The sequence below is a fragment of the Comamonas sp. UBA7840 genome (assembly GCF_002501455.1).
GTDB classification, from domain to species: domain Bacteria; phylum Pseudomonadota; class Gammaproteobacteria; order Burkholderiales; family Burkholderiaceae_C; genus Comamonas; species Comamonas jiangduensis.
Map to the genome: position 1 here is coordinate 1 of NZ_DLTI01000020.1, position 114166 is coordinate 114166.

Consider the following 114166-nt stretch of genomic DNA (forward strand, 5'->3'; position numbering starts at 1 on the left):
TTGTAGATCCATTAGATGTTTGTCTTCTTCTCAAATCATCTACGAGTGCCTTTGGTTTTTTAACTTGAATCCTGACTGGCATCATGAAGTGGTATGCATTGCCATATGCATGATGCTTCACAAAAGACTGACCTGCTTTGCAAGTGAATGCTTGATATAGAGCTTTTGTCTAAGTCATTTATCTTTAAACAACCCCAGCTACCCCACCTCTATCTATACATATTCTCTATATACCTCTATCTATACATATTCTCTATATATAGCTACCCCTACACAATGATTTAATCGAAGGCTTGGATACACCAAGCCTTCAATTTTTAAATTGCTTTAATTCCTAAAAATTATTGATGTTTATTACTCTGGGAAAGTATTAATCTTAGATAATTCTCGTTCGTTTATACGCGCTGTAATCCATTGATCAACTTCGGCCTCAACCCATCCGACAGCTCGCTCTCCAAGAGCGATTGGCTGAGGGAATGTTTTAGCCTTAATGAACTTGTACAGCGATGTTTTGCCAAGCCCAGTTCTGTTTATAACCTCGTTGAGTCTAATGATACGCATGACCTGCTTTCGATGATTGTCGTCATCGGATGACCAGCACAGTTATTTTTTTCATTGGTCTAACCTGCTTGCACAAGTTGGTTGTACTAAGTAGACTCTTTGGGAAGCCTCTCTGTAACTGCTGAAATCAAAGGCTATCGCATCGCTTTCAGGCATGTAAGTTGGTAAAAACATAAGATTTACATGCTGCAAACAAAGTTGATTCATGAGCATTACGTGAAGCAAACGTCACCAAAATGCAACTATTTCATAAGCGCTTATGATTGGATGATTTGTGAAAAATGATAGACTGACAAGGTTTTTAGCTGTGTGCTTGAAGATTCAATTGAATTCAAGCGGTGCTAAGAAAGGTAATGAAATTTCTTTTTTGGAAAATGAAATAAGTAAAATAAAAACTAATGAAAATTATGATTTTAATGACTTGTACAATGACTATGAAAAGATAAAAATAAATACAGAAAATAATGAAATTATTTTTTCTAGCAAAAGAGGTTTATTGTTTTTATCTGCTTATTTAGAGAAAAAATTATCTGGATTAGATTACGTTCTATGGAAGCGATGCTTGGAAGATGTGTCGAGATATATTCCGGAAGGAATATTTGAAGATAAAGAGTATGAAATACTCAAATTGGAATTTTTTTATTATAAATTACTTGACGAAAAAAATGATATTTTACATATTGATCGTTTAATAAGAAAAGCACGAATTTGCTTTAAGCAAAGAATAAATGATAACTTTGATGTTAAATGGGCTCAGAAAATAGAAGGTGAAGATGTTAAATTAAAGATTAGTGTTGCGAACAATTTCCTTTTAAAATACCGATCTAATCCGATTAGTGATCTTTCAGAGCTTGTACTCAGAATGGATGTTATTTTTATAGAAGAAGGTGATTGCTATAGATATTTTAAAAGAATTGTTGATAGCTATAGAACAAAAAAATCAAAAAACAAAGTTGGTCTAGCCAAGTTCAATATGACAATTAAGTCATCTAATGCTGAATGGTTGCAGAATGTATCTGATTTTTATGGAATAAGTAGGTCTGATGTGATAAACCTGATAATAAGTCACCGCAAGGAGTTGAAGTTGGAGTCGTTCTTTGAGGAAAGAAAAAAAATGATGTTCCCAGAGTGAAGTGCTTCTTGGATGTCGGATCCCGGATGATTGGTTGCTGAAAAAAGCATCTGCTGCTTGCGCCAGGTGACAGGCTACATGTTTGGCGTTGCAGCAAGCTGGTGGTATGTGTATCAAGGTGCTGCAATGGTGCAGGTGTGAACTCTGTGCGTAAATAGTCTTGCCGCACATCGAAGCATGGCCATATACCAACATAGTTGGTGCTGCGATAGAGGTCGAACGAGCTGGGGGAAAACAGTAGGGGTTCGAGATGGTCAAGCACTCAAATGCAACCTAGTGGCGAAGCTACTGCCGTCATAAAGCACAAGCTTGCAGCAGGCGTGGGTATGAGTACGCGCTGGGTTGCTGTATTGGTGCAGCTTATGCTTGTGCGCTTGGGCCGCCTTCGGTCGGTAGTCGTGGTATCGGCGTGCTTTGATGTTGGGAGACTGGTCTTGACTTCGATTTGTGCAATAGCACATGGCTTCCTGCTTCGAAGACTTTGAGTACGTTCTAAAGAAAAAAGGCTGCACCTGTGAGGGTGCAGCCTTTGTTTTAAGTGGTACCTTATGTGGTACAGAAATCAAAAACTATTGTAAGTTGCTGATTTCATTATGAAGGTGGCGGAGGCTGTGAGATTCGAACTCACGGAAGGATCACTCCTTCGGCAGTTTTCAAGACTGCTGGTTTAAACCACTCACCCAAACCTCCGGAAGCTGCATATTCTACACATGGATTGGGAGCTATCTGGTCATCTGCGTGGGTATGTGACCTGGTTGCGGAGCCCTGCGCATGTAGAGCGAAGGAGATAGGTTTGTTTGATTTGAATTATTAAAATTTAAAAACCATAGCTAAAGATTAATTTCATACACTGGTTCGAGTGAAATGCGGGTTGTTCGCGCATGCAGATCTGAAAGGAAGCGATTGATGAGTGAAAACACCTCTGCTTTGGACGATGCAACCTTGGCATTCGCTGAACGTGTGTTTGATGCGGCGCGTCAGGGCGATGCGCCGCAGTTAGCGCTGTGGCTAGAAAATGGGCTGCCTGCAACGTTGCGCAATGCCAAGGGCGATAGTTTATTGATGCTGGCCAGCTACTACGGTCATAGAGCAGCGGCCAAGGTGCTATTGCAGCATGGTGCTGATGCGCAGATTCCGAATGGGCGTGGGCAAACACCTTTGGCAGGCGCTGCTTTTAAGGGTGATCTGGAGATGACGCGGTTGCTGCTGGATCACGGTGCACAGGTGGATGGCCCGTCGCCCGATGGCCGTACGCCGTTGATGTTTGCTGCGATGTTCAACCGCACGGATATTGTGGCGCTGCTGCTAGAGCGTGGCGCGCAGATTGACAGAGCGGATCACCAAGGCAACACGGCGTTGGCGTGCGCTGCGGCGATGAATGCGCACGACGCAGTGGCGTTGTTGCGGCAAAAAATGGTGAATTAGGTGCTGCTCTGTTTTCGAGAGCATCTTACGCAGACTAGGATTGATTTTTGCCAATAAAGTTGCTTTATGTACTGAAGGAGCATGCGCGAGCTGCTCATTTTTTATGGCTGGCGGGGTGGGTTGGAGGTGGTTTGTAGAGATTGGGCAGAGTAGCTTTTTCCGCAACCCCTCACGTGCATTAAAAAAGCCGCCTTCGCAAGAAGGCGGCTTGGATTTCAGCATGGCGTGCTGTGCTGCACGCGCTATGCGTCAGGCTTAATCGGCGGTCGCGCCTGAGGCTTTGACTGCTGCGCCCCATTTTTTGATGTCGGCATCAATCAGGGCGGTGAATTCAGTCGTGCTCAGACCATAGGCTTCGGCGCCCAGGTCAGAGATTTTCTTTTTCACGCTGTCTTGCGCCAGGATGTCACGCACATAGCCGTTCATGCGTTCGGCCAGTTCCTTGGGCAGATTTTTGGAGCCGATCATGCCGTACCAGGGTTCGACTTCAAAGTCGGTATAGCCCAGCTCGTGCAAGCTCTTGACGCCGGGGAACTTGGGCGATGCGTGCTTGCTGGTGATGGCCAGTGCCTTGAGCTTGCCGCCGTCGATCTGGGGCTTGAGGGGCACGGGGTTGTCGATGCCGTACTGCACCTCGTTGGCCATCAGCGCAATGATCAGCGGGGCCGAGCCCTTGTAGGGGATATGGGGCGACTTGGCCTTGATCTGCATGTGGAACATTTCCGCGATCATGTGCTGGGGCGAGCCCGCACCGGCCGAGCCGAAGTTCAGCTTGTCGGTCTTGATCTGCTTGACCAGCTCATCCACGCTGTTGATGCCAGAAGTCGCGCCTGTCACCAGCAGAAAGGGCGCCTTGGCGATGGGGGTGATGGGGGTCAGATCGGTCCTAGGGTTGTAGGGCACACTCTTGTACAGCGAGGGCGAGATCACCACAGGGCTGCTGGAGCCGACCAGGAAAGTGCCACCATCGGGTTTGGCGCGGCTGACGTAGGCCGTGGCGATGTTACCGTTGGCGCCGGGCTTGCTTTCCACGATCACAGCGGCGTCAATGCGCTTTTCCAGCTCCAGCGCCACGATGCGGGCCAGCATGTCGCTGGTGCCACCGGGTGCATAGGGTTGCACCAAGGTAATGGTCTTGACGGGCCAGGCGTCTTTGGCCTGTGCCAGTGTGGGCAGGCCTGCGGCAACGGTCAATACGGCGGTTGCAGCCAAAACGGTTCTACGGAACATATGCACTCCTTGTGATTTGCGCCACGGCATGGGTGAGGCAAAGTGATCGCGATGGCGATCCCAAACAGTGCATTCACTATTTGGGAATCGGTTGGAACCCTTAGATACTAACCCCCAGTCTTGAAAAAGAAAGAACCAAGAGAGCGCTCTAATCACAAATGGTGATGTGGATATTACGTAGAAATCGTTGTTTTTTTCAACGGGCGATTTCGTGTTTTGTAATATGAAAAATGTTGCGTTGCAGCATGATTTGAAAAGACTTTTTTCAGTGCCTTTGACGCCATGCCTTGCGCTGCCAATTTTTTTAGCGCTGGGTTTGCGCGATGAAAAAGACTTTTTTGACGCGTTCGTCCACTTCCCAGTGGCCAGCAAAACCTTCGGGCAAAACAAAGCTGTCGCCTGCACCAAAACGGTGGGTGGTGCCGTCGGGGTCAACGACTCGGCAACTGCCTTCCAGGATGTGGCAAAACTCCACATAGCCCGCGCAGTGCGAGCGGAACGCGCCGGCCGTGGCCTCCCAGACGCCGCTGCTGAGCTGACCGTGCTGCGCACTGAAGCTCTCCAGCGTTTGGTAGGTGGTGTTGCCGCGAATGGGGCGGCTGGGTTGGCCGTGCTTGGCGTGCGTGAGGTCTTGGGTTTCGATGCGAACGAGCTTGGGTGCAGCAGTCATGGTGGGTGGTGATATAGCAAAAAGAGGAGCTGTTAGCGCTTGTGTAGCCTGCATTTTGCGGTATTTGGGCGCTAGATCCAATGTAGGCAAGCGCAAACTGCTCTTATTTTGAGTGAATGGGGCAGGGCGCACGCCCCACACCTCACGCCCCACAATGCAGCGCAAAAAAAGGCCTGCACGGCTGCAGGCCTTGTCACTGTTGCCATGTCTTTCACGCCACATGACATGGCGGTGGGGCATGCGGTGGCTCAGCGCTTGGGCAGCACGTCCAATTCTGCCGCGCTGGGCAGAAAGCTGCCCTTCCACACGGCCTGGACGGGGATGGGGTGCTTGGTGGCGTAGGCCTTGGCGACCTGGTCGGCCATCAGCTGCAGGCGTGCGGGGTTGGGCTGGCCAAAGCCTTCTTTGCGCGCGCCTTCGCTGTCGATGGCGGTTTCGACGGTCAGCTTCAGGCGTTTGACTTCCAGCGGTGCATTGACCAGACCGTCCTTGGCCTTCATGGAGGCGATGGCCGCCTCGGGGTGAGCAATGCTTTCCTTGGCCCCCCTGGCGAAGGCCTTGAGGAAGGCGCGCACGGCCTCGGGCTTTTCGGCAATCAGCTTGGGGCTGGCGATGATGACGTTGCCGTACAGTTGCACGCCATGCGTGGCATAAGGCAGCACCACCACGTCCTCGCGCTTGACGCCGCGGGCTTCCAGGTTCAGCAGGCTGGTGAAGGTGTAGCCGGTCACGGCGTCCAGGTCGCCGCGCACCAGCATGGTCTCGCGCAGTGGTGGGTCCATGGTGGTCCACTGCACATCGCCTACGCCATTGGCCTGCGCAAAGATGGGGAAGGTGCGGCGGCCAGCGTCAAAAATCGGGGCACCCATCTTCTTGCCAGTCAGATCTTCCGCTTTGGTGATGCCGGACTTCTTCAGCGCCATCACTGAGGCCGGGGTGGTGTTGTAGATCACCATGACGGCCACGGGCTTGATAGGCGCGTCCGGGTTGTTGGCGTGGAATTCCATCAGCGCAGCCAGATCGGCAAAGCCCAGGTCGTGCGTGCCCGAGGCCACGCGCTGGATGGCGCCGGCGCCGCTGGCGGCCTCCACATTCACATCCAGACCGACGTCCTTGAAGTAGCCCTTTTGCTCCGGGTGCACGAACAGGGCGGCTGGGCCTTCGAAACGCCAGTCGAGCTGGAACTTCAAAGGCGTAGCCTGTGCGTGGGCGCTGGTCATGGCCGAGGTGGCCAGCAAGGCGGCGGCAGCAGTCTGCAGGAATTGGCGTTTGCGCATGGTTCAACACAATCAAAGGGTGGAAGGAGCACGGGTTCAGCAAGATCAATGCCCGGATTGCATACACAATTGGCATGCAAGTTGCGGCGTTCCGGGGCATAGGGCGCCGCATGGCGACAGAAACGGAAAGCTCCATGACCGAAATTGATTTCTCCACCCTCGGCGCGTACGAGCGCTACAAGCTCATGGCCAGCCTGATCGTGCCGCGGCCGATTGCCCTAGTGACCACGCTGGCCGCGGACGGCACGGTGAATGCCGCGCCGTTCAGCATGTTCAACATGGTGGGGGAAGATCCGCCGGTGGTCATGCTCAGCGTGAACAAGCTGCAGGACGGCCAGCTCAAAGACACGGCGGCGCACATCCTGCGCACCAAAGAGTTCGTGGTGCACCTGGCCGATGAACCGATCGCGGCCGCCATGCACCGCTGTGGGGACCGCCTGCCCGTGACCGAGAGCGAGCTGGCCTACACCGGCCTGCAGACCACGCCGTCCCAGACCGTGCAGGTGCCGCGCATTGCCGAGGTGCCCGTGGCCTTCGAGTGCGTGCTGCACGAGCTGATGGAAACCGACAGCCGCTACGTCTTCATCGGCCGCGTGCAGTGGCTGGCGGTGCGCGATGGCCTGGTAGACACCGCAACCTGGCGTGTGAAACTGCAGGACTACTTTCCCGTGGGCCGTTTTGGTGCCAGCTTCTACGTCACCTGCCGTGAGCGCTTTGCCATCGATGGGGATGCAGGCAAAGCCACCCCGCAGGCAGGTAGCGCCAGTACCGCGATTGATGAAATGTGAGCTAACGGCGCTGGATATATCGTCGTTTCAGATGGGTTTATCTGTGAAGTCAAGTATTCACAAGCGCTAGCTGCTACATAAATCAAAGCTTCTCAACGTCTCAACATGGCTTGCGCTGCTTCACCGCATCCAAGTGCAAAGCGCATCCCAGCGCATGAAAGTGCATGAAAAAAGCCCTTGGCAGGTGCCAAGGGCTTTGTACTTCAGCAGCGCGGTGAATCGCGCCGGGGCTTAGGCCTTGTGCGCAATCGCTTGCGCCGCCGACAGCGCGGTCATGTTGACGACGCGGCGCACGGTGGACGAGGGTGTCAACACATGGGCCGAGGCCGAGGCGCCCATCAAGATCGGGCCGATGGTGGTGCCGTGCGATGCCGTGGTCTTGAGCACGTTGAACAGAATGTTCGCCGCGTCCAGGTTGGGGCAGATCAGCACGTTGGCTTCGCCGTGCAGCGTGCTGTCCAGCAAGGTGCGCGCGCGCACCTTTTCGTCCAGCGCGGCGTCACCATGCATTTCGCCATCGCATTCGATGCCGGGGTTGGCAGCCGCGAACAGGTCGCGCGCGGCACGCATCTTCTTGGCAGATTTGCGGCTGGAGGAGCCGTAGTTGGAATGCGACAGGAAGGCCACCTTGGGTGGAATGCCAAAGCGCGCCACTTCGTCGGCCGCCATCTTGGCGATCTGGGCCAGCTCTTCGGCGGTGGGGTCTTCGTTGATGTAGGTGTCCGCGATGAAGAGGGTGCGGTCTTCCAGCAACAAGGCGTTCACAGTGGCCAAGCGGTCGGCACCCGCCTTGTGGCCCAGCACGGTCTCGATGTAGTCAAGGTGACGGTCAAAACGCCCCACCAATCCAGCCAGCATGGCATCGGCATCGCCGAGCTTGACCATCAAGGCCGCGATCAGGGTGTTGGAGCGGCGCACGGCAGACTTGGCAGTCTCGGGCGTCACGCCTTCGCGGCCCATCATGCGGTGGTAGGTTTCCCAGTACTGGCGGAAACGCGGGTCGTCTTCGGGGTTGCAGATTTCCACGTCTACACCGGGTTGCAGGCGCAGGCCGGCTTTTTCAATGCGCGCGAGGATCACGGCAGGGCGGCCAATCAAAATGGGCTTGGCCAAGCCTTCTTCCACCACCACTTGCACGGCACGCAGCACGCGCTCGTCTTCACCTTCGGCATAGGCCACGCGCTGCAGATTGCTCTTGGCGGCAGCAAACACGGGGCGCATGATCATGCTGGTTTGGTAGACAAAGCGGCTGAGGCTGTCACGGTAAGCGGCAATGTCTTCGATGGGGCGCATAGCCACGCCCGACTCTGCTGCAGCCTGGGCCACAGCGGGGGCGATACGCATGATCAAGCGGGTGTCGAAGGGCGTAGGGATCAGGTAGTCGGGGCCAAACTTCAGCTCCTTGCCCTGGTAGGCCGCAGCCACTTCGTCCGATACGTCTTGCTTTGCCAGCGCTGCGATTTCGCGCACGCAAGCGAGCTTCATGCTTTCCGTGATCTTGGAGGCGCCGCAATCGAGCGCGCCGCGGAAGATGTAGGGGAAGCACAGCACGTTGTTGACCTGGTTCGGGTAGTCCGAGCGGCCTGTAGCGATGATGCAGTCGGGGCGCACGGCCTTGGCCAGTTCAGGGCGAATTTCAGGCTCAGGGTTGGCCAGCGCCAAGATGATGGGGTTGGGCGCCATGGTCTTGACCATGTCTGCCGTCAGCACACCGGGGGCCGAGCAGCCCAGGAACACATCGGCGCCGTCTACCGCATCGGCCAGCGTGCGCTTGTCGGTGTCTTGTGCGTATTGCGCCTTGGAGGCGTCGAAACCACCGGGGCGGCCCTGGTAGATCACGCCCTTGGAGTCGCACACGAAAATGTTTTCGCGGCGCACACCCAAGCCCACCATCACGTTCAGGCAGGCAATGGCCGCAGCGCCAGCGCCAGAGACCGCCACCTTCACGTCTTCAATCTTTTTGTTCACCAGCTCCAGGCCGTTCAACAGGGCAGCGCTGGAAATGATGGCGGTGCCGTGCTGGTCGTCGTGGAAGACGGGAATGTTCATGCGCTTGGAGAGTTCTTGCTCAATGTAGAAGCATTCCGGCGCTTTGATGTCTTCCAGATTGATACCGCCCAGCGTGGGTTCCAGCGAGGCGATGATGTCGATCAGCTTGTCGGGATCGCGTTCGGCCAGTTCGATGTCGAACACGTCCACACCGGCAAACTTTTTGAACAGGCAACCCTTGCCTTCCATCACAGGCTTGGAAGCCAGTGGGCCGATATCACCCAGACCTAGCACCGCAGTGCCGTTGGTGATGACGCCCACCAAATTGCCACGCGAGGTGTACTCGGCGGCTTTGGAGGGGTCAGCCTCAATATCCAAGCAGGGGTAAGCCACGCCGGGGGAATAGGCCAGCGACAGGTCACGCTGGTTGGACAGGGGCTTGGTCGGGGTGACCGAAATCTTGCCCTTGTTAGGGCTAGCGTGGTACTCACGCGCAGCATCGCGCAGGGCTTGTTCAGCGGTGGACAGGGTTTGCGTCATACAAAAATCTGGTGAATCTGACTCGGCAAGCTAGGTGCTTGCTTACCTAGAGCTTACTCCAGGTCGTGTGTCTGCTATCAATGAACCTATGGTGCGCTGCAATATGCGTCACCGCATGCACAAACCCCGGCTGGATAGGCCGGGGCTGCGGGCGCCCAAATAAGCTGGGCGTGGAGCTAGGTCAGGATGCTTTAGTGCGCATCTGCCTGGCGCGCGGCATTGATAACGGCTTGGGTATCGCCACGTGCGCCATTGAAAAACACGTTCAGGAGCACCGCAGCAATCGAGGCCAAGAGGATACCGGATTCAATCAGAGGATGGATGGCGTGGGGCATCCACTGGCGGAAGTTGGGTGCCACCAGCGGGATCATGCCCACGCCGATGGACACCGCCACAATCATGGCGTTGTTGCGGTTGTCCTTGAAGTCCACCGTAGACAAGATGCGGATGCCGGTAGCAGCCACCATGCCAAACATCACCAGTCCAGCACCACCCAGCACGACGGTGGGCAAAGACTCAATCAGCATGGCCATTTTGGGCAGCACACCCAGCACGATCAAAATTACCCCACCTGCCACGCAGACCCAGCGGCTTTTGACGCCCGTGACCGCGACCAGCCCCACGTTCTGCGAGAAGCTGGTGTAGGGAAAGGTGTTGAAGATGCCGCCAATCAAGGTGCCCAAGCCATCGGTGCGCAGGCCGCGTGTCAGCTCGTTTTGGCTGATCGGTTTGCCGGTCATGTCAGATAGGGCCAGGAACATGCCGGTGGATTCAATCATCACCACCACCATGACCAGGGTCATGGTCAAGATGAGAATGGGGTCAAACACGGGCATGGCAATTTCAAAAGGCAGCACCAGGTTGAACCACTGGGCTTGTGCCACTTTGTGAAAGTCCATCAGACCCATGGCAGCGGTGATGATGCCGCCGACCAAAATCCCCAGCAGCACCGAAATATTGGCCAGGAAGCCCTTGCCAAAGCGCGCCACCAGCAAGATGGTAAGCAGCACGGCGGCAGAGATGCCAACCCCCGTCAGATCCGCGTATTTGGGGTTGGGGATGGTGGGCACCACGGCAAAGCCTTTGGGTACGGGCGGCAGAGAGGTGCCCGGCGCGCCCGCCATGGCCTGTGCCTCTGACAGCCACTTCAGGTGCTCGGGGTTGGGCACCGAGGGGGCGGTTGGGCCGACGGGGTTGCCAAAAATCCAGTTGATGCCCACGCGCATCAGGCTGATGCCGATGACGGTGATGATGGTGCCTGTGACCACCGGCGGGAAGAAACGCAGCAAGCGGCTAATGACCGGCGCAATCAGCATGGAGATCACCCCGGCACCGATGACCGAGCCAAAAATCAACCCGGCGCCTGCGTGGCCTCCGGTGCTTTGCGCCATGGACACCATGGGGCCGACGGCGGCAAAGGTTACGCCCATCATGACGGGGAGCTTGATACCAAACCACTGTGTGCAGCCCATGGCTTGAACCAGCGTGACCAGCCCGCAGACAAACAAGTCCGCAGAGATCAGCATGGCCACTTGTTCGGGCGGGAGGTTGAGCGCACGGCCCACGATCAGGGGCACAGCCACAGCGCCGGCGTACATCACCAAAACGTGCTGCAGGCCCAGCGCAGTCACGCGCCCTAAAGGTAGTTTTTCATCAACAGGATGCACATTGGTTTGCATGGGGGTCTTCCTTGGAATCCTTGATCTGTTTTGACAGAACGCAATGCACATCTTGCGCACAACGATCCATACAAAAAGTGTATACAAAGTAAGGTGAAAAGCGTTCCAAGAGAAACCCCCGATCTGCTCTTATTTCCTAGGGGTTTGCCCCTTAAAAATGCCAAATTTTTGAAGTGGATGGATTTCTTTTTTGTGAAGCAAGAAGGCTTTTTGCACTATGAAATTTGAGCGGCGCTATCGATACCTTGAATCGAGGTGTTTGTGTGCTGCATGCGTGCAATGAGCAAGGGGCGCAACGCTGGCTGTGCTGGCATGCTGCGGCAAGAACCACGCATTTTTCAGTGCGTAAAAAAGCCCCCAGCGCGTAAGCGATAGGGGCTGCAACTTACTGCAGAAACTGCGAGGGCGGAGGCTTCTTAAGCGAGTAAATCCGCCAAGCTGCGCGCGACGACCTTGGTGGCGCGGCGCAGGTCTTCCAGCTCCAGGCGCTCATCGGCGCGTTTGGCATGGCTTTCCAGCACGCTGCGGGGGCCGGCGCCGTAGATCACGCCGGGAATGCCGCGCTCCACATACAAACGCACATCGGTGTACAGCGGAGTACCTACGGCCGGAGGCTTTTCTCCAAACACGGCTTCGCCATGCTTTTGGATGGCATCGACCAAAGGCGCATTGCCCGCCAAAGGTGTCATGGCGTTGGCCAGCAGCAGGCGTTTAATCTGAACGCGCACGGCATCGTCGCCTTGGTAGCGGTGTTCGGTGTTGAAGGCTTCCACGGCCTTGGCGATCACAGCGCGGATGGATGCTTCCACCTCGGCAGGGTTTTCTTCGGGAATCATGCGGCGGTCCAGCTTCAGCACCACCTTTCCGGGAATCACATTGGTGTTGGTGCCGCCTTCAATGCGGCCAATGTTCAGGTAAGGGTGCTTGATGCCGGGCACCTTGGACAGCACCTGCTGGTACTTCACGTTTTCGGCATACAAACCGTTCATGATGGCCACGGCCGCTTGCAGCGCATCCACACCGGTGTGGGGTACCGCCGCGTGGGCCATCTTGCCGTGCACCGTCACTTCCATCTGCAGGCAGCCGTTGTGGGCGGTGACTACTTCGTAGCTAAAGCCGGCAGCCACCATCAAATCGGGCTGGGTCAGGCCTTGCTCCAGCAGCCAGCCGGGGCCCAGCAGCCCGCCAAACTCTTCGTCGTAGGTAAAGTGCAGCTCCACATTGCCTTGGGTGGGCTTGGCCACGGCTTCCAGCGCCCGCACGGCGAAGGTGAAGGTGGAGAAATCGCTCTTGCTCACGGCGGTGGCGCGTCCATACATCTTGCCGTCTTCAATCTCGGCGCCGTAGGGGTCTTTGCTCCAGCCTTCACCGGGCGGCACCACGTCGCCGTGGGCGTTCAGCGCAATGGTTTTGCCGCCTGCGCCGTAAGGGCGGCGCACGATCAGGTTGGTGATGGACTCCATGCCGTAGTCCTTCACCTGCTGTGTGGGCACTACGTGCTTTTCGGCGTCAAAGCCAAATGCCTGGATCAGTTCTGCCGTGCGCTCGGCATGGGGGGCGTTGTTGCCGGGTGGGGTATCCGTGGGCACTTGCACCAGCGCCTGCAGAAACTGCACTTGTTCGTCAAAGTGCGCATCAATCCATGCATCCAGCGCGGCGTAGGTGGCTTGGCGGTCTTGGGTCATTGTGTTGTCTCGAATCGCTAGGGTTTAGTGGGCAGCCAGTTGCGCCAGCACATGGCTGAAGGCATCGACGGCCAGTTGCATGTCGTCGCTGGTGGTAGCTTCCAGCGGGTTGTGGCTGATGCCGCCGTTCAGACCGCGCGTGAACAACATGGCCTGGGGCATGACTTCGTGCAGTTTCATGGCATCGTGGCCCGCGCCACTGGGCATGCGCAGCAGTGGCACGCCCAAGGCATGTACCGCGTTTTCCCACAGCGTTTGCAGGGCAGGATCGCTGGGCGCGGCGGCAGCTTTCATGGCCAGCTCGGTTTTGTATTGCAGGCCGCGGCGCTGGGCGATCTCGTTCAACTTGGCCAGCACATCGGCCACCATGGCATCGCGCTGGGCATCGGTCGGGGCGCGCAAGTCCATGCTGAAGGCGCATCGGCCGGGCACCACGTTGATCGAGCCATTGGGCACCTGCAGCATGCCGATGGTGGCCACGCTGTCGCCGTCTTTCAGTGCGCGCTCTTCCATGTACAGCGCCAGCTCGGCCACGCCCAGCGCCGCATCGCGGCGGCGGTTCATGGGCGTGGTGCCGGCGTGGCTGGCGGTGCCTATCATTTCGCACACGTAGCGCACACCGCCATTGATGGACGTGACCACGCCCAGCGGAATGTCAAATTCATTGAGCACCGGGCCTTGCTCGATGTGCACTTCGATAAAGCCCAGGTACTGGGCGGCATCGCGCTGGAGCTTGGGAATGTCATCGATGCACAGGCCGGCGTGCTGCATGGCCTCGCGCATGGTGATGCCGTCGGCGTCTTTTTGCTCCAGCCATTCGGGCTTGAAGTCGCCAATCAGCGCGCCAGAGCCCAGGAAGGTGGCTTTGTAGCGCTGGCCTTCTTCTTCGGCAAAACCCACCACTTCGATGCCAAACGGCAGGCGCTTGCCTTGGCGGTGCAGCTCGCGCACGCAGGCCATGGGCACAAAGATGCCCAGGCGCCCGTCGTACTTGCCACCGTTGCGCACCGTGTCGTAGTGGCTGCCTGTCAGCAGGTATTTGCCGTCTTTGTGGGCAGGGTGGTAGCGGCCCACCACGTTGCCCACGGCGTCAATTTCAATGTCATCAAAACCACAGTCGCGCATCCAGTGGCTGATGCGCTGGGCGCAGGCGCGGTGCGAATCGGTCAGGTAGGTAACGGTGAGTTGGCCCTTTTCGGCATAGCCCGGCTCGCTGTGCTGGGCCAATTTTTCCTGCCAGTCCCACACGTCGTTGCCCAGCGTGGGCTCGTAGCCAAACTTGTCGTTCAGGCGTATTTCCGCAATGCGGTGGATGTTGCGAATGGCCTCCGCGCGCTCAAAGTCGGGGTGGTTGTGCAGGCGGCGTGCAAAGGTGGCAATGATTTCCTGCTTGGGCAAGCCAGTGCCACGCGGGCCGCGCACAGCCAGAATGAAGGGAAAGCCAAAGCGGGCGTTGTAGTCCGCGTTGAGCTGCTGGATGTGTGCCAACTCTTCGGGCGTGCAAGCGGTCAGGCCCGCCTTGTTTTGCTCGTTGGTGGATTCTGCCGTCAGCGTTTTTGCCACCATGGCCTTGCCTGCCAGCTCCGGGTGGGCGCGAATCAGCGCCAGCTGCGCCTGCACACCGGCTTTTTCCAGCACCTGCACCATGGCGTATTTGAGGTGCGCCAGCGACTTGAAGGGGCGCTGCGCTAGTGCTTGCTCTGCAATCCATGGCGAGTGTTCATACAGGCCATCGAGCAGCTGCACGGCCGTGGCGCTGTCGGCGGCGTTGAGTTGTTCCAAGGTCAGGGCCATGGTACTTCCTATCTAAAACAAGAGCTGCTTGCGCAGGCGGAATAAGCGCTAGAGGCTAATTTGGCTTCAAACTCTCCATCACAGCGCGGGCGCAGGAAAGCGCTGCGCCCAGTGGCGGGCAATGTCAATACGGCGGGCCACCCACACCTGATCGTGCTGCTGGATGTGGTCCAAAAAGCGTTGCAGCGCCGTGATGCGCCCGGGCTTGCCCAGCAGGCGGCAGTGCATGCCGATGCTCATCATCTTGGGGGCGTTGTCACCGTCTTCGGCGCCTTCGGCGTACAGCACATCGAACGTGTCTTTGAGGTACTGGAAGAACGGATCGGCGTGCGAAAAGCCTTGGGGCAGGGCAAAGCGCATGTCGTTGCAGTCCAAGGTGTACGGCACGATGAGCTGCTGGTGCTGGCTGCCATCGGTTTTGCGCACGGTCATCCAGAACGGCAGGTCGTCGCCGTAGTAGTCGCTGTCGTAGCTAAAGCGGCCATCGTCGGCCACCAGACGGTGGGTGTTGGGGCTGTCGCGGCCGGTGTACCAGCCCAGGCCGTGGTCACCATCGTGGCCGTACAGCTCGCCAAAAATCTCCATGCACTGCGCCATGTGGGCGCGTTCGACTTCTTCTGGCACGCCTTGGTAGTGGATCCATTTCAGGCCATGGCAGGCCACTTCATGGCCCAGCTCGGCAAAGGCTTGCGCTACTTCGCGGTGTTTTTGCAAGGCGGTGGCCACGCCAAATACCGTCAGCGGCAGGTCGCGCTTTTCAAACTCGCGCAGGATGCGCCACACGCCCGCACGGCTGCCGTATTCGTAGATGCCTTCCATGCTCATGTGGCGCTCAGGGTAGGCGGCCGGGTTGAACATTTCGGACAGAAACTGCTCGCTGGCAGCATCGTCGTGTAGCACGCAGTTTTCCCCGCCTTCTTCGTAGTTCAGCACAAACTGCACCGCCACGCGTGCCTTGCCGGGCCACTGGGGGTGGGGCGGAGTGCGGCCATAGCCAATCAGATCACGGGGGTAGGGGGCGCAGGCGTTGTAGGTCATGGGGTGCTACGAATCAAACCAGGGGGAAAACTTACAAAGTGACGCTCGAGAGCGCCATCGACAAATCGTTGGTGGGCATGTCGCGGTCAAAGGTCAGGCCTTGTTCCACATGCTCCAAGTGCTCTTGCATCAGGCGCACGGCGGTGTCTTCGTCTTTGGCAGCCAGGGCAGCGACGATGGCTTCGTGCTCTTCGTGCGAGTGCTCTGCAGCGCTGGTGCTTTGGTACATCAGCGTGATGAGCGCGCAGCGCGAAATCAGATCGCCCAGCAGTTGCGCCAGCACGTGGTTGCCCATTTGCTCGGCCATGACCACGTGGAAGTCGCCCAGCAGCTCGGTGCGCTGGCCCACATCGTTGCGGTCCATGGCTTTTTTCTCGGCAGCGATGTGCGCCTTGAGGGTTTTGATCTGCGCGGGTTTGACCTGGCGCACAAAAGCGCGCGTCATCTCAGTCTCCAGCATGCGGCGCACGGCAAACACTTGCTGGGCCTCGTCGACGGAAGGCGTGGCCACGAACGCACCGCGTGCGGGGGCCAGCGTGACCAGGCGGTTTTGCGACAGCTGGAACAAAGCTTGCCTGACCAAGGTGCGCGAGACACCAAAGTGGTCGGCCAGCTTTTGTTCGGCCAGCTTGGTGCCGGGCAGCAATTTGTGCTCGACGATGGCACGGGTCAGGGCTTCGGCAATGGCACTGGTGGAGGATGTTTCCATAGGGATCATCATAGATGCGTTGTAGCAAAAATTGTATACACTTTTAGTGAACAAGCGGTTGCGCGGCAACTGCAGACATTAAGGAGTTACCCCATGGGCTTGAGTACCCACGTTCTGGACACCATGCACGGCTGCCCTGCAGCAGGCATGCAAGTGAAGCTGTATGCCACCGACGGTGACACGGCCACGCTGGTCAAAGACTTGACGCTGAACCACGATGGTCGCACCGACGCGCCGCTGTTTGACAACCACAGCCTGAAGGCCGGTACCTACCGCTTGTCATTCAATGTGGCAGGCTACTTCAAAGCAAAAGGCGTGCAACTTCCCACGCCCAATTTCCTGACCGTGGTCAATTTGGACTTTGGTGTGGCACATGTGGATCAGCACTACCACGTGCCGCTGCTGGTCAGCCCGTGGAGTTACTCCACCTACCGTGGTTCTTGATGGGGTGGGCTGTGCGCGTTCTGCGCACAGAGCACTGCTGAATCAATATAAAGAGAGCGGCTTGCGCTGGATATGCAATGGTTTCAGGTGCTTTTGTAGCCGAAACTATTGTCAAACCAGCGCAAGCCGCTCTTGTTTTGAAAGCTGCCTTTCGCGTGCGGGCCTAACCGCCTTCCAGTTGCCCTTCGGACAACGTGTCGAGCTGAAAGCGCCCGGAGCGATCCCACAGCCACGTGTCGGTGTAGCTCACGCTGCCCACACCGGTGGGTGGAAAGGGGGCGGCAGCACGCACCAGGCGTTCAATTTCGCGCACCACTTCGGGGGCATGGCTGGGCTTGCGCATCCAGTTCAGGCGCTGTATCTGACCGCTGCCGCTGAGGCTGATCTCCAGCACGCCCACGGCATACAACATGGCGGGCAGCTTGCCCCGGTAAATGCGTGAGGCATAGCGCTGATACAGGTGGTTGGCGGCTTTGCGTTCATAAGCGGCAGAGGCTGGTCGGCCTTTGCCAGGCAGTGCGATGGGCACACCGCAGGCGGTCAGTGCACCGGCTGCGCTGGCAGTCAGGCCTGCCGCCAGCCAGCGGCGGCGCGTCTGCGCGGTATCAAGGGTGTGTGAAGACAGGGTAGGCATGGCATGAGGTTACTGCGCAGATGCTGAGCTGCGCTGCTGCGCCATGCACGCTTGTTGGTGTAGGCCGTTGTGCCGCAGGCGGTGAACCAGCGGCAGCGTGACGGCAACTACAGCATGCAAGCCATCCAGTCCTCATCGTGGTAGGCGCCCGCAGCGTATACACAGCGCGGCTCTACGCCATAGCGCACAAAACCGTGGCGCTGGTACAGCGCAATCGCCGCCTGGTTGCTGCTGAGCACCCCTAAATGCACTTGCTGCACCCCCGTCATGCTGCGCGCATGGGCCAGGGTGCGGGCCAGCATGGCATGGGCGATGCCTTGCCCGCGGTGGGAGGGGGCGACATACACCCCCCAAATTTCGGCTTTGTGTGCCAGTTTGAAGCGTAGGTGCCGCTGCAGCCCCATGGTGGCGACCAGCTGCTCACCCTGCCATGCCCCAATCGCCCAGCGTTGTGCGCTGGGGCCAAGGCCTTGCGCGACGATCTCAAGCGACATGGCGGCTTGCTCCTCGGGAGAGGCGAAGAAGGCCGCCGGGTGCTCGCGCAGGGCTTGCAGGCGCAGCGCTTGGAAGGCCGCCGCATCCGCAGCCTCCAAGGCGAGCAATACACAGCCACCCGCGGGCTTATCCGCCATCGCGCTGGCCTTCGGTCAACGTGTCCAGCTGGAACTGTCCGGACTTGTCCCACAACCAGGTATCGGTATAGGTCACATAGCCCAGTTTGGTGGCCACTGGAAAAGGCGCGGCAGCGCGCACGGTGCGCTCAATTTCACGGATCACTTCAGGTGCATGGCGGGGTGCACGCATCCAGTTAAAGCTGCGCACCTGGCCGTTGCGGTCCAGATTGACTTCCAGCGTCCCCACGGCATACAGCAGCGGGGGTAGTTTGCCTTTGTAAATGCGGTGGGCGTTTTGCCCGTACAGGTGGCGCGCGGCATCCTGGCGATAAGCGCGCGGGGTGCTGACGCTGGAATTGCTGCTGGGCACTACGGCATCGGGCGCATCCGGGCGCGGCGGCGGCTTGACACCACAGGCAGCCAGCAATGCCGCCATCGCAGTGGCCATGCCACCCCATAGCCAATGGCGTTTAGGGAGGGAAGATGGGGATGCAGACTTTTCAGGCATGGTGCTAGCTTATCCTGATCGTGCCGCGCACGGTGGCAGTGTGTGCAAAGTGGCAAGCCTTGTGCTTGGCATAGCGCGCTGTAGGCCTGTGCAGGCACGGCCAGCAAAGAAATGAGGTGTGGGGTGAATGATGGGGAGCGCCTGCGGGCGTGGGCAGCGCAAGCGCCGGTGTGTTTGGTGGAGGTAGAGGCCGTACAAGGCTCTGCACCGCGCAGTGCGGGGGCCTGGATGGCACTGCAGGGTACGGCGCTGGTGGGCACGATTGGCGGTGGCCACCTGGAGTGGGAAGCCATGCGTATGGCGCGATCTTGGCTGCAGCAAGGCATGCCGGGCGATACCTACACCCAGCGTATGGCCCTGGGGCCTTCGCTGGGGCAGTGCTGCGGTGGTGCGGTGCAAGTGCGCTGGTCTGCCGTGCATGCCCACAATGTTGAGGCCGTGCTGGCGCGGCTGCAGCCAGCGCGTGCGCCGGTTGCGCTGTTTGGGGCCGGACATGTGGGGCACGCCCTGGTGCGTGTGCTGCAGCCGCTACCCTTTTTGGTGCATTGGGTCGATAGCAGGGACGACGTTTTCCCCGCGCAGCCCATGGCGCAGTTGCATTGCGAGCATTCCAGCCCGGTACACCATGCGGTGCGTGATCTGCCCGCCCAATCGCTGGTGTTGGTGATGAGTTTTAGCCACGCAGAAGATCTGGACATTGTCAGCGCCTGCCTGCTCCGCCAGCGTGAGCGCGGTGATCTGCCTTTTATCGGGCTGATTGGCAGCGCCACCAAGTGGGCGGTGTTTCAAAAGCGGCTGGCCGAGCGTGGCTTTGGTGCCGACGAAATCGCCCACATCACCTGCCCGATCGGTTTGCCCGGCATTGCCGGCAAAGAGCCGGAGGTGATTGCCATTGCCGTAGCGGCACAGTTATTGCAGCTGCGTGCACAGCAGCTTGCAGCTGCCTGACGGGGGAGCTGCTGGGACCTTGGTAGTTGCCCGAGGAGCGGCTGTTTTTTCTGCTTTTGGCAACAAAAATTGCATACACTTTGACGAAAGACAGGTCGCAGCGGTGCCCAAATTGATGCTTGCATCCCAGGTGCGCGACCCTTTCTTCTGCTCAGAGCGCCCGCAGTGGTGAGCAGGTTTGATCCTTGGTGGCCTTTGTGCTACCGGAGTTGAGTGCTATGGAAAGCTATATCCTCGACTGGGCCAACCTGCTGTTGCGGTGGCTCCACGTCATTACCGCCATCGCCTGGGTGGGCTCGTCGTTTTACTTTGTCTTTCTCGACAGCAGCCTGACCCCACCGGTCGATGAAGATCTCAAAAAACAAGGTGTCAGCGGCGAGCTGTGGGCCTTGCACGGCGGCGGTTTTTACCACCCCGTAAAGTTTGCCGGCGCGCCGCCCAAGCTGCCTGAGCACACGCACTGGTTCTTTTGGGAAAGCTACACCACCTGGCTGTCCGGCTTTGCGCTGCTGACCGTGTCCTACCTGTGGAACGCCAACATCTATTTGGTGAACCCTGCCAACCCCGTCATGTCCAGCGGCATGGCGATTGCCGTGGCGTTGTCGTTCCTGGTGGTGTTTTGGCTGCTCTACAACGGCATCTGCCGCCTCTTTGGTGAAAAAGAGGGCGGCGACGGCATTGTGGGCGCCATGGTTTTGGTGCTGGTGTGTGTGGCCTCGTACCTGGCTTGCAGGCTGTTCCCCGGCCAGGCTGCGTTCTTGTTGATGGGTGCCATGCTGGCGACATCAATGAGTGCCAACGTGTTCTTCTGGATCATCCCCGGGCAAAAGAAAATGGTGGCCTCGATCAAGGCCGGTGAGCCTGTGGATCCGATCCACGGCAAGCGCGGCAAGCAGCGCAGCGTGCACAACACCTATTTCACGCTGCCAGTCCTCTTTGCCATGCTGTCCAACCACTATGGCTGGCTGTACTCGCACGAGCTGAACTGGCTGGTGCTGATTTTGATGATGTTTGCCGGTGCGGCCATTCGCCAGTTCTTTGTGATGCGTCATGGCTACAAGCTGGGCCGCAACCCTCACCCTTGGAAGTACGCAGCAGTGGGCGTGGTGGTGCTTTTGGGTGTGATCGCATGGCTCAAGCCTGTGCCACCTGCTGCAGTCGCTGCCAGTCCCGCTGTGATTGCGCCGGTCGGCCAGTCGGTACTGCAAGGTGATACGGAGAAAAAATCAGAAGAATCAGCCCCTCAGGCAGGTGGTGCAAGCGCTGGCAGCTATGAAAAAGTGCATGCCATCATGCAGCAGCACTGCATGGTCTGCCACAGCGCTGCCACGATTGCGCAGAAAAATGTGAAGTTTGATACACCGCAAGACATCAAATCGCACGCCCAGCAGATCTACCAGCAGGTGGTGCTGCTGCGCAAAATGCCGTTTGGCAACCCCGGTGCTCTGAGCAACGACGAGCGTGCAGCTTTCCAGCAGTGGTTTGAAAGTGGTGCCCCTGCGCCTTGACGCTGGGTTGATGCGCTGACAGGCTGTGCGTGCACGGGATGCAGGTCAGCCATGCCAAGACCCCTGACCGCAGCCTGGTGTTGCGGTTTTTTTATGACGGATAAATGTAAGAAGATTAAGAAAATATGAAGATGCAGGGGCGAGTGCTTTCGTTCAAAGGCTGATGCAGCAAGGCTTTGGGCCGTATGGCAGGAGGAAAAGATTGACATGGCTCAACACCTTCGGGTAGCGGCTGCGGCACAGTTCGTGACCATGTTCCTCATCCCTTCATTTGATCCCTTGGCCCAAGCAGAGGTGGTTTCCGCCGGTCAACTGCTGCGCCAACGCGGCTCGCGTGCTGACTCCGTCCTGTACCTCGACAGCGGCTGCGTAGTGTTGGGTGTGCGTGACGAAGGACAGATGCGTCACCAGCTCGGCGTGGTTGAAGGCCCCGCGTGGCTGGATGCGGCGTTTGCACTCACAGGCAAGCCTTGCGGTGTCGATATGGTGACTGACTCCCGGGTGCGCCTGCGCCGCATCTCGCTGCAGGCATTTCAGCGCAGCTTGGACGGCCTGCCCGATACCGTAGCCACCTTGGTGCGCGACATGGCCCATGGCTATTGCCAGCAAACGGAAACCGCCGTCAGCCGCTTGGCTCAAGATGCTGAAACGCGTTGCGCCCAATGGCTGCTGCGCCATGCCCAGCATGCCGACAACGGCACCATGCGGGTGACGCTGAATCAGCGCAAACGCACGATTGCCGCGCAGCTTGGGATTGCGCCTGAGACGTTTTCACGCGTATTGCGCCACTTGCGTGAGCATGGCTTGATTGCCGGCACAGGCAATGTACTGAATCTGCCCCAACCCAGCGCTTTACAAAGCGTTGCGGGTATGTAAGCACGCGCTAGCAATTGCTGATGAGTACTTAAGAGGCCGAGAGGCCTCTTTTGCATTTCAGTGCTTCGCTTTTTGTGCTGTCGGTACTTGTCTGGCAAGGGTTCTACCCGTTTAAGTGCCTACAAGTGCGTGCCTATAGTGGGGCGTGAACCACATTCCCAGCACCCCGCCATCATTGCCAATGGCTCCTGCATCCCGCTGGAGAGGCTTTCGCATGACCCTGGTTGCGCAGGTGGTGCTGGTACTGGCTGCCATGCTGCTGTGTGCTTTGGGCTTGGTGCGGGTGCTGGATGCCCGCACGCAGGAGCGCCTGGCAGCGCATCAGACACAGGACGCCGACTTGTGGGCGCGCATGCTCACTGCGCGCATGGAAACGCACCAGCGGCTGCTCACTGCAATTGCAGAGGGCATGCACACCAGCTTGCTGGACAATCCCGCAGTGCTGGATGCCTTGATGCAGCAAGACGGCTCCATGCTGCGGATTTTTGACAGTTTGCATGTGGCGCTGCCCGCAGGGGGGCTGACGCACCATGGTGCCGTGGGGGCCGTGACAGAGATTGACTCGCAAGGACTGGATGGATTGCGGCGCACGATCTCCGAGGGCAAGCCCTTTATTACGCATGTGCCAGTGCTGGACGACAGCCAGCATTTGCGGGTACTGCTGAGCGTGCCTATGCGCCGTGAGGATGGGCAAGTGTCCGGTGCGTTGGCAGCCATCGTGAAGCTGCCCCTGGCGGCGCTGATGCCGGATACCGCAGCACCGCTGCCGAATGTGCAGTACATGCTGATTGGTAGCGATGGTCTGGTGTTGGCCCATTCCGACGCCCTGCAGCGTGGGAAAAATTTGAACGACCTGGCGTTGGGCCATGAGAAGGCGTGGCTGGCTTTGTCCAACCCTTCGGCGGCCAATGCAGATACCCAGCAGTGGGGGCATTTTTTAGTGAGTCGCGTGGGACTGCCGCTGCCGCAGTGGCAGGTGGTGATATGGCGCGATACCTCCGCGGATTTGCTGGTCGACCAAGGTTTGCCAGTGCGTGTGTGGGCTGCCTTGGGCGCAGCAGCCGCGCTGCTGAGCTTGCTGGCAACGGCATTGCTCTGGGGTTGGTTGGCACCTTGGCCAGGGCGCAGTGGGGGGGCGCAGCCTGCGGCGCATGGGCAAGAGGCTGCCGCGCAAGAAGTGCAAAAAACGCAAGCTGCGCTGGACTATGCCCAGCGCCTGTCTTTGCAAGCCGGTGCCATGGCCATGTTTGAAGCCGTACCCTCTGCCATGCTCTTGGAGCATGAAGGGCGCATCACGCTGGCAACACCACAGGTTGCGGTCATGTTGGGCTACTTTGGGGTAGAGACTGCGCAGCCCACGATGGAGCAACTGTTTGACAGCCAGGCTGCATTAGAGGTGGTGCGGCACACCCTGGTGGATTTGGGCAGCTTTGAGGGGGCCGTGCAGTTGCGCAAAAAAGATGGGGACGTGGTGCTGGTAGATGCGTTGGCATGGATTCCCTCGCAGTTGTCCTCGGCCACGGTGTGGCGCTTGCAACTTCCGTGGCGCTTGCGCAGCAGTTTGCCACTGCCAGACAACGAAAATGCTTGGCGAGATGATTTAACGGGCATGCCCAACCGCGATGCGTTCATGTGGGCGCTGCAATCGTGGGTAACGGACAGTTTGCACTGTGAAAACACAGGGCACCATCTTTCCACAGGCATGCCCACGCAAGGCTGTTTGCTGTTCGCAGACCTGGACCATCTGGGCATGATGAACGCGACCACATCGCGCGATATGGGCAACAAAATGCTGCGGCATGTGGGGCGTTTGATTGCCAGCTACACCCAACCGGTAGGCAATGTGGCACGCTTGGGCGGCGATGAGTTTGCTGTGCTGTTGCCGGGCATCAGCTTGGCCCACGCCCAAGGTGTAGGGCAGGCGCTGTGCGATGCCGTATGGCGCTGGCAGCCCAGCTGGGGGGGCGAGCGCCACTGGGTGAGCATCAGCGTGGGGATAGTGGCCATGGATGCGCTGCGCCACACACCCCAGCAGGCAGTGCGCGCTGCCGACATGGCCTGCTATGAGGCCAAGCGCCGGGGCCGCTGCCAAGTGGCGGTGGGCCAAATTGCAGCCCAGCCCTCACTGGAAACCTAATCCCGCTGCAAAGCGGTATACGCCCTAGCGCAGCAGCGCTTGCAACACATGCTCGGCGGTTGCCGGGGCTTGCAGCTGCACCACGCCGGTTTTACCTTGCTGGTCGCGTGCGCTGGCAATGGCATGGCGCAGGGCTTCGTAGACGCTGATGGCCAGCATGAAGGGCGGCTCTCCCACGGCTTTGCTGCCCCCTACGTTGTCTTCGCGGTTGGGTTCTTGGTACAGCTGTACCTGAAAGTGCTCGGGAATGTCGCCCGTGGCGGGAATTTTGTAGGTGCTGGGGGCGTGGGTGGTCAGCACCCCCTTGTCGTTCCACACCAGTTGTTCCGTGGTCAGCCAGCCCATGCCTTGCACAAAACCGCCTTCAACCTGACCGATGTCGATGGCCGGGTTGATGCTTTTGCCCGCGTCGTACAGCACATCAATCGCCAGCACCTTGGATTCGCCGGTGAGGGTGTCGATGGCCACCTCGGTGCAGGCCACGCCGTAGGCAAAGTAGTAGAAGGGACGGCCGGTGAGGGTGGTTTTGTCGTAGTGGATTTTGGGGGTGCGGTAAAAACCATCGCTCCACAGCTGAATGCGGTTGGCGTAGGCTTCTTTGACCACGGCTTTGAAATCGCGAGATCCGTTGGGCGAGTGAATTTTTCCCCCAGAAAAACCCACCGCACCTGCGCCGCAATTGTCCAATCCTGCGACAAACGCCGCCAAATTGCTGCGCACTTTTTGCGCGGCATATTGGGCGGCACGGCCATTCAGGTCGGTGCCGCTGCTGGCGGCGGTGGCGCTGGCGTTGGGCACTTTGCTGGTGTCGCTGGCGGTGACTTGCACCTGCGCCAGCGGCACGCCCAGTTCATCGGCCACGATCTGCGCCACTTTGGTATTCAGGCCCTGGCCCATTTCGGTGCCGCCGTGGTTCACCTGCACCGTGCCGTCGGTGTACACATGCACCAGCGCGCCGGCCTGGTTGAACAGTGTGGCGGTAAAGCTGATGCCAAATTTGACCGGAGTGAGGGCAATCCCGCGCTGCAGCACCGTGTTCTGAGAATTCCAAGCCGAAATGGCCGCTAGCCTTTGCTGGTAGTGCGCTGACTGCTCTAGTTTTTGTGTGATGGGGCGCAAGATATTGTCTTCCACCACCATTTGGTAGTGCGTGGTGGCGCGGCCTGATTGCACATCGGCGTCGTAGTAATTGCGCTGGCGCACGGCCAGTGCATCCAGCCCTAGCGTGCGCGCAATATCGCCCATGATGGTTTCAATCACGATCACGCCCTGCGGTCCGCCAAAGCCGCGAAACGCAGTGTGGCTTTGGGTGTTGAGCTTGCAGCGGTAGGAGGTGATGCTGACATCCGACAAAAAGTAGGCGTTGTCGGCGTGGAAGATGGCGCGGTCGGCCACGGGGCCGGACAAGTCGGCGCTAAAGCCGCAGTGGGCGGCCATTTGCAGCTTCAGCCCGGTGATCTGCCCTTGGTCATCAAAGCCCACATCCCACTCGTAGCTGAAGGGGTGGCGCTTGCCGGTGACCATAAAGTCGTCGTCGCGGTCCAGGCGCAGCTTGATGGGGCAGCCAAACTTGCGTGCTGCCAAGGCCGACCACACGGCCAAATGCCCAGCTTGCGTCTCTTTGCCGCCAAAGCCCCCGCCCATGCGGCGGCATTGCACTGTGACGGCATGCGCACCAATGCCAAGCGCGTGGGCCACCCACTCTTGCACTTCGCCCGGGTGCTGGGTGCTGGAGTGCACCAGCCACTGGTTTTGCTCTTGGGGAATGACGTAGGCAATTTGCCCTTCCAGGTAAAAGTGCTCTTGCCCGCCCACTTCCAGCGTGCCTTGCAGGCGGTGGGTGGCGCGGGCCAGACCGGCATCGGCATCGCCGCGCCGCACATGCACGGGTGGCAGCACAAAGCTTTGCTGGGCAATGGCTGTGGCGGTGTCCAGCACCGCAGGCAGTGGGGTGATGTCCGCCTTGACTTTGCGGGCGGCACGGCGCGCGGCCATGACGCTGTCAGCCACCACCAGCCCCATGACCTGGCCGACGTGCCAGACCTTGTCGAGCGCAAAAATGGGCTCGTCATGGCCAAAGGCGGCGAGGATGGGGTCACCCGGTATATCGGCAGCCAGCACCACGCCGTGGACGCCGGGCATGGCCAGGGCATGGGTGCAATCCAGGCCGTGCAATGTGCCGTGGGCCACGGTGGACAGAATGGGCGCGGCATACAGTGTGCCGCGCAGCTCGGCCAGATCGTCCAGGTAAGGGGCGGCGCCCAAGACTTGCGCCTTGGCGCTTTCGTGGGCATGGGATTGGCCCATGACGCCGGTGGTGTGCGTGGCAGCGGTGTTCATGCGGAGACCTCCACGCGAATGTCTTGCAGCGATACGCCGACTTGGCCCTGGCTTTCCAGCCAGAAGCGCTGCATCAAGCTGCCCAGCAGGTGCTTGCGATAGTCGCCACTGGCGCGCATGTCAGAAATGGGGCTGAACTCTGCCTGCAGGGTGCGCCCGGCGCTGTGCGCGGTGGCCGCAGTCCAGGGCTGGCACCGCAATGCCGCTTCGGTTTGCACGGCGCGCGCGGGGGTGGCGGCCACGCCGCCCGCGCCCACGCTGGCATGGGTAACGATGCCTTCGCTGACCTGCAGGTGCATCACCAGGCAAACGGCAGAGATGTCATCGTCTTGCCGCTTGCTGACCTTGTAGGCGCGCAGGTGCTGGGTGGTGCCGGAGCTCAGCGGGGGCACGGGCACGTCAATGCGCACTAGCAACTCATCCTGGGCGATCACGTTTTGGCGGTAGCCGGTGTACAGCTGCTCCAGCGGCAGGCTGCGTTCGCCACGCACGCTGGCCAGCACAACCTGCGCATTCAGCGCAATCAGCAGCGGCATGGAGTCGCCAATCGGCGAGCCATTGGCCACATTCCCACCCAGCGTGCCGCTGTTGCGCACCGGCAAACCGGCAAAGCGTGCGGCAAAGCTGTGCAGCTGGGGCCAGTGGCTGCGCAGGGCGGTGAATGCGGCTTCCAGCGTGGCCGCCGCGCCAATGCGCAACTGGCCCTCTGTGTGGGTGATGGTTTGCAGCTCGGCGGCGGCAGTCACATCCAGCACCATGTCAAAGCGCCGGTGCTGTTTGGTGACCCAGAGGCCGACATCGGTGCAGCCCGCCACGACCTGGGCCTGGGGGTAGTCTGCACGAAGTTGTAGCAGCTCACGCAGGCTGGTTGCGCGTTGGTAGGTACTTTGAGCTTCAGGTGCTTGTTTTTCAAGCGCGAGCAGCTCTAGTTTTTGTAAAACTGCACGTGCATCGACCGTGGCGGGGGGCAGGGTGGCCATGTGCCGGGCGGCATCCAAAATAGGGCGGTAGCCCGTGCAGCGGCACAAATTGCCAGAAAGCGCTTCCTGTGCGCCTTGGCGATCGAGCTGGCTGCCACCCGCATGGTTTTGGTACATGCCAAACATGCTCATCACGAAACCGGGGGTGCAGAAACCGCATTGCGTGCCGTGGCACTGCAGCAGCGATTCCTGTACCGGGTGCAGGTCTTTGCCGGCGGGCAGATGCAGCTGCGGGTCCTGGGTCAAGTCTTCCACCGTCCACAGCGCCATGCCATCGATGGAATGGGCCAGCCGGATGCAGCTGTTGATGGCTTTGTAACGCAGCTGCGCCGGGCCATCCGTGTCTTGCACGCGCTCACCGATGACAACGGTGCACGCCCCGCAGTCCCCTTCACCACAGCCTTCTTTGGTGCCGGTGCAATGCAGATCCTCTCGCAGCACTTCCAGCAGCGTGCGGTCCGGGGGAACATCGTGCAGCGTCACGCGCTGACCGCGACGCAAAAAATGGAGTGGTCGTGGGGACATAGGCTTGCGATCTGACGGTTTTTTGGTGATTAAGCCACTCGGACTTGGCGATGGCATATAGACTTCCATATGCAGTTCATGCGTTTACAGCAATAAGGTCGCCACCGATGTAGGTGTTGGCCCCCAAGCTGCAATCTGTATACACGTTCTGTTAGCAATTTCCGTGCAAGGCTTGCTGGGTCTCTGGCAAGCCTTGCGATCGTTTAACTCCAAGACCACCTCTTTTTGGATCTTTTGCCGCAACATGAGCTTTATTAACTTCTTGCGCCGCGCCAAAAGCTCCCTCAAGTTCTGGTCTGCATCTGCTCAGCCTGAATCCGCACCGCCTGCGTTTCATATTGACGAAGTTTCCCAGCGTGTTGCCAAGCTCCAGGCCCCCCATGGGCAAGAGCCTGCGCAGTTTCACTCGTTGGTCAAACTGGCCCCCATCCCTGTGCCGCGTGAGGTGCGTTGGGAAAGTCAGGCTGTCTATATGGCTGCATGGGCGGGCACTGCGGTACTGGCTTGGGGAGGCTTTCAAGTTCCCCCTGACTGGTTGCTGTGGTATGGCGCGGCTGCGGTTTTGATCTTTGCCATGCTGTTTCGCCTGGAAGGCCCGCGCACGCGTGCCGAGCGCCTGCAGCGCGAAGCCGAGGTACTGCGTTGCCACGCTGCGTACTTGCAAGCCGAAGCCGATTTGAAAGCCGTGCTCAGCGAAGGCTTCAATGAGCGGATGGACGAGCTCAACGCTATCCGTGCCGAGTACGACCAGGCGTGTCGCGCCTTGGGGACGACCGACCCCGGCAAGCTGCTGGTGGTGCTGGCCAACCCGCAGCGCACGGAGAAAACGGCGGAAGACGAGTTGGTGGAACGGATATCGCAAATGGAATGCAAGATGCTGCAATTGGTGGATGAGCTGGAGGATTACTCCGACACCCACAAAGTTGCGATCGATGCCGCCATCATGGCGCGCCACAACGCCCGATTGGCGTATTGGCAAGCCAAGCTGGATGAAGCCGCTTTAACGGGTGAAGCCGTCCAGCAGCATTGATCTCCGAATAATCCCTGCCCTTGGGTTCAAGTTGCCTTGGCATACTGGGTCGCAATCGCGGCCCTTATTGCTTTTATGCGAGAAACCACGCCTTTCGAAAAAATCGATCTGCACCTGATACGCGTTTTGCACACGGTGATTGCCGAGCGCAGCGTATCGCGTGCAGCGGTGCGCCTTGGCATGCACCAGCCGGCGGTTTCGACAGCCCTCAAACGCTTGCGCGATTTGTCGGGCGACCCGATTTTGGTGCGCTCGGGCAGCGGCATGCAGCCCACGGATGCGGCGTTGCGCATGTTGCAGCCTTCGGCGGAAATCTTGCAGGCCGCTGAGCACCTGTTTACCGAAGCGCGGGCCTTTGACCCACGCAGCGCAGTACGCACCTTCCGTATTGCGGCCAGCGATTACCTGGACCCCCAGTTTCTGCCCAAACTGGTGGCCTACCTCAAAAAACACGCGCCGCTGTGCACCGTCGAAATCATGGCCTTGAGCCATGACGTGGACTACAGCGGCCAATTGGCCCATGGCGATGTTGACGTGGTGATCGGTAACTGGCCGCAGCCCCCTGCGGAGTTGCGCATGGCGCAGCTGTTTGCGGATGACACCGTCTGCCTGGTGAGCCAGAACCACCCGGCAGTGCGCCGTGGCTGGTCGGCGCAAGACTGGCTGGAGGCAGAGCACATTGCGCCCATGCCCACCCACCCCGGCGCCAAGGGCGTAATTGATGACGCATTGAATGCCCAAGGGCTGCGGCGCAAGATTGCGGTGCGGTGCGCGCATTTTGGCTTGATGCCGCAGATGGTGGCATCGAGCTTGCTAGTGCTGACTACCGGGCGGCAGTTTTGTGAGCGCTATGCCGCGCAACTGCCCGTGGCGATTTTGGCGCCCCCGGTGCCACTGCCGCAGATGCGTTACTACCAGTTATGGCATGACCGCACGCACCATTCCAGTGCGGGAACGTGGTTGCGAGAAGCCGTGAAGAATGCCGCCATGCAGCTATAAGAAATATAGCTTTCAGCGTAAACCCAGTCTGCGTTAGAGCAGATTTTGTATATAAGTTTTTTTGAAACAGAAACCATCCCGCGCATGAATTCCCCTGAAACCATCCCCACGCCCGGTGCTGTGCCACCGCGCCTGCAGCTGGTGGGCATCACCAAGCGATACCCGGCTGTTGTGGCCAATGATGGGGTGTCGCTGACGGTGCAACCCGGCGAAGTCCACGCTGTGCTGGGTGAGAACGGCGCTGGCAAATCCACGCTGATGAAAATCATCTACGGCACGGTCAAACCCGATGAGGGCCAGGTGCTGTTTGATGGCAAGCCCGTCAATATCCGCAACCCCCAGGAAGCGCGCCAGTTCGGCATCGCCATGGTGTTCCAGCACTTCAGCCTGTTTGACACGCTGACGGTGGCAGAAAACGTATGGCTGGGCCTGGACAAGCGCATTTCTTTGGCAGAAGTGACGGCGCGTATAGCCTCTAAGGGCGCAGAGTACGGTATGGATATCGATCCCACTCGGCCGGTACACACCTTGTCGGTGGGCGAGATGCAGCGTGTGGAAATCATCCGTGCACTGCTGACCGACCCGCGCGTTCTGATTTTGGATGAGCCCACTTCGGTGCTCACGCCCCAAGCCGTGGAGAAGCTGTTTGTGGTGCTCAAGCAGCTGGCTGCGGAAGGTTGCTCGATTCTCTACATCAGCCACAAGCTGCATGAAATTCGCGAACTGTGCACCGCCTGCACGGTGCTGCGCGGTGGCAAGGTAACCGGCTATTGCAACCCCCAAGAAGAGAGCAATGCCTCGCTCTCGCGCTTGATGATTGGTGCCGAGCCGCCTGCGCTGCAGTACCGTGAAGTGCAAACTGGCGAAACCGTGTTGCACGTCAATGGGCTGACGCTGAAGAAGCAAGACCAGTTTGGTGTCGATCTGATCGATATGCAGCTGGAGGTGCGTGCCGGTGAAGTGGTGGGCATTGCCGGGGTTTCGGGCAATGGCCAGCAAGAGCTGTTGTATGCCCTGTCGGGAGAAGACACGCGTGCGGATGCCGACATGATTCGTGTGGCAGGCAAGCCTGCAGGCCGCCTGAACCCCAGCCAGCGCCGCGCACTGGGGCTGCACTTTGTACCGGAAGAGCGTTTGGGGCGGGGCGCTGTGCCCACCATGGGCTTGGCGCACAACATGCTGCTCACGCGTGGTGACGCGGTCGGCAAAGGCGGTTGGCTCAGCATCAAAAAGCTCGAGGAGCATGCGGCCGACATCATTCAGCGCTTTGGCGTGAAGGCCGGTGGCCCCAATGCCCCGGCCAAGTCATTGTCTGGCGGCAACTTGCAAAAGTTCATTGTCGGCCGAGAGATTGATGCCAACCCCAAGCTGCTCATCGTCTCGCAACCCACCTGGGGCGTAGACGTGGGCGCGGCGGCGCAAATCCGTGGCGCAATTTTGGCGCTGCGCGACGCGGGCTGTGCGGTCTTGGTGCTCAGTGAAGAGCTGGACGAATTGTTTGAAATTAGTGACCGTCTGCATGTCGTGGCCAAGGGGCAACTGAGCCCCTCGCTGCCACGTGCGGAAGCAACCCTGCAACTGGTAGGTGAGTGGATGAGTGGTTTGTGGAATGCTGATGTGCAACAGCACTTGGCCCAACTGGCAGCGAATACGGGAGGTGCACAGCATGTTTAAGCTCGAACCTCGTCCTCAGGTGTCCAAGTTCTGGACCTATGGCGCGCCCATCTTGGCTTTGCTGATCACCGTGGCGGTGGGCGTAGCCTTGTTTGTTGCACTGGGTAAAGACCCAGTCAAAGGGCTGCAAGCTTTCTTCTGGGAGCCCATCAAGTCGCCCTATGCATTGGGCGAGTTGGTGATGAAGGCCACGCCTTTGCTGCTGATTGCTTTGGGGCTGGCGGTGTGCTTTCGCTCCAACATCTGGAATATTGGTGCTGAAGGACAGTTTGTGATTGGCGCTGTCACGGCGGGCGGTGTTGCGCTCTTGGCAGACAAAACCACGGGCCCCTGGATCGTGCCAGCCATCTTGCTGGCGGGAGTGCTGGGGGGCATGTTCTGGGCAGGCATCGTGGCGTTTTTGCGTGACAAGTTCAATGCCAATGAAATTCTGGTCAGTCTGATGCTGGTTTATGTGGGCACGCTGGTGCTGGGCTACCTGGTCTACGGGCCCTGGAAGGACCCCATGGGTTACAACTTCCCGCAATCGAAGACCTTTGAAAGCGTGACCCAGATTCCGAAGCTGATTGCCGGCACGCGGGTGCACATCGGTACGCTGCTGGCTTTGGTGGCTGCTGCGGCTTTGTGGATTTTCCTGTTCCGCACCAAGGCGGGCTTTGCCCAGCAGGTGGGTGGCATGGCCCCTGCCGCAGCGCGTTATGCAGGCTTTTCGTCGCGCCGCGCACTGTGGACTGCGTTGCTGATTTCCGGGGGGGCTGCGGGTCTGGCTGGTGCATTGGAAGTGGCCGGCCCGATTGGGCAGCTGACGCCTTATGTGCCTGCTGGCTATGGCTTTGCGGCCATCATCGTGGCCTTTGTCGGCCGTTTGCACCCTGTGGGCATGATTTTTTCAGCCGTGTTGATGAGTATGTTTTATATCGGTGGTGAGTTGGCGCAATCGCGTCTGGGTTTGCCCAAATCTTTGACCGGGGTGTTCCAAGGTCTGTTGCTGTTCACTTTGCTGGCTTGCGACACCTTGATTGCCTACCGTGTACGCTGGGTAGCCGCTAAGCCTGCCGCGAAGGGAGCCCAGTAATGGACGCGTATGCATTGCTGTTTGCTTCGACGCTGAGCGCGGGCACGGTACTGGCTTTGGCCGCCTTGGGGCTGCTGATCAATGAAAAAGCCGGGGTGATTAATCTGGGTGCCGAAGGCATGATGCTGTGTGCCGCCCTGGCAGGCTTTGCGGCCGTGGTACACACCGGCAGCACATGGCTGGGTTTTTTGGCGGGCATGGGCGCGGGCGCCTTGTTGGCGGCCATCTTTGGTGTGCTGGTGATCTGGCTTAACACCAACCAATCGGCGACAGGTTTGGCACTGAGCTTGTTTGGCGCTGGTTTTTCTGCATTTGCAGGCTTGAACTATGTACAAGCCAAGATGCCTGAGTCGCCCAAGTTTGAAATTCCGTTCTTGACGGATATTCCCGTGCTGGGCCCTGCGCTGTTTCGCCACCATCCCTTGGTCTACGGCGCAATCATCATTGCTGCGCTCTTGGTGTACTTTCTGTACCGCACGCGTGCAGGCTTGGTGCTGCGCTCGGTGGGCGAGTCGCCAGAGTCTGCCCACGCCCTTGGTTACAACGTGCGCATGATTCGCTTGGCTGCCGTCATGGCAGGTGGTGCGCTGTGCGGCTTGGCTGGTGCGTATGTCTCCACGGTCTATACGCCTTTGTGGGTGGAAGGCATGGTGGCGGGCCGCGGCTGGATTGCGCTGGCGTTAACGACCTTTGCCACTTGGCGGCCTACGCGAATTTTGCTGGGCGCCTACCTGTTCGGTGGTGTGACGATGTTGCAGTTCCACTTGCAAGCCTCGGGCGTGCACATTGCCAGCCAGCTGCTTAGCATGCTGCCGTACATAGCGACGATCATCGTTTTGGTGCTAATTTCTCGCAATCCCGCGTGGATTCGTGCGAATATGCCTGCTTCTCTGGGGAAGCCCTTCTACCCAGGCTCCTAAAAGCGCCATACCCACAAGACACCGTGCATCCGGGGGCCGGGTGCACGCCGTGCAAGGCAGGCTTTTCGAGGCTGCCTTTTTTTACATCCATGTCGAGGAAAAACACATGTCTCAACTGCACAAACGCACTGTGCTGAAGATGGTGGCCCTGTCGGCCATCACCGTTGCCACTCTCGCTGCTTGCGGTAAGAAGGAAGAAGCTGCTCCTGTGGCTGCACCCGCAGCACAAGCGCCCGCCAATGCTGAGCCTTTGAAGGTCGGTTTTGTGTACGTCAGCCCCATCGGTGATGGTGGCTGGACTTACCAGCATGAGCTGGGTCGCAAGGCGGTGCAAGAGAAGTTTGGTGACAAGATTGAGACATCTTTTGTCGAGAGCGTGGCCGAAGGCCCAGACTCCGAGCGCGTGATGCGGGATATGGCTGCGCAAGGCAGCAAGCTGATTTTCGCCACCAGCTTCGGCTACCAAGAGTATGTGCAAAAGGTTGCGCCTGAGCTGCCCGCAGTGAACTTCCAGCATGCGACAGGCTACAAGCAAGCAGCGAACAGCGCGACCTACGATGCCAAGACCTTCGAAGGTGCCTATATGGCAGGTATCGTGGCTGGCGGCATGACCAAAACCAAGACCATTGGGGTCGTGGCTTCGGTGCCAATCCCCGAAGTGGTGCGTAACATCAACTCCTTTGTGCTGGGCGCACAAAGCGTGGATCCTTCGATCAAGGCCAAGGTGGTGTGGGTGAACTCGTGGTTCAGCCCTCCCCAAGAAGCAGAAGCTGCGACCAGCCTGATCAATGGTGGTGTGGACGTGATGTACCAAAACACCAACTCGCCTGCCGTGCTCAAGACAGCGGAGGAGCGTGGTGTTTACGCCTTTGGTAAAGACGGCGATATGAGTGCCTATGCACCCAAGGCGCACCTTGGCTCGGCCGTGATCGACTGGGCGCCTTACTACACCAAGGTGGTGCAAGATGCGCTGGACGGCAAGGTAGAAAACGGCCAAAACTTCTGGTGGGGCGTGAAGGAAGGTGCGATGGATCTGGTCAAGATCTCGGATGAAGTGCCTCAGGAGATCAAAGACAAGGTGGTGCAAGTGCGCCAAGGTCTGAAGGACGGTACTTTCCAAATCTGGAAGGGCCCCATCAAGGACAACGCTGGCAAGGAATTGCTGGCGGATGGCCAAGTGGCGGATATGCCTTTCATCACCAGCATCAAGTTCTATGTGAACGGCATCGAAGGCAATGTGCCCGGTGCGAATAAATAATTGGGCCTAGCCTTTGACAGGGGCTTGGTAAGCCCTTGTCGTTGAAACGCCTCCTCACTGTGGGGGGGCTTTTTCTTATCCACCCATCGCAGAGTATGCGTACAGCGTGTGCGCCATGGCATACATCTTGCGATTGGGCATGAATGCAACGCAGCACGCAGCGGGGGGGTGGAAGAAATTTTCGCTGGCTGAAATAGCTTCGTTAGGATGCGTGGGTTTTGTGAAAAGTGCTGTGCCATGCGCGCCAGCGCCTGTTTGCAAAATCTGAGTGCAGGCGTTGCTGCAGTGGTTTGCTTATTTCCCGATCCATAAGGACGATCCATGACTGATCTGAACAAACGTTCCATGTTCAAACTGGCTGCCGTTTCGGCACTGACCATTACTGCCTTGGCAGCATGTGGCAAGAAGGAAGAACCCGTTACCGCTGCACCCGCACCAGCGGCAGAAGCACCCGCCAAAGCAGAACCTTTGAAGGTGGCTTTCGCCTATGTGGGTCCTGTGGGTGATGGTGGCTGGTCGTTTGCACACGACACTGCACGCAAGAAAGTGCAAAAAGAGTACGGCGACAAGATCGTCACTACCTTTGTGGAAAGCGTGCCAGAAGGTGCAGATGCTGAGCGTGTGCTGCGTGACTTGGCCAGCCAAGGCAACAAGCTGATTTTTGGCACCACCTTTGGCTACATGGACGCCATCCAGAAGATCGCCCCGGACTACAAAGATGTGAAGTTCGAACACGCTACCGGTTACAAGACCGCCGAAACCGTACGCACCTACGACAGCCGTACGTATGAAGGTGCTTATCTGGCAGGCGTGATCGCTGGCGGCATGACCAAGAGCAACACCTTGGGTATTGTGGGTTCGGTGCCAATTCCTGAAGTGATCCGTAACATCAACTCGTTCACCCTGGGTGCGCAGTCGGTGAACCCCAAGATCACGACCAAGGTGGTGTGGGTGAACGAGTGGTTCAGCCCACCCAAGGAAACCGAAGCCGCCACCAGCCTGATCAACGGCGGTGCAGACATCCTGTTCCAAAACACCGACTCTCCTGCCGTGCTCAAGACGGCGGAAGAAAAGGGCGTGCGTGCTTTTGGCTGGGATTCGGACATGACCGCTTACGGCCCCAAGGCGCACTTGGGTTCGGCCATCATCAACTGGCAGCCTTACTACTCCAAGGCTGTCAAGGATGTGCTGGAAGGCACATGGACCACTGGCAGCAGTTGGTGGGGCGTGAAGGAAGGCTCGATCGATTTGGTGTCGATGGCTGACGATGTGCCCGTAGAGCTGAAGACCAAGGTAGAAGAGGCCAAGGCTGGCCTGAAGGCCGGTACTTTCCAGATCTGGAAGGGCCCGATTGCGACCAACGATGGCAAGGAAATCCTGGCGGCAGGCGCCGTGGCAGATGACGCCTTCTTGGCGGGCATTAACTTCTACGTCAAGGGCGTAGAGGGCAAGGTGCCTGGCCAGTAAGCCAGTACCAACGAGCCTGTAGATGGCTCGGATATTGCAAGGGCTGCCTATGGGCAGCCCTTTTCTTTGGAAAGATAGCGCCTTATGAATACAACTGTGACAGTGACTCCCATGATGGAAAAAAACCAGTGGCACCCCGTAGCCCTGATTTCGGATGTAACCAATGGCCCTGTGGGCGTGCGTTTGCTGGGGGAGGACGTGGTGCTATGGCGTGATGCACAAGGCGTGGCCAAGGCCTTTGTGGATCGCTGTCCCCATCGGGGCGCACGTTTTTCCTTGGGTCGCGTCAATGAAGGCAACTTGGAGTGCCCCTACCACGGCTGGCAGTTCTCCACCACGGGGCAGTGCGTGAAAGTGCCTGCGGTGCCCGGCTTCACGCCACCCCCCCAGCACTGCGTGAAATCGTTTGGCGTGCAAGAAGCCTACGGTCTGATCTGGGTGCAGCTGGAAAAGCCAGAAGGCGTGGACGTGCCGCTGCCCGTGTTTGAAGCTGAAGGGGACGAGCGCCTGCGTAAAGTGAACTGCGGCCCCTACGACGTGCAGGCGAGCGCGCCGCGCATCATTGAGAACTTCCTGGACATGTCGCACTTTGGCTTTGTGCACGAAGGTTGGCTGGGCAGCCGCGACACCACCGAAATGTCTCCCTACAACGTCGAAACCACACCCGCCGGCGTGAAGGCCACCAACTGCAAGGCGGTGCAGCCGATCTCTAACCTGCACTCGACCAAGCCTGCGGAGGTGCACTACACCTATGAAGTCACGGCGCCCTATACCGCGCTGCTGACCAAGATTCCCGAAGACGGCACGACCAAGGATGGCTGGCGCGAAGCCATCGGTCTGTTTATCTGCCCCATGACACCGACCACCAGCCGTGTGTGGTTTCTCCTGGCAGTGGCAGACTTTGAATCTTCGGACGACAAGCTGCAAGCCTTCCAGCACACGATCTTCACGCAAGACCAGCCCGTGCTGGAGTCGCAACTGCCCAAGGAGTTGCCCCTGGACCCTCGGGCCGAGTTGCATTCGTCGGCCGACCGCATGTCGTCCGCCTACCGCCGCTACCTCAAGGGCTGCGGCGTCACTTTCGGAGTGTGTTGACCCCATGACCCATGCCCTGCCTGCCGCCATTGAGCGCATCCCCGCCGCGCAACTGCCCCAGCTGCTGCGCACCATGCCCAAGGCTGAGTTGCACATGCACATCGAAGGCTCGCTGGAGCCTGAGCTGATCTTCGCTTTGGCCCAGCGCAACGGGGTGACGCTGCCCTACGACAGCGTGCAGGCATTGCGCAGTGCCTATGCGTTCACGGATCTGCAAAGCTTTCTGGACATCTACTACGCCGGTGCCAGCGTGCTGCTGCACGAGCAAGATTTCTACGATATGGCCATGGCGTACCTGGAGCGCGCCGCTGCCGACCATGTGGTGCGTGCAGAGCTCTTTTTTGATCCGCAAACGCACACCGAGCGTGGCGTGCCCATCGAGGCTGTCATTCTGGGTCTGTCACGTGCCTGCCACGACGCGCAAGCGCGCTGGGGCATCAGCGCGGCGCTGATCCTGAGCTTTTTGCGCCACTTGAGTGAAGAAGCCGCATTCGCCACCCTGGAGGCCGCGCTGCCCTACCGCGTGCACTTCATCGGCATTGGTCTGGATAGCTCGGAGCTGGGCAACCCGCCAGAGAAGTTTGAGCGCGTGTTTGCCCGGTGCAAGGCGTTGGGCTTTCACCTGGTGGCACATGCCGGCGAAGAGGGGCCGCCCGCCTATGTGTGGAGTGCGTTGAACGCCCTGCAGGTAGAGCGCATCGACCACGGTGTGCAGTCTGAAAAAGACGTGGAATTGATGCAGCGGCTGGCACAAACCCGCATGCCGCTGACGGTGTGCCCACTGTCTAACCAGAAGCTGTGCGTGTTCCCCGAACTGCGCGAGCACAACCTGCCGCGCTTGCTGGCGGCGGGCTTGAACGTGACCGTCAACTCCGACGACCCCGCGTATTTTGGCGGTTATGTGAACGACAACTACCTGCAAGTGTTTGCCGCCACAGGCATGGGTGCTGCGCAGGCCTACCAGCTGGCGCGCAACAGTTTGGAGGCATCGTTTGCCAGCCCTGCGCAGCAAGCAGCGTGGGTGCAACAGCTGGATGACTGCTTTGCGCGGTTTGCTCAGCCTGCATAAAAAACATAGCTGCTAGCGCTTATGTACAAAAGGGTTGAGATAGATAACTATCTCAACCCTTTGTTTTTCAGGCGCTGCAAGCTCTTATTTTTAAAGCTGTGCGGGGGATTGCAGCGCGGTTTGAAGCTGCTGGGCATAGTGTTGCAGCAGTGGCATGGCGGGCTCTTTGCGCGGCCAGGTCAGCGCCATGCCGTCGCCCTCATGGCGTGGCAGCACATGCATGTGAAAGTGAAAAACGGTTTGTCCACCCGCTGCACCATTGGCTTGGAAGAGGGTGATGCCATCGGGGGCAAAAGCCTGCTGCGCCGCGTGCGCGATCCGCTGCGCGGTTTGCATGACGGCGGCGGCCTCTTCGGCGGTCAAATCCAGCACGGTGACGGCATGGCGCTTGCTGGCCACCAGCACATGGCCGGGGTTGACCTGGCCAATGTCCATGAACGCCACGGTGAGGTCATCTTCATAGACCTTGGCGGCAGGAATTTCACCCGCCACGATTTTGCAGAAGATGCAGTGGCCAGGCGGGGAGGTGTCAACAAACATGGGCATAGGGCAGATTTCCTTGGAGTCTTTGGCAGGCATCGTAGGTAAGGAGGGCGTGCGCCGCTAGTGTGGTTAGTCCGAACGCTGCGATGGTTTCTTGGCAGCGCTAGAATCCGCCCCTTCGCCGCAGGCTTTGCTCCAGCGTGTGGCGTGTGTTCAATTTGGAGCCATGTAGAGGAACACCATGTACAAAAACCTCGCAGCCACGCTCGTGGCCGCCTGCGTTGCCGCCGCTTTCACTGCCCCCACTTTTGCGCAATCTTCGGCAGCGCTGAAAAATCCCCCCGCCACGCCACCGCTGAAGGCCGCCTTTGTCTACGTGACGCCGGTGCTGCCTGCAGGCTGGACGCGCCAGCACGAAGAGGGGCGTTTGCAGTTGCAGCGCGCTCTGGGCGATCAGGTGCAGACCACGGCCGTCGAAAACGTACCCGAAGGCCCGGATGCCGAGCGCGTGATTCGCGACCTGGCGCTGCAGGGCAACCAACTCATCTTCACCACCAGCTTTGGTTATATGGAGCCTACGCTGCGCGTGGCCAAAGAGTTTCCCGGTGTGAAGTTTGAAAACATCACGGGCTACAAGCAAAGCGCCAATGTGGCAACGGCCAACGCGCGCCACTACGAAGGGCGCTATCTGTCGGGCATTGCCGCAGGGCGGATGAGCAAAACCGGCGTAGCCGGCTTTGTGGCGGGCTTTCCGATTCCTGAAGTGGTGCAAGGCGTGAATGCGTTTGCACTGGGCATGCGCAGCGTGAACCCGCAAGCGCAGGTCAAGGTGGTGTGGCTCAACACCTGGTTTGACCCTGCTATGGAGCGTGATGCGGCGATGGCGCTGATGGACCAGGGCGCTGATGTGCTGTCCTTCCAGGTCGCCAGCACGGCGGTGATGGTCGCTGCCCAAGAGCGCGGCAAGATGGCCATCGCCTTTCACTCCGACATGCGCAAAGACGGCCCCGATGCACAGTTGATGGCTGTCACCCACCACTGGGGCAACTATTACGCAGCGCGCGCCAAGGCGGTGCAAAGCGGCAGCTGGAAGTCGGGTGACTTCTGGGGCGGCGTGAAAGATGGCATGGTGCGTGTGGAACACTTTGGCCCCAAGCTGCCACAGGCGGTGCGCAATGAGGTGCTGGCACGCCAAAAAGACATGGCCGCGGGTAAATTGCAGCCGTTTCAGGCCAGCCACGCGGATATCCGCGACAACCAGGGCCAGTTGCGCATTCGCCAGGGGCAAACGCTGGGCGATGCGCAATTGCTGCAAATGGACTGGTTGGTTGAAGGCGTGATTGGCAGTACAAAGTAGGGCCGTGGTGGCAAGCTTGGAGTGCTGCGCCTGCCACCGTATTGAAAATGAGGAGCGCTTGGCGCACGTCAGATATTGCTTTTGGCATGATTTGTGCGTGAAAGCAAGGCCGGGTAAGCGCAAGCTGCCCCTCAATATTTTTTCCTAGACCTACCACCACGCCGATGAAGATCTACCGCAGTGCCTTGCTCCGCTTTGCCGACGACGGCACGCCGCTCTACGACAGCGATGGTTTGCTGGCCGTTGCCCCTGATGCCCAAGGTCAGGAGCGCGTGGTGGCTGCAGGGAACTGGCAGGCGCTGCAAGCCGAATATGCAGCGCAAGCGAACGCGCACATCCTGCACCTGCCCGGCAAGCTGATCGCACCGGGCTTTGTGGACATGCACATCCACTACCCGCAAACCGATGTGATTGGTGCGCCGGCTGACGGGCTGCTGCCTTGGCTGGAGCATTACACCTTTCCCCACGAAGCACGTTTTCATGACCGCAGCTATGCCGACGGCGTGGCGGAATTTTTTCTGGATGAGCTGCTGCGCAACGGCGTGACCACATCGCTCACCTTTGCCACCTCGCACCCGGCGTCGGTGGATGCCATCATGGCCGCAGCGCAGGCGCGCGGCATGCGCATGCTGGCGGGCAAGGTGCTGCAAGACCGCCACAGCCCCGACGGCGTGCGTGACCACACCGAGCAGGGCCTGATCGACACCGAAACCTTGATCCAGCGCTGGCACGGCGTGGATCGCCTGGGCTATGCCATCACTCCGCGCTTTGCACCCACCAGCACACCCGAGCAACTCAGGGGCGCAGGCGCGCTGGCGGCCAAATATCCTGATGTGTGGGTGCACTCCCATGTCTCGGAAAACCTCGATGAGATCCGCTGGGTGCGCGAGCTGTACCCGCAAGCGCGCAGCTATCTGGAGGTGTACCAGCGCTTTGGTTTGATGCGCGAGCGTGCGGTGTATGCGCACTGCATTTGGCTGGATGACGTTGACCGGGCGCTGATGCGCGAAACCCGGACGGCAGCAGCCATCAGCCCCACCAGCAACTTGTTTTTGTCCAGCGGTTACTTTGATTACTTGAAGGCCGATGCCGCAGGTTTCAGGTATGGGCTGGCCAGCGATGTGGGCGGCGGCATGAGCTTTTCGCCGTTTCGCACCATGCAGGCCGCTTACGTAGTGGGGCGGGAGCAGCACAGCAAACAGGGTTTGAGTTTGAAGCCAGGGCATCTGTGGTGGCAGCACACGGCAGGGGCGGCCAAGGCCCTGGGCTTGGGGGGTGTGATCGGTAATTTGCAGCCGGGCTGCGAGGCGGACATGGTGGTGATCAACCCTGCGTGCACCCCGCTGCTGGCGCGCAAAACGGCGCAAGCGCAGACGCTGGATGAGCTGCTATTTGCGATGATCGTGCTCGGGGATGACCGTTTGATTGAGCAAACCATCATCTCTCAAGCAAAATAACGCCCTGGCGCGCATTCAATCAGCGCGCTCAGCTATAAAAAATTCAGCGAAATAGGACACCTCCATGAGCATCATGAGCGACAAGTGGATCCGCACCATGGCGGAGCAGCACGGCATGATCGAGCCGTTTGAGCCCGGTCAGATCCGCGAGGCCGATGGCAAAAAAATCATCAGCTACGGCACCTCCAGCTACGGCTACGACATCCGCTGCGCGCGCGAATTCAAGGTGTTCACCAACATCCACAGCACGGTGGTTGACCCCAAGAACTTCGATGAAAAAAGCTTTGTCGACTTCGAAGGTGACTACTGCATCATTCCGCCCAACAGCTTTGCGCTGGCCCGTACGGTGGAGTACTTCCGCATTCCCCGCGATGTGCTGACTGTGTGCCTGGGTAAGAGCACCTATGCGCGCTGCGGCATCATCGTGAACGTGACACCGTTTGAGCCGGAGTGGGAAGGCTATGTGACGCTGGAGTTCTCCAACACCACACCGCTGCCCGCCAAGATTTATGCCGGTGAAGGCTGCGCGCAGGTGCTGTTCCTGCAAGGCAACGAACCTTGTGAGACCAGCTACAAAGACCGTGGCGGCAAGTACCAGGGCCAACACGGTGTGACGCTGCCGCGTACCTGAAGCCAGTCGGTACGGTTCCAAAAAGCCAACCTGGGGTTGGCTTTTTTTGTGGGTGTTCAGTGCGTTCCGCGCAAGCGGTGGGTACCGCTTGGGCAGAAGGTGGCGCTGATAGCGCAGCGACGAACGGTTCTCCTACACAGAATTGGCGTGTCACCAGCTTCGCTGCCGCAAGCCGCTTGCCTAGGATGGGGCAAGGCAATCAAGGGGCTTGCTATTTATGCGTCTATCGAATTTCCATGCCTCATCCCGGCGACAGCTTTTTTATGGCACAGCGGTCTTGCTGGGCTTGCTGGTCGCAGTTTGGCAATTTTTCACATTTGTCGAGGTGGTACAGGTGCACACTGCGCAGGCACAAAAAATCAGTCAGTCTGCAGGCTGGGCCGGAAAAGCGGTGGGTGTCATGCCGCAGCCAGAGGGGGATTCCAGCTGGCTACAGGTGGGTCATCAGGCAACGGCGGATACAGGCAGGGTGCTTGCAAATTGGCCTTAGTGAGATCAGGAGCGCGTTATGAAATGGGAAGGCAACCGCCAGTCCAGCAATGTGGAAGATCGGCGCAGCGCAGGGGGCGGTGCTCCGATGCTGGGTGGGCGCAATATTGGGATCGGCACCATCGTGGTCGCTTTGATCGGGGGCTGGGTATTAGGTATCAACCCCTTAACTATTTTGGGTGTGCTCAGTGGTGGCGGTGGTGCACCTGTGGTGCAGCAGAACACGCCTGCACAAGGTGTACCAGCCAACGACACCATGGGGCAGTTTGTGTCCACCGTTCTGGCGGATACCGAAGATGTCTGGGGGCAGATTTTTCAGCAAGGCGGTGCCAGTTACCAAGAGCCGAAACTGGTGCTGTTTCGGGGTGCTGTAGGCACCGCGTGTGGCACGGGCCAGTCTGCGATGGGGCCGTTTTATTGCCCAGGAGATCACAAGGTCTACATTGATCTGTCTTTTTACGACCAGTTAAAAAATCAGCTGGGTGCTCCCGGCGACTTTGCACAGGCTTACGTGATTGCCCACGAAGTGGGGCACCATGTGCAGAATTTGCTGGGCATTTCAGGGCAGGTGGACCAAATGCGCGGCCGTGTGAGCAAAGTGGAATACAACCAGCTTTCTGTGAAGCTGGAGTTACAGGCTGACTGTTTGGCCGGGGTTTGGGCGCACCATGCGCAAAACCAGCGTCAAATCCTTGAGCAAGGCGATGTGCAAGAAGCCATGAACGCGGCAGCCAAAATTGGTGATGATGCGTTGCAAAAAGCGCAAACGGGACAGGTAGTGCCCGACAGCTTTACCCATGGCAGCAGTGCGCAGCGTCAGCGGTGGTTTAAAACAGGGTTGCAAACTGGCACCATCAAATCTTGCGACACTTTTTCAGCCACTAATTTGTAATAAGCCTTGGTTGTGAGTGCGGTTTTATTTCCACGAATCCGCGAGGAAACACTGGATTTATTGAACCTCACACAGGGCTTTGCGCGCACGGTGCGACAATAGCGGTCTAAATGACAAGTCCTTTTTCCTCTTTACTCTTGGCGGAGCCTCTGGCACGCGCCGTGGCCGAAATGGGCTACGAGTCCATGACCCCCATCCAGGCCCAGGCGATTCCGGTGGTTTTAACCGGCAAGGATGTGATGGGAGCCGCGCAAACCGGTACAGGTAAAACTGCTGCCTTTTCGCTGCCGCTGCTGCAACGCTTGATGCGGCATGAAAACAGCTCTGCCTCACCTGCACGCCACCCTGTGCGTGCGCTGGTGCTTTTGCCCACCCGCGAACTGGCAGACCAGGTTGCACAGCAAATCGCCTTGTATGCCAAGCACACCAAGCTGCGCAGCATGGTGGTTTTTGGCGGCATGGACATGAAGCCCCAGACCCTCGAGCTGAAAAAAGGTGTGGAAGTATTGGTGGCGACACCGGGCCGCCTGCTTGACCATATTGAAGCCAAGAACGTGGCGCTCAATCAAGTGGAATATGTGGTGCTGGATGAGGCAGACCGTATGCTGGACATCGGTTTTCTGCCCGATTTGCAGCGCATCTTGAGCCACTTGCCCAAGACCCGTACCACACTGCTGTTCAGTGCTACTTTCTCCCCAGAAATCAAGCGCTTGGCCGGCAGTTACTTGCAAGACCCCGTCACGATTGAAGTTGCACGTCCCAATGAGACGGCGTCTTTGGTGGAGCAGCGCTTTTACAGCGCCAATGACGATGACAAGCGCCGCGCGATCCAGCAGGTTCTGCGTGAAAAAGGCATTCGCCAAGCGTTCATTTTCTCCAACAGCAAGCTCGGCTGTGCCCGTTTGACACGTGCTCTGGAGCGTGATGGTTATCGTGCAGCAGCCATGCATGGCGACAAGAGCCAAGACGAGCGTCTGAAAGCGCTGGAGGCCTTCAAGCAGGGTGAAGTTGATTTGCTGGTGTGTACCGATGTGGCCGCGCGCGGTTTGGACATCAAGGATGTGCCCGCCGTATTTAACTACGACGTACCTTTCAACGCCGAAGACTATGTGCACCGGATTGGCCGTACAGGCCGCGCGGGTGCGACCGGTTTGGCGGTGACTCTGGTGGGCAACTCGGATAGCAAGTTGGTGTCTGAGATTGAGAAGTTGATCAAGAAAAAAATCAACGTTGAAACACTGCAACTGCCTGAATCGCGTCGTTTCCGTGAGCGGGAGCCGCTGCGTGATGCGCCAGGGCGCGAAGAGGTGCAACGCAGTGCATCCGCCTATGGCACGCGCCCAGTGCGTGGTGCGCGCCCAGTGCGCAGCGCACATGCAGATCCTTTCTTTGACAAGCCTTATGAGGCCAGTGAGACCCACGTACCCGCATGGGATGCGGTAAAGGCTGCGCCCAAAGCAGCGCTGGGCACCAAGCCCAAGCGCAAGGTTGCTGCACTGTTTAAGCCCATGGGCAGCGTCTAGCTTTCCAAGGATTCATAAAAAAACCACGGCATGCCGTGGTTTTTTTATGGGAACGCCTAACCTGGTTTTTGTGCTTGCTCGCAATGAATCTGGTGGAGCTGGCGTTCGCGGAAGTCAGCGCCAATTTCCATCGCACTCAGGCAGCCACCCCAGACGCAGCCTGTATCCAGGGCCATCAGGTTAGGCCGGTTCACCAAGCCCAGCGTTGACCAATGGCCGAAAGCCACGATGTCTTGGGCGGTTTTGCGATCGGGGCAGTCAAACCAGGGCATCAGACCTGCTGGCGCTGCATCTGCAGCCTCAGAGCTTTCAAAGTCCATTGCCCCTTGCGCCGTGCAAAATCGAATGCGCGTGAGTGCATTCACAATGACGCGGTTTCTGTCGCTGCCGGTGAAACTGTTATCCCAGTGGTTGGGCAGATTGCCATACATGTGCATCAGAAACTGAGGCAGTGCTTCCCCCTTGATTTGTTGGTGGACTTCATCGGCCAGTTGTAATGTCTCTTCCAGGCTCCATTGCGGTAATACGCCTGCATGCACCATCAATAATCGTTGCCCCTGCGGGTTTTGAATTGATCTGGCTAATGGCTGCTGGGAAATCCAGTGCAGCAAAGCGGCGCGATCGGGTGCATTCAAAATACTTTGCAAAGTATCTCGTTTACCGGGTTTACGCACGCCATAGGCACTGGCAAGTAAATGCAGATCATGGTTTCCAAGCAGAGGCTTAATCACATCTCCCAATTCCATGCAATAGCGCAAGACTTCTACGGATTCAGGGCCGCGGTTGATCAGGTCGCCGAGCAAATAGACGGTATCTCGGCTGGGGGAGAAGGAGATGTCGTTGAGAAGCCTGGTGAGAGCCCCATGACAGCCTTGAACATCACCGATTAAGTAAGTGGACACTCTTTGTATTTCCTTGCTGTGTATTGGCAGTGTAGTGCCAATACATTAAATGCTTGTGCGAGATTTTAGGCCCAGTTCGAATCGCTTCAAGCGCCGTGCATTCAAGCTAAAAATGTTTTCGAAGGCATGATGTACTTTCTTTGGAATATCAAAACATTTGGAATAATTTTCCTTAACGGTTTATGCAAAAAATTTTTCTATCTCTATAATCCAAGAACTTACAGAAAGGAATTCCTCCATGAGCTCTTATAAAGAACTTTTGAAACAGCGCGAAGAACTCGAAAAGCAAATTCAAGATGCACGTAAGCGTGAATTGGCGGAAGCCGTGAGCAAGGTGCGTGCTTTGGTGGATGAGTATGAATTGACGGCAGCAGACATATTCAGCCCTGCGCGTGCGGTTCGCGCAGGTGGCGCTGGAAGCAAGGTACCACCTAAGTACAAAAATCCTGCAACCGGTGAAACATGGACGGGGCGTGGCAAAGCACCCAAGTGGATTCAAGACCAAGATCGCAGCAAGTTTGAAATTTAATCACCAGCTTGCGCATCTCATCCAAGCCTGCGAAAGCAGGCTTTTTTTATGGGTGGACTGATGGTGATGGGTAAGCTGTGCTTTGTGGCGCAGATATATGCCCCATGTGGCGCCAAGAATTGGGCACGCGTTTCCTAAAGCTTGGGGTGCTGCTTCATTTGTGGGCAGTGTTTGCTGCGCATCAGCGTTCTTTTGCTTTGGAGGCTTCTGGGCACCCCGTTTCAGCGCCACAATTTGCCCCATGAAAAAACAAGTATTGATCGCAGGTGGTGGCATTGCCGGCATGGCTGCAGCGTTGGGCGCATCGCACGCTGGCTGGGATGCACGCTTGTTTGAACGGGCGGCCTTGTTTTCTGAAGTGGGTGCCGGTGTTCAGCTGGGGCCGAATGTGGTGCGCCGTTTGCAGGCCTGGGGCTTGCAAAAAGCGTTGCAACAGGTTGCTGCAGTGCCGCTGCAATTGGTGGCACGCAGTGCGTTGAGTGGGCGTGTGCTGGCCAGTGCGCCGCTGGGGCAATCCATGGTGGAGCGCTACGGGGCCGCCTATGTCACCATTCACCGCGCAGACTTGCATGCGGTCTTGCACAGCGCGGCCCAAGAACGGGCTGATATTTATATCAATCCCGGGCAAGAAGTCACCGAACTGCTGGGCACGGAGCGCGTGACCACCATACGCACCTCTGCCAACAAGGTGGTGGAGGGCGATGCCCTCATGTTGGCCGATGGGGTGTGGAGCAAGTTGCGCGCAGCAGTGCTCGGTGATCCCAGCCGTCCCCGGGTCTCAGGTCATTTGGCCTACCGGGCCTTGCTACCCATGACAGACATTCCGGTGGGGTGGCGTAGCAATGAAGTGACGGTGTGGCTGGGCCCCCGCATGCATGCCGTGCATTACCCGGTACGTCGTGGCGAAATGATGAACATCGTGGTCATTGTTGAAGGCCCTGTACCCCAGGATTTGGAGCAGTGGGACCATGCGGCCAATGCACAGGTACTGGAGCAAGCGCTGGCTGATTGCAGCAGCAATTTGCAAGATTTGATCCGCAGCGTGCCTGCCGCAGGTGCCCACTGGCGCTTGTGGCCGCTGTCTGACCGTGCGCCCATTCAAGGCCCTGATGCCATGGCCCAAGGTTTGGTCGGCTTGATTGGTGATGCTGCGCACCCCATGCGCCCTTATTTGGCGCAAGGCGCGGGTATGGCGATTGAAGATGCGGCAGAGTTGCAGCGTGCTTTGGCGATGGATGACTTGGACATTGGCTTGCGCTTGCGCCGCTATGCCCTCAATCGTTGGGAGCGCAATGCCCGTGTGCAAGCGCGCTCCATTCGCAACGGCAACATTTTCCACGCCACTGGCCCGGTACGTTGGGGGCGCGATCTGGCCATGGGCATGCTGGGTAGCCGGTTGATGGATGTGCCATGGCTCTACAGCGGCGAAGGCTCTAGCGCCAGCACCTTGTAAGTTCTTAGACTTTGCTGCGAAGCAGCAAGGGTGAGGCGGGCAGCCAGCGATAGGCGGTCGATGCGATCATCAGCCAGATCGCAATCGTCAGGGCGACGGCCGTGTAGCTTTCCCAGCCGTGTAGGGCGGCCCATGCGGCGACCACACCGGTAAACCACTGCATCAGGGCCACGCCCAAAAACATGGACATGGTAAACAGCGACAGCGCACGCCCGGTCATGTGGTCGGGGTAGGAGGCGCGCACATCGGCGTATTGCAGCAAGCCGTAGCCCGACAGCATGGCCATGGCAATCACGATGGCGATGTTGCCGATGGTGCTGTGCCACAGGCCCAGCATCACAAACAAGGCAGCCATACACAGCGAAAAATTTGCCAGCCACTGGCGCCGTGCCAGGGTGCCCGGGTCGAGGCGACCAAAAATCGCCGGGGTGAACAGGGAGATCAAGGACACAACAAAGGCAACGTGCCCGCTGTGCACCAAGCTCAAGCCATGGCGATCCATCATCAAGGGGCCAATCCACAGCCCGCGCAGCGACAAGAAGGCGGCGTAGCACGACATGCCCAGCACCAGCATGCCCCAGGTGTGGGGCAGTGTCAGCAACTCTGCCATGCGCATAAAGGCGGAGCCCCATGTTTCAGGGGTGCCAGCCTTGGTACTGGGTAGCACAGGTTCATGCACTTTGCAAAAAATGAGCACCCAGGACAGCGCGCACATGATGCTCAGCAGCCAAAAACCACTGCGCCAGCCGCCTGCCTCCACCACCCACGCCAGGGGGCTGCCGGTGAACAGCAAACCCAGTCCGCCCACGCCCATCGACAGACCCGAGAAAAACGCAAAGCGCTCTGCCGGGAAGTGACGGGCAATAAAGATGGTGCAGGCGAGAAAAGCCGGAGAGCAGCCCACGCCAATCATCAACTGGCCCAGCATCAGCCAACCGTAGCTGGGGGCTGCGGCGGAGACCATGGCGCCCAGCGTGGCGAATGGAAAGGCACACAGCACGGTACGGCGCAGGCCGTACAAATCCATGCCAATGCCCATCAGCAGCTGGGCGATGCCGAACGACAGGCCAAACAGCCCGGCAAACGCGCCCAAAGAGCTGGCACTGATACCAAAGTCCTGCTGCAGGCCCTGGGCCAAGATGGCAGTGATGGTGCGAAAAGCTTGGCTCAGTGCAAAGCCGCTGAGCAAGGCCAGCAGCATGATCCAGAGTTGGCGTTGCAAAACGCTGCGGTGTGAGGTAGTGGATGGGGTCTCGGGCACAGTGGCATCTCCTGGCGGCAAGCGTAGCGCTGAGCGGCCGCGGCAACTGTCACCACGGTGTAGGGATTTGCCCTTGGCGAGCCGGTACCGCAGGCATAGAGTGGTGGTTATGAGCACACGCACTTCCACCCCCGCTACACCTTTCGTTTTGCATTACATCGTGCGTGCGTGCCCGCTCGGGCAGGTTTTGGTGGCGGCTACGCCCAAAGGGATTGCAGCGGTGTTGTTGGGCGACGATCAACCCCAGTTGATTAGTGACTTGCAGCAGCGCTATCCGCAGGCGCAGCTGGACACCGGCGGCCCTGTGCTGCAGCGCTGGGGCGATACCGTGCTGGAAATTTTGGCGCACCCCAGCTTGCAGCATGTGGTGCCGCTGGATGTGCTGGGCGGCACGGATTTTCAGCGCAAAGTATGGAAGGCCTTGCGCGGCATTCCGGCGGGGCAAACCCGCAGCTATACCGAGCTGGCCCAGGCCATAGGCCGGCCGCAGGCCGTGCGTGCCGTGGCCGGTGCCTGCGCGGCCAACCCGCTGGCGGTGCTGGTGCCCTGCCACCGCGTGCTGCGCAGCGATGGCGGCTGGGGTGGCTACCGCTGGGGCATTGCGCGAAAGCAACAGCTGTTGCAGCAAGAAGGCGCGATTGCGTGAGAGCCATTCTTAAAAAAGATAGCTGCTAGCGCTGGTATATATTGGATTTCAGCATTAAATGTATCGGAAGTGCTTGATATGCAAGTGCTGCAAGCTATGCAATAAGAAATTGCAGCACCGACCTTGGTACGTCTTTGCATGGCCTGATCGCAATCGAAATGGCAATCTCAACCGCACCTCGAAGACGGGCTGGGTGGTGTGAATGGCCCTCAGGCGCGCTGCACGCTTTCAGGCATCCAGCATGCCCGGCAGCTGGGGCTGGGTTTGCAGTTCGCAGGTGCGCTGCAGCAAGGCGGGCATGTGCTGGCGCTGGCAGCTTTGGATGTGCTGCAGCAGGTGGTGTGCAGGCTGCGGAATGTGCCAGCGGGTTTGCAGATCGTGCTGCATGCGCAGCAGCAAGTGGGCTGTCATTTGCGCATCGGCCAAGGCGCGGTGGGCCTTGTCGGCGGGCGGTAAATCCAAAAAGCGCACGATGCGCCCCAGCGCATGGCTGGGCGCTTGCGGGTACAGACGGCGCGACAGCAGCACCGTGCAGGCAAAAGGCTGAGGGGCTGCGCACCCCGCGCGCTGCAGTTCATCCACCCAGAACTTGCTGTCAAACGAAGCGTTGTGCGCCACCATGGGCATGGTGCCTACAAAGGCGGCGGCCTCGCGCATCACTGCCTCAGCTGGTGGCGCGGCCTGCAGCATGGCCGTGTTGATGCCGGTGAGCTGGGTGATGTTCCACGGCATGGGCTGTCCGGCATTCATCAGGCTGTGGTAGTGATCGACGATGCGTCCGCTTTCCACCACCACAATGCCCACCTCGGCCGCACGTGCGCCATGGGCGGGGCTCATGCCGGTGGTTTCAAAGTCGATGATGGCAATGCGTTCGGTCATGAAGGCAAATTTCTCTGTTTTCTTTGTTTTGATAGCTGCCAGTGCTTGCCAGACAAGCGCTGAAGGAAGATTTCTCATCAGGCTGCAAGAGGCCGCAGGATGGCGCGCACGGGCGAGGCCTCGGCCTCCATCAGCTTCAGTGGCAGGGCAATCAGCTCGTAGTCGCCCTCGGGCACGGCGTCCAGCACTAGGTTTTCCAGAATGCGCAGGCCGCGTGCGCGCACCAGCATGTGGCTGTCCAGCGCAGTGCTGCCCGCCGGGTCAATGCTGGCGGTGTCAATGCCAATCAGCTGCACGCCCAGCTCGGCCAGGCGGGCGATGGCATCGGTTGCCATACCGCTGAGGTGCTCGTCCCACTGCTGCGGTGCCTGCGCATAGGTGCGCACCAGCACGCGCGGCGGCAAGTCGGGGTTGATGGCGTGCTGCAAGTGTTGCCACGCAATCAGCGGGCCGCAGCCGATGGCATGAATCACCCTGCAGGGGCCGATGTAGGGCTGCAAATCCACCGCACCCATGCTGGGGCCGCTGGCGTCGTAGTGCAGCGGTGCATCGGCATGCGTGCCCAGGTGGGACGAGAGGCTGATGGCGCTGACATTGACCGGGCAGTCCGCGCTAATCCGCGCGGTCCAGCGCTGCTGGTAGGGCGCATCGCCGGGGTAGGCGGGGCTGGCGCTGTGCACCGGGGCGGAGATGTCCCAAATCTGTGGCGTGGCGGTCATGGCAAATGCAGGGCAATAAAAAAGCCTGTGGCTCGCGAGCGAGTCACAGGCTGGCAAGTATGCGTGCTGCGCTTATTTTTTGCGGCGCAGCAGGTAAATCACGCTCAGCAGCACCAGCCACGGCAGGCCAAAGGCCAGCGTCAGGCGAAATTGCGGGGTGAATGCGGTGGTGATTAGCACGGCCGCCATCAGGATGGCCCCCAGCAGGGTCAGCCATGGAAACCCCCACATGCGAAAGGCGCTGACTACGCCAGCCTGGTCGCGGCGGTGGCGGAAAGCCAGGTGGGTGACAAACACCATGAACCAGGCAAACATGGCGCCAAACATGGCAATCGACATCATCCAGATAAAGGATTGATCGGGCCAGAAAGCATTGATAAACATGGCTACACCCGCGCCCAGGCTGGAGATCAAAATGGCGGCCACAGGCACGCCACGCTGGTTGGCCTGGCCAAACACGGCGGGCGCCTGGCGGGCACGGCCCAGGCTGAACATCATGCGCGAGGTGGCGTACAGCTGGCTGTTCATGGCCGACAGGGCGGCCACCAGCACGACAAAATTCAGCACGCCGGCGGCGTAGGGGATGTTGATGATTTCCATCACACGCACAAAGGGGCTGGTTTGCGTGGCGGCTTCCGTCCACGGCACGATGGCCAGCATGAGCGCCAGGGTGAGCAGGTAAAACAGCACCAGGCGCAGCACCGTGGTTTTCATGGCGCTTTGCACGGCTTTTTGCGGGTGCTGGGCTTCGCCCGCTGCCACGGCAATCGCTTCAACGCCCAGATAGCTGAACATGGCCACAATCACGCCCAGCCACATGCCGGAGATACCTTTGGCCCAAAAGCCACCGCCTACGGCGTAGTTCTGCAGGCCAATGCCTGGGATGTGCGCGCCAAACACCACATAGGCGCCAATCAGCACAAACGCCACAATGGCGGCCACCTTGATGGCCGAGAACGCATATTCCGCCACGCCATACACCTTGACGCTGCGCAGGTTGATGCCAATGAGCACCGCAGAGAACACGGCCACCCAGATCCACTGCGGCACGGTGGGGAACCAGTAGGCCATGTAGATGCCCACGGCCGTCACCTCCATGCCCACGGCCAGCACCAGCGCCGCCCAGTAGGCGTAGCGCACCACAAAGCCGGCTAGCGGGCCAAGGTAGTACTCGGCGTAGGCGCCGAAGGAGCCGGAGGTGGGGTGGGCCACCGTCATCTCGCCCAAAGCGCCGATCAGCAACAGGGCGATGAAAGCACCGATGGCGTAACTGGCCAGCACGGCAGGGCCGGCAAAGCCAATGGCAAAGGCGCTGCCCATGAACAGCCCGGTGCCGACGGCGCCGCCAATGGCAATCATCACCATTTGGGCACTGGTCAGGTGCTGTTTCAGACCAGTTTCGCGTTGTTGTATGTCTTGGAAATCGCCCATTGCGCCCAGGGTCCTATCGAATCGAGAAACCTCTGAGTATCGTTGGCGGCGCGCTTTTTTGCAGCCACAGGGGGATGCCGGGGTTCACAGGTCGTTGGGGGTGTCCGACAAAGTAGCTTGCAGGCAGATCACCGCCACCAGCAGCCCGCACACAATGAAGGCGCTGGCAATCACCATGAGCAAAGTAGACATGGCAGCCTCCTTGTCCTGAAGTGGCGCTTAGCTGCAGTATGCAGATGCCATCGCAGGGAGCCTGCACGCCAGTGGCTTGAAGCGATGCAGGCGCGCAGATTACAAGGTCTTACAGTGACGCCAGCTGCTGCTTCGCATAGCAGCCCGGCGTGGCGGCATGGTGGGCCTTGAAGGCGCGCTGCAGGTGCGACTGGTCGGCAAAACCCATGGCCAGTGCGGCATCTGCCAGCGCGGCGCCTTGGGCCAGCAGACAGCGAGCACCATTGAGGCGGATGTTGAGGCGGTAAATGCCGGGGGTAACCCCGGTGGCGGTTTTGAAGTGGCGGATAAACCGTGACGTGCTCATCCCCTGCGCCTGGGCCATGGCGTGGATGTTCAGGGCATTTTCGGGTTGCTCGTGCCACTGTTCCAGCGCCAATTGCACGGTGTGGTCTTCAGTGGCCAGTGGCTGAGGCAGGGGGTGTATCAGCGATGTGCGTTGCAGCAGGGTACGCAGCTGGTCTGTCCACGCTTGTGCATTCGCCGTGGTCTGGGTCAATTGCACGCACAGCTGGTGCAGCTGCTGCGCCACGTGCACATCGCTCAGGGCGCGCTGTGCAAAACGCAGGCCTTGTACGCCCAGTACATCGTGCAGCCAGCCGGCTTGCAGATACAGCATGCGGTACGACCACGCCGTGACGGCTGCCGGGTTACAGGCATGCCAGACATACGGCTCAATCAAGACCACGCTGCCTGCGTGCAAGTGCTGCGGGCCTGCGGGGTGGGTGAAGGTGGCGTGTCCTTGGTCTACCAAACCTAGCGAATACTCGGCATGCATATGCAGCCGGTAGGCATGCGGAGAATGCTGGCTCACCCGCAACTCCGCCCAGGGCAGCTGCGGGTGGCGGTAAAACTGGTGGGAAGCTGGGCGATCCATGGCGTCCATCATGCCAGCATGCTCAGCACGCTGAACACCAACAGCACCGCCAAGGCCTAGTGCAAGCGTTGCTGGCGCAGCGGGGTCTGCAGCCAGCGCACCAAGGTGCGGCCCAGCAAGGCCCAGCAGCCGACGCCCACCATGCAGGCGACCAGAGAGACGGCGCACAGCAAGCCCAGGCGGTTCGTGGTTTGCCCCGCATAGGGCAACACAAACAGCCCCACGGCAGACAGGGCAAACAACCAGGCTTTGGGGTTGAGCGTTTGCACGGCGGCACCTTGGACAAAAGCCCGTCCGATCGGCATGGCCGCGCTGGCTGGCACGCTGCTGGATGCCGTGTGCTTTGCGCTGGCCAGTCGCCAGGCCAGCCACAGCAAATAGGCCGCGCACAGCCATTCGGCAGTCTGCGCCAACTGCGGCAGCTGTTGCAGCAGCGGTGCACTGGCCAAGCCCATGCAGGCGACGACGGCCCCATAACTCAGGCTGGCGCCCAGCACATACCCCAGCGCTGGTTGGCGTGCGCGTTGGCTGCCATGGCGCAGGGCCAGCACATTGACCGGGCCGGGGGTGATGGCGCCCACCAAGGCGAAATTGCCCATGGCAAGCAGCGTGGGACACAAAGGAGAAAAGATGGTTTCATTCACGCAGCGCACTGTGCCCCGTGCTGCGGCGCTTGTATTGAACAAAATTGCAGCGTGGCGGCCAGCAAGCCGGTCTTACAGCAGTCCGCTTTCCAGCGCGGGCAGGCCGTGGCGCAGGCGCACGCGGTTGCAGGCGTCAGAGCCCGCTGCAAATTCGCGGCAAGGTGAGGGGCGCCATTCGTAAATGCCGCAGGCGGCGCGCTCTCCGACTGTGCCGGTCAAGGCAGCGCAGCGGGGGCGGGCGTAGTCAGTGCCGCGCATGCGGCAGGTGAAGTCATTGACCTCATCCACCAGACCACGGGGCACACGGCCACCGTTGTCTTCGGATTCATAGATCGAAAAATCGACGCGAAACGATGCGCAGCAGGCGCCGCAGCTCAGGCAAGGGTGGGGGTGTGCCATGGTGGGGTGTTATGCAGCTTCTGCCCAGCGTTCGACCTCGGCTTCGGTCAGTGCGGGCAGGTCAAATTTGGCGCGGGTGTCGTGGCAGCCATACGAAGCAAACGGGAAATCACGGCAGGGGCGCGAGCGTTGTTCGTAAATCGTGCAGCCTACGCAGTCGTTGCCCAGATCCCCCAGCGCGACGCAGCGCACGGGGTGCTGTGCGGTACCGTTCATGCGGGCGCGGTTGCCTTTGCCGGGCACCTCGTGGGCCAGTTCATCGGGCACGGTGCCGCCCATGGATTGCAGCTCGTAAATCGAGAATTCAACGCGGTAATTGGTACAGCATACGCCGCATTGGAGGCAGGGGTGAATGGCTTCAGTCATGGGGAAGCGAGCGCTTTTTTCAGCGGTTGTATCAATAGGCAAAAAATCCCAAACAGGCGCCGCCACACACACCGCCAGGCCGTAGCGGGTGTGGTCTGGCCAAGAACAAGCAAGACACAGACCGACCCACGGCAAGCGCAAAAGCGTGCAGTGCAGCGTAAAAAAAGAGAGAGAACCTAGGTGTGACCGAGCAGGTAGCGCGGCGTTTTCAGCAGATGGCTGCAGGCAATGGCGTGCAGCGCGCTGCGGCGGCGGGCCATGCGGCGCAAATCTAGCGTGCGCGTGCCGCTGGCAGAGCAAGAGAAGGGGGCTTGCGTGCGCAGCGTGGTGACGGTGCTGCGCGGCTTAAATAAAAAAAGAGCTGCTAGCGCTGATCCTGCTTGGCTTTGCAATCTAAAGATGTGCGAAAGCTTGAGCAGGCGCGCGTAAGCAGCTCCTGTTTTTGTGAGAGGCGTGCCAAAGCAAGGTAGAGCGCGCATCACAAATAGGTCGTATCGTTAGGCGTAATTAGTCGCCCCGCTTGCCCAGCAGCAGGTACTCCATGAGCGCCTTTTGCACGTGCATGCGGTTTTCCGCTTCATCCCAGACCACGGATTGTGGGCCGTCAATGACTTCGGCGGTCACTTCCTCGCCGCGGTGTGCGGGCAGGCAGTGCATGAAAACGGCCTCAGGCTTGGCGGCCTGCATCATCTCTTGGTCGACGCACCAGTCGGCAAAGGCCTTCATACGCACGGCGTTTTCGGCTTCGTAGCCCATGCTGGTCCACACGTCAGTCGTGACCAGATCGGCGCCCTTGCAGGCTTCCAGTGGGTCTTTGAAAACTTTGTAGCAGCCGGGGCGTGGAGGCTTGCCGTTGAAGGCCAGCTTTTCGTCCACTTCGTAGCCACCGGGGGTGCTGACGTGTACGGTAAAGCCCAGCAAGTCCGCAGCCTGCAGCCAGGTGTTGGCCATGTTGTTGCCATCACCGACCCACGCCACGACTTTGCCCTGAATGGAGCCACGGTGCTCAATGAAGGTGAAAATGTCGGCCAGGATCTGGCAGGGGTGGAACTCGTTGGTCAGGCCGTTGATGACGGGTACGCGCGAGTGCTCGGCAAAGCGCTCGATTTTGTCTTGGCCGAAGGTGCGAATCATGACCAAATCGGTCATGCGGCTGATGACGCGGGCGCTGTCCTCAATGGGCTCGGAGCGGCCCAGCTGGCTGTCGCCCGTGGTCAGGTGCACCACGGAGCCACCCAGCTGGTACATGCCGGCTTCAAAGCTCACGCGCGTGCGGGTGCTGGCCTTTTCAAAGATCATGGCCAGCGTGCGGTCGCTCAGCGTGTGGTGCTTTTCGTAGTTCTTGAACTTCTTTTTGATCAAGGCCGCACGGGTCAGCAGGTAGTTGTACTCGTCGGCGGTGAAATCGCTAAATTGCAAATAGTGCTTCATGCAGTATTCCTTGGAGTGTCAGGCGGCCAGCAGGGCTTGAACCAAAGGCTTTAGGCGGGTGACGATTTCGTCGGCTTCGGCCTGGGTCAAGATCAGAGGAGGAACCAGGCGGATCACGGTGTCGGAAGTGACGCTCAGTAGCAGGCCAGCCTCAGCCGCTTGGCCAATCAGTTGGCCGCAGGGCTTTGCAAGTTCCACACCAATCATCAGGCCTTGGCCGCGCACTTCGACAAAACCGTCCATGTTGCCCAACTCGGCGAGCAGCTTGGCTTTCAGGTGGCCGCCCACTTGCGTGGCGTGGGCCAGTAGGCCATCTTCTTCCATGATGCGAATGGTTTCCACGCCCGCACGCATGGCCAGCGGGTTGCCGCCGAAAGTGGAACCATGGTTGCCAGCTTGCAGCACGTTGGCCGCAGCGTTGTGCGCCACGACCGCACCCACTGGCACGCCAGAGCCCAGGCCCTTGGCCAGGGTCATCACATCGGGCGTAATGCCTGCCCACTGGTGGGCAAACCATTTGCCGGTGCGGCCCATACCGGCTTGCACTTCGTCCATGATGAGCAGCCAGCCATTGGCATCGCACAGGGCGCGCACTTGCTTGAGGTAATCCGCACGCATGGGGTGCAGGCCACCTTCGCCCTGGATGGGCTCCATCATCACAGCGACGATATTGGGGTTGCCCTCAGTGGCTTCCACCAGCGCCTGGTAGTCGTTGGGGGCCACGCGGGTGAAGCCTTCCAGCAAGGCGCCAAAACCGTTGCGCACCTTGGGGTTGGCCGTGGCCGACATGGTGGCGATGGAGCGGCCATGGAAGGCGTGGTCATACACCACGATTTCAGGCTTTTCAATGCCTTTGTCCACGCCGTACTTGCGCGCAATCTTGATGGCGGCTTCGTTGGCTTCCAGGCCGGTGCTGCAAAAGAACACATTGGTCATGCCTGCGCGCTCTGTCAGCAGCTTGGCCAGCTCTTCTTGGCCGGGTACGTGGTAGTAGTTGGAGGTGTGGATCAGCTGGGTCAGCTGCTCTTGCAGGGCGGGCACCAGCTTGGGGTGGTTGTGGCCCAGCGTGTTGACAGCAATGCCGCCCAAGGCGTCCAGGTACTCCTTGCCGTTCACATCCCACACGCGGCAGCCTTGGCCTCGTCGCAGCGCAATTGGCACACGGCCATAAGTGGGCATAACGTGGGGCGAGGCAGCCTCAATGTGAGCGGTCATGAATCAATCTCCGGACATAACAGTCATGGCACAACTTTTGCAGCTTTTGCAAAAGACAAGAGAATGATTTTAGGGCCCTATAAGCGCTGCGGCATGCTCACTTCCATATTTGGAATAAAGCTATGCATGGATTGCAATCCCGAGTGCCCTGCCTGTGTCTTATATAAGAGTTAGAATTGAAGAGTCGGTGCACATAGCGGCGATCCCGCAGCGCACCCCGTATTACCGGATTGATCCTGATGGTTTCCCCAAGCTCCAAAGAAATATTCATCCAAGGTGTCACCTTGGAGGGAAAAACTTTTCGCCCCAGTGACTGGGCCGAACGTTTGGCGGGTGTGATGAGTCAGTTTCGTCCCGGTGGCGCCCAGCGTGGCAGCCATTTGGGCTATTCGCCCTGGTGCGTTCCCACCACCATGAATGGCTTTAAATGCATTGTGGTGCACCGTGATTTGCAAGCCCATGAGCCGATGGCATGGGACTTCGTGCTGAACTTTGCTCGCGACAATAATTTGCAGGTGGTCGAGGCTTGCCTGATTCCTGACGCTGAAAAATAACGCTGCTGTGGGCGTAAACCGCCTTGATTGTGTGTGAACGAGCCGCCAGAGGGCGGTTTTTTTCATGCCTGCGCGTTGTAGATGCAGGCGAAACATTCATGGCTGCCGGGGCGCAACGTCATAAAAAAGGCACAAAAAAACCGCCGTGAGGCGGTTCTTTTGTTTCGCTGGCAGCGCACCCGAAGCAAACGGCGAAGGGCTAGGTCCTTCGTGCGATGCCTAAATGTGGATTAGGCGGCCAGTGCCAAGGTCTTGACCTTGGAGGACAGGCGGCTCTTATCGCGAGCGGCCTTGTTCTTGTGGAAGATGCCCTTGTCAGCAACGGAGTCCAGCACGGACTGCGCCTTGGCAAACAGTTCGGTAGCCTTCACCTTGTCGCCGGCCAGAACAGCCTTCTCGACATTCTTCACAGCGGTACGGTACTTGGAACGCAGCGATGTGTTTGCAGCGTTCAGCTTAACGTTTTGACGAGCGCGCTTGCGGCCGGAGGCCAGGCGGGGGTTCTTTTTGGCTTTAGTTGCCATGATGTATTTCCTTTGTTGTCTGGGGATGATGCCAGCGAAGCCCTAGATTATAGCAACGCTTGCGCTCATGTGCAGGGTGCAGTAGCCAATCGGTCGGTGCACCATGGTGGTGTGTTTGCATTGTGTTGGTGCAACGTTGCACCAACAAAGCGCTTGGGGGTGATGCCGGTGGGTGTTGCAGGCCTTGGGGTGCTGCGGGGCTTTTGCGAAATTTTGTGTATCTGCTGGCGGCCGCAGCAACTTGGCAGGGTGGCGCGTGGCTACACTGCGCGGGTGTCACTTCTTAAATCTGCCTCTACCGTTTCGTTGCTGACTCTGGCCTCTCGGGTCACGGGTTTGGTGCGTGATTTGATCATGGCGTCCATGTTCGGCGCGAATGCGCTCACGGATGCGTTCAACGTTGCTTTCCGTATTCCCAACCTGTTTCGGCGCTTGTTTGCCGAGGGGGCGTTCAGTCAGGCCTTTGTGCCCGTGCTGGCCACCACCAAGACGCAAGAAGGCGAGGAGCGCACGCGGGCGCTGATTGGCAATGTGGCCACGGTGCTGTTTTGGGTGTTGCTTTTGACCTGTTTGGTGGGCGTGGCGGGCGCGCCGGTGCTGGTGTGGTTGCTGGCCAGCGGGTTGAACAGTGGTCACGCGCACGAAGCGGCAGTGTGGATGACGCGCTGGATGTTCCCCTACATCGGCTTTATGTCGATGGTGGCGCTGTGTGCTGGGGTGCTCAATACGTGGCGCAAGTTTGCGGTTCCGGCGGCCACGCCGGTGTTGCTCAATATCTGCATGATTGCGGCAGCCTTGCTGCTGGCACCGTGGCTGGAGCGCCAAGGTGTGGAGCCGATTTACGCCATGGCTGCGGGGGTGATGCTGGGCGGGGTGCTGCAGCTGGGTGTGCAACTACCTGCGCTGAAGAAGCTGGGGTTGTTGCCGCGCATTGGTATGTCGCCTGCAGCCTTCCAAGCAGCCTGGAATGACGGGGGGGTGCGCCGCATTCTGTCGTTGATGGCGCCCGCTTTGCTGGGTGTGGGGGTGGCGCAGGTCAGCTTGATGATCAATACGCAGATCGCTTCTTACCTCACACCGGGCAGCGTGACCTGGCTATTTTATGCCGACCGGTTGATGGAGTTTCCCACGGCGCTGCTGGGCGTAGCGCTGGGCGTGGTTCTGACGCCGCAGCTGGCATCGGCCAAGGCCGCAGGCGATGCACAGCGCTACTCCAACATGCTGGACTGGGGGCTGCGTCTGGTGGTGCTGCTGGCCGTGCCATGTGCAGTGGGTTTGCTGGCATTTGCAGAGCCCTTGGTGGCCACCTTGTTTCACCGTGGGGCGTTGCACAGCCAGGATGTGTCTAACATCGCCTTGGCGCTGATTGGGTATGGTGCTGGTTTGGTGGGGCTGGTGGCGATCAAGGTGCTGGCGCCGGGCTACTTTGCCAGCCAGGATATGAAAACGCCGGTCAAGATTGCGGTGGCGGTGCTGGTGTTGACGCAAATTTTGAATGTGGTGCTGGTGCCCTGGATGGCGCATGCCGGTTTGGCACTGTCGATTGGCTTGGCAGCATTGGTCAATGCCACGTGGCTGCTGATTGGCTTGCTGCGCCGTGGTGCCTACCAGCCTGCGGCGGGTTGGCTCAAGTACGCTGTGCAGGTGGCGGCAGCCTCTGCTTTGCTGGCGGCCTTTTTAATTTGGGGTGCCCAGCAATGGGACTGGAAGGCGTTGCAAGTCCATGAGTGGCAGCGTGCTGGCCTGATGGCGTTGATGCTGGCCGGCTCCGCCGTGATTTATTTTGGTGCTTTGCGGGCGTCTGGGGTCAAATTGCGTAGCTTGCTGCGCCGTTGAAAGGCTGCTCTGCAGTGCTCGCTTTGCATACAGTGAAATCGCGGTAGAGTGCCTTCCATGCAGCTGAACTTTGAAGCCCCCTCTGCGCTAGATCACTTCGCTTGCCTGGTTGGGCATGACGTAGCCTTTCCGGTGCTGGAAGCCGCAACCAGCTTGGCGTTGGATGCCGCCCCCGATCTGGACGTGCAGGGCGTGCTGCTGCAGGTGGATGACTGGGTAGAGCGCTTACGCAAGTCCATTCCTGTGGGGGCTACGGCGCTGCAGCGCACATTCATGCTCAACGCGTTTTTCTACGAAAAATTGGGCTTTGCCGCCAATGCGAACGACTTTGCCAACCCTGCCAACAGCTATGTGCACCATGTGCTGCAAACACGCCGTGGCATTCCGATTACTTTGGCGGTGCTGTGGATGGAGTTGGCCCAGGGCATTGGGCTGAAGGTCGATGGCATTTCTTTTCCGGGGCACTTTCTGGTGAAGGTGCATGTGGACGAGGGCATCATTATCCAAGACCCATTGAGCGGGCTGGGGCTGACGCAAGCCATGCTGTCAGAGCGCTTGGAGCCTTTTCGTGAAGGCTGGGGGCTGGCCGAAGAGGAGATGGCACCGCTGCATTTGTTTTTGATGCCTGCCAGTGGCCGCGAAATCATTGAGCGCATGTTGCGCAATTTGAAGAGCGTGTACGTGGAAGAAGAGCACTTGGACTTGCTGCTGGGCGTGCTGCACCGCTTGATTGTTTTGCGCCCGCTGGATGCAGACTGCTACCGTGATCGCGGCTTGGTGCTGGCACAGCTGGGGCAGCGCGACGCGGCATTGAAAGATTTGCAAAACTATGTGCGTATGGCGCCTGCCCCCCAGGATTTGCCGGTGATTGAGGCGCGCATTGAGTTGCTGCGCGCAGAAATCTAAGCCGTAAGCCACTGCCATCGGAGAATAAAAAATAGAGCGCCTAGCGCTCTATTTTTCTTGGTTTGGCAGTGTTTTGATGTGCAAGTGCTTGATTGTCTTGCGCTGCTAGCTATGGTTTTTTGCAAGCCTTGGTGGGCTACACCATCTTTGCGGTTTCCAGCTCTTTTTTCAGGTAGGCGTAAAACAGCGGTGCGGCCACCAAGCCAGCGGGGCCAAACACCGATTCGGCGATGAACATCACCGTCAGCAGCTCCCACACGGCCATGTGGGTGCGCTGACCCACTACCTTGGCATTGATGACGTATTCCGCCTTGTGAATCAAAATCAAAAAGCCCAAGCACACTGCGGCTGCGGTGGGGGAGACCGACAGGCCAACAATGGTCAGCACCACGTTGCAAAACAGGTTGCCCACGATGGGAATCAGCCCTGCAATAAACGTCAGCATGATCAAGGCCGGGGTATAAGGCAGCGCCATGTCAAACAGCGGCAGAACCAGCAGCAAAAAGCCTGCGGTCAAGCTGGTGTTAAACAGGGCAATCCAGAACTGGGCGGCTACGATTTGGCGGAATGCTTCGCCCATCAGCATCACGCGGTGTTGCAAGGCTTGGGTTAGGGGGGCACGCGGCACAATCCGTGGGCGCACCGCCGCCAGCGCGCCAATCAGCAGGCCCACGTAGGCATGCAGCAATCCACCGAGCCACGCTTTGCCCGCCATGGCCAGAGCGCCTGCTTTGGTCGCCAGATTGGTGGCGATGGCTTGCTGAATCTCCGCAGCGCCTTGAGGCAGGAGATTGCCCAGCTCTTGTGGCAGTTTTTGCTGCAACTCCAGCACCGTGTGCGCCAAATAGTTCAGCAGCTCTTTGTATTGGTGGGGGATGTCGGTGAGATAGCCGCGCGAGTGGGTCAGTGCCAGGGCAATCCAGAGTAGCGGCGCAATAACCACCAAGGTGGCAGCCGTTACCTGGGCCCAGCGGTCCGGCGCGGGGCCGGGCGGACGCCGGTCAATCCGTGCCAGTAAGGCTGCGATGGCACGGGTTAACAAAAAGCCCAGACATGCGCACAGCAGCCCGGGCAAAAGTTTTTGCCACATGACCAGCAACAAGGTGCCAGCCATGAGCAGATAACTGGCGATCATCACACCGCGCGATGGCGCTGTGGGGGAGTGACTAACAATCGGAAGTTGGTTCGAGTTCCCCATGGATGATCGCTTTAGAAGAAAAACTATTTGACTTGGACTGCGGCGCCTTCGCTGCGTTCCGTAATGTTACCGATCGTGTAGACGGTTTCACCCAGTTGACGCAAAGTTGCTGCAGTGGCCTGTGCTTCTTCAGCGGCGACCACGATCACCATGCCAATGCCGTTGTTGAAGGTGCGGTTCATTTCCACATCATCAATCCCCGCGGTCTTTTGCAGCCAGGCAAACAGCTCGGTCTGGGGCCAGCTGCCCGCCTTCAGGTCGGCGCCCGTGCCCTCGGGTAGCACGCGGGGAATGTTTTCCAGCAAACCGCCGCCTGTGATGTGCGCCAGCGCCTTGATGGGGTGCTGGGCCAAGGCGGCTAGCACGTTCTTGACGTACAGGCGGGTAGGTTCCATCACTGCGTTTTTGAAGGGCTTGCCGTCCAGGGTGGCAGGCACGGTGCCATTGGCTTCTGCACGCTCGATGCACTTGCGCACCAGCGAAAAACCGTTGGAGTGCACGCCGGCCGAGGCCAAGCCCAGTACCACGTCACCGGGTTTGACGTTCTGGCCCGTCAAAATTTTGGACTTCTCCACGGCGCCGACGGCAAAGCCTGCCAGGTCGTACTCGCCGTCGGGGTACATGCCGGGCATTTCTGCGGTTTCACCGCCGATCAGGGCGCAGCCAGACAGCTCGCAACCCTTGGCAATACCGCCCACCACGGCTGCTGCCGTGTCCACGTCCAGCTTGCCGCAGGCAAAGTAGTCCAGGAAGAACAGGGGCTCGGCCCCTTGCACCAGCACGTCGTTGACGCTCATGGCCACTAGGTCGATGCCCACGGTGTCGTGCATGTTCCACTCAAAAGCCAGTCGCAGCTTGGTGCCCACGCCGTCGGTGCCAGACACCAAGACGGGTTCTTTGTAGCGCTTAGGCACTTCAAACAGTGCACCAAAGCCGCCAATACCGGCCATGACGCCTTCGCGCATGGTTTTTTTGGCCAAGGGCTTGATGCGCTCGACCAAGGCGTCGCCCGCGTCGATGTCAACGCCAGCGTCTTTGTAGGAGATGGGGGTGGAGGAGGCAGAAGTGCTCATGAGATGGATCTGTGCAGTGAGGCCCGCGCGGGCGAGGGGAATCCTGCGATTCTAAGTCGAGACATTAGGGTATGTCCTTCATGCCGCTTTACCGAGGCAGGGCATCGCAGAATATGAGCGTACCCCCGGGGGGCGTCTTTGCTAGGGTGTTTAGCGTCTCTAGGGTATTCAGCGTATGTGGCGCATGTAGTGCAGGGATACGGGCGCAGTCTGTGAGATCGGTGGAAGCAGACTAAAATGTGCAAATTGTTGTAGCAATTGCTGCTGCTCTCTTGCACGTCCCCCGGTCACCACACTGGGCGGGGAGTTCTCGTTCGTTTCCTCTTCATGCCTACGGTTTTGCCCTTGATTGCATTTTTGGTGCACACGCACTTGCTTGATCGCAGGCAGGGCGTCTTGACTGCATGCCTCCTATGAAGCAACTGGCGCTGGATATTGGCTTGCCTACTGGGCCGTCCCTGTCGCGCTTTTATGCAGGCCGTAACACGCCGGTGGTCAGCCACCTCCAGAACTGGGTCAACAATGGTTTCGGCGCAGCGACACGTTCGCCAGTGCCTACTTACTTGTGGGGTGCTTCTGGCTCTGGCAAAACCCATTTGCTCAAAGCGGTGCGTGAAATGCTGCGTGAGCAGGGGGGGCAAGTGGGGTGGATGGACGCATCAACCGGCTTTCCGCCTGAGTTTGATGAACGCTGGTCGGCGGTGGTGATGGATGATGTCCACCAATACACTCCCATGCAGCAAGCCCGTGCCTTCAACTGGTTTGTGAACGCGATCAACCCTCCCAGTGGCTCGCCGTGCTGGATTTTGTCCGCAGGAGATGCGCCGCCCGCCGCGATGGAGGTGCGTGATGACTTACGCAGCCGTTTGGGTTGGGGGCATGTGTTTCAGCTGCATGTGCCCAATGAGGAGGAGCGCCGAGAGGTGCTCAAAACCGAAGCAGCGGCGCGCGGGGTGACGCTCAGCGCGGACGTGGTGGACTACATGCTCAAGCGTTTCTCGCGCGACTTGGCCAGCCTGATGCAGTTGCTGGACATGCTGGACGAGTTTGCGCTGCGCAACAAGCGCGCCATCACCATCCCATTGCTCAAAACCATGCTGGAGACGGAGTGAGAGGGGGGATGAACACCCACACCCCAGCTACCGTTTTCGCTTTTTTTATTGGATTGAAACACGCATGTCACTTGCTGCTCAGCGTCCGCGCCTGGCCCTGTTTGACCTTGACCATACGCTGATCCCTATGGATTCAGACCATGGCTGGGGAGAGTTTGCGATTGCGATGGGCTGGTGCGACCGCACCGAGTTTGGCCGTCGCAATGACGAGTTCTTCGCCCATTACCAAGCTGGAACGCTGAACGTGCAAGATTACGTGCGCTTTGCCACGGAAGCGATTGTGCAACGCGGCGAACAAGCCGCCATTGCTGCGCATGAGCGCTTTATGCAAACGGTGATTCACCCTGCCATCAAGCCCCAGGCTGTGGCGCTGGTGCAAAGCCACTTGCGTGCAGGCGATGTGGTGGTGATCACGTCGGCCACCAATGAGTTTGTCACGCGGCCGATTGCTGCTGCGTTTGGTGTGGAGCATTTGCTATCTACGGAACTGGAGCGCGGAGCCGACGGCTGGTTCACGGGGGAAGTGAAGGGCCTGCCTAATATGCGCGAAGGCAAGGTCACGCGCATGGATGCTTGGCTGGCGGCGCGTGGGCTGTCCTGGGATACGGTGGAATCCACTTTCTACAGCGACTCCATGAACGACGTGCCTTTGCTGGAGCGTGTCAATCACCCTGTGGCCACCAACCCCGAGCCCCGTCTGCGCGCATTGGCGCAAGAGCGCGGCTGGCGCGTGCTGGATCTGTTTACTGAAAACACATGATTAAAACCATCATTGATAAATTGCTGGGCAAAGAGCCCGCCACCCGTTCGCGCAAGCCGCGTTTTGGCAAGCGTGAAGAGGTGCCGGCCAGTGTGCACGGCATTGATCCGCAGCTGGTGGATCCGCGCGCCGTTGACGTGGTGCGCACGCTCAAGGATGCAGGCTTTGAGGCCTACATTGTGGGCGGCGCGGTGCGCGACTTGTTGCTGGGTTTGCGCCCCAAAGACTTCGATGTGGCCACCAATGCCACGCCTGAGCAAGTCAAAAACCTGTTTCGCCGTGCCTTCATCATTGGTAAGCGTTTTCGCATCGTGCACGTGGTGTACGGGCGTGGGCGTGAGCATGAGGTGATTGAAGTCTCCACCTTCCGCGCCTTCCTGGACAACAGCCTGGCCGAACAAGTCAGCGGCAATGAGCGCACCAGCAAGCTGGCGCTGGCGCATATGAAGCATGCCGTGGATGCCAGCGGCCGCGTGCTGCGTGACAACGTCTGGGGCCCGCAAGACCAGGATGCGACGCGCCGCGACTTCACCGTGAATGCCATGTACTACGACCCGGAAAGCGAAGTCGTGGTGGATTTCCACAAAGGAATCCAAGATGCGCAAAAACGGGTGTTGCGCATGATTGGCGACGCGGCTACGCGCTACCGCGAAGACCCAGTGCGCATTATTCGTGCCGTGCGTTTTGTGGCCAAGCTCAGCCAGCTGGGTTTTAAGCTGGAGTCCAAGACGGCCAAACCCTTGGTGGAGTCGGAGCACTTGCTCAAAGAAGTGCCCCAGAGCCGCTTGTTTGACGAAATGCTCAAGCTGCTGCAAACCGGTCATGCGCTGGCATCGATTGAGCAGCTCAAAAAGCTGGGCCTTGCCAAGGGCATTTATCCCTTGCTGGACGTGGTGGTCGAGCGTGCAGACCACCCCTTCGTGCAAGCGGTGCTGGCCGATACCGATCGCCGCGTGGGCGAAGGCAAGCCCGTGGCGCCCAGCTTTATGCTGGCTTGCGTGCTGTGGCAAGACGTGAAGACGGGCTGGGATCAGCGCCTGAAAAAGGGCTTTCACGCCTTCCCTGCGCTGAGCGAAGCGATTGACGAAGTGTTTGACCAGCGCATTGGCGATGTCTCAGGCCGCGGCAAGCTGGCTGCGGACATGCGTGAAATCTGGGTCATGCAGCCGCGCTTTGACAAGCGCACCGGCTCATCCCCGTTTGGCATGGTGCTGCAAGTGCGCTTTCGTGCAGGCTTTGACTTTTTGCGCCTGCGCGCTGATGTGGGCGAGGTGGACGAGGCACTGGCGCAGTGGTGGCAAGACTTCCAGGCGTCGGACGATGCACACCGCGAAGACTTGGTGGCCCAGGCCCGTGAAGAGCAGCGCCAAAAGCAAAAGTCGGCCCAGCCGCGTAAGACGGTGCGCCAAGCCGAGTCGGGTGATGTTCCACAGGATGCCGCCATTGGCCATGAAGGCGCTCAGGCGCTGGGTGATGCGCCGACGAAGAAAAAGCGCCGCCGCCGTCGCAAGCCCGCAGGCAGTGGCGCGGCCGCCGCAGCCGGCGCGGCCGGCGCGGCCGAAGCCGAGTGATGACTGGCGTGCGTGTGTATGTAGGCCTGGGGGCCAATTTGGGTGACCGGGGAGAGGCGCTGCTGCAAGCACTCCGTGCGATGGCGGCCCTGCCGCAGACCCAGTTGCTGGCCGTGTCATCGCTCTACAGCAGCGCACCCGTGGATGCAACTGGGCCAGACTATTTGAACGCCGTGGCTGCACTGCAGACGCAAAAAAGCCCCGAGGCTTTTTTGCAGGCGCTGCAAACTTTGGAGCTGGCCGCAGGCCGTGAGCGCCCTTACCGCAATGCGCCGCGCACACTGGATTTGGATATTTTGCTGTGGGGCAATGCGCAGCTGGACACCCCAGCGCTGACCGTGCCGCACCCGCGCATGTATGAGCGCGCTTTTGTGCTGCTGCCTTTGGCGCAACTGGATGCCAGTTTGGTGCGTGCAGACCAATTGGCTGCGGTGGCAGACCAGCGGATTGCCATGGCACAAGATGCCAATTGGGCGGCCAGCGCGTTGCAGGCTTAGTTCACCCAGTCTGGGCTGTGGGGCACCGTTGCCGTAAGAAAAAAGCGCACTTCGGATGGATAGTGCGCTTTTTTATGGCTAGAAATATTAAAAACAAGAGCTGTTGGCGCTTTTGGATATTGGCTTTCAATATGTTTTGATATTGAAATAAAAAGCTGCATTGCGCAGGCAGCTCTTATTTTTAATCAGGCAATTTCCGCGATCAGTTCAATTTCCACGCATGCGCCCATGGGGATTTGGGCCACGCCAAATGCGCTGCGGGCGTGCGTACCTTTGTCGCCAAAAACCTCGGCGATCAGCTCGGAGCAGCCATTGGTCACCAGGTGTTGCTCGGTGAAGCTCGGGGTGGAGTTGACCAAGCTCATCACCTTGATGATGCGTTGCACGCGGTTCAGATCACCGCCGCAGGCCACTTGCAAAGTGCCCAGCAAATCAATGGCCACGGCGCGCGCTGCTTGTTTGCCCTCTTCGGTGGAAATGTTGGCGCCGAGTTGGCCGGCCCAGACTTGCCCCTCTTTTTTGGCAATGTGGCCGCTCAAGAACACCAAATTGCCCGTTTGTACAAACGGCACATAGGCCGCAGCAGGTACAGCGGCGGCTGGCAGTTGGATGTTCAGGGCTTGCAGTTGGTCATAAACGCTCATGGTGTTTTCCTTTCGTCTTGTTGGAGAGGGGCGTAACTGGGTGACTGGCTTTGCATACCCAGCCTTCACGCCGCATGCTTGCCAGTATGCCAATACATTGCAGCGCTTTGCCCCAGCGACCAGTCACCGGCGTATATGCCATGGTGGGTTTGGTGGCTGGCAGTGCCTTGCAACTGCAGCAAAGTGCACTGTTTTCGCCCGGGGCGTATGTTGCCATCGCGGGTGCAGCGGTGGCGCTGGCCATGGTGCTGGGGTGGTGGGTCAAGCCCGCACGCAGTCGTGCGTGGTGTGTGCTGGCCTTGGCGATGGTGTTGGCTTGGGGGTGTACGGGATGGCGGGCAGCCGCTTTTCAGCAAACGGCCATGCCCGCTGCTCGGGAGGGCCGTGATGTCCGCGTTGAGGGTGTGATTGCCGACATGCCGCAGACCACAGCGCGCGGGGTGCGCATGCGTTTTGACATCGAGCAAGCATGGGCACAAGGCATGCCCATTCGGTTGCCCGAGGGCGTGATGCTGGCCTGGTATGGAGAGCCGCCAGCCGAAGGCTTGCAGGCCGGCCAGCGCTGGGCATGGACAGTGCGCCTTAAAGCCCCCCATGGGGAACGCAATCCGCACAGCATGGATTGGGAGTTGTGGCTGTGGAGCCAAGGGGTGCAAGCAACCGGTTATGTGCGCCAGCACCGCAGTGGGGGTGGCAGCGACAACGGCGAGGGGGCGCCGCCGCAATGGCTGGCACAAACAGCGCGGGCACCGGTGGCGCAGTTGCGTGGCCGCTTGCTGCAAGCGATGCAACCGCCAGAGGGGGCATCAGCGCGTGAGCAGGCATCGTGGGGCGTGGTACAGGCCTTGGTGACAGGGGCTCAGTCCCGCATCACGCGTGCAGATTGGCAATTGTTCAGAGATACGGGCGTTGCCCACTTGGTCAGCATCAGTGGCTTGCACATCACAATGTTTGCGTGGCTGGCTGTTGCGCTGGTCAATGCAGGATGGCGCCGCAGTGCGCGCTGTTGCTTGTGGCTGCCAGCGCCGCTGGCAGCGGCATGGGCTGGCTGGTGCTTGGCCACGGTGTACGCCGTGTTCAGCGGTTGGGGCATTCCGGCCCAACGCACGATTGGCATGCTGCTGGTGGTGGTGCTCTTGCGTACCCAAGGGCGCACATGGCCTTGGCCTGTGGTGTGGTTGACGGTGCTGACCGTGGTGGTGGTGCTGGATCCGTGGAGCTTGTTGCAAGCCGGGTTCTGGTTGAGCTTTGTGGCAGTGGGGGTGCTGTTTGCCGTGCAGCCCCCGGGCCGCAATCGGCGCGAGAAAAAGTACCGCCATGCCGGGTTGCGACTGCTGAGAGAGCAGGCAGTGCTAGGGCTGGCCCTGGCGCCGCTGACGCTGCTGCTGTTTGGTCAAATCTCGGTGGTGGGCTTGCTGGTGAACTTGTGGGCCATACCTTGGGTGACGTTGGTGGTCACGCCACTGTCCATGCTGGGGGCACTATGGCCGCCTTTGTGGCAGCTGGCGGTATCCGGGGTGACGGCCATGATCTGGCTGCTGGAGGCCATGGCAGCATGGCCGGTGGCTGTGCTGTACTTTGCGCAGCCTGCGTGGTGGGCAGCGGTGGCAGGCGTGCTGGGGTGCTTGTGGCTGGCGATGCCTTGGGGTTGGCGCTGGCGCTTGCTGGGACTGCCGCTGGTTATGCCCATGCTCTGGTGGCAGCCTGCAACCCCAGCGTGGGGGCAGTTTGATCTGTTGGCGCTGGATGTGGGGCAAGGCAGTGCGGTGCTGGTACGCACACAGCACCACAGTCTGTTGTTTGATGCAGGGCCCCGCTGGTCGGAGCATGTCGATGCAGGAGAGCGTACGGTGGTGCCGGTGTTGCGGGCGCTGGGCGTGGATCTTTCGGCACACATGATCAGCCATGCCGACAGCGACCATGCAGGAGGTGCGCCTTCGGTGCAGCAGGCCTTCCCGCAGTCGCAAGGCTTGGGTGCCGGTGGCCTACCTTGCCAGGCAGGCCAGTCATGGCGCTGGGATGGTGTGCATTTTCAGGTGCTCCACCCCTTGCCCACAGTGCCTGGGGTGCGCGCGGTCCATACCGCCAGCAACGCTAGCAGCTGCGTGCTGCAGGTAGAAAGCCTGGCAGGACAGCGGGCGTTGTTGAGCGGCGATATTGAAGCGCAGCAGGAGCGGGCGCTTATTCGTGCTGGTGCAGATGTGCGCGCCCAGGTGCTGCTGGTGCCGCACCACGGCAGTACCACATCTTCCAGCGCCGCATGGATTGAGGCGGTACAACCTGCGATAGCGATTGCCCAGGCCGGCTATCGCAACCGGTTTGGGCACCCTGCACCTGCCGTGGTGGAGCGTTACCAGCGCGCCGGTGTTGCCTGGGTCGCAACGCCGACATGTGGGGCCGCGTGGTGGCGCTCCACGCAGCCCGATCAGGTGCAGTGTGAGCGCGCGTATCGGCGCAGGTATTGGTCGACCCTGTCCCCTTGAGATCTAGCCTGGTTGCTACACTCCATTGCACTTTGGATGCTGCAGTGACAGGCTGTTGCGGGCGGGCAAGTTCATGCAGGCCTGATTCTTGCTGGAGAAGCAGCAATCCATGTGTGGGAGGCGCGCGAAGATGCAAAAGTTTGATGAAATGTACGCCATGCTGCCTTTCGATGGCAGCGATGTGCGGCCCCATTACAAGGCCTATGCCCAGTGGCTGGCACGCCAAGCGCCTGCTGCGATGCAGGCACGCCAGGCCGAGGCAGAAATGATTTTTCGCCGGGTGGGCATTACGTTTGCTGTCTATGGTGACAAGGACGAAGGCGGCGCCGGAACGGAGCGGCTGATTCCGTTTGACTTGATTCCCCGCATCATTCCTGCCGGTGAGTGGCAGCGTATGCAGCAAGGGCTGGTGCAGCGTGTGACCGCGCTCAACCGCTTTATCGGTGACATCTACAACGGGCAGGAAATTCTGCGGGCGGGCATTGTTCCGCGTGAACTGATTGACGGGAACAGCCAGTTCCGCCCTGAGATGTGCGGGCTGCAGGTGCCCGGCCATATTTACGCGCACGTTGCTGGCATTGACATCGTGCGTGCCCCCAATGCGCAGGGCGAGGGTGAGTATTACGTGCTGGAAGACAATCTGCGCGTGCCTTCCGGTGTGTCTTACATGCTGGAAAACCGCAAGATGATGATGCGCTTGTTTCCTGACTTGTTCAGCGCACACGCGGTCGAGCCGGTGGCGCATTACCCCGATATGTTGCTCGATACCTTGCGTGCCAGCGCTCCGCCCAGTGCTGCAGCGGCCACCGCGACCGTCGTGGTGCTGACCCCCGGCATGTACAACAGTGCTTACTTTGAACATGCCTTTTTGGCCCAGCAAATGGGGGTAGAGTTGGTCGAAGGCCAGGACTTGGTGGTACGCAATCAGGTGGTGTACATGCGCACCACCCGTGGCCTGCAGCGGGTCGATGTGATTTACCGTCGGGTGGATGATGACTTTTTAGACCCCGATGTTTTCCGTTCGACCTCGACACTGGGGTGTGCGGGCTTGATGGAGGCTTACCGCGCAGGCAATGTGACGATTTGCAATGCGGTGGGAACGGGGATTGCGGACGATAAGTCGGTCTACCCCTACGTGCCGGACATGATCCGCTTTTACCTGGGTGAAGCGCCCATTCTCAACAACGTGCCCACCTGGCTGTGCCGCAAGCCCGACGACCTGCGGTATGTGCTGGAGCATTTGCAGGAGTTGGTGGTCAAGGAAGTTCATGGCGCTGGTGGCTATGGCATGTTGATTGGCCCTGCAGCGACGACGGCAGAGCTTGAAGACTTCCGCAACGCATTGCGGGCGAACCCTGCGGGCTATATTGCCCAGCCGACGCTGAGCCTGTCGAGCTGCCCGACGATGGTGCAGGCGGGCATTGCGCCGCGTCACATTGACTTGCGCCCTTTTGTGCTCAGTAGCAGCGAAGGCGTGCACATGGTGGCGGGTGGTCTGACCCGCGTGGCTTTGAAAGAGGGATCGCTGGTGGTCAATTCTTCTCAAGGTGGCGGAACCAAAGACACCTGGGTGCTGGGTGAGCCTGGGCAAGCTGCGTTGCTGGCAGCGCAAGCACAGCCGTATGGCATGGTTCGGGGAGGATGAAATGCTAAGCCGCACTGCTGACCATTTGTTCTGGATGTCGCGCTATACCGAGCGGGCAGAAAACACTGCCCGCATGCTGAGTGTGAGCTATGACACCTCCATGCTGCCCATGCGCGCTGAAGATGCCACGCGGGTGTGGCAAGGGGTGCTGTCGATCAGTGAGTTGATTCCGGCGTACCAGTCACGCTACGGCGAAGTCACGCGCGACAACGTCCTTTTTTTCATGGTGGCTGATGAGCGCAACCCCGCATCCATCGTCGCGTGCTTGCGTGCAGCGCGTGAAAACGCACGCGCGGTGCGCGGAGCGTTGACGACGGAAATCTGGGAAACGCAAAACCAAACATGGCTGGCGCTGCGCACGCAGCTGTCTGGTGGTGCCTTGGGCAAAGACCCCGGCCAGCTGTTTGAATGGGTCAAGTACCGCTCGCACCTTGCACGCGGAGTGGCGTTGGGCACCATGCTGCAAGACGAAGCCTTTAACTTCGTGCGCATGGGTACTTTTTTAGAGCGTGCAGACAACACGGCGCGGCTGCTGGATGTGCGCTTTCATGCCGTTGAGCGTGACTATCACGGGGTGGACTTCAGTCGCAAAGCAGGGCAGCAGCTGGATTTTTACCACTGGAGCGCGTTGCTGCGCAGCGTGTCAGCGTTCGAGGTGTACCGCAAGGTCTACCGCGACGTGATCACGCCTGCGCGTGTGGCAGACCTGCTGGTACTGCGCGCGGACATGCCGCGCTCGCTGCACGCCTGCATGCGCGAAGTGGTGGACAACCTCAAGGCCGTGGCCCATGAGGGATCGCAGGAAAGCCAGCGCAAGGCAGGGCGCCTGCTGGCCGATCTGCAGTACGGCCGCATCGATGAAATTCTGGACACCGGCTTGCACGCTTATCTGACGCAGTTCCTGGACCGGGTGAACCTGCTGGGTGAGTCCATCACCCGGGATTTTCTGGTGCCAGAGCTGTGAGCGCACCACAGCGCAATGAACAACGGAGCCCGAAGGCTCCGTTTTTAATTGATAGCTGCTAGCGTAGATGGGGTAAGGGCTAGCACCGGTTTTTGCTACATAGGCTGCTGCCGGAGATGCCTGAGCAGACTCAATGTCCCTCAGCCTCGCCCATCTGGGTCTGCAAGTAGTTTTGCACACCGACTTTCTCAATCAGATCCAACTGGGTTTCCAGAAAGTCGATATGTTCTTCGGTGTCGTCCAGAATCTTGAGCAGCAGGTCACGAGAGACAAAATCGTGCGCAGCTTCTGCCGTCTTGATGCCGTCCTTGATGGTGGCCTGGGCCGCCAGCTCCAGGTTCAGGTCGCACTGCAGGGCTTCGGGCACATCTTCACCAATTTGCAGCTTGCCCAGATCCTGCAGATTGGGCAGCCCGTCCAGCATGAAGATACGATCCATCAGCACGTCGGCGTGCTTCATTTCGCCGATCGATTCTTTGTACTCCACTTTGGCGAGCGCCTCAAAGCCCCAGTGCTTGTACATGCGGTAGTGCATGTAGTACTGGTTGATGGCGGTCAGTTCATTTTTGAGTTGTGCTTGCAGCGCTGCAATGACTTGTGGATCGCCTTTCATGGGGGGCTCCTTTTGTAGTGAGGTGGTGGAACGTATTGTGCGGGATGGTGGTTCTGTGACGCCCGATGTCCACACTGGCGCGCAGTGGCTGCGGTTGATGATAAGTCGTGTTTGTATTGAGTGATAGCTTTGTGCAATCAATTTGATTAAGTCAATTGATTGGTTTTATTAAATGTAAGCGCTTAGACTACAGTCTGTGTTCAGTCGAATCACATAAGGAAACAACATGTCCGTTATCAATACCGTTATCAAGCCTTTCCAAGCCTCCGCATTCAAGGATGGCAAGTTTATCGAAGTGTCCGAAAAGGACGTGCTGGGCAAGTGGGCTGTGTTCTTCTTCTACCCCGCTGACTTCACCTTCGTGTGCCCTACCGAACTGGGCGACGTGGCTGACCACTACGACCAATTCCAGAAGCTGGGCGTAGAAATCTACTCCGTGTCCACCGACACCCACTTCGTGCACAAGGCATGGCACGACGCTTCCGAAACCATCGGCAAGATCAAGTACACCATGATCGGTGACCCATCTGGCGTGGTGACCAACAACTTCGAAGTGATGCGCCCCGGCGTGGGCCTGGCCGACCGCGGCACCTTCATCGTTGACCCCGATGGCGTGATCCAAGCTGTGGAAATCACCGCGGAAGGCATCGGCCGCAACGCCGAAGACCTGCTGCGCAAGGTGAAGGCTGCCCAGTACGTGCGCAACCACCCCGGTGAAGTGTGCCCCGCCAAGTGGAACGAAGGCGAAGCTACCCTGGCTCCTTCGCTGGACCTGGTCGGCAAGATCTAATCCGATTGCCCATGAAAAGCCTGGGCGAGGCCCGGGCTTTTTTTCAACCAAGCAATCACTGGCTATCAAAAAAGAATTTTATTAGGATTTGACTATTATGCTCGACGCCAATCTCAAGACCCAACTCAAAGCTTACCTCGAACGCCTGCAAAAGCCGCTCGAACTGGTGGCCACTTTGGACGACAGCAAGGCGGCTGGCGAAGTCAAGTCCCTGCTGGCCGACATTGCGGCGCTCAGCGACAAGATCACCGTGGTCGAGAATAACGACCTGAACGTGCGCAAGCCCTCGTTTGCCATCAACAACCCCGGCGTTGAAACCGGCGTGCGTTTTGCCGGTGTGCCACTGGGGCACGAATTCACTTCCCTGGTGCTGGCGCTGTTGCATGTCGGCGGCCACCCTTCCAAGGAATCGGCCGACTTGCTGGAGCAGGTCAAGGCCATTGATGCACCGCTGCATTTCGAGACCTATTACTCGCTGTCCTGCCACAACTGCCCCGATGTGGTGCAGGCGCTGAACCTGATGTCAGCCCTGAACCCCCAGATCACCCACACCGCGATCGACGGAGGCCTGTTCCAGGACGAAGTCAAGGACCGCGAAGTCATGGGCGTGCCCACCGTGTTCGTGAATGGCGAGCGCTTTGGCCAGGGCCGTATGGAGCTGGCGGAAATCGTTGCCAAGGTGGACACCGGCGCCGCTGCCCGCGAAGCCGCCAAGATTTCGGCCAAGGAGGCGTTTGACGTGCTGGTGGTCGGCGGTGGCCCCGCCGGTGCCGCTGCGGCCATCTATGCCGCCCGCAAGGGCATCCGCACTGGGATTGCTGCCGAGCGCCTGGGCGGCCAGGTGCTGGACACGGTGGACATCGAGAACTTCATCTCGGTCAGCAAGACCGATGGCCCCAAGCTGGCTGCGGCCATGGCGGCCCATATCCGTGACTATGAAGTCGACGTGATGAACCAGCAGACCGGCGCCAAGCTGGTGCCCGCTACCACCGAGGGCGGCCTGATCGAAGTGCACACCGCCTCGGGTGCGGTGCTCAAGTCCAAGACCGTGATCCTGTCGACCGGCGCGCGCTGGCGCAACATGAACGTGCCTGGTGAGGAGCAGTACCGCACCAAGGGCGTGACCTTCTGCCCGCACTGCGACGGCCCCCTGTTCAAGGGCAAAGACGTGGCGGTGATTGGCGGTGGCAACTCCGGCGTGGAAGCGGCCATCGACCTGGCCGGCTTGGTCAAGAGCGTGACGGTGCTGGAATTTGCCAGCGAGTTGAAGGCCGATGCCGTGCTGCAAAAGAAGCTGCGCAGCCTGCCCAACGTGACCGTGATCCTGAACGCCCAGACCACCGAAGTGAACGGCGACGGCAAGAAGGTCACCGGTATCACCTACAAGGATCGCACAACCGATGAGGTCCACCAGCTGGCGCTGGAAGGCATCTTCGTGCAGATCGGCCTGCTGCCCAACACCGACTGGCTCAAGGGCACGGTCAACCTGACGCGCTTTGGCGAGATCGAGATCGATGCTAAGGGCCACACCAATGTGCCCGGCGTGTTCGCGGCCGGTGACTGCACGAATGTGCCGTACAAGCAGATCATCATTGCCGCCGGCGCCGGTGCCACGGCCGCGCTGTCAGCGTTTGACCACCTGATTCGCCACTGATCGGTAGTGTCGATATTTAAGATAAATTGGCATCGGGCGCTTATCTAGCAAGCGCAGTTAGCTATTAAAAAAGGACTGCCCAGGCAGTCCTTTTTTTGTGAATCAACCCAGCGTGGGGCTGTCTTCCGCATCAGTCCATGGTCAGCTTTTGCTTGTCCACCACGTCCTTGTAGGCGGTGTATTCGGCCTTGATTTCGGCAGCAAACTTCTCGGGGGTGTCGGCCACGATCAAGGAACCGGTTTCCTCGATGCGCTTGCGCACGGCGGGGTCTTGCAGCACTTTGTGTACGGCTTTGTTCACCTTGTCCACGATGTCTTTGGGCATGCCTTTGGGGCCAATCACGCCGTAGTAGGCCATGCGGTTCACGCCAGGGGCACCCACTTCAGCCAGCGTGGGCACATCAGGCAGCACAGCCAAACGCTGGGGTGCCGCCACGACCAGCGGAGTCAGGCGCTTGCTTTGGATAAAGGGCAAGGTGGAAGGGAAGTTGTCAAACAGCAGCGGGATTTGGCCCGCTACAGCGTCGTTCAGTGCAGGGCCCGAGCCACGGTAGGGCACGTGCTGCATTTCGGTGCCGGTGGCCAGCATGAACATTTCCATCATCAAGTGACCGATGGAGCCAGTGCCGGGCGAGCCAAACGAATGCTTGCCGGGGTTCTTCTTCAGCTCGGCCAGGAAGGACTTGTAGTCTTGGCCTACGAACTTGGGGTTGGCTGCAATGATGTTGGGCGTGGCTGCGATGTTCACGATGGGCGTGAAATCGGTGAACACGTTGTAGGGAATCTTGGGGTTGATGGCGGGGTTGGTGGCCGTGGTCGATACGGTGGCAATGCCCAGGTTGTAACCATCGGGTGCAGCGCGTGCGGTTTCTGCCGCACCAATCGCGCCACCGCCACCGCCCTTGTTTTCCACAATCACGGGCTGGCCCAGTTCACGGCCCAGGGGGTCTGCAACCACGCGGGCAATCAGGTCGGTGGTGCCGCCTGCAGCAAAGGGCACCAGCAGCTTGATGGGTTTGTTGGGGTAGTTGGCTTGGGCGTGGGCAGTACCGAGGGTAAGCAGTGCGGCAACAGCCAGCAGAGAGCGACGCATCATGTGCAGTCTCCTTATCTTTGTTGTTGAAAGAAGACAGATGCTAGAGAGGTTGCGGGGGGCTGTGTAGGTCAAAATCCTAAGGTTAAACCCTTTGTATAGGGTAATCACTTGATGATGAAGTGCCTGCAAACAGGTATGCGCAGGCCTGGCGCTTGACCGCCATACGTCCTGGGGGGTAAGGGGCTAAACCGCTGCGAAGCGGTTCAGCACCAAGGGGGACTAGATCACCTGATCGGCATACAGGGCGCTAATGCGGGCCTCGCTCACGCCCATCTCTCGCAGCACTTCGTGGGTGTGCTGCCCCAGCGTGGGTGGAGCACTGCGGTAGGTGACAGGGGTGGCCGACAGCCGCATCGGGTTGGCCACGGTGGCCACATGGCCGATGCCATCACCCGCTTGGCGTGGCAATGACTGCGCAATGCCGCGGTGGCGCACTTGCGGGTCTGCAAAGGCCTGGGCGACGGTGTTGATGGGGCCACAAGGTACGGCCTTGTCCTCCAGCAGTGCAATCCATTCCTGCGTGCCGCGCGTTTGCATCATCGGCTCCAGCAGCGCCAACAATGCCGTGCGGTTTTGCACGCGGGCCGTGTTGGTGGCAAAGCGCGCATCCTGCGCCCATTCGGGTTGATGTACCGCTGCGCAAAAGCGCGCGAACTGGCCGTCGTTGCCAATGGCCAGCAGCACATTGCCATCGCTGGTTTTGAAGTCCTGGTAGGGCGCCAGGCTGGGGTGGATATTGCCCGCACGCCCCGGTGCTTGGCCGGTGGCGAGATACCCTGCCGCCTGGTTGGCCAGCACGGCCATGCCCACATCCAGCAGCGCCATGTCGATGTACTGGCCTTCGCCCGAGCCGTTGCGCGCGTTGTCGCGGGCATTGATGGCCGCCAAAATCGCGTTGCTGGCGTACAGGCCGGTGAACACATCGATCACCGCCACGCCCACTTTGAGTGGGCCGCCGCCTGGTTGCCCATCGGCATGGCCGGTGATGCTCATCAGGCCGCACATGGCCTGCACCATCAAATCGTACCCGGCGCGCTCGGCATAGGGGCCGTCTTGGCCAAAGCCGGTGATGGAGCAGTAGATCAGCTTGGGGTTCAGGGCTTTGAGGCTGTCGTAGTCCAGCCCGTATTGCGCCAGGCCGCCGACCTTGAAGTTCTCGACCACCACGTCGGCCTCGGCCGCCATCTGGCGCAGCAGGGCCTGGCCTTCGGGGTGGGCCATGTCCACGGTGATGCTGCGCTTGTTGCGGTTGCAGGCGGTGAAGTAACTGGCCTCGCGCGTGTCGCTGCCCGCATCGTCCTTCAGGAACGGAGGGCCCCAGTGGCGGGTGTCGTCGCCCGCGACCGGGCGTTCGACCTTGATCACATCGGCCCCCAGGTCGGCCAGCATTTGGGTGGCCCAAGGCCCCGCCAGGACGCGTGACAAATCCAAGACCTTGATGCCTGCCAGTGCACTGCGGGATGCGGTGTTTTGCATGGTATGTCCTTAACAAAAAAGGAGCGGCTAGCGCTCGTGAATCAAGCTTTCCAAATACGTTTGCATCTGAAGTGCTTGAAATGCGTGCGCTAGCAGCTCCTCAAACCAGAGCGCCTAGCAGCGCCCTAGGAGACAACAGGGAATTAGTTGCAGAAGGCAGCAATGCCAGTTTGTGCGCGGCCCAGGATCAGTGCGTGCACATCGTGCGTGCCTTCGTAGGTGTTGACCACTTCCAGGTTCACCAGGTGGCGGGCGACGCCAAACTCATCAGAGATGCCGTTACCACCCATCATGTCGCGCGCCAGGCGTGCCACGTCCAGCGCCTTGCCGCAGTTGTTGCGCTTGATCAGCGAGGTGATCTCGACCACGTTCTGGTGCTCGTCCTTCATGCGGCCCACGCGCAGGGCGGCTTGCAGGCCCAGGGTGATTTCGGTCTGCATGTCGGCCAGCTTCTTCTGGATCAGCTGGTTGGCGGCCAGGGGGCGGCCAAACTGCTTGCGGTCCAGCGTGTACTGGCGGGCGGTGTGCCAGCAGAACTCGGCCGCACCCATGGCGCCCCAGGCAATGCCAAAGCGGGCGCTGTTCAGGCAGGTGAAGGGGCCTTTCAGGCCGCGCACTTCAGGGAAGGCGTTTTCTTCGGGCACGAACACGTCGTCCATCACGATTTCACCGGTGATGGAGGCGCGCAGGCCCACCTTGCCGTGGATGGCGGGGGCGGACAGGCCCTTCATGCCCTTGTCCAGGATGAAGCCGCGGATCTGGCCCACGTTGCCGGCTTCGGACACTTCCTTTGCCCAGACCACGAACACGTCGGCCACGGGGCTGTTGGTGATCCACATCTTGGAGCCCTTGAGCTTGTAGCCGCCGTCGACCTTGTAGGCGCGGGTGGCCATGGAGCCGGGGTCGGAGCCGTGGTCAGGCTCGGTCAGACCGAAGCAGCCAATGAATTCACCGGACGCCAGCTTGGGCAGGTACTTCTGCTTCTGGGCTTCGGTGCCGAATTCGTTGATCGGCACCATCACCAGCGACGACTGCACGGAGGCCATGGAGCGGTAGCCCGAGTCCACGCGCTCAATCTCGCGGGCCACCAGGCCGTAGCTCACATAGTTCAGGCCGGCGCCGCCGTATTCGGTGGGGATGGTGGGGCCCAGCAGACCCAGCTCGCCCATCTCGCGGAAGATGGTCACGTCGGTCTTTTCGTGGCGGAACATGTCTTGCACGCGGGGCATCAGCTTGCCTTGGCAATACTCATAGGCCGCGTCGCGGATCATGCGCTCGTCGGCGGTCAGTTGCTCGTCCAGGTGAAAGGGGTCTTGCCATTGGAAGTTGGACATGTGGTGCTCCTTGGATGTCTCTGGGTGGTCTGGTGGCAATGCATGCGGTTTTGTGCATGCATGCCGGTCAATGGAAGCCATCGTACAAAGAGGGTGGGTGCCAGGCAAACGATTTGTTTGCATCCAGATATGAGGTTTGCGCATGTATAGCTTGAATGTGCGGTGCAATTGCGGCAGCATGTGCAGCCTTGTCTTGCCCTCCATCAAACAGCCACCCTTCCATGCGCCGCTCTATCCCTTCTACCCAAGCCCTGGCTTGTTTTGAGGCAGCCGCCCGCCACGAAAGCTATACCCGCGCCGCGCAAGAGCTGGCGCTGACGCAAGGGGCCGTTTCGCGCCAGGTGATTGCGCTGGAAGCGTTTGTGGGTGTGGAGTTGTTTCGCCGCACGCGCCATGGCGTGGCCCTCACGCCGGCTGGCGAGGCCTATGCGCGCAAGGTGCGCAGCTGGTTGCTGGGCATGGAGCGTGACACGCTCGACCTCATGGCCCACCAGGGTGCGGGCGGCACCATCAAACTGGCGGCCGTGCCCACGTTTGCCACGCGCTGGCTGATGCCGCGCCTGCCGCAACTGGCCAAAACCTACCCAGACATCACCGTGCACATTGATGTGCAAACCCGCCCGTTTTTGTTCGCCGACACGGGCTTTGATGCCGCTTTGTATGCGGGCACGCCCGATCAGGTGCGCAATTGGCCGGGGATTGAAGCCCTGCACTTGATGGACGAAGACGTGGTGCCCGTGTGCAGCCCCCAGCTGCTGGCCCGGGCCGTGCAGCGCGATCTGGGGCGTGCGTGGCAGCCGCTGGCCCCGCAGGCGCTGGCAGATTTGCCGCTGCTGCAGCAAAGCACGCGCCCGCAAGGTTGGGTGCAGTGGTTTCAGTCGGTGGGGGTGGATGCGCAGCGCGCCATGGACGGGCCGCGTTATGAGCTGTTTTCCATGCTGGCAGTGGCAGCCACGCAGGGCATGGGGGTGGCGCTGATTCCACCCATGCTGGTGGAGGCAGAACTGGCGCGCGGTGAGCTGGTGGTGGCCTGCGCCCAGCCTTTGCGGGGCGAGCGCGGCTACTACCTCATCACCCCCGCGCAGACCATGCCCTCAACGGTGGTGACGGCTTTTTCGACATGGCTGCACCGCATGGCCCAGCACAGCAGCGGTGTCGCAGGCTAGCGGTGCTTAAAAAACTGGCAGTCATAGAAAGTTCCTATCGTGACAATAGCTTAAGCCCCTTATCCAGTGGGCTAGGTGCACTTGTCCACAAGCTTGTTGGGGGCTGGTGGGGAGAACTTTTCGTGCCGATAGGGCGAAAGCGGTTGGCCCAAAAAAATAGCTGCCTGCGCTGATCTATCAAGCGCTGGCAGCTATTTGGAGCATGGATTAGGAGAGCGGCAGCTTAGCCGTGCAGCCCCACTCCCAGGCGCTGAGGCAGCACCTCTTGCAAGATGGTGGTCGAAATCTCTTCGATCGATTTGGTGGTGGTGGACAGCCAGTTGACCCCCGCGCGGCGCATCATGGCTTCGGCTTCATGCACTTCCGAGCGGCAGTTTTCCAGGCTGGCGTAGCGCGAGCCGGGGCGGCGCTCGTTGCGGATGGTGGACAGACGGATGGGGTCGATCGTCAGGCCAAACAGCTTTTTCTTGATGGGCTCCAGCGCCGGGGGCAGCTTTTTGCGCTCAAAGTCTTCGGGAATCAGCGGGTAGTTGGCCACTTTCAGGCCAAATTGCATCGCCAGGTACAGGCTGGTGGGGGTCTTGCCCGAGCGGCTGACGCCCACCAGCACCACATCGGCGCCGCTGAGGTCGTGGTTGGTCTGGCCATCATCGTGGGCCAGCGTGTAGTTGATGGCTTCCATGCGGTCCAGATACTCTTTGCTCTGGCTGATGTCTGAAAACCGGCCCACGCGGTGTTGGCTCTTCATGCCCAGCTCGTCTTCGAGCGGCTGCACAAAGGTGCCAAACATGTCCATCAACAAACCTTTGCAGTGATCGTGGATGACGGCCACCACGTCTTGGTTGACCAAGGTGCTGAACACGATGGGCTTTTTGCCCTCCACCTCACCGGTGTGGTTGATCTGGCGTACCGCTTGATGGGCCTTGTCAACAGTGTCGACGAAGGGAATGCGCACAATGCGGGGTTTGATATCGAACTGCGCCATCAAGGCGGTGCCGAAGGTTTCGGCGGTGATCCCTGTGCCGTCAGAAATTACGTATACGGTGCGCGAGTGCATGGGCAGTTTTCCAAGTCGAGTCAAACAAGCGCGCGCTTGCACGGCAAAGGCAGAGCCAGTGTGCGCGGCAAGGCGTGCGGTGCTGCGCATTATTCCTAATTTCAGCGCCAGTCTGCGCTTGGCTGGCGCATGGAATGTGGAGGTGGGCTGCACGTGATCAAAAAAAGATAGCTTGCCACGTTTATCCAGCCGTAGGTTTAAAGCTATTTGACATTTAAACCATTGATATAAAAGCGTAAGCAGCTATGAAATTGATGGTGTGCGCCATATTGTCCTTTGGAAACAGCGGGCTAAACACAGCTGCCCTTCAGAGGGCGGTGAGCATCTGCACGGCGCGAGCCAGATAACAGCGCGCATTGCTGGGCAGGAGTAGAATGCCTGCGCAAAGATTCAAGCGCTTGGAGCCTCTCCAGGCGCTGCACGGGCTGGCTACCGATGACCGATAACCTCGAACAGCAAAGTTGTGGTCGGTGTGCAGCAAGTGCATCCAGCAGGCGGGTGTGTTGGCACCGCCGCTGGGACGTACCGGTTTTTAACTTTGGAGCCTCCCATGTCTAACCGTTTCGAAGCGACCGCTTTGGTCGTGCCTTTCGAGCAATTGCGTATGAGCGACGTCGAAGTCGTAGGCGGTAAAAACGCCTCGCTCGGCGAAATGATCTCCCAGCTGCCTCAGGGCGTGCGCGTGCCCACCGGCTTTGCCACCACGGCCCACGCCTTCCGCGAATTCCTGGCGTTTGAAGGTCTGGCCGACAAGATTTCGGCCAAGCTGAAGGCGCTGGACGTGGACGATGTGCGCGCACTGGCTAGCGTCGGCGCCGAAATCCGCGCCATGGTGGAAGCACAACCTTTCCCCGCAGACCTGGAAGCCGCCATCCGCGCCGCTTTCATCACACTGCAAGGTGGCAACGAAGCTGCTTCGTTCGCCGTGCGCTCGTCGGCCACCGCCGAAGACTTGCCCGACGCATCCTTTGCTGGCCAGCAAGAGACCTTCCTGAACGTGGTCGGTATCGACGACGTGCTGCACAAGATGAAGGAAGTGTTTGCGTCGCTGTACAACGACCGCGCCATCTCCTACCGCGTGCACAAGGGCTTTGAGCACGATGTGGTGGCACTGTCCGCTGGCGTGCAGCGCATGGTGCGCTCCGACTTGGGCGCAGCCGGCGTGATGTTCACCATCGACACCGAATCCGGTTTTGAAGACGTGGTCTTCATCACTTCCAGCTATGGCCTGGGCGAAACCGTGGTGCAAGGCGCCGTCAACCCTGACGAGTTCTACGTGCACAAGCCCATGCTCAAGGCGGGCAAGAATGCGCTGATTCGCCGCAATCTGGGCTCCAAGCTGATCCAGATGGTGTTTTCCACACCCGAGGAAAAAGCTGCTTCCGGCAAGCTGGTCAAGACCACCGACGTGGCCCCCGAGCTGCGCAACCGCTACTCGCTGACCGACGCTGATGTGCAAGAGCTGGCCCGTTACGCGCTGGTGATCGAAGAGCACTATGGCCGCCCCATGGACATCGAGTGGGGCAAGGACGGCACTGACGGCCACCTATACATTCTGCAAGCACGTCCTGAAACCGTGAAGAGCCAGTCCAAGGGCCAAGCCGAGCTGCGCTACAAGCTCAAGGGCACAGGCAATGTGCTGGCCGAAGGCCGCGCGATTGGTCAAAAGATTGGTACCGGCCCTGTCCGTCTGGTGTCTGACATCTCGCAGATGGACCAAGTGAAAGCCGGCGACGTGCTGGTGACCGACATGACCGACCCCAACTGGGAACCCGTCATGAAGCGCGCCAGCGCCATCGTCACCAACCGTGGTGGTCGTACCTGCCACGCCGCCATCATTGCGCGTGAGTTGGGCATTCCTGCCGTGGTTGGCTGCGGTGACGCCACCGCGCTTCTGAAGGATGGCACCTTGGTGACCGTGTCCTGCGCTGAAGGCGATACCGGCAAGATCTACGACGGCCTGATCGAAACCGAAGTGACCGAAGTGGTGCGCGGCGAAATGCCCGAGATCAGCACCAAGATCATGATGAACGTGGGCAACCCCCAGCTGGCTTTTGACTTTGCCCAGTTGCCCAACCAGGGCGTGGGTCTGGCCCGCTTGGAGTTCATCATCAACAACAACATTGGTGTGCACCCCAAGGCCATCCTGGACTACCCAGCGGTAGACCCTGACCTGAAGAAGGCCGTGGAATCCGTGGCCCGCGGCCATGCATCGCCCCGCGCTTTCTACGTCGACAAGGTGGCCGAAGGCGTGGCAACGATTGCTGCTGCGTTCTGGCCCAAGCCCGTGATCGTGCGCATGTCGGACTTCAAGTCCAACGAATACCGCAAGCTGATCGGTGGCAGCCGCTACGAGCCTGAGGAAGAGAATCCGATGCTGGGCTTCCGCGGTGCTGCGCGTTATATCTCTGAAGACTTCGGTGAAGCCTTCAAGATGGAATGCGAAGCCCTGCGCCGTGTGCGTGAGGACATGGGCCTGACCAACGTGCAGATCATGATTCCCTTCGTGCGTACGCTGAAGCAGGCTGAGCGCGTGACCACCATGCTGGGCGACAACGGCCTCAAGCGTGGTGAGAACGAGCTCAAGCTGATCATGATGTGCGAAGTGCCTTCCAACGCCATCCTGGCCGACGAGTTCCTGGAATACTTCGACGGCTTCTCCATCGGCTCGAACGACCTGACCCAGCTGACCCTGGGTCTGGACCGCGACTCCGGTCTGGAATTGCTGGCAGCGGACTTTGACGAGCGCGATCCTGCCGTGAAAAAGATGCTGGAGCGCGCGATTGAAGCGTGCTTGGCCAAGGGCAAGTACGTGGGTATCTGCGGTCAAGGCCCATCCGACCACCCTGACTTTGCCAAGTGGCTGGCAGACAAGGGCATTGTTTCGATCTCGCTGAACCCCGACACCGTGATCGATACTTGGCAGAATCTGGCGGGCTAACTTACCGCCTGCGTGAAAGGCCTGTGATGCAGTTTTCTGAAAATGATGTGCATGGCGGGCCAGATCCAATCTCGGCCAACGGGGGGCATATGCCCCCCGATTGGCATGACACACACCACCTGTGGCTCAAAGCAGTTTTGCTGGCAGTCTGGGTGGTGTCTTCATTTGGGGTGGTGTTTTTTGCGCGGGACTTGCAGGCCTGGGTGCAAGGCTGGCAGCTGGGCTACTGGATGGCCGCCCAAGGGGCAGTCCTGATGTTCATGCTGATCGCGCTGGTTTACTGTGTAGTGATGGATTTGTTCGAGCGCTCGGCCTAAGCACGCCGCAGCTTTTCTCCTCCCTTCACGTTGCATGCCCATTCCTTCCGGCGCTAGCGCCGCATCTTTCCCTCGCGCGCGCGCCTACCAGTGGCGTATCCACCGTCTGGTCGGGCTGTACTGCGTCTGCGTGCTGCTTTTTCTGCTGCTGATGACCTGGGCTGAGCGCCAGGGGCTGTCACGGCACTGGATTGGCCCCATTTTTTTGTTCGTGCCGGTGATGATGTATGCCGGTATCGGTGTCTGGGGGCGCACCGGCGATGCCGATGAATACTACGTCGCTGGTCGCCGTATTCCCCCCATGTACAACGGTATGGCAGCTGCCGCTGACTGGATGAGCGCGGCGTCTTTCATCAGCTTATCGGGCGCTTTGTATTTGCAAGGCTTTGGTGGCAGCAGCGGACAGCCAGGGGGGCTGGCGTACTTGCTGGGTTGGACGGGCGGGTTCTGCTTGGTGGCCATGCTGGTGGCGCCCCACCTGCGCGCCATGAATTTGTACACGTTGCCGGACTTTTTCCAGCAGCGCTTTGGTGGGCGCTGGCCCCGCAAGATTGCAGCGATTGCCTCGATTGTGTGCTCCTTCACGTATGTGGTGGCGCAGATCTACGGCGTGGGGCTGATCGCTTCGCGGCTGACCGGGGTGCAGTTTGAGATTGGCATCATGCTGGGTCTGGGCGGTGTGCTGCTGTGCTCTTTTCTGGGCGGTATGCGTGCCGTGACCTGGACACAGGTGGCGCAGTACGTGGTGATCTTGCTGGCATTCCTGATTCCCGTGTCATGGCTGGCCTACAAACAGCTGGGCAACCCCGTGGCGGCGGTTGCGTATGCCAGCCAGTTGCAAAAAATTGCCGAGCTGGAAGCGCAGTTGCTGGTGTCGCCCCAGGAGTTGTCCGTGCAGCACCTCTACAGCGAACGCGCGGACGCGCTGGAAGCCAAGCTCCAAGATGTGCCCTTGGCGATGGAGCGTGATCGTCTGGTGCTGCACGAGCGGCTGCGTTACTTGCGCTCCACCAATGGCGATATGGGGCAAATTGCGGCCATCAGCCGCGAATACGCCAACTTACCGCGCAATCCTTCGGTGGCCGAGCAGCAATGGCGCCAGCAACTGCAAGATTACCGTGAGCGTGCCAAACCCTTGTCCGGTCTGCCACGCCACAGCCAGCCTTTTGGTGGCGACCCGGATGGCACACCCGCAGAGCGGGCCCAGTTCAACGATGAGCGCAACAATTTCTTGGCGCTGATGTTTTGTCTGATGCTGGGCACGGCAGGCCTGCCGCATTTGCTCACGCGCTACTACACCGTGCCTTCTGTGTCGGGCGCACGCACTTCTGTGGCATGGACGCTGTTTTTTATTGGCCTGATTTATTTGAGTGCCCCAGCACTGGCGGCGCTGATCAAGCTGGAAGTGATGAACAACCTGGTGGGCGTGCGCTTTGATGAGCTGCCCAACTGGATTGCCCAGTGGGCGCGGGTGGATGCGTCGCTGCTGTCGGTGGAAGACATTAACCGCGATGGCATTTTGCAGTTTGGTGAGTTGCGGCTGGGGGCCGATCTCATCATGCTGGCCACCCCTGAAATTGGGGGCTTGCCCTATGTGGTGGCCGGGCTGGTGGCGGCCGGCGGGCTGGCGGCGGCACTGTCGACGGCCGATGGCCTGCTGCTCACCATCAGCAATGCACTGGTGCGGGACTTGATTGTTTCGCGGCGCTTGCGTCAGGCATCCTCAGAGCAGCGCGTGATTTTGTCCAAGTTCATGCTCATGGGCGTGGCGTTGCTGGCGGCGTTTGCGGCGGGGCAGCGCTCTTCCGATATTTTGCCCATGGTGGCCGCTTCTTTTTCGTTGGCGGCCTCTGCCTTTGTACCTGCAATGGTGCTGGGTATTTTCTGGCGTGGCGTGACGCGCTATGGCGCCATTGCGGGCATGTTGTCAGGCTTGGGCGTGGCGCTGTATTACATGCTCTCGCACAGCCTGTGGGTGCAGCATTGGGTGCCATCGATTTTGCTGGCCGATGGCCTGTGGTGGGGGCTTCAGCCCGTGTCTGCCGGGGTTTTTGGTGTGCTGGCGGGCTTGCTGGCGACCGTGCTGGTGAGCTGGTTGACACCGCATATTCATCAAAACAAATAGCTGCTAGCGCTCAATTGATAAAGCTTTCGATGATGAAATTATTTGAAAGTGTTATTGGGTGAGCGCTAAATGCTCATGAAGTAGTAGCGAAAATTCGCAGCCCAACATGGATTGCCCCAATGCAGCGCCGCCCGCTTGTGTGCGATGCTGAACAGCACCAAGCCAATTCAGGAGACGGTATGAGCGCGGTTTTGATCAAAACACCGGAAGGCCAGCAAGCCTTTAAAGAGCGCAGCGCACTGCTGGCAGGTAAAGTGCGCTCCGCTTTTTTGCTGTTTGATGGCCAGCGCAGCGTATCCCAGGTACTGGCTGCCACCCAAGGTTTGGGGGTGGTGCAGGCGGATATTGAAGCCCTGCAGCAAGCGGGTTTTTTGCAAGATCTGGTGGCCCATACCCCAGACCTGGCACCGGCTGATATGCCCCAGCGTAGCGACCAGGATCGCTACCGTGATGCCTACCCCTTGGCCGTTGCGTTGACGGGCAAGCTGGGTCTGTCTGGCTTTCGTTTGAATTTGTCGGTGGAGGGATCGACTTGCTATGCAGATTTGGCAGCCGTGGCACCCAAGATCAAAGAAGCTGTGGGGCCAGCCGCTTACGCACCGCTGCAGCGGGCGTTGTTTGCGTAAAGCGTGGATGTTGCATGCAGCATCAGATGGTGACATACGATAAAAAAACGGCCTGTCAATGACAGGCCGTTTTGCATTCTCCGTGCGAGAGGCTGGGCAGTGATTTACACCGCCAGCAACTCCACCTCAAACTTCAGGGTGGCGTTGGGCGGAATCACACCGCCTGCGCCGCGGGCACCGTAGCCCATTTCTGGAGGAATGATCAGCGTGCGCTTGCCGCCTACCTTCATGCCTTCCACGCCCTTGTCCCAGCCCTTGATTACCATGCCCGCGCCCAACTGGAACACGAAGGGGTCATTGCGGTCTTTGCTGGAATCAAACTTGGCGCCTTGCTCGCCGTTGTTGTAGAGCCAGCCGGTGTAGTGCACGGTCACACGCTTGCCGCGCGTGGCTTCGGCGCCTTCGCCGACCACGGTGTCCTCTGCCTGCAGCACGGGCGCGGTCTTGGTGCCCAGCAGTTCCACTTCAAACTTCAGCGTGGCGTGGGGCGGGATCACGCCGCCTGCGCCGTGGGCACCGTAGCCCAGTTCTGCAGGGATGATCAGGGTGCGCTTGCCGCCCACCTTCATGCCTTGCACGCCTTCGTCCCAGCCACGGATGACCATGCCATCGTCCAAGGTGAACTCAAAAGGCTCACGGCGGTCTTTGCTGGAGTCGAATTTGGCGCCTTGCTCGCCATCTTGGTAGAGCCAGCCGGTGTAGTGCACCTTGACGTCAGCGCCGCTGACAGCTTGGGCACCTTCGCCGACAACGACGTCTTCGTATTGCAGGCCAGAGGCAGTGGTGGTCAGTGCCATGGAGTGTTCCTTGTGAGATTGCGCAAATAAAAACAGGCACTGTGAGTGCCTGTGTGAGTCGGTGGCGGCAAGGGGGCCGCCACGAGGCAGGTGCCTAGATTACTTCTTCGCGCGGGCGGCTGCCCAGCGTGTGGCAAAAGCCTGTAGATCGCTCAGGCGCTTGAGCAGGTCTTGGCCCGAAGGAGTGACGGTATAGCCGTCGTTGCCGTGCTCCATCAAACCTTCTTCGCGCAGCTCTTTGATGCGGGTGTTCAAAGTGTTGGGCGTGATGCCGCCCACGCTGTCTTGCAACAAACGGAAGGTTTGGGGGTGACCATCGCGCAGTGCCCACAGCACGCGCAGTGCATAGCGGCGCTCGAGTTTTTCGAGCAACTGATTGATGGCGGCGTTTTCCTTAGAGCTCATGGACGCTTCTCCTTGCGCTGAGATGGGGGATGGATCTGATGCATCGCTGCCGATCCAAACGGGTTTGACTATAGCTTTGAATCTTGTCTGCTACAAGTTTAGTAGCTCGGAGCGCAGAATCGCTAGGCCGTAAAGTCCAAAAAACGTCAAAAACACTACTTTTGTTGTAGCGTTGCCACGTTCTCCAGCGCGCGCGCTCACCTTCGGGGATGGGCGGATTGCCCAAAACATCGGGAAGGGGCTGGGGTGGACTTTCTAGAATTGTTGGCACACAGGGGAAACCCTTGGCGGCAAGAAGTTGCCGCTGTTTGATGAATTTTTTTGCCATGACCGACAACGCTGCTTCCGACCTACCTACCGCTTCTCCTTCCAGCCCCAACCAAGCCTCTTTGCCTTTGCAGGGCATACGCGTGGTGGAGTTCAGCCACATGGTCATGGGGCCTGCGTGTGGCATGGTGCTGGCGGATCTGGGCGCAGAAGTCATCAAGGTGGAGCCGGTGACGGGTGACCTGACACGCGGGTTGCTGGGCGCGGGCGCGGGATTTTTTCCCATGTTCAACCGCAACAAGAAAAGCGTTGCCATCGACCTGCGCAGCGCTGAAGGGCTGCAAGCGGCGATTCGCTTGGCCTCCACCGCCGATGTGGTGGTGCAAAACTTCAAGCCCGGCGTGATGAAGAAGTACGGACTGGACTATGCCCACCTGTCCCGGCTTAACCCCGGCCTGATCTATGTGAACCACACGGGCTTTCTGCCCGGCCCTTACGAGCATCGCACCGCACTGGATGAGGTGGTGCAGATGATGGGTGGGCTGGCGTATATGACCGGCCGCCCCGGCGATCCGCTGCGTGCCGGCTCCAGCGTGAACGACATCATGGGCGGCATGTTTGGGGCGATTGGCGCGCTGGCCGCGCTGATGCAGCGCAACCAGACCGGCAAGGGGCAGGAAATCGATTCGGCCCTGTTTGAAAACAATGTCTTCCTGGTCGGTCAGCACATGATGCAGTACGCCGTCACCGGCCAGCCTGCGGCGCCCATGCCCGAGCGCATTTCGTCCTGGGGGCTGTATGACGTGTTCAGCGTCAAAGATGGCGAGCAGATATTCCTAGCCGCCGTGAGCGATGCCCAGTGGCGCACCTTTTGCACCGCCATGGGGTTGGAAGACATGGCCAACGATCCGGCTTTGCAGACCAACAACGACCGTGTGCGTGCCCGCGCCACCATGCTGCCCGAACTGCGCAAGCGCTTGGCGCACTACAGCGCTGCACACTTGGCGCAGGTCTTTGAAGCACGCCAGTTGCCCTTTGCGCCGATCTCGCGCCCCGAGCAGTTGCTGGACGATCCGCACTTGCTGGCCACGGGGGGCTTGGCGGATGTGGTGCTCAGCGATGGGGAAAGAGCGGGCCACACCGCGAAAACCACCTTGCTGCCGATCCGCATGGCTGGTGAGCGTTTGGGGGTGCGCAGCCAGCCCCCTAAACAAGGGGAACACACGCGCGAGCTGCTGGCATCCTTGGGGTATACGCAAGCAGAAATAGACGCCATGCTGCAATCCCAAGCGATTGCTTGAGGTACGTGCTGCCAGACACGATCCGAACAGCATTTTGAGTGTTTTAGGCTCTGGCGCTTATTGGGTAAGCGCTGGTAGCTATCAAACTTAGGTATCAAGACTTATCCATCAAAACTTATCTATCAAGACTTAGCAATCAAGCATAAAAAAAGGAGACCAGAGGGTCTCCTTTTTGTTGCGCGCAGGCCAGCAGTGGCTGGCGGGGCAGGCTTTACAGCGAATCGATGAAGCTGCGCAGCTTGTCCGAGCGGCTGGGGTGCTTGAGCTTGCGCAGTGCCTTGGCTTCGATCTGGCGGATACGCTCGCGCGTCACGTCAAACTGCTTGCCCACTTCTTCCAGCGTGTGGTCGGTGGACATTTCGATACCGAAGCGCATGCGCAGCACCTTGGCTTCGCGGGGGGTCAGGCCATCCAAGATGTCCTTAACCACATCGCGCAGACCGGCTTGCATCGCGGCTTCGATAGGCGCAGTGTTGGCCGAGTCTTCGATGAAGTCGCCCAAGTGGCTGTCGTCATCATCACCAATCGGGGTTTCCATCGAGATGGGTTCCTTGGCGATCTTCATGATCTTGCGGATCTTGTCCTCAGGAATTTCCATCTTCTCGGCCAAGATGGATGCATCAGGTTCGAAACCAAACTCTTGCAAGTGCTGGCGCGAGATGCGGTTCATCTTGTTGATGGTCTCGATCATGTGCACCGGGATACGGATCGTGCGGGCCTGGTCCGCAATCGAGCGAGTGATGGCCTGGCGAATCCACCATGTGGCGTAGGTCGAGAACTTGTAGCCGCGGCGGTATTCAAACTTGTCCACGGCCTTCATCAGACCGATGTTGCCTTCCTGGATCAGGTCCAGGAACTGCAGACCACGGTTGGTGTACTTCTTGGCAATCGAGATCACCAGGCGCAAGTTGGCCTCGATCATCTCTTTCTTGGCAAAGCGGCTGTTGCGCTCGCCTTCGTTCATGCGCTTGTTGATGTTCTTGAGTTCATCCAAGGGCACGACGACGCGTGATTGCAGGTCGATCAGGTTTTGCTGCAGCTCTTGCACGGGAGGAATGTTGCGCGACAGCACATTGCTCCAAGGCTTGCCGGCATTGGCATGCTCTTCCACCCACTTCAGGTTCAGCAGGTTCGGTGGGAATTCCTTGACAAAGGTTTCCTGTGGCATGCGGCACTTGTCCACGATGATCTTGCGCAGCTCACGCTCTTTCTTGCGCACATCGTCCACTTGCGAACGCACCAAGTCGCACAGCTTTTCAATGGTCTTGGCGGTGAAGCGAATGGTCATCAACTCTTCAGTGATGGACTTCTGCACCTTGTTGTAAGCCGCTGAGCCCCAGCCGTCTTTGTCATAGGCTTTGCGCAGCTTTTCGAAGTCTGCCGCAATCTTGTCAAAGCGCACCAAGGCTTCGTTCTTGAGCTCTTCCAGACGGCGTGTCATGGCCTTGGAGCCACCCTTGCCGTCATCGTCATCTTCTTCGTCGTATTCGTCGAAGTCTTCTTCGGCCACGTAGTCGTCGTTTTCATCGGCATTCACAAAGCCGTCGACGATGGTGGAGATGACGACCTTGCCATCACGGATTTCAGCGGCCATGCCCAGCACTTCGGCAATGGTGGCGGGCGAGCCGGAGATCGCCTCCATCATGTCCATCAAGCCGCCTTCGATGCGCTTGGCGATTTCAATTTCGCCTTCGCGGGTCAGCAGCTCGACCGTGCCCATTTCACGCATGTACATGCGCACTGGGTCGGTGGTGCGGCCAAACTCCGAATCCACGGTCGACAGCGCGGCTTCCGCTTCTTCTTCCGCTTCTTCTTCGGTGGTCGCAGACTGGCCGGTGTTGTTCAGCAACAGGGTTTCAGCATCCGGCGTTTGCTCGTACACCGCCACGCCCATGTCGCTCAACATGGAAATTACAACTTCCATGGTTTCAGCGTCCACCAGCTTATCGGGCAAGTGGTCGTTGATTTCAGCGTGGGTGAGGTAGCCGCGAGTCTTACCCAGCTTGATCAGCATCTTCAGACGCTGACGGCGGGTGTTCATTTCTTCTTCGGTCAGAACGGTCTCGTCCAGACCGAATTCCTTCATCAAGGCACGTTCTTTGGCCTTGCTGATCTTCATGCGCAGCGGCTTGGCCTTTTCGGTCGTACCAGTGCCTGCAGCTTCTACTTCTACTTCGGCTTCAGGCTCGGCATCCGCTTCCAAATCGATATCCGCGTCAAAGTCACCAATATCTTCATCGTCACCGGACTCTTCCTTGGCTTTGGGCTTGCGGCCGCGCTTGGCTGGGGCCTTGGCTTCGGCGGCGGGCTTGGCTGCTTTCTTGGCCGCGGGCTTTTTGGCTACGGGTTCTGCAGTTTCTGCCGCGTCTTTTTTGGCCGCAGTTTTTTTAGCGGCAGGCTTTTTGACCGCAGGAGCGTCGTCAGCGTCGGATTTCTTTTTTCCGCGCTTGGGTGCGGATTCGGCCAGCAGCGCATCGGCCATGGCTTTAAGTTCAGCTTGGGACAGGGTCGCCATATCGGAATCTTTCTTGGAAGCGACTGCCGTTTTGGCAGCGGGCTTCTTCACCGCAGTTGCAGGCGCAGCTTTGGCGCTGGCAGTTGCGGTGGTTTTGGAAGTTTTGGGCTTCGCGCTAGCGTCGGGCGCCTGCTTGGACTTCGCGGACTTTGAAACGGGCATGAAAACCTCTTGGTCAAAAGCGAACACACAAAGGGGAAAACGCAAGCGCCACTCAACCCGGCGCATGAACGTGCTAACTAAAAATTAGCACGCACGGGAGCGAACAGCTCCCTAGGCAAGATGTCTGGGCGATCATTTGGTGTGCAGTCCTTGCGGATATTGGGCGAGCAATTGCTGCTCAACACGTGATTCCATCACGGTGCCCGGGCCGGAGGTGCTGCTGTCGCTCTTGCCGAATAATGGATTAATTATAGCGTTTGCTAGAAATTGCAAGAGGTAAACGCGATTTTTACGTAAATATTTTTTAATGAGGCCGCAAACCCTTGCTGGGCAAGGGTTGCAAGGTGTATTTTTAAAAATAAGAGCATTCAGCGCTGGTTAATAAAGGCTTTCAAATATTTTTATATTTAAAAGCCTTGCTTTTAAAGCGTGAAGTGCTCTTGTTTTTAATTTAATTGCCCGGTGCGGTGGGCGCTGCCAGCAGACGGTTGCGCCGCTCGATGAGGGCTTGGTACTGGGCTTTGGCCGCATGGTCTAAGGGGTTGGCCATGTAAGTTTTGAGTGCCTCGGTGGCCAGGTTGCCAATGCGCTCGGCCATCATGGGGGCCAAGATGTTGCGCAGCTCTTGGAACTGTTCTTCTTCTTCGCCCTCGGGGTGGCCGTGCGGGCCGCTCATGAGGTGCAAGGCCAGCGCCGCATGCGGCGTTTGTGCGACGCGCTCTTTCAACACCGCCCACGCTTGCGGGCCGTGGTCTTGAAATTCACTTTCAATCCATGCAAACAGCGGGCCGTGCGGGGCGGGCTGATTGACCAAGGTGTCCAGGTCATCGTTGTCCAGCCGCTCCATAAATTTCATCTGCGACAGCAAAATCCGCGTGGCCTGATCGGGCGCGGTGGAGGGCGCCACGCGTGGGCCGGTGGACATGGCGGGGCGCTGCTCTTTGAAGCGGCTGAATTTGTTGTTGCGTTTCCAGTCCCCACGGGTGTTGCCGCCGCCGCTGTTGCCACTGTTGTTGCTCCAGCGGTCTGTGTAAGGGGCGCTGTGGCTCGGGGCAAATTCCCCCACCCAGTCGGGAGGGGCTGATGCATACGGTGGTGGGTTTTCATGGCTGGGGGCTGCGCTGGGTTTGCTGCCGCCGCGCTGAAAACGCTTTTCCTGGGCTTCGGCCTGGGCCCACAGCTCTGACAGCTCGCGGGTGTCGATCTGGATTTTTTGGGCCAGTTCGCCCAGTACCAGGCGCTTGAAGGCGCCATCGGGCAGCAGATTCCATAGCGGGCGCGCTTGGCTGGAGAGCTTGGCGCGGCCTTGGGCCTGACCCAAGTCGCACTCGGCGCTGGCAGCTTCGATCAGAAACTGGTTCAGCGGCAAGGCGTTGGAGACTTGGCGTGCAAACGCGTCGCTGCCGTGCGCGCGGATGAAGCTGTCAGGGTCGTGCTCGGCAGGCAGGAACAAGAATTTAATGCTGCGTGTGTCGCTGGCGTAGGGCAGGGCGGCTTCCAGTGCCTTGTGCGCTGCGCGGCGGCCCGCGCTGTCGCCGTCAAAGCTGAAGACGACCGAGTCGGTAAAGCGAAACAGCTTTTGCACATGGTCGGCGGTGCAGGCGGTGCCTAGGGTGGCCACCGCATTCGGAAAGCCCAGCTGTGCCAGGGCCACCACGTCCATATAGCCTTCGGTGACCAGCGCGTAGCCCATGCTGCGCAGCGCATCACGGGCTTCAAACAGGCCGTACAGCTCACGCCCTTTGTGGAACAAAGGAGTTTCAGGCGAATTCAGGTATTTGGGTTTTTCATCGCCCAATACGCGCCCACCAAAGCCTATGCACAGGCCTTTGACATCGCGGATCGGGAACATGATGCGGTCACGAAAGCGGTCGTAACGCTTGTCGTCTTCGCCCACGATGACCAACCCCGATTCGTGCAGCTGCGGGTCGTCATATTCCGGAAAGACACTGGCTAAGTTACGCCAACCGGCGGGCGCATAACCCAGTCCGTATTTGCTGGAGATGGCACCGGAGACGCCGCGATCTTTCAAATACTGCACGGCATGCGGGGCAGTCTTGAGTTGCGCGCGATAAGCAACGCCTGCACGCTCGAGCACATCGTTGAGTGTGGCTTGCTTGAGCTTGGCCGCGGCCTGGCGCTCGCGCTCTTGGGGGCTGATGTCTTCTTGCGGCACCACCATGCCAACTTGGCCGGCCAAGTCGTTGACGGCCTCAATAAACCCCATGCCCGTGTGTTCCATCAAAAAGCTGATGGCGTTGCCGTTTTTGCCACAACCAAAGCAGTGGTAGAACTGTTTGGCGGGGCTGACGCTGAAAGACGGTGACTTTTCCCCGTGGAAGGGGCACAAGCCCATGAAGTTGGCGCCGCCTTTTTTGAGCTGCACGTAGCGGCCCACCACGTCGACGACATCGACGCGGGCGAGCAGCTCTTGAAGAAAAGATTGGGGAATGGACACGGGCGCTATTGTCCGATACGGCGGCAGTTTTCGCCGGGGTGTGCCTTTGGCAAGGCGAAAAAAAAGCCCGGCCAAAAGGACGGGCTATCAAAGAAGGGGAAAGGGGTGGTGATGCGGCTTAGTGCAGCATCAGGGCGCCAGCGCTCTTGCTCTTGCCGGCGCGTGCGGGGGGGGTGCACAGGCCGCATTCGTAGTGGCGGGCGTTTTCATACAGTTCGGTCACAAACATGCCGCTGCACTTGCTGCACTTGGTGCGGGTGAGCATGTTGGCATCCACAAATTTCACCAGACGCCAGGCGCGGGTGAAAGAGAGCAGGCAGTCCAGCTGCGAAGCTGTCACTTGCTCGGTGTACAGACGGTAGGCCTTGGTCAGGATTTCCACGGAGTCTGCATCCACGCCTTTGGACAGGTACTCGTAGATGTTCAGGAACAACGAGCTGTGGATGTTTTCTTGCCAGGTCAGGAACCAGTCGGTGGAAAAAGGGAGCTGGCCCTTGGAGGGGGATTTGCCCGCGATTTCCTTGTACAGGCGGATCAGGCGTTCATAAGAGAGGGTGGTCTCCGATTCCAGCACTTGCATGCGTGCGCCCATGTTGATGAGCATGGCGGCGCGCTCGATTTGCTTGGATTCGTTCAGAACGCTTTTGGTTGCTGTGGTGGCCATGGCAGAACTCTGTGTCAGTGTTTGGGGTGTCAGTCTTAAAGAGGGCTTTAAGGCTTAGAGCACTTCGGAGACGCGGCTGGCCATCAAGATGTTGGCGTGCAGCGTGTTGGTGGCTTCGTTGCCGATCTTGTTGCTGCTGTGGTTGGTCAGCAGGTTCCAGACCAGGTCATCGTCCACACGGAAGCTGCACAGCATGGTGTTGCGGGAGGCGATCTTCAGCACTTGTGCTGCAGACAGGGTGGCCAGAATGTCGCAGGCCTCTTCGCTCAGGCCCAAGCGGAAAACTGCTTCAGCTTTGTCTTTGCGGATCAGTGTCTGTGCCAGCATCAGGTAGGTCAGATTGGCTTCGCGGATCTCGGCAAGCAGTTGTTCGTCATTCATGATTCCACCCTTTCAAATTCCAAAAATTGAGTCTTAGCTCGAGGTGTCGCTGTGGCGCTAGGCAGGCAGCGATCTGATGGAATGAATTGTGAAATACCGCAAACAGGAAGTTGAGTCGGGGTACGCCGGTGCGTCGCGTCTCGTTGGGGCGCCGTATTTGTCTGGTTTGTATCGGGTGTGTGTAGGAGAAATTCCTACATCAGCAACATTGCATTGCTGGCATGAGGTGAATTGTAAGTTTGTTTGTAACAAACTGATACATCAATCTAAGGGGCTAAAACTACCCTTTATGCAGGCTTGGATGAAAGGGGGCTTTTCTTTCACTGCAGGTCTGCATAGTGCCTGAATTACGGGCGGATGATGCTCCTGAAAAAGGTGCAAAAACCGCCTTGTTCTCAGCGGAAAAGATAGTTAACTTTTGGCGACCGGGCGCGCCGGGTTGCTGCACCATTCGCTCCAGCTGCCTGCAAACAGTTTAGTAGGCGCAAACCCTGCAATCTCCATGGCGATCAGGTTGGGCAGCGCGCTGACGCCGCTGCCGCATTGGTGCACCACGGTGGCGGGGTCACGGTCTTGCAACAGGGCTTCAAACTCTGCACGCAGCAATTCTTTGGGTTTAAAGCGACCGTCCAGGGCGATGTTGTCGGTGAAGGGGCGATTCAGGGCGCCGGGAATGTGTCCGGCTACGGGGTCCATGGGTTCCACTTCGCCGCGGTAGCGGGCAGGGGCACGGGCATCGATCAGGGTTTGGTGGCCTGCTTGCCCCAGGCCTTGCTCCACCTCGTCGGCCGACACCAGCTGGCGCAGGCTCTCGTGCAGCGCAAAGTTGGATTGAAAGTGTGCTGGCTCTGTGCCTTGGCTGGTGGCGCCGCCCTGCGCAGTCCATGTTTGCAGTCCGCCATCAAGCACAGCAACCGCATCGTGTCCGGCCCATTTGAGCATCCACCACAGGCGACCACAGAAATTGCAGCCTTGGCGGTCATACACCACGGCTTGCATGTCATTGCGAAAGCCGACGGAGGACAACCATTGTGCAAAGCGCTCACGGCTAGGCAAGGGGTGGCGGCCACCGGAGGCGGGCTGGTCAGTTTGCGCGGTATGCACCTGCCCGTCTTTGCCGGGCGCGCCATGGCGGGCGCTGAGGTGCTGGTCCAAATCTGCATACACCGCGCCGGGGATATGGGCCTGCGTGTACTGCTGGCGGCCTGCGGCGGGGTTGGACAAATCAAAACTGCAGTCAAACACCATATAGGGCTGGCCGCTGGCTTGGAGGGTTTGGAGTTGGGCGGTCGAAATCAGTGTGGTGTAGGTCATGGCCTCGGCAAAGAGAGTTCAATCTCTGTGCATTGTGAACCACGTGGCGCGGCTGTGCCTATTTAAAAAGAGGAGCTGCTAGCGCATATTAAATAAGGTTTTCAGATATAAAACTAAGTGAAACCTAATTAAATAGAGCGCAAGCAGCTCCTCTTTTCCTATAAGTAGCCCGCTGTTTGGTTTAGCTTTTGGTGGCCGCAACGCTGGCAACACCACGTGCACGGAAGATGGTGGCAGCAATGCCGCACAGCACAATCAGTGCCATGCCCAGCCAGCCTTCCCAGCCCAGCTGGTCTTGGAACAGAAACAGGCTGTACAGGCCCGCAAATACAATGCCCGAATACTGCAAGTTGGCCACCACCAGTGTGCCGCGTGGAGTTTTGGCGTTGGCGTAGGCTTTGGTCATGCATAGCTGGCCGCCTGCTGCGAGCAAGCCAATCGGAATCAGCCAGCACGCCGCTTGCCAGCCCGGCCACTGTGAAAAGCCCGTGAACATGCTGGCCACCAAGCCAGCCACCGTGCAGCCCAGGCCAAAGAAGAACACGGTGCGCGATTCGGGCTCGCCCATGCGTGACAAGGCCACCACCTGCATATAAGCCAGTGCAGACAGCAGCCCGGAGCCCAGGCCAATCAGTGCGGCAGTCGTTTGTTCTTGGGCAAAGCTGGGCTGCAGCATTAAGACCACGCCCACAAAACCGATCACGATGGTAATCAGCAGCGGAATGTTCAGGGGCTGACGGGGTTTGCCGCTGCGTGGGTGCAAGGACCACAGCGCGCCGGCAAGCAAGAAGACGGCAATCCACAGGCTGCTCATGTAGTTCAGTGTCATGGCGCTGGCCAGCGGCATCTGGGTGATGGCGTAAAACCAGCTGCCCATGGCGGTTACGCCCACCAGACTGCGCCAGGTGTGCATCCACGGGTGCGCGGTTTTGAGGGAGACGCCTTGCGAGGCGCTGAGCAGCCACAGCACCAGCATGCCGATGAGACCGCGGTAGAAGACAATTTCTGCCGTATTGAAATAAGGGGCTGCGTATTTGATGCAGACCCCCATGGTGGCAAAAAGAAATGCGCCCACCACCATCCATAGCACTTGCATGGTCTGTCGTTCCTGATCGGTATTGTTGTGTGTTTTTGAATAAAAAAGAGCTGCCAGCGCCCATGGGGTGGGTGCTGGCAGCTCTGGAGAGCGTAGCAAAAAAGCTCAGCGTTGCGGCAGGGGGGGACCCATTGTCTGGCGATACCACTCATGGAAATGCTGCATGCCATCTTCCATCGGGCTTTGGTAGGGGCCGACCTCGTTGTCGCCCCGCTCCATCAGGGCGCGGCGCCCGGCGTCCATGCGCTCACCGATTTCATCGTCCTCGATGGCGGTTTCCATGTAGGCCGCTTTTTGGGCCTCGATGAATTCGGGCTCAAAGGCTGCAATCTCTTCGGGGTAATAGAACTCCACCACGTTCATGGTTTGGGTGGGGCTGACGGGGTGCAGGGTGGAGACCGTCAGCACGTGCGGGTACCACTCCACCATGATGTGGGGGTAGTAGGTCAGCCAGATCGCGCCGCGCTCGGGCAGGGCGCCGTTGCGGTAGTTCAGCAGCACCTCGTGCCACTTCTTGTACACATCGGAGCCGGGCTTGCCAAAGGTGGGGGCCACGCCCACTGTCTGCACCGAGAACTCTTTGGCAAATTCCCACTTGAGATCGTCGCAGGTCACGAAATTGCCCAGACCGGGGTGGAAGGGGCCGACGTGGTAGTCCTCCAGATAGACCTCAATGAAGGTTTTCCAGTTGTAGTTGCACGTGTGCATTTCCACGTGGTGCAACACCAGTCCGTCAAAGTTCAACTGCTCGCGCAACTGCATGCCTGCCAAATCAGCGGCAATGTCGCGGCCGTTGTCTTCAAACAGCATGCCGTTCCATTCGCGCAACTGGTAGTTGTTCAGGTGCAGGCAGGGATCGTGGGGGAAGTGCGGTGCGCCCAAGAGTTCGCCGCTTGGGTTGTACGTCCAGCGGTGCAGCGGGCAGACAATATTGCCGCCCGCATGGCCCTGACCTTGGGTTTGGAGGTTGCCACGCCCTTTGAGCATGATGGCTTGGCGGTGGCGGCAGACGTTGGAGATGAGCTCCACCTGTCCTTGGCGGTTGCGCACCAAGACCCGTCCCTCGTTTTCATGGGGAAGGGCGTAGTAATCGCCGATCTCCGGCACAGAGACGCTGGAGCCCACATAACGTGGACCATGGTGGAAAATGGTTTCCATCTCGCGCTGGAACAGCGCTTCGTCGAAATAGCTTGAAACTGGTAGTTGGCTTGCGGCCTGCTGCAGTTGAAGACTTAAATCAGACATGGGACCTGACCTAAAGACTCCCCACAGGGAGGTGCGGTTTGCACGGGTAAAAAGACAAAACCGGCCATGCCAGAACATGACGGACAGCAGCGAAACAAGCCTATGTCCGTCTCAGTCTTGGCGTGTGCCGGTTCGACAGGAATGGGATTGTAAGCGGTGGGGTTATTCCCGCCGGCCACTTATGTGTATTTAATCAATCGCTTGGGCTCAGCGAGGGGTAAATTTTGTGTCATCCAGTCAAGCGATGGCGCTGTATATCAGGCGCTGCCCAGCACCGCCTAAAATCATTGGTTCCCCCACCCCCCACGAGCTCCTACATGCCCAAGGCCAAAACCAAAGCTGTTTCAGACATTTCATCGCCTCCCGAAAGCTACGAGCTGGCATTGGCGGAGTTGGAAGCACTGGCAGTGGCCATGGAATCTGGCCAACTGCCTTTGGGCCAGATGATGAATGGCTACCGCCGTGCTTCTTTCCTTTTGGAATTCTGTCGTCAGCAGTTAGATACTGTGGAAGCGCAAATCCGTGCGCTGGATGAAGGACAGATCAAGCCGTGGTCGCAGGACTGAGTGGGCAGACATGGAATCTCAGATTTTGACTACGCCACCTAATTTTGCGCCCGCCACCTCCGAGTTTGATGCCAATGCCTGGATGCATGCGCAGCTGCAGCTCACCGAACAAGCCTTGTCTGCATGGGTGGGCGTGAATGCGCCAGCCAATCTCGGCGATGCGATGCGCTATGCCGTGCTCGATGGCGGCAAGCGTTTGCGCCCTTTGCTGGTGTTGGCTGCTGCACAGTCTGTGCAAGGGCTGCATGAAGCAGCCATTCGTGCGGCATGCGCAGTAGAGCTGATTCATGCCTACTCCTTGGTGCACGACGACATGCCCTGCATGGACAACGACGTGCTGCGCCGTGGCAAACCCACGGTGCATGTGCAGTTCGGTGAGTCACAGGCATTGCTGGGTGGAGATGCTTTGCAGGCACTGGCTTTTGAGCTGCTGACGCCTTCGGAGTTGGAAGTGCCCGCATCGGTGCAAGCCAAGCTGTGCCGTATCTTGGCGCAGGCCGCTGGCGCACAGGGCATGGCAGGGGGGCAAGCGATTGACCTGGCCAGCGTGGGCAAGACCTTGACCGAGCAAGAGTTGCGCCATATGCACAGCTTGAAAACCGGTGCGTTGTTGGAGGCCAGCGTGGCCATGGGTGTGGCCTGTGCCACGGTGCCCGCGCCCGTGCAGCAAGCCCTGGCGCGCTATGCCACTGCGCTGGGCATTGCATTCCAAGTGGTGGATGATGTGCTGGATGTGGTGGCTGACGCTGCTACGCTGGGCAAAACACCGGGCAAGGACGCAGCCAATGAAAAGCCGACCTTTGTTTCTTTGATGGGGCTGGATGCCGCACGCAGCTATGCCAACGATTTGCTGGAGCAAGCACTGGCGGCATTGCACGACAGTGGTTTGCAGGATGTGCGGGCATTGTCGGCCTTGGCCTACTTGGTGGTGTCGCGCTCGCATTGAGCTATGACCACCCATCGTCGAATTTTTCCTATTGTCTGGTTGAGCGCTCTGCACGCACACTCGTCGCTTCGTGCAACCAGCTACCCCTAATTTGCGAATGACCACGAACGCCTACCCTTTGCTGCAGAAAGTGAACACACCTTCTGACCTGCGCACCATGTCGCGCAGTGATCTCAAAGCGCTGTCTGATGAGTTGCGTGCCTATGTGCTGGACAGTGTTTCCAAAACTGGTGGTCACTTAAGTTCCAACTTGGGGACGGTAGAGCTCACCATCGCTTTGCACCATGTGTTCAACACGCCGTATGACCGTGTGGTGTGGGATGTGGGCCACCAGACCTATCCCCACAAAATTCTGACGGGGCGCCGTGACCGTATGCACACCCTGCGCCAGCTTGACGGAATCTCGGGCTTTCCGCTGCGCAGCGAAAGTGAATACGACACCTTTGGGGTGGGCCACTCCTCGACCAGTATTTCGGCTGCGCTGGGCATGGCGATGGCCGCCAAGCGCAAAGGCGAAGAGCGCCGTGCCATCGCGGTGATTGGCGACGGCGCGATGACCGCCGGCATGGCTTTTGAGGCCATGAACAACGCAGGTGTGCTGGATGGCAACTTGCTGGTCATCCTGAACGACAACGACATGAGCATCAGCCCTCCAGTGGGGGCGTTGAACCGCTATTTGGCGCAGCTCATGAGCGGCCAGTTTTATGCGGCCGCGCGCAATGTGGGTAAAAACGTGCTCAAGCAGGTGCCGCCTTTGCTGGAGCTGGCCAAGCGTCTGGAACAGCATGCCAAAGGCATGGTGGTGCCTGCCACCCTGTTTGAAAACTTTGGCTTTAACTACATTGGCCCGATCAATGGCCACGATCTGGATTCGCTGATCCCAACGCTGGAAAATATCCGTAGCTTGGAAGGCCCACAGTTTTTGCACGTGGTCACCAAAAAAGGGCATGGCTACAAGTTGGCGGAAGCAGACCCTGTGACCTACCACGGCCCCGGTAAGTTTGATCCTGCGGTCGGTATCGTCAAGCCCAGCACCCCTTCCAAGCCCACGTTTACCCAAGTGTTTGGCAAGTGGCTGTGCGATATGGCTGCGCAAGACAAGCGGCTGGTGGGCATTACGCCTGCGATGCGCGAGGGCTCGGGGCTGGTGGAGTTTGAAAAGCTTTTTCCAGAGCGCTATTACGACGTAGGCATTGCCGAGCAGCATGCCGTCACCTTTGCAGCGGGTATGGCGTGTGAAGGCGTCAAGCCTGTGGTGGCGATTTATTCCACCTTTTTGCAGCGCGCGTACGACCAACTGATCCACGATGTGGCGCTGCAAAAGCTGCCTATGGTGTTCGCGCTGGATCGGGCAGGCTTGGTGGGCGCCGATGGCGCAACGCACGCTGGCGCATACGACATTGCCTTTGTGCGCTGCATTCCCAATATGAGCATTGCCACGCCTGCAGACGAGCGTGAATGCCGTCAGTTGCTGACAACGGCCTATGAGCAAGATCACCCCGTCTGCGTGCGCTACCCGCGTGGCGCAGGCGTGGGTGTGGAGCCGCTGCCTGATTTGTCATCCTTGCCATTTGGCAAGGGGGAAATTCGTCGCCAGAGCACTGCGCCGCGGGCTGGCGAAAATGGCAATACCCAGTCACGTATCGCTATTTTGGCATTTGGTACCTTGCTATACCCTGCGCTGCAGGTGGCCGAGGCGGTGGATGCCACTGTGGCGAATATGCGCTGGGCCAAGCCTTTGGATGAAGCGCTGGTGCGCGAGTTGGCCTCTAGCCACGACGCCATCGTGACGGTGGAAGATGGTTGCATTGCAGGGGGCGCGGGTGCTGCGGTGTCTGAAGCCTTGGCGGCTGCCGGCATCAGCTTGCCTGTGTTGCACCTGGGCCTGCCGGATCAATTCATTGAGCACGGGGACCCCGCCAAACTGATGGCCTTGCAAGGCTTGGACGCTCCAGGCATTGAGCGTTCGATTCGCCAGCGTTTTTTGAATCAGCCTGCCTGAGGGCGTCATTTGTCATATGGCGCAGGCCTGTCTGACAAATGGCTGAAGACGGTGAATTTTCGGGGGTTTACCCCCAACATTTTTTACATTTTTCATTCCTAGAATTTTGCACACCTCGCGAGGTGGTGCTGCCGCTCTCTACAGCGACTGCACGTGCAAATTCAAGGAGAAAAAATGGACCGTCGTTCCCTCATTAAAAATGCCGGCATTGCAGGCGTATTGGCTGCTGCTGCAGCACCAGCCGTGCATGCGCAGCCGACATTGCGCTGGCGCATGGCTGCAAGCTTTCCCAAGTCTCTGGACACCATTTTTGGCAGTGGTGAAAAGTTTGCCCAAGTCGTCAAGGCGCTGTCGGGCGGCAAGTTTGAGGTGTCGGTGCATGCTGCCGGTGAGTTGATGCCCGCGTTTGGCGTGGTAGATGCCTTGGAAAACAGCACCATTGAAATGGCGCTGACAGCCCCTTATTACTTCACCGGTAAAAGCTCTATCTTTGCCTTTGGCTGTGCAGTACCGTTTGGCTTGACGGCGCGCCAGATGGATGCGTGGATGGAGCATGGCAACGGCCGCAAGCTGTTTGATGCGTTCTGCGCCAACTACAACATCAAGAGCTTTAGCGCAGGCAATACTGGCACCCAGATGGGCGGCTGGTACCGCAAGGAAATCAAGTCTGCTGCTGACTTGAAGGGGCTGAAGATGCGTTTGGGCGGTGGCCTGTTTGGCGAGGCCATGGCCAAGCTGGGCGTGGTGTCGCAAAACATGCCTGCGGGTGATGTGTACCAAGCGCTGGAAAAAGGTACGCTGGACTCCGTGGAGTTTGTGGGTCCTTACGACGATCAGAAGCTGGGCTTTAACAAGGTGGCGCCTTACTACTACTACCCCGGCTGGTGGGAAGGGGGTGCAGAGCTGGGCTTCTTTGTGAACCTGAAGGCGCTGAACGCGCTGCCCACGGAGTACAAAGAAATCGTGAAGGTGGCCACGAATGTGGCTGCGCGCGACATGACTTCCAAGTACGACGCGCTGAACCCCATTGCTTTGAAGAAGCTGGTGGGCGACAAGACCCAGTTGAAGGCATTCCCCAAGGATGTGATGGATGCGGGCTTTAAGGCTTCGATGGAAGTTTTTGCAGAGCATGAGGCCAAGTCGCCCGAGTTCAAGAAAATCCACGAAGACATGCGCGCGTTCCAGCGTGACCAGCTGTTGTGGGAGCGCTTCTCGGAGCTGCGCTACAACCAGTACATGACTTCGGTCAAGCTGTAATTTGAAGATTGCGCTTGCAGCTTTTCTTATGCCAGCGCAGCAACCCATAAAAACCGGTGCATTGAGGCTCAACGCACCGGTTTTTTGTGCCTGCAATTCGCCGTAGAAGTGAAGCAGGAAGGTAAGGCTAATTGTTGATAACCACTAAGGAGACCTCCCATGGATCGTCGTTCAATGCTCAAAAACGCCGGTATCGCTGGTGTTCTGGCTGCGGCAGCAGCCCCAGCGGTGCATGCACAACCTGCACTGCGCTGGCGCATTGCGTCCAGCTTTCCCAAGTCACTGGACACCATTTATGGTGCCGCAGACGTCTTTGCGCAATCCGTCAAGGCGCAAACCGGTGGCAAGTTTGAGATCACAGTGCACCAAGCCGGTGAGTTGATGCCGGCGTTCAATGTGGTGGATGGCGTGCAAAACGGCTCCGTGGAAGTGGCCCACACGGCACCTTATTACTTCTTTGGCAAGAACGAAGTATTCGCCATCGGGGGCGCGATTCCGTTCGGAATGAACTCGCGCCAGCTGACTTCTTGGATGGTCGATGGCAACGGTGCCAAGCTGATGGCCGAGTTTTACGCCAAGTACAACATCGTGCCCTTTAGCTGCGGCAACACCGGTGCGCAAATGGGTGGCTGGTTCCGCAAGGAAATCAAGACGCCGGAAGACATCAAGGGTCTGAAGTTCCGCGTGGGTGGCTTTGCCGGCAAGGTGCTGGAGAAACTGGGCGCTGTGCCCCAGAACATTCCGGCGGGCGAAATCTACCAATCCCTGGAAAAAGGCACGATTGATGCTGCCGAGTGGATTGGCCCTTACGACGATCTGAAGCTGGGCCTGAACAAGGTGGCTCCGTTCTACTACTATCCCGGCTGGTGGGAGGGTTCGCTGAACTTGTCGCTGTACATCAATGACAAGGCGTTCAACAGCTTGAACAACGAGTACAAGGCCATCGTGCGTGCCGCCGCCATGGAGGCCCACGTGACGTGCCAAGCCCGTTATGACGCGCGCAACCCTGCTGCCCTCAAGCAGCTGGTGGCTGCCAAGGCCAAGGTGCTGCCTTTCCCCCAGTCAGTGATGGACGCCTCGTTCAAGGCCACCATGGAGCTGTACCAGAGCCTGGATACCAGCAACCCCGACTGGAAGAAGGTGTACGCCGACTACCGCAATTTCCAGCGCGATCAGGTGCTGTGGTTCCGTTTCGCAGAAGGCCGCTTCGACAACTTCATGTCCAGCCAGAAGCTGTGATGTGTGGATTGACGGCACTCTCAAAGGCAGCCCACGGGCTGCCTTTTTTTATCCGCTTTTTTCTGTGTGATTGAAAAAATAGGAGCTGATAGCGCTGGTCTGTACTCGTTTTTCGATAAGAAAGTATCTGAAAACCAATGAAATCAAACGCTAAAAGCTATGATTTTTTAGTGGCGTGATGGGGTTCGGCACGCGGAGTGCGGGTGGCGAACCACCACACTAGCATGCCCATCACGACGCAAACGAGCTGGCCTGCGGCCAGCCCCAAGCCGCTGTGAAACAGCTGCGGCACAACCACCCCCGCCACGATGGCAAACACACTCATCTGGGTGAAGCCTTGCAGCGAGGATGACAAGCCCCGCATGTGCGGGAACACGCCCATGACTTGCAGCGACAAAATCGGCATCAGCAGTGCAATGCCCAGCGTGTAGCAGGTGATGGGCAGTACCGCCCAAGGCACCACAGGGGCGCTGGTGAAGGTGTGGTAGAGCACATTGCTGCCACTGCCCAGCAGCAAGCAGCCGTAGCCAATGAACTTTTGGATGCGCGGTGGAATGCGCTGGGCCAGCACGCCCGAGATGGCAGAGCCGAGCATGGAGCCACCAATTAGCGGAATGAACAACCAGCCAAATGAGGTTTCATCCAGCTTCAAAATACCCATCACGAACTCTGCCGCCGCGCTGATGTAGATGGCATTGGCCCCCGCCATCAAGGCCAGGCCCAGCACCATGAGGCGAAATTGCGGGTTGCGCAGCGCTGTCAGGTAGTTGTGGGTGATGACGCCCAGCTTGAGCGGCACGCGCTTTTCGGCGGGCAGGGTTTCGGGCAGCACGCGCCAGCACAGCAGTGCCAGCAGTGCGCCAAAGGCCGCCAAGAAAAAGAAGGCGGCGCGCCAGCCACCATGGGTTTGCAACCAGCCGCCAAATACCGGGGCAATTGCTGGGGCCAGCCCAAAGCAGAACATCACCATGCTCAGCATGCGCTGGGCGTCAGCGCCTTGAAAGCGGTCTTGCACCACGGCACGGGCAATCACCATGCCGGCACCGGCCATGGCACCCTGGGCAAAGCGCACGGCTACCAAGGCCTCAATGCTGGTGACCACAGCGGCGGCAACGGAGGTGAGCGCGTAGCCCACGCTGGCCACCATGAGCACACGGCGGCGGCCAAAGGTGTCGCTGAGCGTGCCGTAAAACAGCATGGTGACGGCCGTGGCCAGCACGTACACGCTCAGTGTTTGCTGCACGGCTGCGGGGCCTACGCCAAACTCTTGGGCGATGGCGTGAAAGGAGGGTAGATAGGTATCAATACCCAGGGCCCCCAGCATGGTGCACAGGGCCAGCACCAAGGTGAGCGATACATTGCTTTTCATGAATGCCTGTGTGGCGTTGCAGCGCAAGGCGCTGCATAAAAAAAAGGCACATGGCGTGCATGTGCCTGCGTCAGCCGGTGCGGGCTTAAGCCTGCGGTGTGCGCATGGCCGATTTGGGGCGGAATGCCTGGCACACTGGGCTGTCGGTTTCTAGATAAGGGCCGCCTATCAAGTCGACGCAATAGGGAACAGCCGCAAAAATACCGTTGACCAACTGATTGCCGTCTGCGTCTTTAAGGCCTTCCAGGGTCTCGGCAATCGCCTTGGGCTGCCCCGGCAGATTGATGATCAGGCTGCTGCCGCGAATGACGGCCACTTGGCGCGACAAGATGGCCGTGGGCACAAACTTCAGGCTGATTTGGCGCATTTGTTCGCCAAAACCGGGCATTTCTTTGTCGGCCACGGCCAAGGTGGCCTCGGGCGTCACATCGCGCAGGGCCGGGCCGGTGCCGCCGGTGGTCAGCACCAGGCTGCAACCGGCATCCACCAGTTCCACCAGTGTCTGGCTGATGGTGCTTTGCTCATCGGCGATCAGGCGGGGCTCAAAGTGGATGGGGTTCAGCAAGGCGCGGCTTAGCCAATCTTGGAGCGCAGGCAGGCCTTGGTCTGCATACACGCCCGCACTGGCGCGGTCGCTGATGGAGACAATGCCAATCTTGACAGCGTCGGGTGCACTCATGCGTCGTCGCCTTCGTCTTCATCATCCAAGGCGGGTGCTGCCTCGTCTTGCACCGTGGCGGCCGCTGTGCCATTGATGTGCGAGAGCAGGGTCTGGAACAGCTCGCGGTAAGCCTTGCCTTTTTTGGCAGGCGGCAGGATTTGCCCCTTGGCCTCGGCTTCTTTGGCCTTGGCAATGGCCGTGGCGTCGTCCTTGCGCACCTGGCGCATCAGGGTGCGCAGCTGCTGCACATCGGTGGCAGGGAACTGATCCAGCCAGATGCCCAGGTGGTCATCGCTGTCAATCAAGCGGTCACGCCACTGCTCGGCCACCAAAATATTGGTTTGCTCCAGGCTCACGCCCGTGCGCTGCTCTTGCAGCGCGGCCTTGACGGCTTCGACTTCGTTTTCTTCCAGCTTGCGCATCAGTTTGCCGATGAACTGCATCTGGCGGCGCTTGGCTTCAAAGTTGGTCAGGCGCTTGTGCTCGGCCAGCGCTTCGAGCAGTTTTTCGGGCAGGTTCAAGCGTTGCAGCAGCTTGGGGCGCAGGCCCAGCAGTTCCTCGCCCAAGTCTTGCAGGGCATCGCTTTCAATCTTGCGGTCGGTGCGGGTGGAGTCCCAAGTGCCTTTGAGTTCGGCTTTCAACTCCAGGTCGCGCTCGCTGCCTTCTGCAACGAACACGCCCTTCACGTAGTAGCCTTTTTTGGGTTTGCGTGACATGTTTTTTCGATGGAAATAGGGTGGCAGCACATAGGGGCTGCAGTGCTGGGTATCATATCCGCCGCTATGAATAAACCCCGTACACGCTCCACAAGCACCACCGCAGCACAGGCTGATTCCGGCTTTAGCTACAGCCGTCCCTTTTTTGAAGGTCTGGTGGACCAGGCTTTGGCCCATGCCAAAAAGCTGGGTGCCACCGATGCCGGTGCCGATGCTTCCGAAGGCTGCGGCCTGAGTGTGAGTGTGCGCAAAGGGGAGTTGGAGACCGTAGAGCGCAACCGCGACAAGTCACTGGGGGTGACGGTCTACATCGGCCAGCGCCGCGGTAATGCCAGCACGTCGGATTTTTCTGAAGCGGCCATCCAGCAAACCGTTCAAGCGGCTTATGACATTGCCCGCTTTACGGCCGAAGACCCGACCGCCGGTTTGCCCGATGCGCAGGATATTGCCCCTGTCGAAACCCACAAGGATTTGGACCTGTTCCACTCTTGGAGCGTAAGCAGCGAAGAGGCGGCGCACATTGCGATTGAGTGTGAAGCGGCTGCGATGAAGACGCACAAGCGCATCACCAACAGCGAGGGTGCCAGCGTCTCTGCCCAGCAGAGCCACTTTTTCAGTGCGCACACCCGCGGTTTTCGCGGGGGGTATGCCAGCTCACGCCACAGCGTATCGGTGGCGCCGATTGCCTCGTTGCCCGGCAAGAACGGCGAGATGCAGCGTGACTTCTGGTACAGCTCCATGCGGGATGCCGTAGAGCTGGCATCGCCGCAAGAAATTGGCCGCTATGCCGCCCAGCGTGCTTTGAGCCGTCTGGGTAGCCGCAAGATACCCACCACCGAGTGCGCGGTGTTGTTTGAATCCCCGCTGGCGGCTGGTTTGCTGGGCGGTTTTGTGCAGGCCGTCAGCGGTGGCACGCTGTATCGCAAGAGCAGCTTCTTGCTGGATTCGCTGGGCACGCAAGTTTTCCCTTCGCACATCAGCATTGAAGAAGACCCGTTTGTCCTGCGTGGCAAGGGCAGCTCGCCGTTCGACGACGAAGGTGTGCGTGTGCAGCGCCGCATGGTAGTGGACAGTGGCCGTGTGGAAGGCTACTTCTTGTCGAGCTACTCGGCGCGCAAGCTGGGCATGAAGACCACGGGTAACGCGGGTGGTTCGCACAACCTGACGTTGACTTCCCGGCTGACCCGCCGTGGCGATGACCTGCAGGCAATGCTCAAGAAGCTGGGTACCGGCCTGTTTGTGGTGGAGTTGATGGGCCAGGGCGTGAACTACGTGACGGGCGACTACTCGCGTGGAGCCTCGGGTTTCTGGGTGGAAAACGGCGAAATCGCTTTCCCCGTGCAAGAAATCACGATTGCAGGCAACCTCAAAGACATGTATCAGGGCATTGAGGCCGTGGGCGCCGACACGTATAACTACGGAGCCAAAACGGTGGGGTCGATACTGATCAACCGCATGAAGGTGGCCGGGAGCTAACCCGCTCTGTGCGCACCATGTGCCCAATGTGAGCCCAAGGCATGCTGCATTCAGCATGCCTTTTTTTATGGCTTTGAGAAAATCTGAATTGATAGCTGCTTACGCAAGATGTATAAGCGCTAGAGGCTAAAAACATGCATAACAACAGCAAGGGTTTGAGCGGTGCCGATTGGATCTTGGCCCTGGTCGTCATTGTGGTGTGGGGGGTGAACTTTGTGGTGATGAAGTGGGGCCTGGAAGAGGTCTCTCCCCTGCTGCTGTGCGCGTTGCGCTTTATGGCGGCATCGCTGCCATTTATGTTGTTTGTGCGCCGCCCCGCAAGCCTGACGTGGGGGCTGCTCGCAGCCTATGGGCTGGTGCAAGGGGTAGGCCAGTTCGGCCTGCTGTTTGTGGGCATGCAACTGGGCATGCCGGCAGGAATGGCATCGGTGGTGCTGCAAACACAGGCCTTCATTACCTTGTTGATGGCCGCTGCGTTGCTGGGTGAGCGCCCGCAGCCTTGGCAGTGGGCTGGGTTGTGTATTGCCGTCGGGGGGCTGATCGTGATTGGCTCTGCCCATGGCGATGGCGCCACGCACATGACCCTGATTGGCTTTGTGTGCACCGTGGCTTCGGCCGCCATGTGGGCCGCTTCCAACCTGATTACACGCCATGCAGCCAAAAATGGCCCGTATGAACCCGTGCCGTTTTTGGTGTGGAGCAGCCTCTTTCCTGTGCTGCCTTTGCTGCTGCTGTCGGTGTGGCTGGAGGGTGGCTGGGCGGTGACGCTGCAGCAGTTGCAGGCCATCACAGTGCAAGGGCTGGGGGCGGTGGCCTATTTGGCGCTGCTCTCTACCTTGCTGGGCTACGGTCTGTGGACCAAACTGCTGCAGCGCTATCCCACCAGCACGGTGGCGCCTTTGTCGTTGCTGGTGCCGGTGGTGGGTTTGCTCTCGGCGATGCTGTTGCTGGGGGAGTTCCCCACGTTGCTGCAGTGGCTGGGCACTGCAGGGGTATTGCTGGGCATGGTGGTCAACCAGTTTGGTGGGCGCTGGCACCGGGCCTAGGGCGCAAGAAGTGTCCTCCTTAATCGGTAGGTTTTGAATGCGACCTGGGTGCGTATCATCCGTGCAGGTATCCACCGCTCGGTCGTCGCGTTCTGATCTGCAGACTGGCCGCTGATCGTGGGCGGGCACCATGTTGCCCGTGGTGCCGCAGCACATAACAACATGAACATAAGGTGAGGCTATGGGAGAGAGCGAAGACGTGCACACGCAAGTCACTCGGTTCAAGGCTTTGGATCGGGTGATGGCGCTGGCGGAGTTTGATTTGGATGGGCGCTTGCTCTATGCCAACCCCAACTATCGCCAGTTGCTCCAGCTGGACCAGACTGCGAGCTTGGCCGTAGCGCATCGGGATTTTTGCCCGCCCGCTTTGTTGGCCAGTGCCGCTTACCCCGCAATGTGGGAGCGCTTGCGCAACGGGCAGGCGTTTGCAGGCGAGGTGGAACGCGTGCGCAGCGATGGCAGCAGATGCTGGTTAGAGGCCACCTATTCGCCCTCGCTGGACGATCATGGGCGCGTGACCCATGTGGTCAAGGTCGCCTCCGATGTAACCGAGCGGCACACCCAGTCCCTGGCGCATCAGGATTATGTAGAGCGTTTGGCCTTGGTGGCAGATGTCAGTGATACGGCCATCATCATCAGCGATGCCATGTCACGCATCCTGTTTGTGAACCGTGGCTTTAGCCGCATGTTTGGCTGGAGCCTTGCCGAGGTGCAAGGCCGCGCACCGATCGATTTGCTGGCCCCCCATCTCTCCGTGGGTTTTGCGGAGCATTACCAAGCGGCATTGCGCGCCGGAGAGCCCGTAGTGCGCGAAGAGATCGTGGTGGGCAAAAATGGCCAGCGCTATTGGAGCAAGGTGCTGAGCAACCCCGTACCAGACGGTGATGG

General features: G+C 59.2%; 99 protein-coding genes, 1 tRNA gene and 1 pseudogene (1 of these 101 cut by a window edge). 51 read left to right on the forward strand and 50 right to left on the reverse strand.

The features are described 5' to 3' along the window. Positions 1–354: 354 nt before the first annotated feature. Complete coding sequence (locus tag B3R00_RS05770) at positions 355–561, reverse strand: helix-turn-helix transcriptional regulator (protein WP_286997989.1); 207 nt, start codon at positions 559–561, stop codon at positions 355–357. 307 nt (positions 562–868) lie between these two features. Between B3R00_RS05770 and B3R00_RS05775 the strand changes: the two genes are divergently transcribed. Then, complete coding sequence (locus tag B3R00_RS05775; protein ID WP_286997991.1) at positions 869–1693, forward strand: hypothetical protein; 825 nt, start codon at positions 869–871, stop codon at positions 1691–1693. Between the two features lie 600 nt (positions 1694–2293). On the opposite strand, the gene B3R00_RS05780 is transcribed toward B3R00_RS05775, so the two are convergent. Next, positions 2294–2383: transfer RNA gene (locus B3R00_RS05780), tRNA-Ser, on the reverse strand. A 216-nt stretch (positions 2384–2599) separates the two neighbouring features. Here B3R00_RS05780 and B3R00_RS05785 point away from each other — a divergent pair. Then, positions 2600–3118: an ankyrin repeat domain-containing protein gene (locus tag B3R00_RS05785; RefSeq protein ID WP_286997992.1), complete on the forward strand. Its 519-nt coding sequence runs from the start codon at positions 2600–2602 to the stop codon at positions 3116–3118. A gap of 255 nt (positions 3119–3373) precedes the next feature. Here the strand turns inward: B3R00_RS05785 and B3R00_RS05790 are convergent, their stop codons facing one another. From B3R00_RS05790 to B3R00_RS05800, 3 genes are all read right to left on the reverse strand, one after another. Beyond that, on the reverse strand, positions 3374–4348 hold the full coding sequence (locus B3R00_RS05790) for a Bug family tripartite tricarboxylate transporter substrate binding protein (protein ID WP_286997993.1): 975 nt from the start codon (positions 4346–4348) through the stop codon (positions 3374–3376). A 304-nt stretch (positions 4349–4652) separates the two neighbouring features. Continuing rightward, on the reverse strand, positions 4653–5018 hold the full coding sequence (locus B3R00_RS05795) for a cupin domain-containing protein (RefSeq protein ID WP_286997995.1): 366 nt from the start codon (positions 5016–5018) through the stop codon (positions 4653–4655). Positions 5019–5266: 248 nt separating this feature from the next. Further along, positions 5267–6295: an ABC transporter substrate-binding protein gene (locus tag B3R00_RS05800; protein WP_286997996.1), complete on the reverse strand. Its 1029-nt coding sequence runs from the start codon at positions 6293–6295 to the stop codon at positions 5267–5269. Positions 6296–6429: 134 nt separating this feature from the next. On the opposite strand from B3R00_RS05800, the gene B3R00_RS05805 reads away from it, so the two are divergent. After that, entirely contained in the window at positions 6430–7083 is a 654-nt protein-coding gene (locus tag B3R00_RS05805) for a flavin reductase family protein (RefSeq protein WP_286997998.1), read from the forward strand. 231 nt (positions 7084–7314) lie between these two features. Here the strand turns inward: B3R00_RS05805 and B3R00_RS05810 are convergent, their stop codons facing one another. From B3R00_RS05810 to B3R00_RS05835, 6 genes are all read right to left on the reverse strand, one after another. Further along, positions 7315–9612, reverse strand: a complete 2298-nt coding sequence (locus B3R00_RS05810; protein ID WP_286997999.1) for an NADP-dependent malic enzyme — start codon at positions 9610–9612, stop codon at positions 7315–7317. 191 nt (positions 9613–9803) lie between these two features. Further along, positions 9804–11291, reverse strand: a complete 1488-nt coding sequence (locus B3R00_RS05815) for a nucleobase:cation symporter-2 family protein (RefSeq protein ID WP_219162514.1) — start codon at positions 11289–11291, stop codon at positions 9804–9806. A 416-nt stretch (positions 11292–11707) separates the two neighbouring features. Continuing rightward, a complete protein-coding gene (locus B3R00_RS05820; RefSeq protein ID WP_286998000.1) occupies positions 11708–12976 on the reverse strand; it encodes an ArgE/DapE family deacylase in 1269 nt (422 codons plus the stop codon). Between the two features lie 24 nt (positions 12977–13000). Next, on the reverse strand, positions 13001–14770 hold the full coding sequence (gene uraD / locus B3R00_RS05825; RefSeq protein WP_286998001.1) for a 2-oxo-4-hydroxy-4-carboxy-5-ureidoimidazoline decarboxylase: 1770 nt from the start codon (positions 14768–14770) through the stop codon (positions 13001–13003). A 78-nt stretch (positions 14771–14848) separates the two neighbouring features. Continuing rightward, the gene (gene puuE, locus B3R00_RS05830) at positions 14849–15808 is read right to left on the reverse strand and encodes an allantoinase PuuE (RefSeq protein WP_286998003.1); all 960 of its coding nucleotides are present in this window, start codon (positions 15806–15808) and stop codon (positions 14849–14851) included. Between the two features lie 31 nt (positions 15809–15839). Beyond that, positions 15840–16517 carry a GntR family transcriptional regulator gene (locus tag B3R00_RS05835; protein ID WP_219162510.1) on the reverse strand — a complete coding sequence of 226 codons (678 nt, stop codon included), beginning with the start codon at positions 16515–16517 and terminating at the stop codon, positions 15840–15842. Between the two features lie 93 nt (positions 16518–16610). Between B3R00_RS05835 and uraH the strand changes: the two genes are divergently transcribed. Continuing rightward, positions 16611–16961 carry a hydroxyisourate hydrolase gene (gene uraH, locus B3R00_RS05840; protein WP_286998005.1) on the forward strand — a complete coding sequence of 117 codons (351 nt, stop codon included), beginning with the start codon at positions 16611–16613 and terminating at the stop codon, positions 16959–16961. A 163-nt stretch (positions 16962–17124) separates the two neighbouring features. Here the strand turns inward: uraH and B3R00_RS05845 are convergent, their stop codons facing one another. The 3 genes from B3R00_RS05845 to B3R00_RS05855 all read right to left on the reverse strand — a co-directional run bounded on the left by B3R00_RS05845 (position 17125) and on the right by B3R00_RS05855 (position 18717). Further along, the gene (locus B3R00_RS05845) at positions 17125–17595 is read right to left on the reverse strand and encodes a hypothetical protein (protein WP_286998006.1); all 471 of its coding nucleotides are present in this window, start codon (positions 17593–17595) and stop codon (positions 17125–17127) included. A 107-nt stretch (positions 17596–17702) separates the two neighbouring features. Continuing rightward, a complete protein-coding gene (locus B3R00_RS05850) occupies positions 17703–18227 on the reverse strand; it encodes a GNAT family N-acetyltransferase (protein WP_286998008.1) in 525 nt (174 codons plus the stop codon). Next, positions 18217–18717 carry a hypothetical protein gene (locus tag B3R00_RS05855; RefSeq protein WP_286998009.1) on the reverse strand — a complete coding sequence of 167 codons (501 nt, stop codon included), beginning with the start codon at positions 18715–18717 and terminating at the stop codon, positions 18217–18219. The genes B3R00_RS05850 and B3R00_RS05855 overlap by 11 nt, the downstream gene beginning before the upstream one ends. A 111-nt stretch (positions 18718–18828) precedes the next feature. On the opposite strand from B3R00_RS05855, the gene xdhC reads away from it, so the two are divergent. The 4 genes from xdhC to B3R00_RS05875 all read left to right on the forward strand — a co-directional run bounded on the left by xdhC (position 18829) and on the right by B3R00_RS05875 (position 24186). Next, positions 18829–19665: a xanthine dehydrogenase accessory protein XdhC gene (xdhC, locus tag B3R00_RS05860; RefSeq protein WP_376747628.1), complete on the forward strand. Its 837-nt coding sequence runs from the start codon at positions 18829–18831 to the stop codon at positions 19663–19665. Between the two features lie 218 nt (positions 19666–19883). Beyond that, positions 19884–21173 carry a urate hydroxylase PuuD gene (locus B3R00_RS05865; RefSeq protein WP_286998013.1) on the forward strand — a complete coding sequence of 430 codons (1290 nt, stop codon included), beginning with the start codon at positions 19884–19886 and terminating at the stop codon, positions 21171–21173. Between the two features lie 252 nt (positions 21174–21425). After that, a complete protein-coding gene (locus tag B3R00_RS05870) occupies positions 21426–22049 on the forward strand; it encodes a Crp/Fnr family transcriptional regulator (RefSeq protein ID WP_174862799.1) in 624 nt (207 codons plus the stop codon). 214 nt (positions 22050–22263) lie between these two features. Next, positions 22264–24186, forward strand: coding sequence for a sensor domain-containing diguanylate cyclase (locus tag B3R00_RS05875; protein WP_286998014.1), 1923 nt, complete (start codon positions 22264–22266; stop codon positions 24184–24186). Between the two features lie 24 nt (positions 24187–24210). Here the strand turns inward: B3R00_RS05875 and xdhB are convergent, their stop codons facing one another. Further along, entirely contained in the window at positions 24211–26526 is a 2316-nt protein-coding gene (xdhB, locus tag B3R00_RS05880) for a xanthine dehydrogenase molybdopterin binding subunit (RefSeq protein ID WP_286998015.1), read from the reverse strand. Beyond that, on the reverse strand, positions 26523–28031 hold the full coding sequence (xdhA, locus tag B3R00_RS05885) for a xanthine dehydrogenase small subunit (RefSeq protein WP_286998016.1): 1509 nt from the start codon (positions 28029–28031) through the stop codon (positions 26523–26525). Before xdhA ends, xdhB begins: the two co-directional genes overlap by 4 nt. A 244-nt stretch (positions 28032–28275) precedes the next feature. On the opposite strand from xdhA, the gene B3R00_RS05890 reads away from it, so the two are divergent. The 9 genes from B3R00_RS05890 to B3R00_RS05930 all read left to right on the forward strand — a co-directional run bounded on the left by B3R00_RS05890 (position 28276) and on the right by B3R00_RS05930 (position 38618). Next, positions 28276–29061, forward strand: coding sequence for a hypothetical protein (locus tag B3R00_RS05890; protein WP_286998017.1), 786 nt, complete (start codon positions 28276–28278; stop codon positions 29059–29061). 75 nt (positions 29062–29136) lie between these two features. Beyond that, complete coding sequence (locus tag B3R00_RS05895) at positions 29137–30060, forward strand: LysR family transcriptional regulator (protein ID WP_219162499.1); 924 nt, start codon at positions 29137–29139, stop codon at positions 30058–30060. Between the two features lie 84 nt (positions 30061–30144). Next, complete coding sequence (locus tag B3R00_RS05900) at positions 30145–31734, forward strand: ABC transporter ATP-binding protein (RefSeq protein WP_286998018.1); 1590 nt, start codon at positions 30145–30147, stop codon at positions 31732–31734. Next, positions 31727–32809, forward strand: a complete 1083-nt coding sequence (locus B3R00_RS05905; protein WP_219162497.1) for an ABC transporter permease — start codon at positions 31727–31729, stop codon at positions 32807–32809. Before B3R00_RS05900 ends, B3R00_RS05905 begins: the two co-directional genes overlap by 8 nt. Then, positions 32809–33729 carry an ABC transporter permease gene (locus tag B3R00_RS05910; protein WP_219162496.1) on the forward strand — a complete coding sequence of 307 codons (921 nt, stop codon included), beginning with the start codon at positions 32809–32811 and terminating at the stop codon, positions 33727–33729. The genes B3R00_RS05905 and B3R00_RS05910 overlap by 1 nt, the downstream gene beginning before the upstream one ends. A gap of 106 nt (positions 33730–33835) precedes the next feature. After that, the gene (locus tag B3R00_RS05915; protein WP_286998019.1) at positions 33836–34987 is read left to right on the forward strand and encodes a BMP family ABC transporter substrate-binding protein; all 1152 of its coding nucleotides are present in this window, start codon (positions 33836–33838) and stop codon (positions 34985–34987) included. 321 nt (positions 34988–35308) lie between these two features. After that, on the forward strand, positions 35309–36454 hold the full coding sequence (locus tag B3R00_RS05920; protein WP_286998020.1) for a BMP family ABC transporter substrate-binding protein: 1146 nt from the start codon (positions 35309–35311) through the stop codon (positions 36452–36454). A 111-nt stretch (positions 36455–36565) separates the two neighbouring features. Beyond that, a complete protein-coding gene (locus tag B3R00_RS05925; RefSeq protein ID WP_286998213.1) occupies positions 36566–37549 on the forward strand; it encodes an aromatic ring-hydroxylating oxygenase subunit alpha in 984 nt (327 codons plus the stop codon). 4 nt (positions 37550–37553) lie between these two features. Then, a complete protein-coding gene (locus tag B3R00_RS05930; RefSeq protein ID WP_286998021.1) occupies positions 37554–38618 on the forward strand; it encodes an adenosine deaminase in 1065 nt (354 codons plus the stop codon). A 90-nt stretch (positions 38619–38708) separates the two neighbouring features. Here the strand turns inward: B3R00_RS05930 and B3R00_RS05935 are convergent, their stop codons facing one another. Continuing rightward, positions 38709–39164: an HIT family protein gene (locus B3R00_RS05935; RefSeq protein ID WP_286998023.1), complete on the reverse strand. Its 456-nt coding sequence runs from the start codon at positions 39162–39164 to the stop codon at positions 38709–38711. A 178-nt stretch (positions 39165–39342) separates the two neighbouring features. Here B3R00_RS05935 and B3R00_RS05940 point away from each other — a divergent pair, with 178 nt between their 5' ends. The 5 genes from B3R00_RS05940 to B3R00_RS05960 all read left to right on the forward strand — a co-directional run bounded on the left by B3R00_RS05940 (position 39343) and on the right by B3R00_RS05960 (position 45450). Next, positions 39343–40458, forward strand: coding sequence for a BMP family ABC transporter substrate-binding protein (locus B3R00_RS05940; RefSeq protein ID WP_286998025.1), 1116 nt, complete (start codon positions 39343–39345; stop codon positions 40456–40458). A 164-nt stretch (positions 40459–40622) separates the two neighbouring features. Beyond that, positions 40623–41915, forward strand: coding sequence for a guanine deaminase (gene guaD, locus B3R00_RS05945; protein WP_286998026.1), 1293 nt, complete (start codon positions 40623–40625; stop codon positions 41913–41915). 64 nt (positions 41916–41979) lie between these two features. Continuing rightward, a complete protein-coding gene (gene dcd, locus B3R00_RS05950) occupies positions 41980–42546 on the forward strand; it encodes a dCTP deaminase (RefSeq protein WP_174862786.1) in 567 nt (188 codons plus the stop codon). 508 nt (positions 42547–43054) lie between these two features. Next, positions 43055–43927 (forward strand): KPN_02809 family neutral zinc metallopeptidase, encoded by an 873-nt coding sequence (gene ypfJ / locus B3R00_RS05955; protein WP_286998028.1) that lies wholly within the window; start codon positions 43055–43057, stop codon positions 43925–43927. Between the two features lie 110 nt (positions 43928–44037). After that, on the forward strand, positions 44038–45450 hold the full coding sequence (locus B3R00_RS05960; RefSeq protein WP_286998029.1) for a DEAD/DEAH box helicase: 1413 nt from the start codon (positions 44038–44040) through the stop codon (positions 45448–45450). A gap of 56 nt (positions 45451–45506) precedes the next feature. Here B3R00_RS05960 and B3R00_RS05965 read toward each other — a convergent pair whose 3' ends face one another. After that, entirely contained in the window at positions 45507–46352 is an 846-nt protein-coding gene (locus tag B3R00_RS05965) for a symmetrical bis(5'-nucleosyl)-tetraphosphatase (protein WP_286998030.1), read from the reverse strand. Between the two features lie 238 nt (positions 46353–46590). On the opposite strand from B3R00_RS05965, the gene B3R00_RS05970 reads away from it, so the two are divergent. Together B3R00_RS05970 and B3R00_RS05975 are read left to right on the forward strand one after the other, a co-directional pair. Beyond that, on the forward strand, positions 46591–46881 hold the full coding sequence (locus B3R00_RS05970; RefSeq protein ID WP_174862795.1) for an H-NS family nucleoid-associated regulatory protein: 291 nt from the start codon (positions 46591–46593) through the stop codon (positions 46879–46881). 241 nt (positions 46882–47122) lie between these two features. Next, positions 47123–48334, forward strand: a complete 1212-nt coding sequence (locus B3R00_RS05975) for an FAD-dependent monooxygenase (protein ID WP_286998031.1) — start codon at positions 47123–47125, stop codon at positions 48332–48334. Positions 48335–48338: 4 nt separating this feature from the next. Here B3R00_RS05975 and B3R00_RS05980 read toward each other — a convergent pair whose 3' ends face one another. Next, complete coding sequence (locus tag B3R00_RS05980) at positions 48339–49616, reverse strand: MFS transporter (RefSeq protein WP_376747632.1); 1278 nt, start codon at positions 49614–49616, stop codon at positions 48339–48341. Between the two features lie 88 nt (positions 49617–49704). On the opposite strand from B3R00_RS05980, the gene B3R00_RS05985 reads away from it, so the two are divergent. Further along, positions 49705–50241 (forward strand): methylated-DNA--[protein]-cysteine S-methyltransferase, encoded by a 537-nt coding sequence (locus tag B3R00_RS05985; RefSeq protein WP_286998032.1) that lies wholly within the window; start codon positions 49705–49707, stop codon positions 50239–50241. A gap of 228 nt (positions 50242–50469) precedes the next feature. Here the strand turns inward: B3R00_RS05985 and B3R00_RS05990 are convergent, their stop codons facing one another. From B3R00_RS05990 to B3R00_RS06030, 9 genes are all read right to left on the reverse strand, one after another. Next, positions 50470–51120 carry a 3'-5' exonuclease gene (locus B3R00_RS05990; RefSeq protein WP_286998033.1) on the reverse strand — a complete coding sequence of 217 codons (651 nt, stop codon included), beginning with the start codon at positions 51118–51120 and terminating at the stop codon, positions 50470–50472. Positions 51121–51197: 77 nt separating this feature from the next. After that, positions 51198–51839, reverse strand: a complete 642-nt coding sequence (gene kynB / locus B3R00_RS05995) for an arylformamidase (RefSeq protein ID WP_286998034.1) — start codon at positions 51837–51839, stop codon at positions 51198–51200. Between the two features lie 72 nt (positions 51840–51911). Beyond that, complete coding sequence (locus tag B3R00_RS06000) at positions 51912–53270, reverse strand: amino acid permease (protein ID WP_286998035.1); 1359 nt, start codon at positions 53268–53270, stop codon at positions 51912–51914. Between the two features lie 301 nt (positions 53271–53571). Further along, complete coding sequence (locus B3R00_RS06005) at positions 53572–54378, reverse strand: AraC family transcriptional regulator (protein ID WP_286998036.1); 807 nt, start codon at positions 54376–54378, stop codon at positions 53572–53574. Positions 54379–54434: 56 nt separating this feature from the next. Continuing rightward, a complete protein-coding gene (locus tag B3R00_RS06010) occupies positions 54435–55022 on the reverse strand; it encodes a LysE family translocator (protein WP_286998037.1) in 588 nt (195 codons plus the stop codon). A gap of 72 nt (positions 55023–55094) precedes the next feature. Next, positions 55095–55421, reverse strand: a complete 327-nt coding sequence (locus tag B3R00_RS06015) for a YkgJ family cysteine cluster protein (protein ID WP_286998038.1) — start codon at positions 55419–55421, stop codon at positions 55095–55097. A 9-nt stretch (positions 55422–55430) separates the two neighbouring features. Next, positions 55431–55787, reverse strand: a complete 357-nt coding sequence (locus B3R00_RS06020; RefSeq protein WP_286998039.1) for a YkgJ family cysteine cluster protein — start codon at positions 55785–55787, stop codon at positions 55431–55433. Positions 55788–56294: 507 nt separating this feature from the next. Beyond that, positions 56295–57218, reverse strand: a complete 924-nt coding sequence (argF, locus tag B3R00_RS06025; RefSeq protein ID WP_286998040.1) for an ornithine carbamoyltransferase — start codon at positions 57216–57218, stop codon at positions 56295–56297. A gap of 18 nt (positions 57219–57236) precedes the next feature. Next, positions 57237–58433 carry an aspartate aminotransferase family protein gene (locus tag B3R00_RS06030; protein WP_286998041.1) on the reverse strand — a complete coding sequence of 399 codons (1197 nt, stop codon included), beginning with the start codon at positions 58431–58433 and terminating at the stop codon, positions 57237–57239. Between the two features lie 239 nt (positions 58434–58672). Here B3R00_RS06030 and B3R00_RS06035 point away from each other — a divergent pair, with 239 nt between their 5' ends. After that, entirely contained in the window at positions 58673–58987 is a 315-nt protein-coding gene (locus B3R00_RS06035) for a DUF3579 domain-containing protein (RefSeq protein WP_219162478.1), read from the forward strand. A 230-nt stretch (positions 58988–59217) separates the two neighbouring features. On the opposite strand, the gene rpsT is transcribed toward B3R00_RS06035, so the two are convergent. Then, positions 59218–59511, reverse strand: a complete 294-nt coding sequence (gene rpsT, locus B3R00_RS06040) for a 30S ribosomal protein S20 (protein ID WP_174862777.1) — start codon at positions 59509–59511, stop codon at positions 59218–59220. Between the two features lie 273 nt (positions 59512–59784). Between rpsT and murJ the strand changes: the two genes are divergently transcribed. Both murJ and B3R00_RS06050 read left to right on the forward strand, forming a co-directional pair. Further along, on the forward strand, positions 59785–61347 hold the full coding sequence (gene murJ / locus B3R00_RS06045) for a murein biosynthesis integral membrane protein MurJ (RefSeq protein ID WP_286998044.1): 1563 nt from the start codon (positions 59785–59787) through the stop codon (positions 61345–61347). 57 nt (positions 61348–61404) lie between these two features. After that, the gene (locus B3R00_RS06050) at positions 61405–62253 is read left to right on the forward strand and encodes a SirB1 family protein (RefSeq protein WP_286998045.1); all 849 of its coding nucleotides are present in this window, start codon (positions 61405–61407) and stop codon (positions 62251–62253) included. 136 nt (positions 62254–62389) lie between these two features. Here B3R00_RS06050 and B3R00_RS06055 read toward each other — a convergent pair whose 3' ends face one another. Continuing rightward, a complete protein-coding gene (locus tag B3R00_RS06055; RefSeq protein WP_219162475.1) occupies positions 62390–63451 on the reverse strand; it encodes an AI-2E family transporter in 1062 nt (353 codons plus the stop codon). 23 nt (positions 63452–63474) lie between these two features. Beyond that, the gene (gene purM / locus B3R00_RS06060; RefSeq protein ID WP_219162474.1) at positions 63475–64524 is read right to left on the reverse strand and encodes a phosphoribosylformylglycinamidine cyclo-ligase; all 1050 of its coding nucleotides are present in this window, start codon (positions 64522–64524) and stop codon (positions 63475–63477) included. 413 nt (positions 64525–64937) lie between these two features. On the opposite strand from purM, the gene hda reads away from it, so the two are divergent. The 4 genes from hda to folK all read left to right on the forward strand — a co-directional run bounded on the left by hda (position 64938) and on the right by folK (position 68464). Further along, the gene (hda, locus tag B3R00_RS06065) at positions 64938–65636 is read left to right on the forward strand and encodes a DnaA regulatory inactivator Hda (protein WP_286998218.1); all 699 of its coding nucleotides are present in this window, start codon (positions 64938–64940) and stop codon (positions 65634–65636) included. Positions 65637–65700: 64 nt separating this feature from the next. Further along, positions 65701–66396 carry an HAD family hydrolase gene (locus B3R00_RS06070; RefSeq protein WP_286998046.1) on the forward strand — a complete coding sequence of 232 codons (696 nt, stop codon included), beginning with the start codon at positions 65701–65703 and terminating at the stop codon, positions 66394–66396. Beyond that, positions 66393–67967, forward strand: a complete 1575-nt coding sequence (gene pcnB, locus B3R00_RS06075; RefSeq protein WP_286998048.1) for a polynucleotide adenylyltransferase PcnB — start codon at positions 66393–66395, stop codon at positions 67965–67967. The genes B3R00_RS06070 and pcnB overlap by 4 nt, the downstream gene beginning before the upstream one ends. Continuing rightward, complete coding sequence (gene folK / locus B3R00_RS06080; protein WP_286998050.1) at positions 67967–68464, forward strand: 2-amino-4-hydroxy-6-hydroxymethyldihydropteridine diphosphokinase; 498 nt, start codon at positions 67967–67969, stop codon at positions 68462–68464. The genes pcnB and folK overlap by 1 nt, the downstream gene beginning before the upstream one ends. Positions 68465–68649: 185 nt before the next feature. On the opposite strand, the gene B3R00_RS06085 is transcribed toward folK, so the two are convergent. Then, a complete protein-coding gene (locus B3R00_RS06085; protein WP_219162472.1) occupies positions 68650–69108 on the reverse strand; it encodes a RidA family protein in 459 nt (152 codons plus the stop codon). 107 nt (positions 69109–69215) lie between these two features. Here B3R00_RS06085 and B3R00_RS06090 point away from each other — a divergent pair, with 107 nt between their 5' ends. The 3 genes from B3R00_RS06090 (at position 69216) to B3R00_RS06100 (ending at position 74200) form a co-directional block, all read left to right on the forward strand. Continuing rightward, a complete protein-coding gene (locus tag B3R00_RS06090; protein ID WP_312425380.1) occupies positions 69216–71591 on the forward strand; it encodes a DNA internalization-related competence protein ComEC/Rec2 in 2376 nt (791 codons plus the stop codon). Positions 71592–71721: 130 nt separating this feature from the next. Then, on the forward strand, positions 71722–73236 hold the full coding sequence (locus tag B3R00_RS06095; RefSeq protein WP_286998052.1) for a circularly permuted type 2 ATP-grasp protein: 1515 nt from the start codon (positions 71722–71724) through the stop codon (positions 73234–73236). A gap of 1 nt (position 73237) precedes the next feature. Further along, entirely contained in the window at positions 73238–74200 is a 963-nt protein-coding gene (locus B3R00_RS06100; RefSeq protein ID WP_286998054.1) for an alpha-E domain-containing protein, read from the forward strand. Positions 74201–74330: 130 nt separating this feature from the next. Here B3R00_RS06100 and bfr read toward each other — a convergent pair whose 3' ends face one another. Next, positions 74331–74813 carry a bacterioferritin gene (gene bfr, locus B3R00_RS06105; RefSeq protein WP_286998055.1) on the reverse strand — a complete coding sequence of 161 codons (483 nt, stop codon included), beginning with the start codon at positions 74811–74813 and terminating at the stop codon, positions 74331–74333. A gap of 226 nt (positions 74814–75039) precedes the next feature. On the opposite strand from bfr, the gene ahpC reads away from it, so the two are divergent. Next, a complete protein-coding gene (gene ahpC / locus B3R00_RS06110; RefSeq protein WP_042413974.1) occupies positions 75040–75603 on the forward strand; it encodes an alkyl hydroperoxide reductase subunit C in 564 nt (187 codons plus the stop codon). Between the two features lie 97 nt (positions 75604–75700). Continuing rightward, positions 75701–77257, forward strand: a complete 1557-nt coding sequence (gene ahpF, locus B3R00_RS06115; protein WP_286998058.1) for an alkyl hydroperoxide reductase subunit F — start codon at positions 75701–75703, stop codon at positions 77255–77257. 130 nt (positions 77258–77387) lie between these two features. On the opposite strand, the gene B3R00_RS06120 is transcribed toward ahpF, so the two are convergent. The 3 genes from B3R00_RS06120 to B3R00_RS06130 all read right to left on the reverse strand — a co-directional run bounded on the left by B3R00_RS06120 (position 77388) and on the right by B3R00_RS06130 (position 81163). Continuing rightward, a complete protein-coding gene (locus B3R00_RS06120; protein ID WP_219162467.1) occupies positions 77388–78353 on the reverse strand; it encodes a tripartite tricarboxylate transporter substrate binding protein BugE in 966 nt (321 codons plus the stop codon). A 219-nt stretch (positions 78354–78572) separates the two neighbouring features. Beyond that, on the reverse strand, positions 78573–79829 hold the full coding sequence (locus tag B3R00_RS06125; protein ID WP_286998059.1) for a CaiB/BaiF CoA transferase family protein: 1257 nt from the start codon (positions 79827–79829) through the stop codon (positions 78573–78575). 143 nt (positions 79830–79972) lie between these two features. Beyond that, a complete protein-coding gene (locus B3R00_RS06130) occupies positions 79973–81163 on the reverse strand; it encodes an acyl-CoA dehydrogenase (protein ID WP_286998060.1) in 1191 nt (396 codons plus the stop codon). 221 nt (positions 81164–81384) lie between these two features. Here B3R00_RS06130 and B3R00_RS06135 point away from each other — a divergent pair, with 221 nt between their 5' ends. After that, on the forward strand, positions 81385–82329 hold the full coding sequence (locus B3R00_RS06135) for a LysR family transcriptional regulator (RefSeq protein WP_286998062.1): 945 nt from the start codon (positions 81385–81387) through the stop codon (positions 82327–82329). Positions 82330–82552: 223 nt separating this feature from the next. On the opposite strand, the gene ppsR is transcribed toward B3R00_RS06135, so the two are convergent. Then, the gene (ppsR, locus tag B3R00_RS06140; RefSeq protein WP_174862521.1) at positions 82553–83386 is read right to left on the reverse strand and encodes a posphoenolpyruvate synthetase regulatory kinase/phosphorylase PpsR; all 834 of its coding nucleotides are present in this window, start codon (positions 83384–83386) and stop codon (positions 82553–82555) included. Positions 83387–83936: 550 nt separating this feature from the next. Between ppsR and ppsA the strand changes: the two genes are divergently transcribed. The 4 genes from ppsA to B3R00_RS06160 all read left to right on the forward strand — a co-directional run bounded on the left by ppsA (position 83937) and on the right by B3R00_RS06160 (position 89395). Continuing rightward, a complete protein-coding gene (gene ppsA, locus B3R00_RS06145; RefSeq protein WP_286998064.1) occupies positions 83937–86327 on the forward strand; it encodes a phosphoenolpyruvate synthase in 2391 nt (796 codons plus the stop codon). Between the two features lie 26 nt (positions 86328–86353). Beyond that, the gene (locus B3R00_RS06150; protein WP_174862523.1) at positions 86354–86644 is read left to right on the forward strand and encodes a DUF4212 domain-containing protein; all 291 of its coding nucleotides are present in this window, start codon (positions 86354–86356) and stop codon (positions 86642–86644) included. A 34-nt stretch (positions 86645–86678) separates the two neighbouring features. Then, positions 86679–88769, forward strand: a complete 2091-nt coding sequence (locus B3R00_RS06155; protein ID WP_286998065.1) for a VC_2705 family sodium/solute symporter — start codon at positions 86679–86681, stop codon at positions 88767–88769. Positions 88770–88948: 179 nt separating this feature from the next. After that, positions 88949–89395, forward strand: coding sequence for a hypothetical protein (locus B3R00_RS06160; protein WP_286998066.1), 447 nt, complete (start codon positions 88949–88951; stop codon positions 89393–89395). Between the two features lie 104 nt (positions 89396–89499). On the opposite strand, the gene B3R00_RS06165 is transcribed toward B3R00_RS06160, so the two are convergent. The 3 genes and pseudogenes from B3R00_RS06165 to B3R00_RS06175 form a co-directional block, all read right to left on the reverse strand. Next, positions 89500–89853, reverse strand: coding sequence for an FKBP-type peptidyl-prolyl cis-trans isomerase (locus B3R00_RS06165; RefSeq protein ID WP_286998221.1), 354 nt, complete (start codon positions 89851–89853; stop codon positions 89500–89502). After that, a pseudogene (locus tag B3R00_RS06170) lies at positions 89848–90192 on the reverse strand (FKBP-type peptidyl-prolyl cis-trans isomerase); the annotation flags it as partial. The pseudogene B3R00_RS06170 and the gene B3R00_RS06165, both read right to left, overlap by 6 nt. Positions 90193–90291: 99 nt before the next feature. Continuing rightward, the gene (locus B3R00_RS06175; RefSeq protein ID WP_191722908.1) at positions 90292–90597 is read right to left on the reverse strand and encodes a winged helix-turn-helix transcriptional regulator; all 306 of its coding nucleotides are present in this window, start codon (positions 90595–90597) and stop codon (positions 90292–90294) included. A gap of 326 nt (positions 90598–90923) precedes the next feature. On the opposite strand from B3R00_RS06175, the gene B3R00_RS06180 reads away from it, so the two are divergent. Further along, positions 90924–92165, forward strand: coding sequence for a CaiB/BaiF CoA transferase family protein (locus B3R00_RS06180; RefSeq protein WP_286998068.1), 1242 nt, complete (start codon positions 90924–90926; stop codon positions 92163–92165). Between the two features lie 211 nt (positions 92166–92376). Here the strand turns inward: B3R00_RS06180 and rpoD are convergent, their stop codons facing one another. The 7 genes from rpoD to B3R00_RS06215 all read right to left on the reverse strand — a co-directional run bounded on the left by rpoD (position 92377) and on the right by B3R00_RS06215 (position 102000). Continuing rightward, positions 92377–94842, reverse strand: a complete 2466-nt coding sequence (gene rpoD, locus B3R00_RS06185; RefSeq protein ID WP_286998069.1) for an RNA polymerase sigma factor RpoD — start codon at positions 94840–94842, stop codon at positions 92377–92379. A gap of 451 nt (positions 94843–95293) precedes the next feature. Continuing rightward, positions 95294–97300 carry a DNA primase gene (gene dnaG / locus B3R00_RS06190; protein ID WP_286998071.1) on the reverse strand — a complete coding sequence of 669 codons (2007 nt, stop codon included), beginning with the start codon at positions 97298–97300 and terminating at the stop codon, positions 95294–95296. 118 nt (positions 97301–97418) lie between these two features. Next, positions 97419–97964, reverse strand: coding sequence for a flagellar transcriptional regulator FlhC (gene flhC, locus B3R00_RS06195; RefSeq protein ID WP_219162456.1), 546 nt, complete (start codon positions 97962–97964; stop codon positions 97419–97421). A 54-nt stretch (positions 97965–98018) separates the two neighbouring features. After that, entirely contained in the window at positions 98019–98345 is a 327-nt protein-coding gene (gene flhD, locus B3R00_RS06200; protein WP_174862531.1) for a flagellar transcriptional regulator FlhD, read from the reverse strand. 411 nt (positions 98346–98756) lie between these two features. Further along, positions 98757–99659, reverse strand: coding sequence for a sulfurtransferase (locus tag B3R00_RS06205; protein ID WP_286998072.1), 903 nt, complete (start codon positions 99657–99659; stop codon positions 98757–98759). 181 nt (positions 99660–99840) lie between these two features. After that, on the reverse strand, positions 99841–100755 hold the full coding sequence (locus B3R00_RS06210) for a DMT family transporter (protein ID WP_286998074.1): 915 nt from the start codon (positions 100753–100755) through the stop codon (positions 99841–99843). 105 nt (positions 100756–100860) lie between these two features. Further along, complete coding sequence (locus B3R00_RS06215) at positions 100861–102000, reverse strand: aromatic ring-hydroxylating oxygenase subunit alpha (RefSeq protein ID WP_286998075.1); 1140 nt, start codon at positions 101998–102000, stop codon at positions 100861–100863. 317 nt (positions 102001–102317) lie between these two features. Here B3R00_RS06215 and xseB point away from each other — a divergent pair, with 317 nt between their 5' ends. The 5 genes from xseB (at position 102318) to B3R00_RS06240 (ending at position 108010) form a co-directional block, all read left to right on the forward strand. Then, complete coding sequence (gene xseB, locus B3R00_RS06220) at positions 102318–102566, forward strand: exodeoxyribonuclease VII small subunit (protein ID WP_286998076.1); 249 nt, start codon at positions 102318–102320, stop codon at positions 102564–102566. A gap of 82 nt (positions 102567–102648) precedes the next feature. Beyond that, positions 102649–103512 (forward strand): polyprenyl synthetase family protein, encoded by an 864-nt coding sequence (locus B3R00_RS06225; protein WP_286998223.1) that lies wholly within the window; start codon positions 102649–102651, stop codon positions 103510–103512. 97 nt (positions 103513–103609) lie between these two features. After that, complete coding sequence (dxs, locus tag B3R00_RS06230) at positions 103610–105514, forward strand: 1-deoxy-D-xylulose-5-phosphate synthase (protein WP_286998077.1); 1905 nt, start codon at positions 103610–103612, stop codon at positions 105512–105514. Positions 105515–105688: 174 nt separating this feature from the next. Then, complete coding sequence (locus B3R00_RS06235; protein WP_286998078.1) at positions 105689–106771, forward strand: TRAP transporter substrate-binding protein; 1083 nt, start codon at positions 105689–105691, stop codon at positions 106769–106771. Between the two features lie 159 nt (positions 106772–106930). Further along, positions 106931–108010, forward strand: a complete 1080-nt coding sequence (locus B3R00_RS06240) for a TRAP transporter substrate-binding protein (RefSeq protein WP_284213954.1) — start codon at positions 106931–106933, stop codon at positions 108008–108010. Positions 108011–108167: 157 nt separating this feature from the next. Here B3R00_RS06240 and B3R00_RS06245 read toward each other — a convergent pair whose 3' ends face one another. The 3 genes from B3R00_RS06245 to yjgA form a co-directional block, all read right to left on the reverse strand. Further along, positions 108168–109379: a multidrug effflux MFS transporter gene (locus B3R00_RS06245; RefSeq protein WP_286998079.1), complete on the reverse strand. Its 1212-nt coding sequence runs from the start codon at positions 109377–109379 to the stop codon at positions 108168–108170. An 85-nt stretch (positions 109380–109464) separates the two neighbouring features. Continuing rightward, on the reverse strand, positions 109465–110058 hold the full coding sequence (mog, locus tag B3R00_RS06250; protein WP_286998081.1) for a molybdopterin adenylyltransferase: 594 nt from the start codon (positions 110056–110058) through the stop codon (positions 109465–109467). Further along, a complete protein-coding gene (gene yjgA, locus B3R00_RS06255; protein WP_286998083.1) occupies positions 110055–110756 on the reverse strand; it encodes a ribosome biogenesis factor YjgA in 702 nt (233 codons plus the stop codon). The genes mog and yjgA overlap by 4 nt, the downstream gene beginning before the upstream one ends. A 66-nt stretch (positions 110757–110822) precedes the next feature. Between yjgA and pmbA the strand changes: the two genes are divergently transcribed. From pmbA to B3R00_RS06270, 3 genes are all read left to right on the forward strand, one after another. Then, the gene (gene pmbA, locus B3R00_RS06260; RefSeq protein ID WP_286998085.1) at positions 110823–112232 is read left to right on the forward strand and encodes a metalloprotease PmbA; all 1410 of its coding nucleotides are present in this window, start codon (positions 110823–110825) and stop codon (positions 112230–112232) included. Between the two features lie 134 nt (positions 112233–112366). Beyond that, positions 112367–113278 (forward strand): EamA family transporter, encoded by a 912-nt coding sequence (locus tag B3R00_RS06265; protein WP_286998086.1) that lies wholly within the window; start codon positions 112367–112369, stop codon positions 113276–113278. A 181-nt stretch (positions 113279–113459) separates the two neighbouring features. Continuing rightward, positions 113460–114166: the 5' portion of a bifunctional diguanylate cyclase/phosphodiesterase gene (locus B3R00_RS06270; protein WP_286998088.1), read on the forward strand. 1891 nt of this gene lie beyond the right edge of the window; only the first 707 of its 2598 coding nucleotides appear in the window; it begins with the start codon at positions 113460–113462; its stop codon lies beyond the right edge, outside the window.

What these genes read in the sequence shown, in the direction of transcription:
- B3R00_RS05770 (WP_286997989.1), bottom strand. Translation starts at nt 561, where the DNA reads ATGCGTATCATTAGACTCAACGAGGTTATAAACAGAACTGGGCTTGGC.
- B3R00_RS05785 (WP_286997992.1), top strand. Translation starts at nt 2,600, where the DNA reads ATGAGTGAAAACACCTCTGCTTTGGACGATGCAACCTTGGCATTCGCT.
- B3R00_RS05790 (WP_286997993.1), bottom strand. Translation starts at nt 4,348, where the DNA reads ATGTTCCGTAGAACCGTTTTGGCTGCAACCGCCGTATTGACCGTTGCC.
- B3R00_RS05795 (WP_286997995.1), bottom strand. Translation starts at nt 5,018, where the DNA reads ATGACTGCTGCACCCAAGCTCGTTCGCATCGAAACCCAAGACCTCACG.
- B3R00_RS05800 (WP_286997996.1), bottom strand. Translation starts at nt 6,295, where the DNA reads ATGCGCAAACGCCAATTCCTGCAGACTGCTGCCGCCGCCTTGCTGGCC.
- B3R00_RS05805 (WP_286997998.1), top strand. Translation starts at nt 6,430, where the DNA reads ATGACCGAAATTGATTTCTCCACCCTCGGCGCGTACGAGCGCTACAAG.
- B3R00_RS05810 (WP_286997999.1), bottom strand. Translation starts at nt 9,612, where the DNA reads ATGACGCAAACCCTGTCCACCGCTGAACAAGCCCTGCGCGATGCTGCG.
- B3R00_RS05815 (WP_219162514.1), bottom strand. Translation starts at nt 11,291, where the DNA reads ATGCAAACCAATGTGCATCCTGTTGATGAAAAACTACCTTTAGGGCGC.
- B3R00_RS05820 (WP_286998000.1), bottom strand. Translation starts at nt 12,976, where the DNA reads ATGACCCAAGACCGCCAAGCCACCTACGCCGCGCTGGATGCATGGATT.
- uraD (WP_286998001.1), bottom strand. Translation starts at nt 14,770, where the DNA reads ATGGCCCTGACCTTGGAACAACTCAACGCCGCCGACAGCGCCACGGCC.
- puuE (WP_286998003.1), bottom strand. Translation starts at nt 15,808, where the DNA reads ATGACCTACAACGCCTGCGCCCCCTACCCCCGTGATCTGATTGGCTAT.
- B3R00_RS05835 (WP_219162510.1), bottom strand. Translation starts at nt 16,517, where the DNA reads ATGGAAACATCCTCCACCAGTGCCATTGCCGAAGCCCTGACCCGTGCC.
- uraH (WP_286998005.1), top strand. Translation starts at nt 16,611, where the DNA reads ATGGGCTTGAGTACCCACGTTCTGGACACCATGCACGGCTGCCCTGCA.
- B3R00_RS05845 (WP_286998006.1), bottom strand. Translation starts at nt 17,595, where the DNA reads ATGCCTACCCTGTCTTCACACACCCTTGATACCGCGCAGACGCGCCGC.
- B3R00_RS05850 (WP_286998008.1), bottom strand. Translation starts at nt 18,227, where the DNA reads ATGGCGGATAAGCCCGCGGGTGGCTGTGTATTGCTCGCCTTGGAGGCT.
- B3R00_RS05855 (WP_286998009.1), bottom strand. Translation starts at nt 18,717, where the DNA reads ATGCCTGAAAAGTCTGCATCCCCATCTTCCCTCCCTAAACGCCATTGG.
- xdhC (WP_376747628.1), top strand. Translation starts at nt 18,829, where the DNA reads ATGAGGTGTGGGGTGAATGATGGGGAGCGCCTGCGGGCGTGGGCAGCG.
- B3R00_RS05865 (WP_286998013.1), top strand. Translation starts at nt 19,884, where the DNA reads ATGGAAAGCTATATCCTCGACTGGGCCAACCTGCTGTTGCGGTGGCTC.
- B3R00_RS05870 (WP_174862799.1), top strand. Translation starts at nt 21,426, where the DNA reads ATGTTCCTCATCCCTTCATTTGATCCCTTGGCCCAAGCAGAGGTGGTT.
- B3R00_RS05875 (WP_286998014.1), top strand. Translation starts at nt 22,264, where the DNA reads ATGACCCTGGTTGCGCAGGTGGTGCTGGTACTGGCTGCCATGCTGCTG.
- xdhB (WP_286998015.1), bottom strand. Translation starts at nt 26,526, where the DNA reads ATGAACACCGCTGCCACGCACACCACCGGCGTCATGGGCCAATCCCAT.
- xdhA (WP_286998016.1), bottom strand. Translation starts at nt 28,031, where the DNA reads ATGTCCCCACGACCACTCCATTTTTTGCGTCGCGGTCAGCGCGTGACG.
- B3R00_RS05890 (WP_286998017.1), top strand. Translation starts at nt 28,276, where the DNA reads ATGAGCTTTATTAACTTCTTGCGCCGCGCCAAAAGCTCCCTCAAGTTC.
- B3R00_RS05895 (WP_219162499.1), top strand. Translation starts at nt 29,137, where the DNA reads ATGCGAGAAACCACGCCTTTCGAAAAAATCGATCTGCACCTGATACGC.
- B3R00_RS05900 (WP_286998018.1), top strand. Translation starts at nt 30,145, where the DNA reads ATGAATTCCCCTGAAACCATCCCCACGCCCGGTGCTGTGCCACCGCGC.
- B3R00_RS05905 (WP_219162497.1), top strand. Translation starts at nt 31,727, where the DNA reads ATGTTTAAGCTCGAACCTCGTCCTCAGGTGTCCAAGTTCTGGACCTAT.
- B3R00_RS05910 (WP_219162496.1), top strand. Translation starts at nt 32,809, where the DNA reads ATGGACGCGTATGCATTGCTGTTTGCTTCGACGCTGAGCGCGGGCACG.
- B3R00_RS05915 (WP_286998019.1), top strand. Translation starts at nt 33,836, where the DNA reads ATGTCTCAACTGCACAAACGCACTGTGCTGAAGATGGTGGCCCTGTCG.
- B3R00_RS05920 (WP_286998020.1), top strand. Translation starts at nt 35,309, where the DNA reads ATGACTGATCTGAACAAACGTTCCATGTTCAAACTGGCTGCCGTTTCG.
- B3R00_RS05925 (WP_286998213.1), top strand. Translation starts at nt 36,566, where the DNA reads ATGATGGAAAAAAACCAGTGGCACCCCGTAGCCCTGATTTCGGATGTA.
- B3R00_RS05930 (WP_286998021.1), top strand. Translation starts at nt 37,554, where the DNA reads ATGACCCATGCCCTGCCTGCCGCCATTGAGCGCATCCCCGCCGCGCAA.
- B3R00_RS05935 (WP_286998023.1), bottom strand. Translation starts at nt 39,164, where the DNA reads ATGCCCATGTTTGTTGACACCTCCCCGCCTGGCCACTGCATCTTCTGC.
- B3R00_RS05940 (WP_286998025.1), top strand. Translation starts at nt 39,343, where the DNA reads ATGTACAAAAACCTCGCAGCCACGCTCGTGGCCGCCTGCGTTGCCGCC.
- guaD (WP_286998026.1), top strand. Translation starts at nt 40,623, where the DNA reads ATGAAGATCTACCGCAGTGCCTTGCTCCGCTTTGCCGACGACGGCACG.
- dcd (WP_174862786.1), top strand. Translation starts at nt 41,980, where the DNA reads ATGAGCATCATGAGCGACAAGTGGATCCGCACCATGGCGGAGCAGCAC.
- ypfJ (WP_286998028.1), top strand. Translation starts at nt 43,055, where the DNA reads ATGAAATGGGAAGGCAACCGCCAGTCCAGCAATGTGGAAGATCGGCGC.
- B3R00_RS05960 (WP_286998029.1), top strand. Translation starts at nt 44,038, where the DNA reads ATGACAAGTCCTTTTTCCTCTTTACTCTTGGCGGAGCCTCTGGCACGC.
- B3R00_RS05970 (WP_174862795.1), top strand. Translation starts at nt 46,591, where the DNA reads ATGAGCTCTTATAAAGAACTTTTGAAACAGCGCGAAGAACTCGAAAAG.
- B3R00_RS05975 (WP_286998031.1), top strand. Translation starts at nt 47,123, where the DNA reads ATGAAAAAACAAGTATTGATCGCAGGTGGTGGCATTGCCGGCATGGCT.
- B3R00_RS05985 (WP_286998032.1), top strand. Translation starts at nt 49,705, where the DNA reads ATGAGCACACGCACTTCCACCCCCGCTACACCTTTCGTTTTGCATTAC.
- B3R00_RS05990 (WP_286998033.1), bottom strand. Translation starts at nt 51,120, where the DNA reads ATGACCGAACGCATTGCCATCATCGACTTTGAAACCACCGGCATGAGC.
- kynB (WP_286998034.1), bottom strand. Translation starts at nt 51,839, where the DNA reads ATGACCGCCACGCCACAGATTTGGGACATCTCCGCCCCGGTGCACAGC.
- B3R00_RS06000 (WP_286998035.1), bottom strand. Translation starts at nt 53,270, where the DNA reads ATGGGCGATTTCCAAGACATACAACAACGCGAAACTGGTCTGAAACAG.
- B3R00_RS06005 (WP_286998036.1), bottom strand. Translation starts at nt 54,378, where the DNA reads ATGGATCGCCCAGCTTCCCACCAGTTTTACCGCCACCCGCAGCTGCCC.
- B3R00_RS06015 (WP_286998038.1), bottom strand. Translation starts at nt 55,421, where the DNA reads ATGGCACACCCCCACCCTTGCCTGAGCTGCGGCGCCTGCTGCGCATCG.
- B3R00_RS06020 (WP_286998039.1), bottom strand. Translation starts at nt 55,787, where the DNA reads ATGACTGAAGCCATTCACCCCTGCCTCCAATGCGGCGTATGCTGTACC.
- argF (WP_286998040.1), bottom strand. Translation starts at nt 57,218, where the DNA reads ATGAAGCACTATTTGCAATTTAGCGATTTCACCGCCGACGAGTACAAC.
- B3R00_RS06030 (WP_286998041.1), bottom strand. Translation starts at nt 58,433, where the DNA reads ATGACCGCTCACATTGAGGCTGCCTCGCCCCACGTTATGCCCACTTAT.
- B3R00_RS06035 (WP_219162478.1), top strand. Translation starts at nt 58,673, where the DNA reads ATGGTTTCCCCAAGCTCCAAAGAAATATTCATCCAAGGTGTCACCTTG.
- rpsT (WP_174862777.1), bottom strand. Translation starts at nt 59,511, where the DNA reads ATGGCAACTAAAGCCAAAAAGAACCCCCGCCTGGCCTCCGGCCGCAAG.
- B3R00_RS06050 (WP_286998045.1), top strand. Translation starts at nt 61,405, where the DNA reads ATGCAGCTGAACTTTGAAGCCCCCTCTGCGCTAGATCACTTCGCTTGC.
- B3R00_RS06055 (WP_219162475.1), bottom strand. Translation starts at nt 63,451, where the DNA reads ATGGGGAACTCGAACCAACTTCCGATTGTTAGTCACTCCCCCACAGCG.
- purM (WP_219162474.1), bottom strand. Translation starts at nt 64,524, where the DNA reads ATGAGCACTTCTGCCTCCTCCACCCCCATCTCCTACAAAGACGCTGGC.
- hda (WP_286998218.1), top strand. Translation starts at nt 64,938, where the DNA reads ATGAAGCAACTGGCGCTGGATATTGGCTTGCCTACTGGGCCGTCCCTG.
- B3R00_RS06070 (WP_286998046.1), top strand. Translation starts at nt 65,701, where the DNA reads ATGTCACTTGCTGCTCAGCGTCCGCGCCTGGCCCTGTTTGACCTTGAC.
- pcnB (WP_286998048.1), top strand. Translation starts at nt 66,393, where the DNA reads ATGATTAAAACCATCATTGATAAATTGCTGGGCAAAGAGCCCGCCACC.
- folK (WP_286998050.1), top strand. Translation starts at nt 67,967, where the DNA reads ATGACTGGCGTGCGTGTGTATGTAGGCCTGGGGGCCAATTTGGGTGAC.
- B3R00_RS06085 (WP_219162472.1), bottom strand. Translation starts at nt 69,108, where the DNA reads ATGAGCGTTTATGACCAACTGCAAGCCCTGAACATCCAACTGCCAGCC.
- B3R00_RS06095 (WP_286998052.1), top strand. Translation starts at nt 71,722, where the DNA reads ATGCAAAAGTTTGATGAAATGTACGCCATGCTGCCTTTCGATGGCAGC.
- B3R00_RS06100 (WP_286998054.1), top strand. Translation starts at nt 73,238, where the DNA reads ATGCTAAGCCGCACTGCTGACCATTTGTTCTGGATGTCGCGCTATACC.
- bfr (WP_286998055.1), bottom strand. Translation starts at nt 74,813, where the DNA reads ATGAAAGGCGATCCACAAGTCATTGCAGCGCTGCAAGCACAACTCAAA.
- ahpC (WP_042413974.1), top strand. Translation starts at nt 75,040, where the DNA reads ATGTCCGTTATCAATACCGTTATCAAGCCTTTCCAAGCCTCCGCATTC.
- ahpF (WP_286998058.1), top strand. Translation starts at nt 75,701, where the DNA reads ATGCTCGACGCCAATCTCAAGACCCAACTCAAAGCTTACCTCGAACGC.
- B3R00_RS06120 (WP_219162467.1), bottom strand. Translation starts at nt 78,353, where the DNA reads ATGATGCGTCGCTCTCTGCTGGCTGTTGCCGCACTGCTTACCCTCGGT.
- B3R00_RS06125 (WP_286998059.1), bottom strand. Translation starts at nt 79,829, where the DNA reads ATGCAAAACACCGCATCCCGCAGTGCACTGGCAGGCATCAAGGTCTTG.
- B3R00_RS06130 (WP_286998060.1), bottom strand. Translation starts at nt 81,163, where the DNA reads ATGTCCAACTTCCAATGGCAAGACCCCTTTCACCTGGACGAGCAACTG.
- B3R00_RS06135 (WP_286998062.1), top strand. Translation starts at nt 81,385, where the DNA reads ATGCGCCGCTCTATCCCTTCTACCCAAGCCCTGGCTTGTTTTGAGGCA.
- ppsR (WP_174862521.1), bottom strand. Translation starts at nt 83,386, where the DNA reads ATGCACTCGCGCACCGTATACGTAATTTCTGACGGCACAGGGATCACC.
- ppsA (WP_286998064.1), top strand. Translation starts at nt 83,937, where the DNA reads ATGTCTAACCGTTTCGAAGCGACCGCTTTGGTCGTGCCTTTCGAGCAA.
- B3R00_RS06150 (WP_174862523.1), top strand. Translation starts at nt 86,354, where the DNA reads ATGCAGTTTTCTGAAAATGATGTGCATGGCGGGCCAGATCCAATCTCG.
- B3R00_RS06155 (WP_286998065.1), top strand. Translation starts at nt 86,679, where the DNA reads ATGCCCATTCCTTCCGGCGCTAGCGCCGCATCTTTCCCTCGCGCGCGC.
- B3R00_RS06160 (WP_286998066.1), top strand. Translation starts at nt 88,949, where the DNA reads ATGAGCGCGGTTTTGATCAAAACACCGGAAGGCCAGCAAGCCTTTAAA.
- B3R00_RS06175 (WP_191722908.1), bottom strand. Translation starts at nt 90,597, where the DNA reads ATGAGCTCTAAGGAAAACGCCGCCATCAATCAGTTGCTCGAAAAACTC.
- B3R00_RS06180 (WP_286998068.1), top strand. Translation starts at nt 90,924, where the DNA reads ATGACCGACAACGCTGCTTCCGACCTACCTACCGCTTCTCCTTCCAGC.
- rpoD (WP_286998069.1), bottom strand. Translation starts at nt 94,842, where the DNA reads ATGCCCGTTTCAAAGTCCGCGAAGTCCAAGCAGGCGCCCGACGCTAGC.
- flhC (WP_219162456.1), bottom strand. Translation starts at nt 97,964, where the DNA reads ATGGCCACCACAGCAACCAAAAGCGTTCTGAACGAATCCAAGCAAATC.
- flhD (WP_174862531.1), bottom strand. Translation starts at nt 98,345, where the DNA reads ATGAATGACGAACAACTGCTTGCCGAGATCCGCGAAGCCAATCTGACC.
- B3R00_RS06205 (WP_286998072.1), bottom strand. Translation starts at nt 99,659, where the DNA reads ATGACCTACACCACACTGATTTCGACCGCCCAACTCCAAACCCTCCAA.
- B3R00_RS06210 (WP_286998074.1), bottom strand. Translation starts at nt 100,755, where the DNA reads ATGCAAGTGCTATGGATGGTGGTGGGCGCATTTCTTTTTGCCACCATG.
- B3R00_RS06215 (WP_286998075.1), bottom strand. Translation starts at nt 102,000, where the DNA reads ATGTCTGATTTAAGTCTTCAACTGCAGCAGGCCGCAAGCCAACTACCA.
- xseB (WP_286998076.1), top strand. Translation starts at nt 102,318, where the DNA reads ATGCCCAAGGCCAAAACCAAAGCTGTTTCAGACATTTCATCGCCTCCC.
- B3R00_RS06225 (WP_286998223.1), top strand. Translation starts at nt 102,649, where the DNA reads ATGCATGCGCAGCTGCAGCTCACCGAACAAGCCTTGTCTGCATGGGTG.
- dxs (WP_286998077.1), top strand. Translation starts at nt 103,610, where the DNA reads ATGACCACGAACGCCTACCCTTTGCTGCAGAAAGTGAACACACCTTCT.
- B3R00_RS06235 (WP_286998078.1), top strand. Translation starts at nt 105,689, where the DNA reads ATGGACCGTCGTTCCCTCATTAAAAATGCCGGCATTGCAGGCGTATTG.
- B3R00_RS06240 (WP_284213954.1), top strand. Translation starts at nt 106,931, where the DNA reads ATGGATCGTCGTTCAATGCTCAAAAACGCCGGTATCGCTGGTGTTCTG.
- B3R00_RS06245 (WP_286998079.1), bottom strand. Translation starts at nt 109,379, where the DNA reads ATGAAAAGCAATGTATCGCTCACCTTGGTGCTGGCCCTGTGCACCATG.
- mog (WP_286998081.1), bottom strand. Translation starts at nt 110,058, where the DNA reads ATGAGTGCACCCGACGCTGTCAAGATTGGCATTGTCTCCATCAGCGAC.
- yjgA (WP_286998083.1), bottom strand. Translation starts at nt 110,756, where the DNA reads ATGTCACGCAAACCCAAAAAAGGCTACTACGTGAAGGGCGTGTTCGTT.
- pmbA (WP_286998085.1), top strand. Translation starts at nt 110,823, where the DNA reads ATGAATAAACCCCGTACACGCTCCACAAGCACCACCGCAGCACAGGCT.
- B3R00_RS06265 (WP_286998086.1), top strand. Translation starts at nt 112,367, where the DNA reads ATGCATAACAACAGCAAGGGTTTGAGCGGTGCCGATTGGATCTTGGCC.